Source organism: Roseivivax jejudonensis, assembly GCF_900172265.1.
In the GTDB taxonomy this organism is placed as follows: domain Bacteria; phylum Pseudomonadota; class Alphaproteobacteria; order Rhodobacterales; family Rhodobacteraceae; genus Roseivivax; species Roseivivax jejudonensis.
In genome coordinates, this window is sequence record NZ_FWFK01000001.1 from 887708 (window position 1) to 998648 (window position 110941).

The 110941-nt window shown below is 66.4% G+C and carries 113 protein-coding genes and 1 tRNA gene (2 of these 114 cut by a window edge); 56 read left to right on the plus strand and 58 right to left on the minus strand.

Annotated elements, in window-relative coordinates; translation table 11 throughout:
• On the minus strand, positions 1 to 340 hold the beginning of the coding sequence (locus ROJ8625_RS04360; RefSeq protein WP_085790595.1) for an aspartate-semialdehyde dehydrogenase. The gene continues 683 nt to the left of window position 1, outside the view; the window shows 340 of its 1023 coding nt (coding positions 1-340); its start codon is at positions 338 to 340; the stop codon falls past the left edge of the window.
• 344 nt (positions 341 to 684) lie between these two features.
• Between ROJ8625_RS04360 and ROJ8625_RS04365 the strand changes: the two genes are divergently transcribed.
• A complete protein-coding gene (locus ROJ8625_RS04365) occupies positions 685 to 2604 on the plus strand; it encodes a polysaccharide biosynthesis protein (RefSeq protein WP_085790596.1) in 1920 nt (639 codons plus the stop codon).
• Between the two features lie 193 nt (positions 2605 to 2797).
• On the opposite strand, the gene ROJ8625_RS04370 is transcribed toward ROJ8625_RS04365, so the two are convergent.
• Entirely contained in the window at positions 2798 to 3640 is an 843-nt protein-coding gene (locus ROJ8625_RS04370) for an LOG family protein (protein WP_085790597.1), read from the minus strand.
• A gap of 138 nt (positions 3641 to 3778) precedes the next feature.
• On the opposite strand from ROJ8625_RS04370, the gene dapD reads away from it, so the two are divergent.
• The 4 genes from dapD (at position 3779) to ROJ8625_RS04390 (ending at position 6427) form a co-directional block, all read left to right on the plus strand.
• The gene (gene dapD, locus ROJ8625_RS04375; RefSeq protein WP_085790598.1) at positions 3779 to 4606 is read left to right on the plus strand and encodes a 2,3,4,5-tetrahydropyridine-2,6-dicarboxylate N-succinyltransferase; all 828 of its coding nucleotides are present in this window, start codon (positions 3779 to 3781) and stop codon (positions 4604 to 4606) included.
• Between the two features lie 111 nt (positions 4607 to 4717).
• Positions 4718 to 5746, plus strand: a complete 1029-nt coding sequence (locus ROJ8625_RS04380; RefSeq protein ID WP_085790599.1) for a sodium:calcium antiporter — start codon at positions 4718 to 4720, stop codon at positions 5744 to 5746.
• A 33-nt stretch (positions 5747 to 5779) separates the two neighbouring features.
• Positions 5780 to 6028, plus strand: a complete 249-nt coding sequence (locus ROJ8625_RS04385) for a GlsB/YeaQ/YmgE family stress response membrane protein (protein WP_085790600.1) — start codon at positions 5780 to 5782, stop codon at positions 6026 to 6028.
• A 48-nt stretch (positions 6029 to 6076) separates the two neighbouring features.
• Complete coding sequence (locus tag ROJ8625_RS04390; RefSeq protein WP_085790601.1) at positions 6077 to 6427, plus strand: DUF8846 family protein; 351 nt, start codon at positions 6077 to 6079, stop codon at positions 6425 to 6427.
• A gap of 4 nt (positions 6428 to 6431) precedes the next feature.
• Here ROJ8625_RS04390 and ROJ8625_RS04395 read toward each other — a convergent pair whose 3' ends face one another.
• Both ROJ8625_RS04395 and ROJ8625_RS04400 read right to left on the minus strand, forming a co-directional pair.
• Entirely contained in the window at positions 6432 to 7505 is a 1074-nt protein-coding gene (locus tag ROJ8625_RS04395; RefSeq protein WP_085790602.1) for a Hint domain-containing protein, read from the minus strand.
• On the minus strand, positions 7502 to 9070 hold the full coding sequence (locus ROJ8625_RS04400; protein WP_085790603.1) for a Hint domain-containing protein: 1569 nt from the start codon (positions 9068 to 9070) through the stop codon (positions 7502 to 7504). The genes ROJ8625_RS04395 and ROJ8625_RS04400 overlap by 4 nt, the downstream gene beginning before the upstream one ends.
• Positions 9071 to 9373: 303 nt before the next feature.
• Here ROJ8625_RS04400 and dapE point away from each other — a divergent pair, with 303 nt between their 5' ends.
• From dapE to ROJ8625_RS04415, 3 genes are all read left to right on the plus strand, one after another.
• Entirely contained in the window at positions 9374 to 10522 is a 1149-nt protein-coding gene (gene dapE, locus ROJ8625_RS04405; RefSeq protein ID WP_085790604.1) for a succinyl-diaminopimelate desuccinylase, read from the plus strand.
• Positions 10523 to 10633: 111 nt separating this feature from the next.
• Positions 10634 to 12925 (plus strand): ribonuclease R, encoded by a 2292-nt coding sequence (rnr, locus tag ROJ8625_RS04410; RefSeq protein WP_085790605.1) that lies wholly within the window; start codon positions 10634 to 10636, stop codon positions 12923 to 12925.
• Positions 12926 to 13064: 139 nt separating this feature from the next.
• Positions 13065 to 14342 carry a lytic murein transglycosylase gene (locus ROJ8625_RS04415; RefSeq protein ID WP_085790606.1) on the plus strand — a complete coding sequence of 426 codons (1278 nt, stop codon included), beginning with the start codon at positions 13065 to 13067 and terminating at the stop codon, positions 14340 to 14342.
• A gap of 117 nt (positions 14343 to 14459) precedes the next feature.
• Here ROJ8625_RS04415 and ROJ8625_RS04420 read toward each other — a convergent pair whose 3' ends face one another.
• The 5 genes from ROJ8625_RS04420 to carB all read right to left on the minus strand — a co-directional run bounded on the left by ROJ8625_RS04420 (position 14460) and on the right by carB (position 22568).
• On the minus strand, positions 14460 to 14951 hold the full coding sequence (locus ROJ8625_RS04420; protein ID WP_085790607.1) for an RNA pyrophosphohydrolase: 492 nt from the start codon (positions 14949 to 14951) through the stop codon (positions 14460 to 14462).
• Positions 14952 to 15024: 73 nt separating this feature from the next.
• Entirely contained in the window at positions 15025 to 16404 is a 1380-nt protein-coding gene (locus tag ROJ8625_RS04425; RefSeq protein WP_085790608.1) for a S41 family peptidase, read from the minus strand.
• Positions 16405 to 16411: 7 nt separating this feature from the next.
• On the minus strand, positions 16412 to 17530 hold the full coding sequence (locus ROJ8625_RS04430; protein ID WP_085790795.1) for a murein hydrolase activator EnvC family protein: 1119 nt from the start codon (positions 17528 to 17530) through the stop codon (positions 16412 to 16414).
• Positions 17530 to 19041, minus strand: coding sequence for a 2,3-bisphosphoglycerate-independent phosphoglycerate mutase (gpmI, locus tag ROJ8625_RS04435; RefSeq protein ID WP_085790794.1), 1512 nt, complete (start codon positions 19039 to 19041; stop codon positions 17530 to 17532). The genes ROJ8625_RS04430 and gpmI overlap by 1 nt, the downstream gene beginning before the upstream one ends.
• A 185-nt stretch (positions 19042 to 19226) precedes the next feature.
• A complete protein-coding gene (gene carB / locus ROJ8625_RS04440) occupies positions 19227 to 22568 on the minus strand; it encodes a carbamoyl-phosphate synthase large subunit (RefSeq protein WP_085790609.1) in 3342 nt (1113 codons plus the stop codon).
• 280 nt (positions 22569 to 22848) lie between these two features.
• Between carB and bchJ the strand changes: the two genes are divergently transcribed.
• Positions 22849 to 23475 carry a bacteriochlorophyll 4-vinyl reductase gene (gene bchJ, locus ROJ8625_RS04445; protein ID WP_159456718.1) on the plus strand — a complete coding sequence of 209 codons (627 nt, stop codon included), beginning with the start codon at positions 22849 to 22851 and terminating at the stop codon, positions 23473 to 23475.
• Between the two features lie 3 nt (positions 23476 to 23478).
• On the opposite strand, the gene ROJ8625_RS04450 is transcribed toward bchJ, so the two are convergent.
• Entirely contained in the window at positions 23479 to 24720 is a 1242-nt protein-coding gene (locus tag ROJ8625_RS04450; RefSeq protein ID WP_085790611.1) for an SAM-dependent methyltransferase, read from the minus strand.
• 165 nt (positions 24721 to 24885) lie between these two features.
• Between ROJ8625_RS04450 and aspS the strand changes: the two genes are divergently transcribed.
• On the plus strand, positions 24886 to 26661 hold the full coding sequence (gene aspS / locus ROJ8625_RS04455) for an aspartate--tRNA ligase (RefSeq protein WP_085790612.1): 1776 nt from the start codon (positions 24886 to 24888) through the stop codon (positions 26659 to 26661).
• 236 nt (positions 26662 to 26897) lie between these two features.
• Here the strand turns inward: aspS and ROJ8625_RS04460 are convergent, their stop codons facing one another.
• Entirely contained in the window at positions 26898 to 27614 is a 717-nt protein-coding gene (locus ROJ8625_RS04460; protein WP_085790613.1) for a response regulator, read from the minus strand.
• Positions 27615 to 27771: 157 nt separating this feature from the next.
• Here ROJ8625_RS04460 and mce point away from each other — a divergent pair, with 157 nt between their 5' ends.
• Positions 27772 to 28176, plus strand: coding sequence for a methylmalonyl-CoA epimerase (gene mce / locus ROJ8625_RS04465; protein ID WP_085790614.1), 405 nt, complete (start codon positions 27772 to 27774; stop codon positions 28174 to 28176).
• The gene (locus ROJ8625_RS04470) at positions 28176 to 28472 is read left to right on the plus strand and encodes a DUF1467 family protein (RefSeq protein ID WP_085790615.1); all 297 of its coding nucleotides are present in this window, start codon (positions 28176 to 28178) and stop codon (positions 28470 to 28472) included. Before mce ends, ROJ8625_RS04470 begins: the two co-directional genes overlap by 1 nt.
• Here ROJ8625_RS04470 and ROJ8625_RS04475 read toward each other — a convergent pair.
• From ROJ8625_RS04475 to ROJ8625_RS04490, 4 genes are all read right to left on the minus strand, one after another.
• Complete coding sequence (locus ROJ8625_RS04475) at positions 28426 to 29130, minus strand: EI24 domain-containing protein (RefSeq protein WP_085790616.1); 705 nt, start codon at positions 29128 to 29130, stop codon at positions 28426 to 28428. The two genes, ROJ8625_RS04470 and ROJ8625_RS04475, sit on opposite strands and share 47 nt — an antisense overlap.
• On the minus strand, positions 29127 to 29705 hold the full coding sequence (locus ROJ8625_RS04480) for a nitroreductase family protein (protein ID WP_085790617.1): 579 nt from the start codon (positions 29703 to 29705) through the stop codon (positions 29127 to 29129). The genes ROJ8625_RS04475 and ROJ8625_RS04480 overlap by 4 nt, the downstream gene beginning before the upstream one ends.
• A gap of 122 nt (positions 29706 to 29827) precedes the next feature.
• Positions 29828 to 30064: a DUF8831 family protein gene (locus ROJ8625_RS04485; protein ID WP_085790618.1), complete on the minus strand. Its 237-nt coding sequence runs from the start codon at positions 30062 to 30064 to the stop codon at positions 29828 to 29830.
• 9 nt (positions 30065 to 30073) lie between these two features.
• Positions 30074 to 30457 (minus strand): thiol-disulfide oxidoreductase DCC family protein, encoded by a 384-nt coding sequence (locus tag ROJ8625_RS04490; protein ID WP_085790619.1) that lies wholly within the window; start codon positions 30455 to 30457, stop codon positions 30074 to 30076.
• A 117-nt stretch (positions 30458 to 30574) separates the two neighbouring features.
• Here ROJ8625_RS04490 and ROJ8625_RS04495 point away from each other — a divergent pair, with 117 nt between their 5' ends.
• Positions 30575 to 31309 carry a M48 family metallopeptidase gene (locus ROJ8625_RS04495; protein ID WP_085790620.1) on the plus strand — a complete coding sequence of 245 codons (735 nt, stop codon included), beginning with the start codon at positions 30575 to 30577 and terminating at the stop codon, positions 31307 to 31309.
• A 93-nt stretch (positions 31310 to 31402) separates the two neighbouring features.
• Positions 31403 to 31663, plus strand: a complete 261-nt coding sequence (locus ROJ8625_RS04500) for a DUF6455 family protein (protein WP_085790621.1) — start codon at positions 31403 to 31405, stop codon at positions 31661 to 31663.
• 24 nt (positions 31664 to 31687) lie between these two features.
• On the opposite strand, the gene ROJ8625_RS04505 is transcribed toward ROJ8625_RS04500, so the two are convergent.
• A complete protein-coding gene (locus tag ROJ8625_RS04505; protein ID WP_085790622.1) occupies positions 31688 to 32683 on the minus strand; it encodes a complex I NDUFA9 subunit family protein in 996 nt (331 codons plus the stop codon).
• A gap of 168 nt (positions 32684 to 32851) precedes the next feature.
• On the opposite strand from ROJ8625_RS04505, the gene ROJ8625_RS04510 reads away from it, so the two are divergent.
• Positions 32852 to 32937, plus strand: a tRNA-Leu gene (locus ROJ8625_RS04510).
• A gap of 248 nt (positions 32938 to 33185) precedes the next feature.
• Here ROJ8625_RS04510 and ROJ8625_RS20555 read toward each other — a convergent pair.
• The 3 genes from ROJ8625_RS20555 to ROJ8625_RS04520 form a co-directional block, all read right to left on the minus strand.
• A complete protein-coding gene (locus tag ROJ8625_RS20555) occupies positions 33186 to 34388 on the minus strand; it encodes a hypothetical protein (protein ID WP_143535033.1) in 1203 nt (400 codons plus the stop codon).
• Complete coding sequence (locus tag ROJ8625_RS20560; protein WP_143535034.1) at positions 34388 to 34696, minus strand: hypothetical protein; 309 nt, start codon at positions 34694 to 34696, stop codon at positions 34388 to 34390. The genes ROJ8625_RS20555 and ROJ8625_RS20560 overlap by 1 nt, the downstream gene beginning before the upstream one ends.
• Before the next feature lie 126 nt (positions 34697 to 34822).
• Entirely contained in the window at positions 34823 to 35335 is a 513-nt protein-coding gene (locus ROJ8625_RS04520; protein ID WP_085790624.1) for an SOS response-associated peptidase family protein, read from the minus strand.
• A gap of 185 nt (positions 35336 to 35520) precedes the next feature.
• Between ROJ8625_RS04520 and ROJ8625_RS04525 the strand changes: the two genes are divergently transcribed.
• The 4 genes from ROJ8625_RS04525 (at position 35521) to ROJ8625_RS04535 (ending at position 38464) form a co-directional block, all read left to right on the plus strand.
• Positions 35521 to 35970: a hypothetical protein gene (locus ROJ8625_RS04525; protein WP_085790625.1), complete on the plus strand. Its 450-nt coding sequence runs from the start codon at positions 35521 to 35523 to the stop codon at positions 35968 to 35970.
• Between the two features lie 197 nt (positions 35971 to 36167).
• Entirely contained in the window at positions 36168 to 36512 is a 345-nt protein-coding gene (locus tag ROJ8625_RS04530; protein ID WP_085790626.1) for a thermonuclease family protein, read from the plus strand.
• Positions 36503 to 37111, plus strand: coding sequence for a hypothetical protein (locus ROJ8625_RS20565; RefSeq protein ID WP_159456719.1), 609 nt, complete (start codon positions 36503 to 36505; stop codon positions 37109 to 37111). Before ROJ8625_RS04530 ends, ROJ8625_RS20565 begins: the two co-directional genes overlap by 10 nt.
• Positions 37112 to 37462: 351 nt before the next feature.
• Positions 37463 to 38464 (plus strand): site-specific integrase, encoded by a 1002-nt coding sequence (locus tag ROJ8625_RS04535; protein ID WP_085790627.1) that lies wholly within the window; start codon positions 37463 to 37465, stop codon positions 38462 to 38464.
• A gap of 798 nt (positions 38465 to 39262) precedes the next feature.
• Here the strand turns inward: ROJ8625_RS04535 and ROJ8625_RS21300 are convergent.
• The 3 genes from ROJ8625_RS21300 to ROJ8625_RS04545 form a co-directional block, all read right to left on the minus strand.
• Complete coding sequence (locus ROJ8625_RS21300) at positions 39263 to 39544, minus strand: hypothetical protein (protein ID WP_143535037.1); 282 nt, start codon at positions 39542 to 39544, stop codon at positions 39263 to 39265.
• A gap of 121 nt (positions 39545 to 39665) precedes the next feature.
• The gene (locus tag ROJ8625_RS04540; RefSeq protein ID WP_085790628.1) at positions 39666 to 40160 is read right to left on the minus strand and encodes a hypothetical protein; all 495 of its coding nucleotides are present in this window, start codon (positions 40158 to 40160) and stop codon (positions 39666 to 39668) included.
• Between the two features lie 61 nt (positions 40161 to 40221).
• Complete coding sequence (locus ROJ8625_RS04545) at positions 40222 to 41082, minus strand: hypothetical protein (protein ID WP_085790629.1); 861 nt, start codon at positions 41080 to 41082, stop codon at positions 40222 to 40224.
• Between the two features lie 105 nt (positions 41083 to 41187).
• On the opposite strand from ROJ8625_RS04545, the gene ROJ8625_RS04550 reads away from it, so the two are divergent.
• A complete protein-coding gene (locus ROJ8625_RS04550; protein WP_085790630.1) occupies positions 41188 to 41424 on the plus strand; it encodes a helix-turn-helix domain-containing protein in 237 nt (78 codons plus the stop codon).
• Positions 41425 to 41567: 143 nt separating this feature from the next.
• A complete protein-coding gene (locus ROJ8625_RS20580; protein ID WP_143535038.1) occupies positions 41568 to 42326 on the plus strand; it encodes a hypothetical protein in 759 nt (252 codons plus the stop codon).
• Between the two features lie 157 nt (positions 42327 to 42483).
• Here the strand turns inward: ROJ8625_RS20580 and ROJ8625_RS20585 are convergent, their stop codons facing one another.
• The 15 genes from ROJ8625_RS20585 to ROJ8625_RS04610 form a co-directional block, all read right to left on the minus strand.
• Complete coding sequence (locus ROJ8625_RS20585; RefSeq protein ID WP_143535039.1) at positions 42484 to 42945, minus strand: hypothetical protein; 462 nt, start codon at positions 42943 to 42945, stop codon at positions 42484 to 42486.
• 694 nt (positions 42946 to 43639) lie between these two features.
• On the minus strand, positions 43640 to 43888 hold the full coding sequence (locus ROJ8625_RS04555; RefSeq protein WP_085790631.1) for a hypothetical protein: 249 nt from the start codon (positions 43886 to 43888) through the stop codon (positions 43640 to 43642).
• A 302-nt stretch (positions 43889 to 44190) separates the two neighbouring features.
• On the minus strand, positions 44191 to 44448 hold the full coding sequence (locus tag ROJ8625_RS04560; protein ID WP_085790632.1) for a hypothetical protein: 258 nt from the start codon (positions 44446 to 44448) through the stop codon (positions 44191 to 44193).
• Positions 44445 to 47018: a hypothetical protein gene (locus tag ROJ8625_RS04565; RefSeq protein WP_085790633.1), complete on the minus strand. Its 2574-nt coding sequence runs from the start codon at positions 47016 to 47018 to the stop codon at positions 44445 to 44447. The genes ROJ8625_RS04560 and ROJ8625_RS04565 overlap by 4 nt, the downstream gene beginning before the upstream one ends.
• On the minus strand, positions 47015 to 48817 hold the full coding sequence (locus ROJ8625_RS04570) for a hypothetical protein (RefSeq protein WP_143535040.1): 1803 nt from the start codon (positions 48815 to 48817) through the stop codon (positions 47015 to 47017). The genes ROJ8625_RS04565 and ROJ8625_RS04570 overlap by 4 nt, the downstream gene beginning before the upstream one ends.
• Positions 48814 to 49095, minus strand: a complete 282-nt coding sequence (locus tag ROJ8625_RS04575) for a hypothetical protein (RefSeq protein WP_085790635.1) — start codon at positions 49093 to 49095, stop codon at positions 48814 to 48816. The genes ROJ8625_RS04570 and ROJ8625_RS04575 overlap by 4 nt, the downstream gene beginning before the upstream one ends.
• Positions 49092 to 49241, minus strand: coding sequence for a hypothetical protein (locus ROJ8625_RS20935; protein ID WP_159456720.1), 150 nt, complete (start codon positions 49239 to 49241; stop codon positions 49092 to 49094). The genes ROJ8625_RS04575 and ROJ8625_RS20935 overlap by 4 nt, the downstream gene beginning before the upstream one ends.
• Positions 49238 to 49723 carry a DUF5681 domain-containing protein gene (locus tag ROJ8625_RS04580; RefSeq protein ID WP_085790636.1) on the minus strand — a complete coding sequence of 162 codons (486 nt, stop codon included), beginning with the start codon at positions 49721 to 49723 and terminating at the stop codon, positions 49238 to 49240. The genes ROJ8625_RS20935 and ROJ8625_RS04580 overlap by 4 nt, the downstream gene beginning before the upstream one ends.
• A complete protein-coding gene (locus ROJ8625_RS04585; RefSeq protein ID WP_159456721.1) occupies positions 49723 to 50865 on the minus strand; it encodes a bifunctional DNA primase/polymerase in 1143 nt (380 codons plus the stop codon). Before ROJ8625_RS04585 ends, ROJ8625_RS04580 begins: the two co-directional genes overlap by 1 nt.
• The gene (locus tag ROJ8625_RS04590; protein ID WP_159456722.1) at positions 50865 to 51095 is read right to left on the minus strand and encodes a transcriptional coactivator p15/PC4 family protein; all 231 of its coding nucleotides are present in this window, start codon (positions 51093 to 51095) and stop codon (positions 50865 to 50867) included. The genes ROJ8625_RS04585 and ROJ8625_RS04590 overlap by 1 nt, the downstream gene beginning before the upstream one ends.
• Positions 51092 to 51322 (minus strand): transcriptional coactivator p15/PC4 family protein, encoded by a 231-nt coding sequence (locus tag ROJ8625_RS04595; protein ID WP_085790639.1) that lies wholly within the window; start codon positions 51320 to 51322, stop codon positions 51092 to 51094. The genes ROJ8625_RS04590 and ROJ8625_RS04595 overlap by 4 nt, the downstream gene beginning before the upstream one ends.
• A 97-nt stretch (positions 51323 to 51419) precedes the next feature.
• Positions 51420 to 51776, minus strand: coding sequence for a hypothetical protein (locus ROJ8625_RS04600; protein ID WP_085790640.1), 357 nt, complete (start codon positions 51774 to 51776; stop codon positions 51420 to 51422).
• A gap of 109 nt (positions 51777 to 51885) precedes the next feature.
• Complete coding sequence (locus tag ROJ8625_RS04605; protein ID WP_085790641.1) at positions 51886 to 52080, minus strand: helix-turn-helix transcriptional regulator; 195 nt, start codon at positions 52078 to 52080, stop codon at positions 51886 to 51888.
• Positions 52081 to 52156: 76 nt separating this feature from the next.
• Positions 52157 to 52774, minus strand: coding sequence for a hypothetical protein (locus tag ROJ8625_RS20590; protein ID WP_143535041.1), 618 nt, complete (start codon positions 52772 to 52774; stop codon positions 52157 to 52159).
• Positions 52771 to 53988 (minus strand): tyrosine-type recombinase/integrase, encoded by a 1218-nt coding sequence (locus tag ROJ8625_RS04610; protein WP_085790642.1) that lies wholly within the window; start codon positions 53986 to 53988, stop codon positions 52771 to 52773. Before ROJ8625_RS04610 ends, ROJ8625_RS20590 begins: the two co-directional genes overlap by 4 nt.
• 761 nt (positions 53989 to 54749) lie before the next feature.
• Between ROJ8625_RS04610 and ROJ8625_RS20595 the strand changes: the two genes are divergently transcribed.
• Genes ROJ8625_RS20595 through ROJ8625_RS04655 form a run of 9 tightly spaced genes read left to right on the plus strand, consistent with a single transcriptional unit; the run spans position 54750 to position 63667 of the window.
• Positions 54750 to 54998 carry a hypothetical protein gene (locus tag ROJ8625_RS20595; protein WP_143535042.1) on the plus strand — a complete coding sequence of 83 codons (249 nt, stop codon included), beginning with the start codon at positions 54750 to 54752 and terminating at the stop codon, positions 54996 to 54998.
• A gap of 19 nt (positions 54999 to 55017) precedes the next feature.
• On the plus strand, positions 55018 to 55386 hold the full coding sequence (locus ROJ8625_RS04620) for a response regulator (protein WP_085790644.1): 369 nt from the start codon (positions 55018 to 55020) through the stop codon (positions 55384 to 55386).
• A gap of 20 nt (positions 55387 to 55406) precedes the next feature.
• Positions 55407 to 57299 (plus strand): chemotaxis protein CheA, encoded by a 1893-nt coding sequence (locus tag ROJ8625_RS04625; RefSeq protein ID WP_306372283.1) that lies wholly within the window; start codon positions 55407 to 55409, stop codon positions 57297 to 57299.
• Positions 57296 to 57856 (plus strand): chemotaxis protein CheW, encoded by a 561-nt coding sequence (locus ROJ8625_RS04630; protein WP_085790796.1) that lies wholly within the window; start codon positions 57296 to 57298, stop codon positions 57854 to 57856. Before ROJ8625_RS04625 ends, ROJ8625_RS04630 begins: the two co-directional genes overlap by 4 nt.
• Complete coding sequence (locus ROJ8625_RS04635; RefSeq protein WP_085790646.1) at positions 57835 to 59478, plus strand: methyl-accepting chemotaxis protein; 1644 nt, start codon at positions 57835 to 57837, stop codon at positions 59476 to 59478. The genes ROJ8625_RS04630 and ROJ8625_RS04635 overlap by 22 nt, the downstream gene beginning before the upstream one ends.
• 35 nt (positions 59479 to 59513) lie before the next feature.
• The gene (locus ROJ8625_RS04640) at positions 59514 to 59993 is read left to right on the plus strand and encodes a chemotaxis protein CheW (RefSeq protein ID WP_085790647.1); all 480 of its coding nucleotides are present in this window, start codon (positions 59514 to 59516) and stop codon (positions 59991 to 59993) included.
• Complete coding sequence (locus ROJ8625_RS04645) at positions 59932 to 60852, plus strand: CheR family methyltransferase (RefSeq protein ID WP_306372284.1); 921 nt, start codon at positions 59932 to 59934, stop codon at positions 60850 to 60852. Before ROJ8625_RS04640 ends, ROJ8625_RS04645 begins: the two co-directional genes overlap by 62 nt.
• On the plus strand, positions 60852 to 61967 hold the full coding sequence (locus ROJ8625_RS04650) for a protein-glutamate methylesterase/protein-glutamine glutaminase (protein ID WP_200813274.1): 1116 nt from the start codon (positions 60852 to 60854) through the stop codon (positions 61965 to 61967). The genes ROJ8625_RS04645 and ROJ8625_RS04650 overlap by 1 nt, the downstream gene beginning before the upstream one ends.
• Positions 61964 to 63667 (plus strand): hypothetical protein, encoded by a 1704-nt coding sequence (locus tag ROJ8625_RS04655; RefSeq protein ID WP_085790650.1) that lies wholly within the window; start codon positions 61964 to 61966, stop codon positions 63665 to 63667. Before ROJ8625_RS04650 ends, ROJ8625_RS04655 begins: the two co-directional genes overlap by 4 nt.
• A 52-nt stretch (positions 63668 to 63719) precedes the next feature.
• Here the strand turns inward: ROJ8625_RS04655 and ROJ8625_RS04660 are convergent, their stop codons facing one another.
• A complete protein-coding gene (locus tag ROJ8625_RS04660; RefSeq protein ID WP_085790651.1) occupies positions 63720 to 64646 on the minus strand; it encodes an aminotransferase class IV in 927 nt (308 codons plus the stop codon).
• A gap of 316 nt (positions 64647 to 64962) precedes the next feature.
• Here ROJ8625_RS04660 and ROJ8625_RS04665 point away from each other — a divergent pair, with 316 nt between their 5' ends.
• From ROJ8625_RS04665 to ROJ8625_RS04715, 11 genes are all read left to right on the plus strand, one after another.
• Positions 64963 to 65604, plus strand: a complete 642-nt coding sequence (locus ROJ8625_RS04665; protein WP_085790797.1) for a sugar transferase — start codon at positions 64963 to 64965, stop codon at positions 65602 to 65604.
• A gap of 179 nt (positions 65605 to 65783) precedes the next feature.
• On the plus strand, positions 65784 to 66824 hold the full coding sequence (locus ROJ8625_RS04670) for a C4-dicarboxylate TRAP transporter substrate-binding protein (protein ID WP_085790652.1): 1041 nt from the start codon (positions 65784 to 65786) through the stop codon (positions 66822 to 66824).
• A gap of 66 nt (positions 66825 to 66890) precedes the next feature.
• The gene (locus ROJ8625_RS04675; protein WP_085790653.1) at positions 66891 to 67409 is read left to right on the plus strand and encodes a TRAP transporter small permease; all 519 of its coding nucleotides are present in this window, start codon (positions 66891 to 66893) and stop codon (positions 67407 to 67409) included.
• A 1-nt stretch (position 67410) separates the two neighbouring features.
• Complete coding sequence (locus ROJ8625_RS04680) at positions 67411 to 68748, plus strand: TRAP transporter large permease (protein ID WP_085790654.1); 1338 nt, start codon at positions 67411 to 67413, stop codon at positions 68746 to 68748.
• The gene (locus ROJ8625_RS04685) at positions 68748 to 69545 is read left to right on the plus strand and encodes an IclR family transcriptional regulator (RefSeq protein ID WP_085790655.1); all 798 of its coding nucleotides are present in this window, start codon (positions 68748 to 68750) and stop codon (positions 69543 to 69545) included. The genes ROJ8625_RS04680 and ROJ8625_RS04685 overlap by 1 nt, the downstream gene beginning before the upstream one ends.
• A gap of 43 nt (positions 69546 to 69588) precedes the next feature.
• Positions 69589 to 71682 (plus strand): 3-hydroxyacyl-CoA dehydrogenase NAD-binding domain-containing protein, encoded by a 2094-nt coding sequence (locus ROJ8625_RS04690; protein WP_085790656.1) that lies wholly within the window; start codon positions 69589 to 69591, stop codon positions 71680 to 71682.
• Between the two features lie 10 nt (positions 71683 to 71692).
• A complete protein-coding gene (locus tag ROJ8625_RS04695; RefSeq protein WP_085790657.1) occupies positions 71693 to 72871 on the plus strand; it encodes an acetyl-CoA C-acyltransferase in 1179 nt (392 codons plus the stop codon).
• Between the two features lie 36 nt (positions 72872 to 72907).
• The gene (locus ROJ8625_RS04700) at positions 72908 to 74104 is read left to right on the plus strand and encodes an acyl-CoA dehydrogenase family protein (protein ID WP_085790658.1); all 1197 of its coding nucleotides are present in this window, start codon (positions 72908 to 72910) and stop codon (positions 74102 to 74104) included.
• 25 nt (positions 74105 to 74129) lie between these two features.
• A complete protein-coding gene (locus ROJ8625_RS04705) occupies positions 74130 to 75263 on the plus strand; it encodes an acyl-CoA dehydrogenase family protein (protein ID WP_085790659.1) in 1134 nt (377 codons plus the stop codon).
• Positions 75260 to 75664: a PaaI family thioesterase gene (locus ROJ8625_RS04710; protein ID WP_085790660.1), complete on the plus strand. Its 405-nt coding sequence runs from the start codon at positions 75260 to 75262 to the stop codon at positions 75662 to 75664. The genes ROJ8625_RS04705 and ROJ8625_RS04710 overlap by 4 nt, the downstream gene beginning before the upstream one ends.
• Positions 75665 to 75723: 59 nt before the next feature.
• Positions 75724 to 77202: a class I adenylate-forming enzyme family protein gene (locus ROJ8625_RS04715; protein WP_085790661.1), complete on the plus strand. Its 1479-nt coding sequence runs from the start codon at positions 75724 to 75726 to the stop codon at positions 77200 to 77202.
• Positions 77203 to 77283: 81 nt separating this feature from the next.
• Here ROJ8625_RS04715 and trpS read toward each other — a convergent pair whose 3' ends face one another.
• The 10 genes from trpS to ROJ8625_RS04765 all read right to left on the minus strand — a co-directional run bounded on the left by trpS (position 77284) and on the right by ROJ8625_RS04765 (position 86902).
• The gene (gene trpS / locus ROJ8625_RS04720; protein ID WP_085790662.1) at positions 77284 to 78294 is read right to left on the minus strand and encodes a tryptophan--tRNA ligase; all 1011 of its coding nucleotides are present in this window, start codon (positions 78292 to 78294) and stop codon (positions 77284 to 77286) included.
• A 76-nt stretch (positions 78295 to 78370) separates the two neighbouring features.
• Complete coding sequence (locus ROJ8625_RS04725) at positions 78371 to 79339, minus strand: ABC transporter ATP-binding protein (protein ID WP_085790663.1); 969 nt, start codon at positions 79337 to 79339, stop codon at positions 78371 to 78373.
• On the minus strand, positions 79336 to 80325 hold the full coding sequence (locus tag ROJ8625_RS04730; RefSeq protein ID WP_085790664.1) for an ABC transporter ATP-binding protein: 990 nt from the start codon (positions 80323 to 80325) through the stop codon (positions 79336 to 79338). Before ROJ8625_RS04730 ends, ROJ8625_RS04725 begins: the two co-directional genes overlap by 4 nt.
• A gap of 4 nt (positions 80326 to 80329) precedes the next feature.
• Positions 80330 to 81238, minus strand: a complete 909-nt coding sequence (locus ROJ8625_RS04735; RefSeq protein WP_085790665.1) for an ABC transporter permease subunit — start codon at positions 81236 to 81238, stop codon at positions 80330 to 80332.
• A 3-nt stretch (positions 81239 to 81241) separates the two neighbouring features.
• Positions 81242 to 82249, minus strand: coding sequence for an ABC transporter permease subunit (locus tag ROJ8625_RS04740; protein ID WP_085790666.1), 1008 nt, complete (start codon positions 82247 to 82249; stop codon positions 81242 to 81244).
• Positions 82249 to 83340: a M24 family metallopeptidase gene (locus ROJ8625_RS04745; protein WP_085790667.1), complete on the minus strand. Its 1092-nt coding sequence runs from the start codon at positions 83338 to 83340 to the stop codon at positions 82249 to 82251. Before ROJ8625_RS04745 ends, ROJ8625_RS04740 begins: the two co-directional genes overlap by 1 nt.
• Positions 83341 to 83455: 115 nt before the next feature.
• Positions 83456 to 85048 carry an ABC transporter substrate-binding protein gene (locus ROJ8625_RS04750; RefSeq protein ID WP_085790668.1) on the minus strand — a complete coding sequence of 531 codons (1593 nt, stop codon included), beginning with the start codon at positions 85046 to 85048 and terminating at the stop codon, positions 83456 to 83458.
• Positions 85049 to 85299: 251 nt separating this feature from the next.
• Positions 85300 to 85665 carry a hypothetical protein gene (locus ROJ8625_RS04755; RefSeq protein ID WP_085790669.1) on the minus strand — a complete coding sequence of 122 codons (366 nt, stop codon included), beginning with the start codon at positions 85663 to 85665 and terminating at the stop codon, positions 85300 to 85302.
• Positions 85666 to 85732: 67 nt separating this feature from the next.
• Positions 85733 to 86482: a DUF599 domain-containing protein gene (locus ROJ8625_RS04760; RefSeq protein ID WP_085790670.1), complete on the minus strand. Its 750-nt coding sequence runs from the start codon at positions 86480 to 86482 to the stop codon at positions 85733 to 85735.
• A 9-nt stretch (positions 86483 to 86491) separates the two neighbouring features.
• Positions 86492 to 86902 carry a CopD family protein gene (locus ROJ8625_RS04765; protein ID WP_085790798.1) on the minus strand — a complete coding sequence of 137 codons (411 nt, stop codon included), beginning with the start codon at positions 86900 to 86902 and terminating at the stop codon, positions 86492 to 86494.
• Positions 86903 to 87112: 210 nt separating this feature from the next.
• On the opposite strand from ROJ8625_RS04765, the gene ROJ8625_RS04770 reads away from it, so the two are divergent.
• The 6 genes from ROJ8625_RS04770 to ROJ8625_RS04795 all read left to right on the plus strand — a co-directional run bounded on the left by ROJ8625_RS04770 (position 87113) and on the right by ROJ8625_RS04795 (position 93444).
• Complete coding sequence (locus ROJ8625_RS04770; protein WP_085790671.1) at positions 87113 to 88561, plus strand: FAD-linked oxidase C-terminal domain-containing protein; 1449 nt, start codon at positions 87113 to 87115, stop codon at positions 88559 to 88561.
• Between the two features lie 56 nt (positions 88562 to 88617).
• Complete coding sequence (locus ROJ8625_RS04775; protein ID WP_085790672.1) at positions 88618 to 89745, plus strand: FAD-binding protein; 1128 nt, start codon at positions 88618 to 88620, stop codon at positions 89743 to 89745.
• Between the two features lie 44 nt (positions 89746 to 89789).
• Positions 89790 to 91166, plus strand: coding sequence for a glycolate oxidase subunit GlcF (gene glcF / locus ROJ8625_RS04780; protein ID WP_085790673.1), 1377 nt, complete (start codon positions 89790 to 89792; stop codon positions 91164 to 91166).
• 81 nt (positions 91167 to 91247) lie between these two features.
• The gene (locus ROJ8625_RS04785; protein WP_085790674.1) at positions 91248 to 92048 is read left to right on the plus strand and encodes a trypsin-like serine peptidase; all 801 of its coding nucleotides are present in this window, start codon (positions 91248 to 91250) and stop codon (positions 92046 to 92048) included.
• The gene (locus ROJ8625_RS04790; protein WP_085790675.1) at positions 92045 to 92845 is read left to right on the plus strand and encodes a trypsin-like serine peptidase; all 801 of its coding nucleotides are present in this window, start codon (positions 92045 to 92047) and stop codon (positions 92843 to 92845) included. The genes ROJ8625_RS04785 and ROJ8625_RS04790 overlap by 4 nt, the downstream gene beginning before the upstream one ends.
• 125 nt (positions 92846 to 92970) lie before the next feature.
• Positions 92971 to 93444, plus strand: coding sequence for an Hsp20 family protein (locus tag ROJ8625_RS04795; protein ID WP_085790676.1), 474 nt, complete (start codon positions 92971 to 92973; stop codon positions 93442 to 93444).
• An 87-nt stretch (positions 93445 to 93531) separates the two neighbouring features.
• Here ROJ8625_RS04795 and ROJ8625_RS04800 read toward each other — a convergent pair whose 3' ends face one another.
• Positions 93532 to 94602 carry a DUF3616 domain-containing protein gene (locus ROJ8625_RS04800; RefSeq protein ID WP_085790677.1) on the minus strand — a complete coding sequence of 357 codons (1071 nt, stop codon included), beginning with the start codon at positions 94600 to 94602 and terminating at the stop codon, positions 93532 to 93534.
• 176 nt (positions 94603 to 94778) lie between these two features.
• Positions 94779 to 96257, minus strand: a complete 1479-nt coding sequence (locus tag ROJ8625_RS04805; RefSeq protein WP_085790678.1) for an NAD-dependent succinate-semialdehyde dehydrogenase — start codon at positions 96255 to 96257, stop codon at positions 94779 to 94781.
• 93 nt (positions 96258 to 96350) lie between these two features.
• Between ROJ8625_RS04805 and ROJ8625_RS04810 the strand changes: the two genes are divergently transcribed.
• The 5 genes from ROJ8625_RS04810 (at position 96351) to ROJ8625_RS04825 (ending at position 99438) form a co-directional block, all read left to right on the plus strand.
• Positions 96351 to 97142, plus strand: a complete 792-nt coding sequence (locus ROJ8625_RS04810; RefSeq protein WP_085790679.1) for a hormone-sensitive lipase — start codon at positions 96351 to 96353, stop codon at positions 97140 to 97142.
• A gap of 190 nt (positions 97143 to 97332) precedes the next feature.
• Entirely contained in the window at positions 97333 to 98538 is a 1206-nt protein-coding gene (locus ROJ8625_RS04815; protein WP_085790680.1) for an aminopeptidase P family protein, read from the plus strand.
• A 141-nt stretch (positions 98539 to 98679) separates the two neighbouring features.
• Positions 98680 to 98841, plus strand: a complete 162-nt coding sequence (locus tag ROJ8625_RS20940; protein WP_159456723.1) for a hypothetical protein — start codon at positions 98680 to 98682, stop codon at positions 98839 to 98841.
• A complete protein-coding gene (gene hemP / locus ROJ8625_RS04820; protein ID WP_085790681.1) occupies positions 98835 to 98993 on the plus strand; it encodes a hemin uptake protein HemP in 159 nt (52 codons plus the stop codon). Before ROJ8625_RS20940 ends, hemP begins: the two co-directional genes overlap by 7 nt.
• 196 nt (positions 98994 to 99189) lie before the next feature.
• Positions 99190 to 99438 (plus strand): DUF1289 domain-containing protein, encoded by a 249-nt coding sequence (locus tag ROJ8625_RS04825; protein ID WP_085790682.1) that lies wholly within the window; start codon positions 99190 to 99192, stop codon positions 99436 to 99438.
• A gap of 1 nt (position 99439) precedes the next feature.
• Here ROJ8625_RS04825 and ROJ8625_RS04830 read toward each other — a convergent pair whose 3' ends face one another.
• Both ROJ8625_RS04830 and ROJ8625_RS04835 read right to left on the minus strand, forming a co-directional pair.
• Positions 99440 to 99910 (minus strand): Dps family protein, encoded by a 471-nt coding sequence (locus ROJ8625_RS04830; protein ID WP_085790683.1) that lies wholly within the window; start codon positions 99908 to 99910, stop codon positions 99440 to 99442.
• Positions 99911 to 99957: 47 nt separating this feature from the next.
• On the minus strand, positions 99958 to 100389 hold the full coding sequence (locus ROJ8625_RS04835) for a hypothetical protein (RefSeq protein WP_085790684.1): 432 nt from the start codon (positions 100387 to 100389) through the stop codon (positions 99958 to 99960).
• A gap of 266 nt (positions 100390 to 100655) precedes the next feature.
• On the opposite strand from ROJ8625_RS04835, the gene ROJ8625_RS04840 reads away from it, so the two are divergent.
• Positions 100656 to 101693, plus strand: a complete 1038-nt coding sequence (locus ROJ8625_RS04840) for an AI-2E family transporter (RefSeq protein WP_085790685.1) — start codon at positions 100656 to 100658, stop codon at positions 101691 to 101693.
• Positions 101690 to 102796: a THUMP domain-containing class I SAM-dependent RNA methyltransferase gene (locus tag ROJ8625_RS04845; RefSeq protein WP_085790686.1), complete on the plus strand. Its 1107-nt coding sequence runs from the start codon at positions 101690 to 101692 to the stop codon at positions 102794 to 102796. Before ROJ8625_RS04840 ends, ROJ8625_RS04845 begins: the two co-directional genes overlap by 4 nt.
• A gap of 89 nt (positions 102797 to 102885) precedes the next feature.
• Here ROJ8625_RS04845 and dctP read toward each other — a convergent pair whose 3' ends face one another.
• From dctP to ROJ8625_RS04860, 3 genes are read right to left on the minus strand one after another with little or no spacing between them, the layout of a single operon-like run.
• Positions 102886 to 103983: a TRAP transporter substrate-binding protein DctP gene (gene dctP / locus ROJ8625_RS04850; protein ID WP_085790687.1), complete on the minus strand. Its 1098-nt coding sequence runs from the start codon at positions 103981 to 103983 to the stop codon at positions 102886 to 102888.
• A gap of 11 nt (positions 103984 to 103994) precedes the next feature.
• Complete coding sequence (locus ROJ8625_RS04855) at positions 103995 to 105332, minus strand: TRAP transporter large permease (protein ID WP_200813275.1); 1338 nt, start codon at positions 105330 to 105332, stop codon at positions 103995 to 103997.
• Positions 105322 to 105855, minus strand: coding sequence for a TRAP transporter small permease subunit (locus ROJ8625_RS04860; RefSeq protein ID WP_234984163.1), 534 nt, complete (start codon positions 105853 to 105855; stop codon positions 105322 to 105324). Before ROJ8625_RS04860 ends, ROJ8625_RS04855 begins: the two co-directional genes overlap by 11 nt.
• Positions 105856 to 106034: 179 nt before the next feature.
• Between ROJ8625_RS04860 and ROJ8625_RS04865 the strand changes: the two genes are divergently transcribed.
• Both ROJ8625_RS04865 and ROJ8625_RS04870 read left to right on the plus strand, forming a co-directional pair.
• The gene (locus ROJ8625_RS04865; RefSeq protein WP_085790688.1) at positions 106035 to 106697 is read left to right on the plus strand and encodes a potassium channel family protein; all 663 of its coding nucleotides are present in this window, start codon (positions 106035 to 106037) and stop codon (positions 106695 to 106697) included.
• Positions 106698 to 106702: 5 nt separating this feature from the next.
• Positions 106703 to 108052 carry a TrkH family potassium uptake protein gene (locus ROJ8625_RS04870; protein ID WP_085790689.1) on the plus strand — a complete coding sequence of 450 codons (1350 nt, stop codon included), beginning with the start codon at positions 106703 to 106705 and terminating at the stop codon, positions 108050 to 108052.
• Positions 108053 to 108169: 117 nt separating this feature from the next.
• Here the strand turns inward: ROJ8625_RS04870 and ROJ8625_RS04875 are convergent, their stop codons facing one another.
• The 3 genes in view from ROJ8625_RS04875 to ROJ8625_RS04885 are tightly spaced (at most 42 nt apart) and all read right to left on the minus strand, a layout consistent with a single transcriptional unit that may run on beyond the window.
• Positions 108170 to 109309, minus strand: coding sequence for a lytic murein transglycosylase (locus tag ROJ8625_RS04875; protein WP_085790690.1), 1140 nt, complete (start codon positions 109307 to 109309; stop codon positions 108170 to 108172).
• 42 nt (positions 109310 to 109351) lie between these two features.
• Positions 109352 to 110104 carry a 4'-phosphopantetheinyl transferase family protein gene (locus ROJ8625_RS04880; RefSeq protein WP_085790691.1) on the minus strand — a complete coding sequence of 251 codons (753 nt, stop codon included), beginning with the start codon at positions 110102 to 110104 and terminating at the stop codon, positions 109352 to 109354.
• A protein-coding gene (locus tag ROJ8625_RS04885) for an alkaline phosphatase D family protein (protein WP_085790692.1) crosses the window boundary here: on the minus strand, positions 110089 to 110941 show its 3' portion. The gene runs 548 nt beyond the window's last position; 853 of the gene's 1401 nt are visible here — the last part of the coding sequence; its start codon lies off the right edge, out of view — the gene reads right to left on this strand; its stop codon occupies positions 110089 to 110091. The genes ROJ8625_RS04880 and ROJ8625_RS04885 overlap by 16 nt, the downstream gene beginning before the upstream one ends.

A 110941-nucleotide genomic window follows, 5' to 3' on the forward strand; every position in this document is an offset into this window, starting at 1 on the left:
CGGGGTTCACCTCCGGCACCACCAGCGGAACGTCCGGGTCGTAGCGGTAGAGCGACGAGTTGTCGATCACGACACAGCCCGCCGCGGCGGCCTTCGGCGCATACGTCTTGGTCGCGTCGGAGCCGATCGCGAACAATGCCATGTCCCATCCCGTGAAGTCGAACGCGTCGAGATCCTGCGTCTTCAGCGTGCGGTCGCCGAAGCTCACCTCGGTCCCGAGCGACCGACGCGAGGCGAGCGCGGCGATCTCGTCGACCGGGAAAGCCCGTTCGGCGAGGATGTTCAGCATTTCGCGGCCCACGTTGCCCGTGGCGCCGACGACGACGACCTTGTAACCCATGTCGTGTCTCTCCTTGATCGCGGCTGGCGGCGCCGCAACAGTCCGCGCGCCGCCCGTTGCGCGCCATGTATCCCAGCGCGGGCACACGGAAAAGGCCGAAAGCCGGACGGCGTCGAAGCGCGTGTGCCTAAAATTTGTGCAGGAACGCGCCGACAACCCGGCAGGGTTTCGCTCATGTCGGGCATTTCATTCGCAGTTGCAGCACTGTACGCTTGTCCCTCGCGCGATCCCGCGCGTATAGCGAATGTGAAAACCGGCGATCTGCGCGACTTCGTCACGCACTGTTCGATCCGGGACCGGCGGGAAACGCGGGTCGAGGGGCAGGAATAGGTGCGAATTACCTGATGGCGAAAGTCGGAACCCTGAAAGCGCCCAGATCCCCGGTGCTGCTTCGCTTCGTCACATCGCTCAGCCGTCGGCACAAGGCTGCGATCTTTCTCGCGCTCGACCTGTGCGTCGCCGTGGTGGCGCTGACCCTGGCGTTGGCGCTCAACGGCCGCGTCAGGCTCAACGCCGACACCTTCGCCTCGGTGGCGCCGGTAACCGCGGCGATGCTGGTGATCGCCGCGGGTCTGGCGACGCTGATGGGCCTGCCCCGGATCAAGCTCAATGCCTACGAGACGCGCGGAATCGTCCTCACGGCGGTGTTCGCCCTGCTTGTCGGAGCTGCAGGCGCCGCGATCGACATTGCCGCCGGCCGGCCGGTGCCGATCGAGGTGTTCGTGATCTTCTCGTTCCTGTTCCTCGTCTTTGGCGCCGCGTGGCGGATCCTGCTGCGCCAGTGGCTCCTGGAGATCTACCGCCGCGGCAACGCGCATCTGCGTCTGCTCATCTACGGCGCCGGCCGCACCGGGCAGCAGCTCGTCGCGGCGCTCAAGAACGATTACGACGCGTTCCCCATCGCCTTCGTCGACGACAACCCGACGCTGCAGACCCTGCGGATCGGCGGCCTGCCGGTCTACGCCCCCTCCAAGATCAAGAGCCTCGTGGCGGACAAGCAGATCGACCGGGTGATCCTCGCGATGCCCTCGATCAGCCAGCCGAAACTCGCGCGCATCGCCCACGGCTTGCGGCAGGTGGGCTGCGAGGTTCATGCGCTGCCGTCCTTCGCCGAGCTTGTCGGGAAGGGCGAGCTGCGCAAGCGCGCCGTCCCGGTGTCGCTCGACGAACTTCTGGGCCGCAACCAGCTCGAGAGCGAGCTTCCGGGCGTGAGCCATGCCTATTCCGGGCGGCGGATCCTCGTCACCGGCGCCGGCGGCTCCATCGGCTCGGAGCTCTGCCGCCAGTTGATCGCCTGCAAGCCGCATTGCGTGGTACTGCTCGATCATTCCGAGCACGCGCTCTACACCGTCGAGAAGGAACTGCGCGAGATCAGTGGCGGGCTGAAGATCGTGCCGGTCCTCGGCACGGTTCTCGACGACGAGACGGTGCGCCGCGTGATCGACGAGAACGGCATCGACGTGATCCTGCACGCCGCGGCCTACAAGCACGTGCCGCTCGTGGAATGCAACGCGCTGCCCGGCCTGCGCAACAACGTCATCGGCACGAAGGTCGTGGGCGAGGCCGCGCGCGACGCGGGCGTCGAGCGCTTCATCCTCGTGTCCTCGGACAAGGCGGTGCGCCCCACCAACGTGATGGGCGCGTCGAAACGGCTCGCCGAACTGGTCATCCAGGACCTCGCCACGCGGTCCGAGCACACCCGCTTCTCCATGGTCCGCTTCGGCAACGTGCTCGGCTCGTCGGGGTCCGTGATCCCGCTCTTCGAGGAGCAGATCGAGCGCGGCGGCCCGGTCACCCTGACCGACCCCAACGTCACCCGCTACTTCATGACGATCTCCGAGGCTGCGCGGCTCGTGCTGCTGGCCGGATCGTTCTCGCGCGGCAGCGACGTCTTCGTGCTCGACATGGGCAAGCCGGTGCCGATCAAGAAGCTCGCGCGCCAGATGATCGAGGGTGCCGGCCACAGCGTGAAGGACGCCGACAATCCCGACGGCGACATCGAGATCAAGATCACCGGCCTGCGCCCCGGCGAAAAGCTCCACGAGGAGCTGCTGATCTCCTCGGACATGCTGACCACCCCGCACCCCAAGATCCTGCGCGCGCAGGAAGGCTTCCTGTCGGAGATCGAGATGGCCACCGCGCTCAAGGACCTGCGCCGCGCGATCTCCACGCTCGACGAGCCGCTGGCGCGCGAGGTCATCCTGCGCTGGGTGGAGCGCGCCGAGGACGAGGCCCACGACCCCCGCGAGACCGCCAGCGTCTGACACGCCCGACCCTGCCCGGGACGGATGCTCCGGCCCGGGTGATGGTCTGGGTGACAGACGGCGGAGCGAGGGGCCAGCCCCTCGCGCTCCCCGGGGTTTACCGGCAAGATGAAGGGGCCATATCGTTCTCATGCCGCAGCGTGGCCGCGGCGGGCGGGTGTCGCGGAGCAAAGCAGGCCGACGGCCCGGGGGATCAGCGGTCGGGTATGGTCTCGCGCGCGCCGCGGGGCGCCCAGCTCTCGATGATCTCGCAGGCCTCGTCGGCGCTTTCGACGTAGCGGAAGAGTTCGAGATCCGCGGCAGCGATGGTGCCCGCCTCGACGAGCACATCCCAGTTGACCACCTTCTCCCAGAACTCCCGGCCGAAGAGCAGCACCGGAACCTGTTTCATGCGGCCGGTCTGGATCAGCGTCAATGTCTCGAACAGCTCGTCCAGCGTGCCGAAGCCGCCGGGAAACGCGCAGACGGCGCGGGCCCGCATCAGGAAGTGCATTTTGCGGATGGCGAAATAGTGGAAGTTGAACGCCAGCTCCGGCGTCACAAACGCGTTCGGCGCCTGTTCGTGCGGCAGCACGATGTTGAGGCCCAGCGAGCGGCCGCCGGCCTCGTGCGCGCCGCGGTTGCCGGCCTCCATCACGCCCGGGCCGCCGCCGGTTGCGATCACGAATTCGCCGCCGCCCGAGGCGACCGACTTTTCGGTCATTGCGCGGGAAAAGGCGCGCGCCTCCTCGTAGAAGCGGCTCATCTCGGCCAGCGCGGGGGTGCGCGCCTCGGCCTTCTCCTCGGGCCGGCGGATGCGGGCGCCGCCGAACAGCACGACGGTCGAGCGGATGCCCTCCTCGTCGAGCAGGAGGTCGAACTTCATCAGTTCGAGCTGCAGCCGCACGGAGCGCAGCTCGCGCCGCAGCAGGAAGTCCTCGTCGGCGAAGGCGAGGCGGTAGGCAGGCGAGCGCGTCTGCGGGGTGTCGGGCACCTGCCGGGCGGTCTCGTAGTCGCTGTCGGCGTGCCGGAAGAGGCTGTTTCGGTCGTCGGTCATCGGATCTCCGCTCTGCTTCGCCCAGAGCTAGCCCGTCGGGGGACCGGGCGCCAGCGGCCATCGGCGCGCGGCCTTCCCTCGCCCGCCGGGCTTCGCTAAGACGCCGGGCGACAGCGTCAGACCGGAGAGACACGAGCGATGGACACCAAGGCCCTCGAGACCGCGATCGACGCCGCCTGGGAGGCGCGCGCCGAGATCACCCCCGCGACCGGCGGCGAGACACGCGAGGCGATCGAGGCGACGCTCGACGCGCTCGACCGCGGCGAAATCCGCGTCGCCGAAAAGCCCGAGGGCAGCGACTGGGTGGTCAATCAATGGGCCAAGAAGGCGGTGCTTCTGGGCTTCCGCATCAAGGACATGGAGATGCAGCCGGGCGGCCCGCAGGGTGGCGGCTGGTTCGACAAGGTCGACAGCAAGTTCGCCGGCTGGGGCGAGAACCGCTGGCGCGAGGCGGGCTTCCGCGCGGTGCCGAACGCGGTCGTCCGCAGGTCGGCGCATATCGCCAAGGGCGTCGTGCTGATGCCGTCCTTCGTCAATCTCGGTGCCTATGTCGACGAGGGCACGATGGTCGATACCTGGGCCACGGTGGGCTCCTGCGCGCAGATCGGCAAGAACGTGCACCTGTCGGGCGGCGTCGGCATCGGCGGCGTGCTGGAGCCGCTGCAGGCCGAGCCGACGATCATCGAGGACAACTGCTTCATCGGCGCGCGTTCGGAAGTGGTCGAGGGATGCATCGTGCGCGAGGGCGCGGTCCTCGGCATGGGCGTGTATATCGGCAAGTCGACCAAGATCGTCGACCGCGAAACCGGCGAGGTGATGATGGGCGAGGTGCCGCCCTACTCGGTCGTGGTCTCGGGATCGATGCGCACCAAGAACGACCTCAATCTCTACTGCGCGGTGATCGTGAAGCGCGTCGACGCCCAGACCCGCTCCAAGGTCGGGATCAACGAGCTTCTGCGCGACTGATCCGGCGCGCCTGCGCTCCGCGCCGGCCGCGATCTCCGGCGCGGAACACATGCAAAGGAAACAAAATCCGCGCCGCGCCGTTGAGCCCGGGTATACCGGCCGCGGGGGGTCATGCTGACAGGTCTTTCCATTCCGATCCTCTTCGCGGTCTTCGGGCTCGCGGGGGCCGCCGTCGTGCTGGCGTCGATCCGCGCGACCGCGCTCGCCGACGTGATCGCCGACCGCACGAAACTCGGGGAGGCGATGGCCGGGGGCCTCGTGCTCGGCGCGGCGACGTCGCTGGCCGGGGTCGTGGTGTCGGTCGATGCGGCGTTGTCGGGCGATGCCTCCTACGCCTTTTCCAACGCGGTGGGCGGCATCGCCGCGCAGACGCTGTTTCTCGCCATCGCGGATCTGCTGCACAAGCGCGCCAACCTCGAACACGCCGCGGCCGAGCCTGCGAACCTGTTCCAGGCGGTGATGCTGATCATCCTTCTGAGCCTGCCGCTCTGCGCGCTGTCGGGGCCGGATGTGGCCTATTTCGGCGTGCACCCGGTGTCGATCGCCATGTTCGTGGCCTATCTCGCCGGGGTGCAGCTGTCGTCCTCGGTGAAGGAAAACCCGATGTGGCGCCCGGTGCGCACCTCCGACACCCGGCGCGACCAGCCCGAGGACGACGACGAGCCGGATCGGTCGGTGAAGGGTCCGGCGCTGCAGTTCGTCGGCCTCGTCGCAATCATGGGCGCCGGCGGCTGGGTCATCAGCCAGGCGGGCGGGCAGTTCATCGAACGCTTTTCGCTGTCATCCTCGCTCGTCGGCTCGCTGATCACGGCCGTGGTGACATCGCTGCCGGAATTCGTCACGACCCTCGTGGCCGTGCGACGCGGCGCGCTGCAGCTCGCCGTGGGGGGCATCATCGGCGGCAACACCTTCGACACGCTGTTCCTCGTTGCCGGGGACATCGCCTATCGCGACGGCTCGATCTTCCACGCGGTGGAGGGGAACGACGTCTACTGGCTGGGCACGGGTCTTCTGATGACCGCCGTGCTGCTGGCGGGCCTGATCCTGCGGCAACGCGAGGGCCCCGGTCGCATCGGGATCGAGAGCGTTCTGATGATGGGCATCTATGCAACCGCGCTGACGGTCGAGGTCAGCGCCTGACACTCAAGCTCTGAAACGAACGGGAGAACGGACATGACCGGACTTGGATGGCTTTCGGCGATCATCGTCGGCGGGCTCGCCGGCTGGGTGGCCAGCATGATCATGAAGGCCGATACGGGTATCTTTCTCAACATCCTGCTGGGCATCCTCGGCGCGGTCGTCGCCAACTTCCTGCTCGGCATCGTGGGAATCTTTGCCGCCGGCACCTGGATCGCGCAGTTCGTCGTCGGCCTGATCGGCGCCTGCCTGCTGATCGGCGCCTGGCGCGCGGTCAAGCGCTGAGCCGCCGGGACGATTGACAGCGCGCGCCGGCCGCGGCATGGCGCGCGCATGGCCAAGTCTCCGCGCACGCAACAGGTCTTCACGCTTCTGGTCGAGGTCGGGCGCAAGTCCGGCGACGGTCTGCCCGCGTCCGCCACCGGCGCGGCGCTGATGTGCTACGCCTCTGGCGTCGACGAGGCCGAGGCGGTGCGCGAGACGGTGGCGATCCTCAAGCAGGCCGACATGGCCCCGCTCGACGTCACAGGGTACGGGACGATCGAGGAGCGCCGCGCCGAGGGGCACGAGATCGACGCGGAGGAAGAGGCGCTGATGACCCGCGCGCTCGACGAGAACTCTGTAATCGTGGCGCAGGTGACGCCGTTCTTCGACGAACCGACGAGCAAGGGCGGGCGCGCCTGAGGGGTCAGGCCGCGCGCGCCTCGGCCAGCGTGATCGCCTCGAAAGGGCGCAGCACCTGATGCCCGGCGCGGAAATGCTCGGGCAGGCTCGCCGGATCCCACTCTGAAAGGAGCGTGGCGGCCAGCTCCTCGCGCCGGCGCCGCAATCGGCCGAGATAAAGGCTCTCGAGGTCCGCGCCCACGACCCTGAGGGCGTCATGCCGCGGCAGCACCAGTTGGTGATAGCGCACGAAGAGATGCTCCTGCATCGCCGTGCCGGTGAACCCGTTGGCCAGCGCGGCCGCCGGGATCAGCACCGTTTCGCGCCCGAAGAGGTATTCGACCTCCGAGCCGCCGATCAGCAAGCGCTGCTGCGGCGCCACGACGAGATCGCGCTGCAGCCCGAGATACGGCGCGCGCAGGCGCACGGGCCGGAACGACCCGAGCGCGGGCACGACGCGCTCGATCCGGCCGACCACGCGCTGCACGCCGTTGTCGCGGGTGCACACGTGCATCCCTGCCCCGAGGTCCGAGACGGGAACGACTCCGGTTTCGGTTTCCACCGGCATCGGACCGGTGAGCGTCGGGACCGGACCGACCGGCTCCACCGCCGAGGACGCCGCGAAGAACACGACATCCGCATCGCGCTCGCAGAGCTGCGGGCGATGGATCATCGTGTAGATGTCCTCGAGCATCAGCGGCGGCGGCGGGGGCGTCTCGACGCTACGCACGCCGTCCTCTTCGGGCCGCTCCACCGAAAGCCGCCCCCAGCGCGCCGGGGCGTCCCACGCGTAGGTCAGACGCAGGACGTCCAGCCGCCCGTCGCTCAGCGGCGGCAGGACCGTGTGGAACACCTCCTCGCCCTGCACCATCACGAGGACGACACCGCCCCCCGGCACCGCCTGCAGCGAGATGCGGCCGGACCACGGGTGCCGCCGCTCGTATCCCAGGAGCATCTGCGGCCGCGCCTCCGGCGACAGCCGCGTCTCGACCACCAGCGACCCGCGCGTCAGCAGAGCGTGACGCGGCCCGGCGCCCTCGGGAAAGGCGCGCGGGCAAGTCCAGGCGACGTCGCCGCCAGTCACCGCGATCCAGCTCATGCGGCGAGGATCAGCGCGCGCGCCTCGCGCCCGTCGAGGATCCGCCGCGCCGCGGGACCGTAGCCCTCTCCGGTCAGCGGGTCGAGCTCGGGGAACACGGCGCAGATCTCGCCCAGCGTGTCGGCCTCGAACAGGTCCCGCACGCGCGGCCCTGGCAAGAAGCTCTCGGTCGGAAGTCCGTTGGAATAGACGATTTCGTGGCGGTCGAACATCAGGTGCACGTAGGTGACCTCACCGCCCTCCACGCGCCGGACCGACGCGCCGTCGACAAGGTGCTTGGCCGCGATCAGGACCTCCGCTTCACCGAACAGCAGCTCGGCCCCGGGCGCGGCGAGCAACACGCGATGCAGCGGTGACACCCGAAGCTTGGCGTGCCGGCCGAAGGTATTGGCCGCGATCTCCACGGGGGCGAAGTCACCCTCGGCCGCGAGCGTGCGGACACCGATCCAGCGCAGCGGCTGAAAGCCGTGGTCGCGGGTGCGCACCCGATCGCCTGGCCGCAGTGCCTCGACGAGGCGCGGCCCGGTATCGGTGGCGATGCGCGTGCCGGCCACGAAGCACGGCACCGACCCCACGGTGACGAAGCCGGTATCGCTGCCGCCGGTCGAGCTTTCGACCTTGTAGGTGAAGTTCACCGTCTCGACGTCGCCGTCGCCCAGAACGCCCAGCGTGCCGTCGGCGTTGAGCGTCACCTGCTGGCCGGTCGCGAGCGTCACCGTGTCGCCTGCCGACACCGCCACGCCGTTGATGTGCGTGATCGTCAGGGACCCGCCGGTTGCGTTCTCGTCGTTGGCCAGAACGTCGACATCGGCTTGCCCGTTCGGATAGATCTCGACGCTGTCGGCCTGCGCGACCAACGCCGTCTGCACGCTGTCCGCCGCGATCAGCAGGTTCGAGTCGTAGTTCGAATCCGACACGTCGGCGATGCCGATGCGGATCGAGTTCACCTGCCCCGCCGTGACCGGAATGGTCATCGTCATGGTGACGGTGAAGCCGTCCATCTCGGTATTGTACTGGTCCGAGGTGTTGTCGTTGTAGAGGTTGAGGTTGGTCTCGTCGTTCAGGTTGTTCGGGTCGGCATCACCGTCACCGATTTCCAGCTGGACCTGCTGGCCGTTGATCCAGACGCCGACGAAATCCTGGTAAATACCTGTCTGATACTCCGGGTATTCCTCGGATGCGAAGACGAACTGCATCGTCATCACGTTGCCATCCGGCACGAAATCCACGTCGAGATACGAGGCGTCGTAGGTCCATGTGCCGGCGGCGGCATTGAAGGTCGAATTGCCCGACTGGCCCCAGGTGTTGGTGGAGGTATCGGTATCCTGGTTCGACTGCCCGTTCGAGTTGGTGAAGTCCTCCGCGCGACCGGTCGACAGGATCAGACCCGAATCGCCGGGGGTCACCCCGGGCGCGAGCGAGTCGCCGTTCGAATAGATGCCCGAAGAGCGGTAGTCGCCGGAATAGCTCGCGCTCACCACGCGCGCACCCGCGCCGAAGATCGCCTCCGCCATTTCCAGCGAGGACGCACCAATATCTATCGGGAGCTCGCGTGCCCGAACCATGCCTGCCTCACCGTATCATTGTCCGAGGCACGGCCAGCAGCCCCCGGGCCGCGCACGGTCGGGGCACACGCATCCGGTCGCCGGGTCTGGCCCGACGTTGCGGCGCGTCTGATGCGGAACTGCTTCCCTGCCTCGGGATCTTCTTTATTGCGAATGTGTTAACACGAGTGGCGGCCTCCCGCGAACCGCCGCGGCCGGAGGGCATAATATGTAAGACCGCGGTTGCGCTATTTGGGACACATTTGCCCCCGCCGCCACGAGGCGCTACGCCCGGGCCATCCCACCGCCGCCGGAGCCCTGCAGATGGACCCCACCGACCCTGTCGCGCTGACCCGCGCGCTGATCCGCTGCCCCTCGGTCACGCCCGAGGAGGGCGGCGCGCTGTCGCTTCTGGCCGACGCTCTGTCAGCCGCCGGGTTCGAGTGCACCCGCGTCGACCGCGCCGGCGTGCCGAACCTCTTTGCCCGCTGGGGCACCCGCGGCCATGCCCGCACCTTCGGCTTCAACGGGCACACGGACGTGGTGCCGCCGGGCGATCCGGCGGCGTGGACGCACGATCCGTTCGGCGCCGATCTGCACGATGGCGAGATCTGGGGCCGCGGGGCGGTCGACATGAAATCCGCCGTCGCCGCCTTCGTCGCGGCGGCGGTCGACTGCGTGCGCGACACGCCCCCCGACGGCGCAATCGTCCTCACCATCACTGGCGACGAGGAAGGTCCCTCCGTCGACGGGACCCGCGCGCTGCTCGACTGGATGGCTTCGGCGGGCGAGCGTATGAGCGCCTGCCTCGTCGGCGAGCCGACCTGCCCCGAGACCTTCGGCGAGATGATCAAGATCGGCCGCCGCGGCTCTCTGACCGCGCATCTGACCGTGCGCGGCGTGCAGGGCCACGCCGCCTACCCCCACCGCGCGGTGAACCCGCTGCCGGCGATGGCCCGACTGATGGATCGGCTCGCCTCGCATAGTCTGGACGACGGTACCGATCACTTCGATCCGTCGACGCTGGCGATCGTGACCATCGACACGGGCAACCCGGCCACCAACGTCATTCCGGCCGACACACGCGGCAGCGTGAACATCCGCTTCAACGACCGGCATAGCGGCGCGTCGCTGACCGAGTGGATCGAGGCGGAGGCCACCCGTGCCGATGCGGAGTTCGGCACGCGAACGGAGGTCGAGATCAAGCTCTCGGGCGAGGCGTTCCTGACTCCGCCGGGACCGCTGTCGGAGCTGGTGGCGAACGCCGTCGCGGCCGAGACCGGCATCCGTCCCGTGCTCTCAACCACCGGCGGCACCTCCGACGCGCGTTTCGTCAAGGACCACTGCCCGGTGGTGGAGTTCGGCCTCGTCGGGCGCGGCATGCACGCGGTCGACGAACGCGTGCCCGAAGGCGAGGTGCGGGCGCTGAAGGCGGTCTATGCCCGAATCCTGCGGGACTACTTCGCCGGCTGAGCCGCGACGGGCAGCCCGCGCAAAGTCGCACCGGGGCGTGGCACGATTGATTTTCGCGTCTCCCCGCATCCCCCACGTGACGCCCCCCACCCCGCGTGCTACCTCGCGCGAATGAGCCAGCTTCCGACCAAGGCGCAGATCCTCGACTGGATCTCCGACAACCCCACCCAGACCGCCAAGCGTGACATCGCGAAGGCGTTCGGCATCAAGGGGGCGGACCGGATCGACCTCAAGCGCCTGCTGAAGGAGCTCGAGGCCGAGGGTCATCTCGAGAAGCGCAAGAAGACCTATCGCGACCCCGACCGCCTGCCGCCCGTGTCGGTGCTGCAGATCAAGGCGCCGGGCACCGATGGCGACCTTTTCGCCCAGCCGCTGGAATGGCATGGCGCCGGGGTCGAACCGGCGGTTCTCGTCATCACGCGCGCGACCGATCCCGCGCTCGGCGAAGGCGACCGCGTGCTCGCCCGGCTCACGGCCGTGCACGGCGAGGGCTACCAGTACGAGGCGCGGGTGATCCGGCGCATCGGGGCCAATCCGCGCAAGGTCGTCGGGATCTTTCGCAAGGACACCGAAGGCGGCCGCATCGCCCCGATCGACAAGGGCGCGATGACCGAATGGACCGTCGCGGCGGACGCCACCGGCGGCGCGAAGGATGGCGAACTGGTCGAGGCCGAACAGGCCGGGCCGAAGGGCCGCATGGGCCTGCCCCGCGCACGTGTCACCGCCCGCATCGGCGATCCGTCGGAACCCAAGGCGGTCTCGCTCATCGCCATTCACCAGCACGGCATCCCGGACGACTTTCCCGAGGATGTCCTGCGCGAGGCCGACCGCATGAAACCTGCGGGCCTCAAGGGCCGCGAGGACCTGCGCGAACTGCCACTCGTCACGATCGACCCGTCGGACGCGCGCGATCACGACGATGCCGTGTTCGCCGAACCAGACGACGACCCGAAGAACGAGGGCGGCCACGTCATCTGGGTCGCCATCGCCGATGTCGCCCACTACGTCACTCCGGGCTCCGCGCTCGACCGCGAGGCTCGCCGGCGTGGCAATTCCAGCTACTTCCCCGATCGGGTCGTGCCGATGCTGCCGGATCGGCTGTCCGGCGATCTCTGCTCGCTGCACGAGGGCGTGCCGCGCGCCTGCATCGCCGCGCGCATCGTCATCGACGCGGCCGGGCGCAAGCGGTCCGCACGGTTCGTTCGCGGGCTGATGCGCTCTCCGGCATCGCTGACCTATGCACAGGCGCAGGCGGCGATGGACGGCGCCCCGGACGACAAGACCGGCCCGCTGCTCGATCCGGTGATCCGCCCGCTCTACGCCGCCTACGCGGCGCTGCGCCACGCCCGTGACGAGCGGCAGCCGCTCGACCTCGACCTACCTGAGCGGCGCATCCAGCTGTCGCCCGAGGGCACGGTGACGTCGGTCAACTTCACCGAACGGCTCGACGCGCACCGGCTGATCGAGGAATTCATGATCCTCGCCAACGTCGCCGCCGCCGACAAGCTGATCGAGAAGAAGACACCGCTTCTCTTCCGCGTGCACGAGGAGCCGCCGCAGGACAAGCTCGAGAGCCTGCGCGACACCGCGGACGCCGCTGGTCTGACCCTCGCGCGCGGGCAGGTGCTGCAGACCGCGCATCTCAACCGCCTTCTGCACGAGGCCGCCGGCCGCGACGAAAGCGAGCTGATCAATCTCGCGACGCTCCGCGCCATGACGCAGGCCTATTACAGCCCGAAGAATTTCGGCCATTTCGGCCTCGCGCTGCAGAACTACGCGCACTTTACCTCGCCGATCCGGCGTTACGCCGACCTCGTGGTGCATCGCGCACTCGTTACCGCGTATGGCTGGGACGGCTCCGGCCTCGACGAAGACGAGATCGAGCGGCTCGACGCCACCGCGACGCATATCTCCGAGACCGAGCGCCGCTCGATGACGGCCGAGCGCGACACGACCGACCGCTATCTCGCCGCCTACCTGTCGGACCGGGTCGGCGCGACGTTCTCCGGCCGCATCTCCGGCGTGGCGAAGTTCGGCGTTTTCGTGAAGCTCGACGAAACCGGTGCCGACGGGCTCATCCCGATCCGCAACCTCGGGCGCGAGTTCTTTCATTTCGACCGCGACGCCGGAACGCTCATGGGGGCCGACACCGGCACCATCGTCATGCCGGGCCAGCGCGCGACGGTGAAGCTGGTCGAGGCCGCGCCGATCACCGGCGGCATCGGGCTCGAGCTGGTCACGCTCGAGGATGCCGAAATGCCCGAGGGTCGCGGGACGCGCCAACGGCGCGGCAAACCGGGCGGAAAACCCGGCGGCAAGCCGCCCGCGCGCCGCAAGCTCATGCGCGCAAAGAAGAAAGACGCCGCAACGGCAGCCAAGCGCAAGCGCACCGCGCGGCGCTGAGGGCCGGCGGGCCCGGGCATCCCCGGAAGTCGGACGACCTTGCGTCAGCGGAAGGCCGCGCGGCCGTGAGGGATATCTTTCGAGATCGGCCGGAATCCGCTAGGCTGCTGAAAAACGAGCAGACCGACAGGAACCAGCCATGATCGCGCGACTTGCCGCGGGCGCGCTTGCGTCCGGCCTCCTCGCCACCAGTCTTCACGCCGGCAGCGTCGACCGCTCTCCGCGACCGCAGACACGGCCCGCTGACGCCGTGACCCGCGCCGCGCTGACCCTGGCCGACCCGGCCGAGGCCCGTGCCCAGGCCGCGTTCCGCGCCTGGATAGCGGACTTCCGGCCGCGCGCGCTTGCCGCCGGCATCCCGGCCGCGACCTTCGATGCCGCTGCCGCCAGCGCCCGCTACCTGCCCGACGTGGTGCAGCGGGACGGCAACCAGGCCGAGTTCACCAAGACAATCTGGCAGTATCTCGACAGCGCGGTCTCCGACAGCCGGGTCGACAACGGCCGCAAGGCGCTCGCCGAGCATGGTGACACCCTCGCGCGGATCGAGTCCCACTACGGCGTCGACACGCGCGTCGTGCTCGCCGTCTGGGGCATGGAGACCGCCTACGGCACCTACCGTGGCGACACGCCCATCGTCAGCGCCCTGGCGACGCTCGCCTACGATGGACGGCGCGCCAGCTTCTTCGAGAATCAGCTGATCGCCGCGCTGGAAATCCTCGCGGCCGGCGACACCACGCCCGACCGGATGACCGGGAGCTGGGCCGGCGCCATGGGCCACACCCAGTTCATGCCGACCTCGTTCAAGGCGCTCGCGGTCGACTTCACCGGCGACGGGCGGCGCGACATCTGGTCGGACGATCCGACCGACGCGCTCGCCTCCACGGCGGCCTACCTCGCTCATCACGGTTGGGTCGCGGGCATGCCCTGGGGCGTCGAGGTTTCGCTCGCGCCCGGCTTCGACTTCGATCTTGCCGATGGCGACACGCGCCGCATGCCCTCGGACTGGGCCGGTCTCGGCGTGACCGGGCTCGACGGCGCGCCGGTGCGCGATTTCGGCGCGGCCCGGCTCTTCTTGCCGGCCGGCGCACGCGGACCGGCCTTTCTGACGTTCAAGAACTTCGACGTCATCCGCCGCTACAACCCGTCGGACGCCTACGCGATGGGCGTCGGGCACCTCGGCGATCGCATCGCCGGCGGCGCCACCTTTTCCGGGGCATGGCCCGATGACGCGCGCGGGCTCACCAGCGACGAACGGCGCGAGCTGCAGACCCGCCTCACCCGCGCGGGCTACGACACGCAGGGGGTGGACGGGCGCATTGGCCCGCGCACGGTTGCCGCGCTGCGCGCCTTCCAGCGTGACGAGGGGCTCGCACCCGACGGCTACGCCTCGCTCGCGATCCTCGAACGCCTGCGCTGAGCGCCGCACATGGTGTTGCGTCGCGCCGGGTCGTCCTGGCGCGACGCGCGCGCCCCGACACTCGGCCGCCCGCAGCGCGTCACCTCATCCGATGATTTGTGAAAGCCGCCCGGCCGCCTAGCCCGCCGCAAGTCGATCGCGAAACGCCGCGACCACCTGCGCGTAGACCGCGCGCTTGAAGGGAACGATCGCCGCCTCGACCTCGTCGATCGGAAGCCAGCGCCAGGCCGAAAACTCTTCATGCTCGGCGGCGATGTCGATCTGCTCGTCCCGCCCGCGAAACCGCATGAGAAACCACTTCTGCTCCTGCCCGCGGAACCGGCCCTTCCAGATCCGCGGCACGAGGTCGTGCGGAAGGTCGTAGGCGATCCAGTCGTCGGTTTCCGCCTCGACCGACACGAGGTCCGGCGTCACGCCGGTCTCCTCGCGCAGTTCGCGCAGCGCCGCCACCTGCGGCGTCTCACCGGGATCGATGCCGCCCTGCGGCATCTGCCAGGCCGGCTCCGGCGTGTCCGACCGCTGCCCGACGAACACCTCGCCCGCCGCGTTGACCATCATCACGCCGACACAGGGACGGTAGGGCAGCGCCGCGATCTCTTCGGGGGTCATGTCGGTCCTTGGCTTGACGGTGCCGGCGTGTGGCGCGGGGCGTGCCCCTCTCGGGACGGCCCCACCGCCGCAGTCACTGGTCGTTGGCGCGCGCTTCCATCGCCGCCCGCGCGACCTCGGGCCCGAGCGCCGACAGGCCCTTCAGGATGTCGATCGCATAGGCGAGCTGGTAGTCTTCCTCGCGCAGCGCCGCCGCCTGCTCGGCCCGCTCGCGGTCCTCCTCGATCTGACGGATCTCGTCCTCGGACAGCGAGTCGTTGTCGAGCGCGCCGCGAAGGTCCGCCTCCGACCGGGTCGGCAGGCCGCTGGCGTCGTCCGCGGCCTCCTCGGCGGTCTCTTCGTCGATGCGGGGCTGCGCCACGATGATGTCGGGCGACACGCCCAGCGCCTGGATCGACCGGCCCGAAGGCGTGTAGTAGCGCGCCGTGGTCAGGCGCATCGCGCCGTCCCCGCGCAGCGGCATGACCGTCTGCACCGAGCCCTTGCCGAAGCTCTTGGTCCCGACGACGATCGCGCGGCGATGGTCCTGCAGCGCGCCGGCAACGATCTCCGACGCGGATGCCGAGCCACCGTTGATCAGCACCACCATCGGCTTGCCCTCGGCCAGGTCGCCCGCCTCGGCGTTGAAGCGTTCGCCGTCCTGCGGATCGCGCGACCGGGTCGACACGATCTCACCGGCGTCGAGGAACGCGTCGGCGACCCGGATCGCCTGCGTCAGCAGGCCCCCGGGATTGTTGCGCAGGTCGAGCACGACGCCGTTCACGCTGTCGAGCCCGCCGGCGGCCTCGACCTGCTCGGCCAGGCTCTCTTCGAGGTTCGGATAGGTCTGGTCGTTGAAGGTCGTCACCCGCAGAACCACGGTGTCGCCCTCTGTGCGCGCGCGCACCGCGGTCAGCGTGATGGTGTCGCGCACGATCGACACGTCGAACGGCTCGTCCTCGCCCTCGCGCACCACGGTGATGATGATCTCGGAGCCCACCGGCCCGCGCATCAGCTCGACCGCCTCGTCGAGCGTGAGACCGAGCACGGATTCGCCGTCCACATGGGTGATGAAGTCGCCCGCCTCGATCCCGGCCTCGGCCGCCGGAGTCTCGTCGATCGGCGAGACCACCTTCACGAAGCCGTCCTCCTGCGTCACCTCGATGCCGAGCCCGCCGAATTCGCCGCGCGTCTGCACACGCATCGCCTGCGCGTCGTCCGGCGAGAGATAGCTCGAATGCGGATCGAGCGACGTCAGCATGCCGTTGATCGCCGCCTCGATCAGCTCCTCCTCGTCCACGTCCTCCACGTACTGCGCGCGGATCCGCTCGAAGATGTCGCCGAACAGGTCCAGCTGCTCGTAGATCGAGGTGTTGTTCTCGCTCTCCTGCGCGAGCAGCGGGCCGACGAACTGGGTCGTCGCGACGGCACCGGCGAGCGTGCCGGCAAGCGCGGCCATGAGGAAACGTTTCATTCGGATGTCATCCCTTGTCGGTTGCGAACCACGTCAGCGGGTCGACGGGTCCGGCGCCTTCTCTGACCTCAATGTAAAGCGTCTCGGACGCCGGAGATAAAGCCCCATCACCGGATGGTGACGGCGGCCGGCCGGACATCAGGCCGACCGGCGCGCCGGCCGGCAGAACCTGACCGATCTCGCCGAACACGGTGCCGAGCCCGGCGAACACGAAGAGCAGGTCCGGCTGCGGCTCGAGGATCGACACGAGCCCGTAATCCAGCAGCGGCCCGCGATAGCGCAGCGTCGCCGGCACCGGCACGGTCACCAGCGCCTGCGGTTGGGTCGCCACGACGATGCCCGGCCGTGCCACGCCCGCCGCGTCGGCCTCGCCCGCGCCGCGCAGCACGGTGCCCGACACCGGCAGTGGCAGCGCACCCTTCCGGTCGCCGATATCGCCCGTCGAGCGGCCCTCCGGCCCGGCCGGAATCTCCGACAGGCCCGCGGCAAAGCTGTCGAGCGTTTCGGACGCCGCGATCAGCAGCGCGGTCTTCACCGGATCCTCGGTGAACCGGCGCGGCAGATCGGTGCGGTCGGCGATCGCCCGGCTCAGGTCGGCGCGCGCCGCCTGCACCCCGGCCAGTCCCTCGCGCAGCGTCGCCTCGGCCTCCTGCTGCAGCGCGCGGATTGTCGCCACGTCCTCCAGATCGCGGCGCAGGACCTGCGCCCGCTGCGCCAGCGCCGGCGTCACCGACGCCACCAGCATGCCCGACCGCGCCGCGCCGAGCGGCCCGTCCGGATGCAATAGCCGCTGCGGCGCTTCCGACGCGCCGAGGCTCTGCAACACGCCCAGAAGCTGCGCCACCTCCGTCTCGCGGGCGTCGAGCCGGGCCGACAGCTCCGCCTCGCGCAGGCTGGCCGCGCGCAGGCCGTCGCGGATTCCCGCAAGACCCGCCTCGAAGGCACGCACCGTCGCGGTGAGCGCTGCGACGCGGTCGCGCGCACCCTCCGCCGCCTCGAGCCGCGCCTGCGCTGCCGCGATCGCTTCGGCCGCCGCGCGCGCCGCCTCGCCCGGCGCCTGCGCCGCGGCGGGCCCGGCCAGCCCGCACAGCCCGATGAGGGCCGCCGCGATCGCGCGCCGCGTCATCATGTGCGGATGAGGCTCCGGCCGGTCATCTCCTCGGGCTGCGGAAGCCCCATCAGCTCCAGGAGCGTCGGCGCGAGATCGGCCAGCCGCCCGCCCTCGAGCCGCGCCCCCGCGGGACCGCCAACCAGGATAACCGGCACCGGGTTGAGCGTGTGCGCGGTGTGCGGCCCGCCCGTCTCGGGGTCGACCATCACATCGCAATTGCCGTGATCGGCGGTCACGATCATCGCCCCGCCCGCCGCCTCGAGCGCCTCGAGCGCCTGCCCGAGCCCCTGATCGACCGCGGCGCAGGCGGCCTTCGCCGCCTCGAGGTCGCCGGTATGCCCGACCATGTCGGGATTGGCGTAATTCACGACGATCAGGTCGTATCCCGCACCGATCGCCTCCACCAGCCGCTCGGTCACCTCCGGCGCGCTCATCTCGGGCCGGAGATCGTAGGTCGCCACGTCCGGCGACTTCGGCATAACACGATACTCGCCCGCCTCGGGGGGTTCCTTGCCGCCGTTGAGAAAGAAGGTCACGTGCGGATATTTCTCGGTTTCCGCGAGTCGGAACTGGCGAAGCCCGTGAGCCGCGACCCACGCGCCCAGCGTGTTGACGATCTCGCGCTTGGGATAGGCGGTGGTCATGTAGCCCGCATGCGCATCGGAATACTCGACCATGCCCAGCAGCGCCGACAGCGGCGGACGCGTCCGCGCGAAGCCGTCGAACTCCGGCGCGCCCAGCGCCGCGAGGATCTCGCGCGCGCGGTCGGCCCGGAAATTGAGGCAGAAGAGCCCGTCGCCCTCGGTGATCCCGGCATAGTCGCCGATCACGGTGGCCGGCACGAACTCGTCGGTCGTCCCGTTCTCGTAGGCGCGCGCGACGGCCGCCTCGGCGCTCTCGGCGGCACGCCCCGCGCCCGCGGCGATCGCGTCGAAGGCCGTTTTGACGCGATCCCACCGCGTGTCGCGGTCCATGGCATAGTAGCGCCCGATCACCGTGACGATCCACGCACCCTCGGGCAACTTCGCCTCCAGCACCCTCACGAAGGTCTCGGCGGATTTCGGCGCCACGTCCCGCCCGTCGGTGATCGCGTGGACAAGCACCTCGAGTCCGCGGTCGCACAGCATCCGCGCCGCCGCGACGATGTGCTCGAGATGCCCGTGCACCCCGCCGTCCGACACCACCCCGAACAGATGCGCGCGGCCGCCGGCCTCGGCGACCGTCCCGGCGAACCCGCGGATCGCCGCGTTCTCGAAGAACGATCCGTCCTCGATCGCCAGGTCGATCTGCCCGAGATCCATCGCCACGACGCGGCCCGCGCCGATATTGGTGTGGCCGACCTCGGAATTGCCCATCTGGCCGCTCGGCAGCCCGACATCGGGCCCGTGCGTGACCAGCGTCGCGTGCGGACACTCCGCCATCAGCCGGTCCATCACCGGCGTATCGGCCAGTGCGGGCGCGTTGGCGTCGCGCGTTTCCGACAGCCCCCAGCCGTCGAGGATGGTCAGAACCACCGGACCCGCCATGTCGCCGCCTCCGCCTGTCACGATCGCCTCCCGCATATCGCGAAGCGCCGCCGGACGAAAGCGCACAGGCCGCGACCCGCGCATCCACCGGGGCGGCGCGCCCCGCCGCGCTCTTCATCTTGCCGACAAACCCCGGGGGTCCGGGGGCAGCGCCCCCGGTCCGCCGCCGCCGCCGGGCGCCGCGCTCAGCCCTGCAGCGCCTTCACCACCAGCTCACCCTCGCCCCGCGCCTTCATGGCGAGCGCCGCGGCATGCGCACCGGCGAGCGTGGTGAAATACGGGATCTTGTCGTAGAGCGCGACCGAGCGGATCTCGCGGCTGTCCGACAGCGCCGCGGCGCCCTCGGTGGTGTTCAGCACCAGCTGGATGTCGCCATCCTTCAGGCGGTCGACAATGTTGGGCCGGCCCTCGTAGACCTTCTTGACGATCTCGCAGGGCAGGCCCTGGTCGCGCACGAACCACGCGGTGCCGGCGGTCGCGACGATGGTGAAGCCGAGCTCGTGCAGCAGCCCCGCCACCTCGGCCAGGAGCGGTCCCTTGTCCGCGTCCTTGATCGACAGGAACACCGCGCCCGCCTCGGGCAGGTGCGTGCCGGCGCCCATCTGCGCCTTGAGGAAGGCACGCGGAAACGACCGGTCCCACCCCATCACCTCGCCGGTCGAGCGCATCTCGGGCCCGAGCACGGTATCGACGCCGGGGAAGCGCGCGAAGGGCAGCACCGCCTCCTTGACCGAGAACCACGGCATGTCCGGATCGGCCAGCGTCATCGGGTCCGCCAGCGGCAGCACCGTGTCGTAGTCGGTGTCTGCCGGGTACGGCGCGCGCAGCGGGAAGGACGACAGCGGCTCGCCCGCCATCACCCGCGCGGCGATCGACGCGATGGCGCTGTCGGTGGCCTTGGCGACGAACGGCACCGTGCGCGAGGCCCGCGGGTTCACCTCGATGAGGTAGACGACGCCGTCCTTCACCGCGAACTGCACGTTCATCAGCCCGACGACGCCGAGTTCGAGCGCCAGCGCCTCCGCCTGTCGTTTGACCTCCTCGACGATCTCGCCCGGAAGCGAGTAGGGCGGCAGCGAACAGGCGCTGTCGCCGGAATGCACGCCGGCCTCCTCGATATGCTGCATGATGCCCGCGACATGCACCGATGTCCCGTCGCAGAGCGCGTCGACGTCGAGCTCCACTGCGCCGGCGAGGTAGCTGTCGAGCAGGACCGGGTTCTTGCCCGACACCACCACCGCGTCGCGGATGTAGCGCTCGAGGTGCTGGGCGTCGCGGACGATCTCCATCGCGCGCCCGCCGAGCACGTAGGAGGGCCGGATCACCAGCGGAAAGCCGATCTCCTCGGCGATGCCGATGGCCTGCGCTTCGGACGACGCGATGCCGTTCTTGGGCTGGCGCAGGCCAAGCTTGTTCACGAGGTCCTGGAACCGCTCGCGATCCTCCGCGCGGTCGATCGCGTCGGGCGTCGTTCCGAGGATCGGGATCCCTGCGGCGTCGAGATCGTTGGCGAGCTTCAGCGGCGTCTGCCCGCCGAACTGCACGATCACGCCGTGCAGCGTGCCGCGCTCCTGCTCGACGCGCAGGATCTCCATCACGTGCTCGAAGGTCAGCGGCTCGAAGTAGAGCCTGTCCGAGGTGTCGTAGTCCGTCGACACCGTCTCGGGATTGCAATTGACCATGATGGTCTCGTAGCCCGCGCCGGTCAGCGCGAAACAGGCGTGACAGCAACAATAGTCGAACTCGATGCCCTGGCCGATCCGGTTCGGCCCGCCGCCGAGGATCACCACCTTCTTGGCGGCGGACGGCCGCGCCTCGCACTCGACCTCGCCCATCATCGGTGCCTCGTAGGTCGAATACATGTAGGGCGTCTGCGCCTCGAACTCCGCCGCGCAGGTATCGATGCGCTTGAACACGGCCGTCACGCCCTGCGCGTGGCGCCGCGCGCGCACCTCGTGCTCGTCGAGACCGGTGAGCGCCGCCAGCCGCATGTCGGAAAAGCCCATCATCTTGAGCGCGCGCAGTCCCTCGGCATCGTTGGGCAGGCCATCGGCGCGCACGCCGGCCTCCGCATCCACGATCTCGCGGATCCGGGCGAGGAACCACGGATCGAATTTCGTGACCGCGAAGATGTCGTCGTCCGACAACCCGTGCCGCATGGCCTGCGCCACCAGCCGCATCCGGTCGGGCGTCGGGGTCGACAATGCCTTGACCACCGCGGCATGATCCGCGCCCTCGCCGATCCCCGGGATCTCGATCTCGTCGAAGCCCGACAGACCGGTCTCCATCGAAGCCAGCGCCTTCTGCAGCGATTCGTGGATGGTCCGGCCGATCGCCATCGCCTCGCCCACAGACTTCATCGCGGTGGTCAGCACCGGCTCGGCGCCCGGAAACTTCTCGAACGCAAAGCGCGGGATCTTGGTGACGACGTAGTCGATGGTCGGCTCGAACGACGCGGGCGTGACCTTGGTGATGTCGTTGTCGAGTTCGTCGAGCGTGTAGCCCACCGCCAGCTTCGCGGCGATCTTGGCGATCGGGAAACCTGTCGCCTTCGATGCCAGCGCGGAGGATCGCGACACCCGCGGGTTCATCTCGATCACGACCATGCGGCCGTCGTCGGGGTTCACCGCCCACTGCACGTTCGACCCGCCGGTCTCCACGCCGATCTCGCGCAGCACGGCGATCGAGCCGTTGCGCATGATCTGGTATTCCTTGTCGGTCAGTGTCAGCGCCGGTGCCACGGTGATCGAATCGCCCGTGTGCACGCCCATCGGATCGACGTTCTCGATGGCGCAGACGATGATGGCGTTGTCGGCGCGGTCGCGCACGACCTCCATCTCGAATTCCTTCCAGCCCAGCAGCGACTCGTCGATCAGGATCTGGCCGGTGGGCGAGGCGTCCATGCCCGAGCGGCAGTAGTACTCGAAATCCTCGCGGTTGTAGGCCACGCCGCCGCCCGTGCCGCCGAGGGTGAAGGCCGGCCGGATGATCGCCGGCAGGCCGATATGCTCGAGCTCGGAGAGCGCGATCTGCACCCCGGCCTTCAGGTCGACCCCGCCGCGCTCGGCCTTGGGCGCCGTCACGATCGTGGCTTTCGGGTTTTCCAGTCCGATCCGGTCCATCGCCTCGCGGAAGAGCGCCCGGTCCTCGGCCATCTCGATCGCCTCGCGGTTCGCGCCGATCATCTCGACGCCGAACCGCTCCAGTACGCCCATCTCCTCGAGCTTCAGCGCGGTGTTCAGCCCGGTCTGTCCGCCCATCGTCGGCAAGAGCGCGTCGGGCCGCTCGGTCTCGATGATCTTGGCGACCGTGTCGGGCGTGATCGGCTCGATATAGGTGGCGTCAGCCAACCCGGGATCGGTCATGATCGTCGCCGGGTTCGAGTTCACGAGGATGACCCGGTAGCCCTCCTCGCGCAGCGCCTTGCACGCCTGCGCGCCGGAATAGTCGAATTCGCAGGCCTGGCCGATGATGATCGGTCCCGCCCCGATGATCATGATGGACGAGATGTCGGTTCTCTTGGGCATCGGGATCCTCGCTGCAGCGCCTGGGGTCCGCGCAAATTGGCGTGGGTTATAGACAAGGCTTGATGGGGTTCAACCCCTCGCGACGACCGTCCGTCGCCGACATGCCGGCGCCACGATATGTCATTTTTTTCTGACACCTTGAGTGTATATATTTTGAGACATTCCACGCGTCGCGGGTATGATAGCCGCGATGCGGCGCATGGCCGGCCCGCGGGGGCATCCCTCCGTCGCGGCGTGCGGCCCGCCAGCGATGCGCCGAACCGGGCACCGAAGGGATACGATGACCTCGACGTCCACAGGGCTGTTCTGGACCCATCATTCCGCCGGAATGATGAGCGCGGCCTTCGTGCTGCCGCTGCATCAGATCCTCGACGACGTGTTCGGCACCGGCGCGCGCGACAAGGTCTTCGCCGAAGCCGGCTTCTCCGCCGCCCCGCCGGCCGACGATTCCGTGCCGGAGGGCAAGGTCGCGCGGCTCCATGCGAGCGTGCACGACGCCTGGCCGGTGCTTTGGCCCGAATTGATGGACCGCGCCGGCCGCGTCGCCGCCGAGGCCGTGGTCACGGACCGGGTCAGTGCGCGCGCCCGGCTCCTCCTCGAGAACATGCCCTGGCCGGTCGCGGCGTGGCTCGTCGGCCGCTCCGCCCGCCAGAATGCCCGGGCCTTCGCGGGATCCGGCGTCTTCTCGATCCAGACGACCGGGCGATTTCTCGTGTTCAAGAACCCGCTCGCGATGCAGATCCGCTCCGACCAACCCAGCTGCCACTTCCAGGCGGCGTTCTTCGAGCACATGTTCCAGCGGCTCGTGCACCGCGATTTCGAATGCCGCGAAACGCAGTGCTGCGCCGCCGGGGCCGATGCCTGCGTCTTCGCGCTGACACTCGCCCCCGACGCCGATCCGATCTGAGCGCTACTGCGCCGCCTGCGCCCAGCTCCGCCCGCGTGCGGCAGCGTCGGCATAGAGGTAGCCGCGCGTCCGCGGCACCGCGTACTGCTTCTTCGACAGCTGAAGCTGGTAGACCGCCTGGTGCTGTTCCTCGAACGCCGTCTCGCAGGCAGCAAGGTAGAACCGCCACATCCGCACGAAGCGCTCGTCGTACATCTCGAGCACGCGGGGCAGGTTCGACTCGAACCGCTCGCGCCAGTGATGCAGTGTCGGACCGTAGTGGCCGCGCAGCACCTCGATGTCCGCGGTCCAGAGCCCGGCATTCTCCAGCGGACCGGCGAGGTCCGACAAGGCCGGAACGTATCCGCCCGGGAAGATGTATTTCAGGATCCACGGCGAGGTCGGTGACGGCGGACCGGTCAGCCCGATCGTGTGGATGAGCGCGATGCCGTCCTCGTCCAGAAGTTCGCCGACCTTGTCGAAGTAGGTCGGGAACTGCGGCGGCCCGACATGCTCGAGCATGCCGACGCTCACGATCCGGTCGAACCGCTCGGTCACGTCACGATAATCCTGAAGCCGGAAGTCCGTGCGCTCCGACACGCCCTGCTCGGCCGCGCGCGCCTGCGCCGTGCGATGCTGGTTCGACGACAGCGTCACTCCCGTCACGTGCGCGCCGTAGTCGCGCGCCAGCGTCAGCGCCATGCCGCCCCAGCCGCAGCCGATATCGAGAACGCGCATCCCCGGCTCGATCCGGAGCTTGCGGGCGATATGGTGCTTCTTGGCCTCCTGCGCCTCGTCCAGCGTCATGTCCGGCCGCTCGAAATAAGCGCAGGAGTACTGCATGTCGCGGTCGAGGAAGAGCCGGTAGAGGTCGTCGGAGATATCATAGTGATGCGCCACGTTGCGCCGCGCGCTGCCCGGCGTGTTTCGCAGCGCGAAGGTCTTGGCCATATTGCGCCACGCCTGTACCGCGCTCACCCATTTCGGCATCGCCCCGCCGCGCTCGCGGTTGCGCACCAGAAGCGCCACGAGATCGAAAAGCTCGTTGTCGGCGACCTCGATGCGCCCATCCATGTATCCCTCGCCCAGCGCGAGCACCGGCGACAGGCACAGCGCCCGCGCCATCGCCCGGTCGGCGATGCGCGCCCGCGCGGCGAATTGCTCCGGCCGGCCGTATCGCGTCACCGATCCGTCCGGCCATTCCACGGTCAGTTCGCCCAGGACCACCAAGCGCCGCAGCATGCGGTCCACGACAGATTCCCACATTGCCACCCCCTTCATTCAGCTTGACACTACGGACCCCGCCGGTCTCACAGGATGTTAGGGCAAACTTACACATGCGACAAATCGCACGGACCTTCGCTTGACTTCGGACTGCATCGCCTGTGTATCGGCGCCTGACTTCGCGCCAATCCGAAAGGCAGATCCGACATGCACGCCTATCGCAGCCACACCTGTGCCGATCTCCGCCGCGACCATGTCGGGCAGGAGGTGCGCCTCGCCGGATGGGTCCACCGCATCCGCGACCACGGTGGCGTGCTCTTCGTCGACCTGCGCGACCATTACGGCATCACGCAGGTGCTCTGCGACCCCGACAGCCCGGTCTTCGCCGAGGTCGAGCGGATCCGCTCGGAATGGTGCGTGCGCATCGACGGCGTGGTGAAGGCCCGCGACGAAAGCCTCGTGAACCCGCGCCTGCCCACCGGCGAGATCGAGGTCTACATCCGCGACGTCGAAGTGCTGGGCGCCGCCGAGGAGCTGCCGCTCATCGTCTTCGGCGATCAGGAATACCCGGAGGAAACCCGCCTGCGCTACCGCTACCTCGACCTGCGGCGCGAGGCGATGCAGCGCAACATGACCCTGCGCTCGGACGTCGTGCAAAGCCTGCGCAAGCGGATGTGGGACCAGGACTTCCGTGAATACCAGACGCCGATCATCACCGCGTCGTCGCCCGAGGGCGCCCGCGACTTCCTCGTGCCCTCGCGTCTGCACCCCGGCAAGTTCTACGCGCTGCCGCAGGCCCCGCAGCAGTTCAAGCAGCTGATCATGGTTTCGGGGTTCGACCGCTACTTCCAGATCGCGCCCTGCTTCCGCGACGAGGATCCGCGCGCCGACCGCTCGCCCACCGACTTCTACCAGCTCGACATGGAGATGAGCTTCGTCGAGCAGCAGGACATCTTCGACACGATACAGCCGGTGATCCAGGGCGTGTTCGAGGAGTTCGGCGGCGGCCGCAAGGTCGACGCCGACTGGCCGCAGATTTCGTACGCCGACGCCGCTCTATGGTACGGAACGGACAAACCCGACCTGCGCAACCCGATCCGCATGCAGGTGGTGTCCGACCATTTCCGCGGCTCCGGCTTCGCGATCTTCGCCAAGCTCCTGGAACAGGACGGCACCGAGATCCGCGCCATCCCCGCGCCTGGCGGCGGCAGCCGCAAGTTCTGCGACCGCATGAACGCCTTCGCCCAGAAGGAAGGGCTGCCGGGTATGGGCTACATCTTCTGGCGCGACAAGGACGGAGAGATCGAGGCGGCTGGCCCCCTGGCCAAGAACATCGGCCCCGAGCGCACCGAGGCGATCCGTCAGCAACTCGACCTCGGCGTCGGCGACGCGGCGTTCTTTCTCGGCGGCAAGCCGGCGAGCTTCGAGCGCGTCGCCGCCCGCGCCCGCGTCACGATCGGCGACGAACTCGGCCTGACCGACACCGACCGCTTCGCCTTCGCCTGGATTGTCGATTTCCCGATGTACGAGGCCGACGAGGAAAGCGGCGACATCGACTTCTCCCACAACCCCTTCTCGATGCCGCAGGGGGGGATCGCGGCGCTCGACGGCGACCCGCTGCAGGTCAAGGGCTACCAGTACGACCTCGCCTGCAACGGCTACGAACTCGTTTCCGGCGCGATCCGGAACCACAGGCTCGACCTGATGTTCAAGGCCTTCGAGCTTGCCGGCTACGGAGAGGAAGAGGTGCGTCGCCGCTTCGGCGGGATGGTCGGCGCGTTCCGCTTCGGCGCGCCGCCGCACGGCGGCTGCGCGGCCGGGATCGACCGTATCGTCATGCTGCTCGCCGACGAGGAGAATATCCGCGAGGTCATCATGTTCCCGATGAACCAGCGCGCCGAGGACCTGATGATGGCCGCCCCGTCCGAACCCGCGCCCGAGCAGCTTATGGAGCTGCGCCTGCGCGTGATGCCTGAGGAATAACCCTCCCGCCACCGCCCCGTCAGGCCATCGGGCCAAAAGGTCCGCCGGCCGCCCCGGCCGGACTCCGGGCGGGCGACCCGCCGAGGCGTCAGCGCCTGCAAACGCTCCGCTGTCCGAACGGCGTGGGGCCGGCCCGTACCAGCCGCCCCATCTTCTTCTTGGTCGAAATACTCCGGGGAGCGCGAGGGGCAGCGCCCCTCGCTCCACCAGTGCGCCACGCGGCCCCGCCGCCAGGATCAGACCGGAACGGCGTCGCGCATGCGCTCGGCCACGAGCGCCGACAGGCCCCGCCGCATCTCTTCCACAGGCTCGCCGCGCGCCTCCGCGTCCACGAGCCGGGCCGCGCGCTCGGCGAGGCGGGTGTCCCCGGCGCTGCGCGCCACCCCGAGCAGGAAGCGGGCGGCATAGTCGGTACGCCCACGGTCCGGCGCGGCGCCGAGCACGGTCGCCGCGTGAGCGATATCGTCGAAATAGGCGAGCGGATCCGGATCGACGCGTCCGGCATCGGCGTGCCGCGGCCCCGTCGGCCGCCGGTCGGCCGGCAGATGCGCGAGGATCTGCGCCTGGATCGCCGCCACGCCGTCCAGCGGTTTCCCGAGAAAGCCGTCAACGCCGGCGTCTCGTGCGGCCGCCTCGGCCGCCGGGTCGCCGCTGATCCCCAGGAGGACCGGCACCCGCGGCACCGCCGCGGCGAGTTCGGCGATCAGCTCGGCGCCGGACCCGTCGGGCAGGCCCATGTCGATGATCGCCACGCACGGGCGATAGACCGAAAGATGCCGGCGGGCCGACCGCAGGCAGTCGGCGCGACGCAGCCGGGCGCCCGAGCGCACGCAGATGAGACGCAGCGCGTCGCTGGCGTAGCGGCTGTCCTCGACCAGCAGCACCGTCAGCCCGAGCAGCGGCCGCCGGGCGGTCGGACGCAGGGATGCGAAAGTGTCCGTCGGGCTGTCCATTCTGGCCTCCTCTTGCGTTCGTTATGAACCAACATGATCCCTATTGTGGGCGCCGGTCGTGAATGGGCGGTTAATGGCCGCAGGGCGGACGCTTGCACCTGACGCGCGCGGCGGTGCATATCCCCGCCATTGCGGCGCGAGGACGAGGAGACCCATCATGATCGGCCGGCTGAACCATGTTGCCATCGCGGTGCCCGATCTCGAGGCGGCCGCGGCGCAATATCGCGACACGCTCGGGGCGTCGGTCGGCGCGCCGCAGGACGAGCCCGATCACGGCGTGACCGTCGTCTTCATCGAGCTGCCCAACACCAAGATCGAGCTGCTCTACCCGCTGGGTGAGGACAGCCCGATTCGCGGCTTTCTCGACAAGAATCCCTCCGGCGGGATTCATCACGTCTGCTACGAGGTGGACGACATCCTGGTCGCGCGCGACCGGTTGAAGTCGCAGGGCGCCCGCGTGCTGGGCTCAGGCGAGCCGAAGATCGGCGCGCATGGCAAGCCGGTGCTGTTCCTGCACCCGAAGGATTTCAACGGGTGCCTCGTCGAGCTGGAGCAGGTCTGATGTCCATCGCCTCGGCCATCGTTCTCTACGCGGTCTTCTGGTTCCTGATCTTCCTGATCGCCATTCCGATCCGGCTCACCACCCAGGGCGACGCCGGGGAGGTCGTTCCGGGAACGCACTCGGCCTCGCCCGAGGTGCACAATCTCGGGCGCAAGGCCTGGATCACGACCGTCGTCGCGGCCGTGCTGTGGGTGATCGTGGCGGGCATCATCGTGTCGGGGGTCATCAGCGTCCGCGACATCGATTTCTTCAACCGGATGGGGCCCGGGCCTGAAGTCCGTGAAACAGGTGGGTGAAGGTCGCGGCGCCGAGGATCGGCACCAGCAGGTTCACCACCGGAACCGATAGCGGCAGCGCCATCAGGATCCCCGCGACCCAGATGACGCCGCCATGGCGCCGGCGCAGGATCATCGCCTTCTCTCGTCCGACGCGCCGGATCGCGGCCAGCGTGTAGTATTCCCGACCGAGGAGGTAGCCGTTCATCGCCCAGAAGATCAGTGGCGAGAGCGGCGGCAGCATCAGGTAGATCACGAAGGCGGCGAGGTTCGCCGCGATCAGGACACCGAGAAAGCCCAGCGTGTCGCGCACCTGGTCGGTGAACGGCACGCGCCCGGCCGGTGGCAGCGCCGGGTAGTGCCGGTCCTCCACCGCCTGCGCGACCTCGTCGAGAAACATCGAGGTGATGGCCGACGCGACCGGCACCATCAGAAAGATCGACATCAGGAGCATCAGCAGGATCGACCCGGCGCTCAGCAGATCGTCGATCCACCGGACCTCGCCGATGAGCGGCAGGGTCAGCGTCTCGGGCGATAGCCAGCCCACGAGCCACAGGAACGCGGCATAGAACACGAAGAGAAGCGCGACCGTCAGCGCGAGACCGAGGTAGAGAACGCGGCGAAAGCGCCGATCCTCCGCCAGCTGGCCCAGAGAGCGCAGGAACGCGCCGACGATCATGCCTCGACCCAGGTGGTGATCGCCTCGATGTCGGGGCGCGGACGCTCGGGCGGCACCGATCCCTCGGTTCCGATATGCACGAACCCGGCGATGCGCTCGTTCGCCTCGAGGCCGAGATGCCCGGCAACGAAGCCCCGGTCATGCGCCACCCACCCCGACAGCCAGTTGGCGCCCCATCCGGCCGCCAGCGCCGCGTTCAACAGCGCGAGGCAGACCGCGCCGGCGGAATAGGTCTGTTCGATCGGCGGGATCTTGGCCGATTCGCGCTGGATCTCGACCACCGCGACGCAGAGCGGGCTGTCGGCGAATTGCGCGCGGCCCTTGGCCGCCTGCTCCGCCCCGAGCTTGAGCGTCTCGGCGCGGTCGAGCGCCGCTTCGGCCAGCCGTGCCAGCGCCGGTTCGCGCAGCACGAGGAATCGCCAGGGCTCCAGCTTGCCATGATCGGGCGATCGCGCCGCGGCGGTCAGCATTTCGCGCAGGCTTTCGTCATCGGGCGCGGGCGCCCTCAGCGTCTTGGCCGGCCGCGACCGCCGGGTCAGCAGGAAGTCGAGTGCGGCGTCGTTGCGGTGCGGCATGCCAAATCATCCTTGAAACCCCTGTGCCGCTACTTCGGCAATCGGCGCTTGGGTTTCAAGCGCTTCCGGCCCACCGTCGCGGCGCGCCAATTCAACGACAGGCCGCGCGGTTCCGGTCCGGATCAGCGGGACTTCGTGCGCGAATAGACGCCCTCGGGCAGTTGGATCGCCGCGGCGAGGTCGCGCATCTGGCTGATCGACAGGGTGATTCGGCTCACGCTGTCGGTGCGCGGATCGTATTGCTCGACGGTGATGCACTCCTCGAAGGAGTTGACGATCACGTCTTCCTGCAGGGGCGCCGCGCCTTCGTCGACGAGGGTGACGACGGTGGCGTCGAAATCGTGCTCTACACTGAACATGTCCCGAGCCTAGCCGCGGTGCACGGCCTTGCCTAGCCTCTCGCGCCGGCGATGCAGGGCAAAGAGCGCCGGCGCCGCTGCGTAGTCATAGAGAATGTCCGCCACCTGGCGCACGCCCGGCGTTTCGATCACGCGGGCCAGCCAGCGCAGGCGTGGGATTCGCCGCCACACGCGGGTAAAGGCCGGAACGCCATCGTAGAGCGTGCCGTCCTCCAACACGTGAAAGCGGCGCGCTGCATCCCGTTTCGTCAACCCGAAGTCGGACAGCTCGCCCTCCGAAAGGCCGCGATAGCCGATGTCGGGATCGTCCGCGGTCATCCGCTTGTAGCCGGCGACCTCGCGGGCGCAGATCGGGCAGGTGTCGTTGTAGATCACGGTCAGAGCGCGCGTCATGGCATATGACGTAGCCGCGCGGACGCATGCGCCAAGACGTGATCAAAAAGGTGTGGCCCCGCACCAGAGCGGGGAATAGGTCTGGAAGCTATAGCCTTCGCGACGACGGAGCCGCCCATGCGCTGGATCCTGCCCTTTCTCTTCGCCCTCCTCGCAGCCTGTGCGCCGATCTACGTGCAGCAGAGCCCGGGAGGTAGCTCTCCGCAGAGCGCACCACGGCCCGAGACCCGCACCGCCGCCGGTCCGCCGACGGATGCCCGCGCACAGGCGGCGGCGCGCACCTTCGTCGAGGTGACGCGCACGGTGGAACCACTCGCCGAGGCCGAGTGCCGCCGCGTGTCCCCGCAGCAGAACTGCAACTTCATCATCGTCGTCGATGACCGGCCCGGGCAGCCGCCGAACGCGTTCCAGACCGTCGACCGCGCCGGGCGGCCGATCCTCGCGTTCAACCTCGCGCTCATCGCGTCGGTCGAGAATGCGGACGAACTCGCCTTCGTCATGGGACACGAGGCCTCGCACCACATCCTCGGCCATCTCGCGCGGAGCCAGCAGAACGCGGCGGTCGGCGCGGTCGTGTTCTCGGGTCTCGCCGCGATGACCGGCGCAGGCGAAGAAGCCGTGCGATCCGCCGAGCGCTTCGGCGCCGCGGTCGGCGCGCGCAGCTACTCCAAGGAATTCGAGCTGGAGGCCGACCAGCTCGGCACGATCATCACGAAACGGTCCGGCTACGATCCGATCAACGGCGCGCGGTTCTTCACCCGAATTCCGGATCCCGGAAACCGCTTCCTCGGGACCCATCCGCCGAACTCGGCCCGGATCGACGTGGTGCGCCGGACCGCCGCGCGCCTCTGACCGTGCCGTTCGGGCGCCTTGACCCAGATCAAGGCGCGCGCGACCCCGGCCCGGCATGCTCCGCCTCGTCAGATCGACCGGAGGATGCCGACCATGCTGAGCCGCGATGTATTGAAACGCCACGCCGCGCTGGTGGACCGCATGTCCGACACGCTGGGCATCGACCTCGAGGAACGCGCGCTGCGCGGAGACGTTCAGATCCCCGAGATCAACGACGCGGTCCTGGCCTGCGCCGGATGCAGCCAGCCCTATGCCTGCGAAAGCTGGCTCGCCAAGATGGCCGCGCCACAACCGGCCCCGCCCGAGTATTGCAGGAACGCCGACCTGTTCGCGCGCCTCTCGCCCGACGACTGACGCACGCGCCCGTCCGTCAGCGTGTCAGTTGCGGTTGTCGCGCAGGTACTGGGCCGATTCCTTGATGTCGGAATACTGGCCGGACGGGCGGAACCGCCACAGATAGTCCGGCACGACCGCCTCGAGCGACATCGGCTCGATCCCGAGATCCGCGAAGGTCTTGGCATCGCCCGATACCACGTTGTCGCGGCGCAGGTTCGCCACCTGATCCGCGGTCAACGGCGCCGAGATGAGGTCGAAGCTCATCCGCTGGAGCAGGCCGAACGCCCCGCCCATCATCGAGGCGATCCAGAACGGGATGTTCACGATCAGCTTGCGGCGCCGAATCACGCTCAGCATGTAGACCATCAGCTCGCGGAACGTGTTCACGTCCGGCCCGCCCAGTTCGTAGGTTCCCGGTTCGGCCTCGCCGCGGATGCCCTTCACGGCCGCTGCCGCGACGTCATCGACATAGACCGGCTGGAACCGGGTACCGGCCCCGACGACGGGCAGGATCGGCCCCATCTTCGCCATCCCGGCGAACCGGTTGAAGAACTCGTCCTCGGGTCCGAAGACGATCGAGGGCCGCAGGATCACCGCGTTCGGATAGGCCTCGCGCACCGCCCGTTCGCCGGCGGCCTTTGTCCGCGCGTAGGCGCTTCGCGCCGAGTCGTCCGCGCCGATGGCCGAAATCTGAACGAGGTTCGGAACCCCGAGCTCGGTCGCGATCCGCGCAACGCGCTCCGCGCCGCCGGTCTGCACCGCCTCGAAGGTGTTCTTGCCGACCTCGGCAAGCAGCCCGACGCAGTTCACCACAGCGTCCGCGCCGCGCATCACGTCGCGCACGCTTTCGTCGTCGCGGATGTTGCAGAAGACCGGCTCGACCTGGCCGACCACGCCGTAGGGGCGCACCCAGATCGCATCGTTGGGGCGGCGCACGGCCACGCGGACGCGCCAGCCCAGCTGCGCCATGCGACGCGCGATGTAGCGCCCGATGAAGCCGGATCCGCCGTAGATGGTGACGAGCTTCGCGTAGGGCATCTCGGTCTCACTTTCGTCTGGCGCCTGCGTTGACCCGCTATGTATCGGCGCCGGTCCGCCCGGACAAGCCGCCGCCGCGCCGCACCATGCGCCGCGCGGACCCGATGCCGGCAAAATCGCCGTTGACACTGTTCTGGCCCGGGTCTAAACGCCCCGGCACGCTCCCGTGCCCAGGTGGCGGAATGGTAGACGCGCCAGCTTCAGGTGCTGGTGTCCGTATGGACGTGGAGGTTCGAGTCCTCTCCTGGGCACCAATCAACCCGCTTAACGGGTTGGTTAAGAACAGATTTTATCAATCGCGCAAAGCTCTATACACCCTTTGATCCACCCTGCTGCGCACGGTGACCGTTACGCTTTTGCACTCCTGTGGTCGGATGACTAGGGCCTGTAGAAGCTCACCATGATCATCGGGCCTCAGCGATTTTAGGCCGAGAACCCTCGGGTCACCTTATTTGCTCGCCGACGGTATAAATCTAAGCATCGTGAGTAACAGGCCTAACGCCTACTTCATAAACAAGTACGCCACCAAACCAAAGGCTATGGTTATTGCCAGATTGAAAATTGTATTCCACCTCAACCTGAATCCCTGCAGAAGCCTGTTAACTGTTCGAACCACGACAAAGTCTGCGGGATCTGTCTTGTGAGTAAACATGACCCAGAAACAAGAAAGCAGGAGAGTATATCCAATTGCCCTAATTGGCTCTGACGCAACGAATGTCGCGACATCAATCAGGCCGGAATGCACCTCGAATTCTGCAGATCCATCGAGGCGAGCATAGAATACAGCCGCCGTAAACAACCCCGCCAGCGCGAAGAAAAAGTTCCTGAATGTTTCGATGCTTGTGTATCGCTTTTGGTCGAAGTGTTTGATTTGCTCGCGAGACACCTCCAGCGACTTCTCAAGCTCATCGACATGAAACATTTTCGCACTTGGACTTCTCTCGCCATATGCGCGATAAAATGATTGAGCGTATGCCAATATACCTGCTGCCCTAAAAAGGGCTTTCTCATTCTTGTAACGCTTAAATCTTATAATCGCTCGGTATAGGGAAAACAAAGTTTCATCGACCCAGCGCTCAGCACCAGCCTCATAACCCGCTGTCGGCACAAGCTTCGTGATAGCGTCGTGTGTTTGGTGATGGTGCTGATGAACATGACAAATGTCTTTCAAGAAATAGAAAGCTTGATTCGCCAAGACATACTCCAAGTGCGCTCCGAAGCCGTCTACGCGACCGACGTCCGAGAGCATTGAAACGCCACTCTTCCCGGGCCTTTCAATGCTTACCGCAACCGCCCAGCAAGCGGATTCTCTTGTATCTCTTTTGAGTCTTTCGTTGAAGCTGTCGTCATCCGATTTGAACCACGCCTTTAAGCGCTGGATCAAGTCCGAGTTCTTTGCTTGTGGAACGACAAAGACAGTTCCCGAGCTCTCTTCACCATCATCAGAAACTGATAGCTCAAGAACGAACCAGAAGTTACCACTTATGCCGATCAGGTGATTGGCGAGAAACTCTCGGAAGAATTTTGCTACGTCCGTGCCTTCGGAATAAGGGACCAGTACATCCAAAAGATCACGCCGCTGCAGCACGAAGACTGTTCGGCCAATATCTTTCCGCACACACCTATTGGGAAAAGAACCTGTGCCAATTGTTGTGAAGGACAGATTTCCGGTTACCGTCGGAACCCAACCAAGGTAATCGTGCATTAAATCGCGCGGCGCCCGATCACATCATCGATGGCTTCTGTGCTTAGCCGTCTCTGCTCTTCCAATTTTCCAGTCTTGAGATTGATCGCTACGCCGTGGCTTGCACGACCGTCAATATCTTCAACGTCAGACCTCAGCCGACCACTCCAAACAGACCAAATATCGGTTGGAGTAATGCGTCGATTGGCTTCATACGCGTCACGACCCCATACAAGGGTTCGTATTGTTATAAACGCAAATGCAAGTGCGAGGACACCAGAGGACACGCCGATTAAAGTTCTGATAACTTCGATAGAAATATCAAGCATGGTTTTCCACTGTGCGAGACGCAAACTTCCTTCCGAATCAAAGCGGCCGGGAGTCCCGGCCGTGTGAGTAAGGTAGTAGCGAAGACGTCGATTGTAAAGTTTAAACCGCAACGCGAACCTTGCACGTCAACTCGGTAGCGAAATGAGCGAACTATCAGCGAGCGGCCGTTGAAGCCTTTGAGCGTCACCCCGAGACGCAGCCAGCCAAGCTTCTCGCTCAACCGTCGTTGTCAGGGTGACCGGCATCGCCGTCGGGTGAACGTTCGCGACCTCGGCGTTCGGCTCGGTCGCAAGAAACCCGTACAGGTCCGCCGTTACCTCGCCTTCCTTCATCTTTCGCACAGACGTCCAGCCTGGCACGAAGATCCCAGCGAAGAAGGCAATCGGCCGCGTCTCATCGAGCGCGAACCAGACCGGCTCATATCTTCCCTCAGCGTTCCGGCTTGGCTCCGAGAACGCCGTTAACGGAACAAGACAACGATGCTGCGGCCTGAGCCAGCGCCGCCAGTGCCGTGACTTGGTGTTCCGGACGTTGGTAACGCCCTTGTCCACCTTCTTGCCCTTCAGAGCGAACTGAGGCGACGACGACCCGAAGCTTGCCCGCCTGGTGTTTGATTGCCGCCAAGGGGCGCGGCCCATCAATCTGGGGCAGCCGCCCTAACGACCTCATAGAGGCCGCGAACCTCATATTGGACCGGACATGAGAAAACCGAACAGACCTTGCAAAAAGTCGGTCAAGGGATGAAGCGTATCTTGGAGTTTAGACTGAAGGGCGCTACGCTACGAAGATTGTGATTTGATCCTCTTCAGGAGAACAATCAAAAATGTTCAGATCCGTCTGGATGTGGATTAAGGCGCAAGGGCCGGCGCTTCTAGCAATCGAGCGGATCGTTTTGACAATTGCTGGACTAAGCGGCCTTCTGGTTTTTTGGCAGTTCTGGGCCGAGCGAGATGATAGGCGCTTGGAGCGTATGTCTTCGTTAATCGTAGCAATTAACACTTGCGACACGGAGTTTCGGGATGCGGCAGACGACATCATAGCTTCACGCAACCCCCTCGATCCGAAAGTTGCGCAAAGTATTTATTATCGGGCTGCGGCTGTAACTACCTTGATGTGCCACGAATTGGACGTACTTTTGGCCTCCGACGCTATAGCTGAGCAATTTGATGATGATTTTTGGCGGCGGGTTTTTGTAGCTCAACTTTTCAAGAAGGATCCTGAGCTGCTTGAATATTACAGAAAGCTCGACGCTACCTCCGAGAATGAGGATTGATAATGCCGCCGGCTATAAATTACCTGCAGATTAGCGTATGGGGCATAAATCCCTATCGCGCTGGAGACACGCTGCTGTGAGGCTTTTCTGCGGCCCCGCAATCAGAATATCGACTACACAAGCGGTTTCCTGTTAATGCAATCTACGACCTACGGCACATCCGAAAGCCTACGTCGACCGAAGAAAGTCCCGACCCCATGAACTGCATAGCGATCATCGCTGTCACTGCCGCCATGATCGTGGATGGCGACACCGTTCGGCTGGATGGTCCAAACGCCCGCCTCACTGGCGTCGGGAACGCGCCCTTCGATACCCCTGAGACGTACCAGGCCGAGTGCGGCTACGAAGCTGAGGTTGGAGCTGCGGCGACCGAGATGTTGCAGTCTCTGATGCCCGGAAACCTCTGCATCATCGAACGCGGGGGTGGCGGCTACGGCCGAGACCTGGGCATCCTGTTCGGGCGTGACGGCGAAGACGTGCGCGAGCCACTGATGCGTGCGGGCCTCGCTCAGGCGTCAAAGAATGCAGACTGGTGTCGCTAGGAATTTCCCGTTTCGAGCAGGCGATATCGACAGGAAATGTGAAAGCGGAAACCGAGCACGTGAACGTTACGACTGCTTTCATAGCCGCCTCCATTTTCCTCCCGGTCATTGGAGCAAATCTTATCGATGGAACGAAGGTTGAGGAAATCGCCTTCGCCCTCTCGCAGAGCTTCAGAAAGCTTCGCATTGACTACCATGATCTCACGTTGCTGTACGATGAGGGGGTCGCCAAAAACTTCTGCTCAGACTACGCATTCATTGTAGCAGCATCAGCAGTTTTTTACGCTCTCGCGTTCGGGAGATGGTGGAAGAAAAAGGCGAATGGCGAAATCAGACCTACAGATGCCTCGCAGAGTACTGGTAGGTTCCTTTCAAAGATGCTTTTGGCGTCTTTTGGAATGATGTGTCTTGCGGGTCTATTCGTCTTCATCCGCCCGACCCCGTGGGAAATGAACGAACACCGTTCGGCGATAAGTCTCGATCCGTCTCTTTCCGGTAAAATTGTCATCTCGACCATATCAAACTTTCTTTGGATGACAGTTTGTGCCGTGTTGATATGCGTTCGGCTCTTGGCGCGTCATCGACTTGGCCGAGCATGATTTCGAAAGCCAGTGAATGCCGTTTCTTTCCACAGCTGGGAGACCCGTCCCTACGCGAGCATCGCGCTGCAGCAAACCGCAAGGTTGGAGCGCTGCTCACCCCTTGACGCGCAGGTCGGGTCTCCCGGTCAAAGACGCTAGCCGTCAGCTCCGCCCGATCAAATGCGGCGGTCCTAATTCCTGGTGGGAGTTGCACAAGAGAGACTTCAGGGATGGAGGGTCTCCCCGCTCTGACGCTGCCTGCGTCTGCGCCAGTCCTGATAGTGTTCGCTTTAGGGAGGACGCCGCCGCGAAGACAAACTGGGAGGAGTCGGGGTAAGCTCTCAGCATCTCTCAGCGGAGGTGAGCACGATGTCTGGACGCGCTGAACTCGAAAAGATCCACCTGGCAACCATCTCCGAGATTACGCGCGGGCCTGAAAGCGAGCGTGCGCGCCTGATCGAGGAGTATAAGCGACGCTCGGAGGAGGCCTTCGCGCCCACGACGCGCCGGAACTACGTCCAAATGGTCGCGATGTTTCGCGAGTGGTGCGCGGAGAGCGGCCATGACCCGACGCCGCCCGTCAGCGCCGGCACAGTCGCCGCGTACATCGACTACCTCGGTGGGAAGGTCCGGCCCACGACCATCGGCTTGCGCCTTTGGGCCATCAACGAGATGCACCGAGCGTCCTTCACGCCGTCGCCGTGCAAGCATCGGCTGGTGGAACTGGCGCTCAAAGCGGTGAAGCGAACATATGGCGCGCATATCCGGCAGGCCGCGCCGCTGTCGAAGCCGGAGGTTCTGGCCACCATCGAGAGGCTCGGCACCTCGCGGATCGAAATGCGCGACAAGGCCTTGCTGTGGATCGCAAGCGACAGCTGGTGTCGGTCGGCTGAAATCACAGCCTTCCGGGTGCGTGACCTGGAAACGCAGAGCGATGGATCGAGCCTGCTTTTTGTCGCCCGGTCAAAGACGGATCAGTACGGCGAAGGCGCGTACGCCTACCTGTCCCGTCGAGGGACCGAAGCGGTTCTCGCCTGGATCAAGCTGGCTGCTCTTGGCATGGACGAGCCGATCCTGACGAAATCGCAAAAGGGAGCGCAGCGCACGCCCCTCGATCCGGCGACTGTCTCCAGGATCATGAAGCGGCGCACCGGCCGGCGAGACGTCAGCGCTCACAGCACGCGCATAGGCGGCGTACAAGACGCGTTCAGGCTAGGCTGCGACCTGTCGAGCATCATGGTCGCTGGACGGTGGAACTCGCCCGAAATGCCCGCGCGGTACGGCAGGCGCATACTGGCAAGCCAATCGGCTGCTGCACAGGTCTGCGCTGCGTTCGAACAAACCGAGGGTCAATCCGACACGCATCGTTAACCCGGCATTAACTCCTAATCTGCACAGTGAGTCCCGCGAGCAAGGTGGATGAGGAACGCATGGCGTGTGGGTGCCGCAGACGCATAGTTGAGCTTGAGCGGGCGTTGGCGGAGTACATGCTGCTGTATGGCTCTACGCTGAGAGCGCGGGCAGCAATGATCCGGCTCGACGCGTCACGCGCGAGCCTCTATCCGCACTCGGAACCGGTGGATGTGGAGCCAGACCGGCCGTAATCGCGGTAGCCTGGCCCCGGTTCCACCCCCCAGAAAAACGCGGGCCTCTCACGGAACAAGGCAAAAGTTAGGCCGCGCTCTTGATCCGTACACCTTGGAATGCAATGGATTATTGCAAGCTCGGAATTCGAAAACTGCGTCCACCCCGATAGGTAGAGGCGAGATGTCGAATACACCTGAAGCCTCAGAGCCATTAAGAATGAGCCGCGGGACCCATCGCACCATGCGATTGTGCGCCTTGGGTGCGGATCGATGAATGATCCGATTGATATCCAAGGGATATTCGGCGCGAACCTGCGGCAGTTGATTGACGAGCAGCAGGACGGAAACGTGTCTCAAGTAGCCCGAGACATCCCGGTGAACCGAACTCAGCTCAACAGGTATATGGCCTCGCAAGCTTGGCCCGGGCCCCACGTGCTGGCGCGCATATGCCGCTATTTCGATGTAGACGCGAGAGTGTTGCTGGAGCCCCTCAACGAAATACGCAAAGAGTCCTCGCAAGACCCACCGGAATGATCGGCCGCGGGCATGTGCCGGCGACAATGCGCCGCCAGCACGAGTTTATTCAGTGGCAGTGATACGGTTCGGATCCTGCATGGCAGCATTGGCCAGCGGGCGAATCCTTGCGGCACCCGCCGCCATGGTTAACGGTCTCCACCGAAAGGGAAAGTTGCCCGACGTTCGCCGGAGCAGACATTACCGGCGTGCCAACTGTCAGCAGCGCACAAACCATCCCAAACGCAATCTTTTTCAATTCCAGTCCCTCTTTTTTCGTCACAAGCCAAGAGGTAGCATGTGCGCGGTGACGCGGGTCAAGGCTTTCTGAAAATGCTTGGATAATTTCCATTAAGCATGGCCTAACTGTAGATGGTTATCGCCGTACCGACGAAACGTTTCCGGTGCAGAAACACGTTAAGCCGCCGCGTCGTATTTCGAGGGCTATGAGGCAAGCCACTGAGAAATCGGGTCTAGCCAGTGCATACAGTGATAGGTGGATACTGTGGAAATGATCGGAGGTCGAACCAGCGGAACCTTGTACCGTCTGGGTTGGCAACCTCTCCAGTCTGGATCGGCCGTTCTCCCCGACGGATCAGCGCCGCCCGGAACGCCCGCAAGTCGATCAGCCACCACCTGTCGATACCTCCCCACTCGTTCGCGTGGCCATAGAACATCCAATCGCCATGTCCATTGACGATTTTGGACAGCTCCGTTTCTCCACCTGACGGCAGCCCCGACCGGATCGTGAACTGGTGCGGGAAGCGCTCTGCGTAGCCCGGCCGGCGCACGCGCGCAGCAATGCGAAGGTCCTTGCCGTCGAGCATCAGCAAGTCCGTCGCCTGCCGCATATCCAAGGCATCGGGCGCAGCCTGCAACAGGTGCGCCCCGACGATGTGCTTGATCTGGGGAATGAACTGGTCCGACCAGGACCTGTTCTGCTCGTAATCGCGAGCGATCATGTTCATGCAACGTTACCCTATTTAGGGGAGCGGAGGGCGCTGGGGTGCTCGCGCCCTCCGAAGTCACTCATGCGGCCCCCTGCTCCTCCACGACGCGGGTGAATGTCTGCATGGCGTCATCCACGTCAGTGCCTTCAACAATGAGCCGGAGGGTGAAGACGAGCGCCTTCTTCTCGTTGTCCGACAGGTTTCGGGTCGCTTTCATGAACGGCTTCCGCTGCTCGGAAAAAGCTCGGTGGGACCGTAGGAGTTCCCCAACGTCACCGGTCAGCAGCCAGTCCAAGCTGCCGTTGGCCTCATCGCAGAACGCGATCAGGTCGTCTGTCAGCACCGCTTCGCCATCGGCAATCTCGATCCCGACGGGCTCGATGCCCGCCGCAGCAGCCAGCAGATCCACACGCTCACGCAGGGCTGCCGGAGACCGTTGTGCATGGGTCGTCCTGTAGGCCCGCAGGAGCGGCGTCACATCGCCCAGGAAGAGCCAGTCCAGCGAAAGCTCCTGCTCGCGCACGAAGTCCATCAGTTCGTCCGTAGGGGCGCCCTCGGCGTCCAGAAGCGTTGCCGGCGGCTCTGCGCCCACAATCTCACAGAAGCGCTCCATGCGCGTCTCTGCGGCCTGCATCTCGTACCAAGGCAGGCGCCCCGAAGCCTTACCGTCGAAGCCGGGCACCGGCTCTCCGATGAGATTGCACGCCTCGCCGAGGATCTGGCCGATGCCATCACCGGTGAGGCCAAAGTCGCCGTGCGACGTATAGGCCAGCACCTTCGCCGCGAAGTCAGCCGCGCTCTGGCTCGGGATCTCCAGCATCGCGTCCTCGATGCGCATCATCTCTTCCACAGCAGCGTCGCAGTCCTCCTCCGAGGTGCCGTGAGCGCTTGCGCGGAGCTGTTTCCACTCGTGGTACATCTGCTGAATTGCTGTCGTCATGTCGTCCTCCTGAGGTTGTCGCTTCGACTACCGTGTAGTAGAAATAGCTACAGGGTTAGCGCATAGTCAATACCCTGTTAGCGAAAAAGCATACAGGGATGTCGAATGACGCCGGAGCAGTTGAGAATGGCGCGAGCAGCGGTGAAGCTAGGCGTGCGCGAATTGGCAGAAGAGGCGGGCCTCTCCTTCACGACGGTGAGCCGCTTCGAAACCGGGAAAAGCGGGTTGCAGCATAAGAGCGCGGAAGCCCTACGCCGCGCCCTCGAAGGGCGGGGCATCCAGTTCTTGGAAGACGGACAGGTTGCCGAGGGCGTCGGCGTTGCGGTGCGCAAGGAGGCGTAACCTACGAGGCACGCTTGGGACCGCTTGCAAGATAGCCTGGGCTGGGCTCTCGTTGTATCCGCCTACTGATTTGAAGCCCGCCTGCGACGACGGAATGGCGGTGCCTAACTTCTAGGTCAACAAAGACAGTGTTGGAGAGTGTATTGAGCCTTGAGCAAGACCCAGATGCAAATGTCCTCTACTATATTGCTGAGCTTTACCGAGAAATTTCGGCGAAGGACGCAAAGGAAAAGCTAAATCAAGCATTCACTGGATTGATCGAAGAGCTGCCGCCCATTGATGCAAAGCTGCGTATCCTTTCTTTGTTCGATGACGCCATTCACCTAGTATCACACCTCTCGATAAGAGAAGACAGAATAAGGAGGAGACTAGAATTCATCCAAGAAGCGAAGGGCCGCTTTTTAACTGCTTGCTCAAAAGAAACCGTTGACGAGTTTAAAAAAACTTCTCGCGCACAAGCGACCGCGGACCTTCTAGAAAGTTCCGGAGATGCAGTCTCTGAAGCAAAGCTCGATTTTACTCAGCCTCTGGATCGATCAGGATTCTTGGCTACGACAGATGAACTGATAGAGTTTGTTTCGAATTCAGGCCTGCCCTCTCTACAACGAAAGGTGATGATTCTAGAGCTGAATGCTCTGTCACGCACAATGCGTGAATGCCACGATGCTACAGATGACCAGATACGCAGACGCGTAAAGTGCATATACGCGGACTTTTGCAGCGAGTTTGTCGTATTGGACCGCCAGCACGAAGATGTTCTTGACGCGGTAACTAGGTGGGCCAAAGGCGCGATGAAAGTCGGGATCTTTGCATTAGCCCTAGCTGCCGACACAACTTCCTTGGCGGGCTACATAAGTGGCCCAGACGGGCCACGGGCACTTCCAAAGCCCGATGACAACTAAAATGAACCATCTGACTGCAACGGTGACGTGCCGAAAAAACCTAAGCTCCTGTTGAAAACTAAAATCGCAACGTCAACAGATGTGGACACGAATGTAATGAGCAGTCACCTACCGCTTGGCATCCGACGAGCCACCTTTATAACCTGTTGCACGGTCTTCACTGACATCTTCCGCTAACACCCGGCGGCGAAGATTGCTCAATCGCCTCAATCTCCTCCTTCGAAAGCTCGCTGCGTTCGCCAGTGATCATTCCGTACTCCATCGAGACGTTCGCCCCAGCATCGGTAGCATCAGCGACCATCAAAGTATTGATGATCGGCGTGCCGCCGGGATTAAAACGCATCCAGACTGTAGTCGTTAGAGACATGTGGTCTTCACGGTTCGTCCCGTCTTCGGGACGGGTCAGGAAAACGTCTACATAGTCCAAGGCGTTTGCATCAGCTTGCCTGCGAGCAATACCGGCTGCTTCTGCAACCAGAGCGTCTCTTTCCTTCAGGTCGGAGGTGGCAAATATCTGCGCCCTAGCCTGTCCAGCTGCGCTCGTATCTTCATACGCCCAAACCTCGCAATCAGCAGTGGCGGAACCAACCATTCCGACAATGATAGCTATTGCGAGCATTGCACTTGCTCTTGCGGTCTTCCAGTTTCTACCGGTTTTCATTGGCAATACACATAGCTCAAAGTGCCGCGATACTTATTCGAGGACACTGGGTCGGAGCACAACACGCGGCCGCGCGCGTAGATTGACATACCACCCAAAACGCCGTTTGTTTCAATCCAAACCCTTTTTCTACTAGTGGAATTCCAGCGCATGCCATTTGCTACGACCGATGAATCGCACGAAATGTACTTCCCGATGACCAGTGGGTTCCGACAGATGGCTTGACCATTCACTTGGACAATGTAATCGACCAGAATGCCTTCGGCGAAAGCTTGCGAGCCGTCAGTAACTACAGTGTTCACTTGGGCAGTACTTGGTGTGCTTAAGGCAGCAGCAGCCAAAGTGACAAAAACTATGCTCCTGACTGACGTTTTCGTTTCTCCGACTTATTCCAAACGAGACTTCTCAAGTGAATTTGCTCATCATGTGGCAGCGCAAGGGTTTTCCAAACGTTCAGATTTTTTACATAGCTTACGGCCAGTTCTCATACAACAGAGCGTTGAAAATCTACCGTAAAATGCCCTTTTAAACAGAGCTTCACGCCTTCAACGGGCGTCTTGTTCGTTGTCCTTTTTGCCTGATTGGTTGGTGGTGAAGACGAGACGTCTTTAACCGACGAACCGGCCGAGGCAACCGAGTAACCAATCCTGGCTTAGACTGCGAGCCTCTGCGCAGGGGCCGCAGTCACTTCGCCGTACTCGATCAGCCGCTGCATCATGGCGACAACCAGCGCGCGCGCTTCTACCGGCGTATGGCGGGACTGCTGGTCGCTAATGCGGACGACTTGGCGTGTAACGTCGGCGAATTCTGCGTCCGAGCGGATCTGCGGAAGCCTAGCGAAGTGCCTGGCAGCAATCGCCATGCCGGCTTCGTCGAGTTTGTATAGGCTTGGGTCTGCCATGTTGCGGGCTCCTCCAGCTGCTGGGGGCGTATCTGAGACCAGCGTGGCGAAACGCGTTACATTCTAAGACGAGAGTGTGACCATCCGATTTTCGTAACGTCTTGCGAACGCGAGCGTGCGCCTATCAGAGCGTTGGCGTCGGGCTCCCAGATTATCCGCATATCTTGCGCCGAGCGCGCTCCACAACGCTGGCAACGCGCTCGGGGAAGTATCTCGGCACGAGATGTTGTCGCTGACATGGGCCACGGCACCTTGCCGTGATGCCCACATGCACACTCTATCCACAGGCACCGCACAGCGCCTTATATCTCCCCCGCGTCCATCCGGTCGAAAGCCTCTATGAGCCGGTCATAAGCCTGCATCTTGCACAGGATCGCCGCCGTCATGGCTCGCGCCTCCAATGGAGTTTCCGCCGTTTGCCCTTCTGAGCATCGGACAAGCTCGCGGGCATAGTGAGCAAATTCTTCGTCCGTGCTGATGTCCGGCATCTCCAAGGCATGGTCGATCATGCGCGCCGTGCCAGCGCCATTGAAGTTGTAGATATTATCTGCCTCGGTCATTGTGCTGCCTCGCGTTCCTCCGGCCGGGTTGCCAGCCCTCCGGTGAAGTAGGGCACCAGCCGGTTAACCTGCTGAGCCTTCAGCTTGATCTGGCCGGGATCGGTCAGGAGAAGCCGGAACAGTTCCGGATCCTCGATTGCGTCGATCAACAACTGCTCGGCCTTGTCGTTCTGCAGGTTGCCGAGAAGCTGCTTCACGCGCCCGGACGCCATCTGCGCGGTCTGGATGGACCCTCCACCGCCTCCGCCGGCCTTTGCGCCCTGGCGAGCCGCCACAACGCGTGCGACGTATTCAATCAGGCGATTGGGGGAGCGGTTGGACACGGCGCCAATGTCCCGCGTCGGCTTCCGTGCCGTGTCGGCCTTCACCAGCTCCGTTGCCACCTGATCGAAGCGACGGAGTTCCTCCGGCTTGAACACCTGCGCCAGAGCCGCGCGGTTCTCAGGGACGCGCAGAAACTCCCGCATCTTCCGGCCGGAAAGCTCGTCACCGCCAGAACGCCGGATCACGTAATCAGCAAGAGAACCCCTAAGACCGTCAAGAGCCTGCCCAGACGTGTCCTTGCGCGCCGTGGCCGCAAGTCCCCGGGCCTCGACACTTGGCCTGCGCGCCTTGAATACCTGGTCAACGGCGTTCTCCGGTGCTGCGGTCTCGAATGCCGCTGTTGAGGATCGCGACGGGTTGTCCATGTCGCTCCGGGCGCGATTGCCACGGGCCTGCGCCGATGCTGCGCGACTCTGAGTACGCACGGCCTCGTCCAGAGTGTCGCGAAGGTAGGGCACCCGGTCCAGCGTCTCGCGATTGTCCCGCATGAAGTTGCGGGCGCCGGTCTCGCTGAACGCACCATCGGACTTGAACGCCGCCCGGTCGAACCGCGAGCGCAGATAGTCCTCGATGCCCTCTTGCGTGGCGTCGGTGTCGGCCGCCCGGGTGATTTCCTCCATGCCAAGCCGCCCGGACGTGCCGCCACGGCCCACGGATCGCTCCAAGGTCAGATCCGGGTTGATCTGCTCGTCGCCGTCGAGCGTCCGTTTCAGAAGGCGCCCCACGGTGCCACGGTCGAAAATCTCGTGCTTCGCAGCGCTATACGCACGGGCTTCGTTGATCGCCCGGCCAACCTCACCGCCACCGCCGCGCGCGCCCAGGTCATCGAGGATCGCATCCGCCACGTTGTTGGCAATCCGGGCCATGTTGCGGTTCTGGTCGTTGCCGGCCATCGCCGAGCGGGCCACGCGGCGTAGCTCGGAATAGAGCCCGTGCATTTCGCCAACCGTCTCGTTCTCGGCAAAGCCGCTGTTGCTGCCCTCTCCGAGAAGGTCACGCACAACACGCGGAATGTCGTTCTGCTGCGCTCTCGGCGTCGCCTGGATAAGCTCGTTTGCCACGCGGCGCGCATTGCCGGTCGAGACTTGCACGCCCCGGGGCACGGCGTCCCACAACTGCGCTTCCTCAGCGTCTGCGCGCTGCTCTGCCGTTCGGATCTGCTCGGATACACGCGCGCTGTTTTCAGCCTCACTCCGCTGCGCCACCGGCCGCACCGCGTCATTCGTTGCACGACGCACGAAACCGTCAATCCGGTCTCGGGCCTGCTGGCGACGGGTTGCGAAAAACGCTTGCGCCTCGGTCACGTCGCCGCCCATGTCGCGAAGGTTGCCCGCAGCCGCCTCGGTGGTGCCGTCCATGCGGGCGTTGAGCCGCTCCCGCAGTTCGGGCGATTGCCGCGCGGCCGTCTGCTCGAGCGCCAACAGGTTCGGATCCTGGGTGATCTGCGCCGGGGTCAGCCCGATTTCCGAACCGTTCGCAATCTCGCGCGCCAGTTCTTCGCCCCGGGCAGGACCGCCAGCGAGTTCCTGAACGCGTGTCCGGGCGACCTCTCGCGCTCCGCTCTCGGTGTAAGGAATGGCTGCGGACCGCACGGCCCGTCCAAGCTGGCGGGCTCCGATAGCGGATGGCGTCATGCGGGCAGCGTAGGGCACCGCAGCGGCGCCCATGCCCCCGGCAATGGCAGCCGACTGCGAAACCCATTCCGGCGCTCCTGCGGCCTCTGCGGCGCTCTCCGCAGTCTGTGCACTGCCACCGGCCACCATTTCCGTGAGAAGCCCGCCCGGCGTGTTCAGCGTCGCCGCTGCATCGTCCGCGATGTTGCCGATCAAACCGCCCGCACCGCTCATCACGCGCACTGTAGCGCCTGCAGGAATAGCCGCGCCGGCTGCCTGCCCGGTCCCACGTCCGAAGCTCTCCACAAGCGTCTGTGGCGCTCCCTGGGCGCGATTGGTGCCGATAGCGTCCATGCCCCGCTCAATAGCGGTCTGCGCCGATCCTGTGCCGCCTGAGAAGGGGTTGAGGCCATGCGGCCGGTCAAACGGGTTGATGAAGTCCACCAATCCGCCAACGCTCTCGGCGATGCCCTGGTTGACGTTCGGCATGAAGCCACGGTTTGCCGCGCTGCCTGCCTTGATCCGAAGCGATTGCGCGATTTCCTCGACGGTGCGCTCCTGCTCTTCCGGGCTGAGGCTCTTGAAGCTGTCGTCTACCTGGACGCGGCGGCCCTCGATGTTCAGCGTCGTCATTCCACCACACTCCAAGAAACGCCCGATTGGGTCTCGTTGCTCTCACCTCCTCCGAACCGGCCGAGGTAGCTGTCCACCTTCTGGATTGCGGCCTCCAGGCCCGTCTTGCGCGACAGAAGCTTTTGCCGCTCCGCCGGGCTCAATCGGCGTCCAAGCTGCTCGTTGGTTATGTTCAGTTCATTCTCGAAGTTGCGGCGAAGTGCCCCGAGCTTCGACTGCGCCGAACCTGCACCCTGGAAACCGCCGGCCTGCGGGGTCAGTTCGCGGATGTTCTGCAATAGCCAGGAGGGCGGTTGCCGTTCGTAGGCGCTCGCCACATCGTTGATGAGGCTTTCGGAAAGCACGTCGAAGTCCGATTGCGTCTCGCGCACGTCCTCGAAAGGCGCCCCAAGCCCGATGAAGTCCGACACCGCGTTTGCGCTGCCCTTCAACATGCCCTCGAACCCGAAGGCATCGGATGCGTCAGCTCCGGGACTGCCGGGGAACGAAAGTTGATTGCCGCCCCCAGGCTCTGCTCGGGGCTGTGTGTCCTGCGCCGGCGGAGCGGTGTCCTCAGGCATCCCCGGCCGGTAGCTCTCACGCGTCGCAAGGTCAGTCACGATCACGGTGTCATCCACCGGGTCGCGGCTCACGCGCAGCGTGCCGTCCACGATCCCGGTCGCCGTGCGCCGGTCTACATCGTAAGCGTCCATGATGCGCCGGATACTGGCCTCTGGCGCGCTCTCGTCGCCCTGGTCCGCTCGTGCAATCTGCGCGTCATACTGCTCTTGCGTGATGTAACCCGCGTCCAGATCCGCGCGGAGCTTGGCGGCGTCGGAATATGGCGTCGGGGTGCCAGAGCCACCGCCCTGAAAGTCCTCGAAGCTGCCAGTGTAGCCCTGGCTTCGCGCGTACTCGTAGTTCTGGATTGCAGACGTTCTGTTGTCCTTCGCCGGCGTCATTGCCAGCTTGATTGCCTCCCCGGCCTCTAGCGCCCCAGTCGAAACCGCAGCCGCGAGCTGCCGGCCATATTCGCCCTGAGCGTTGAGATACTGGATTGTCCGGTTGGCCTGCTTCCGGGCCTCACGCGCCCGGTCGCTTTCTCGGCGTGTCTTGCGACGGTCCTCCAACCCATCCGCAGCGGCCATCATCAGCCCCCGATTTGGGTTGAGCGTCATGCCTTCCAGCGCCAGCACGGCGCGGTCTCGACGGTCGGGGGTGAGCCAGTTGCCCAGAAGGCCGCCGGCCAGCGGTTTGTTCGTGTCCATGTCGGGGATCTCCAAAAGGGATGCTGGCGGTGTCGCCGCTGCCAGCGTGTCGCCGCTATCGTTGCCCACGCGGGACGGCCGGTTTTGAGAGGATGCGGGGGCCTGAGGCGTGCCGGCACCGCCGGAATATGCCGTTCGAAGCCAGCCTGGAGCGTTGGCGCCAGAGCCTCCCGCACCCCAAACCGCCTCACTACCGAAACCGATGTGCATCGAGCCCGGCCGCATGTAGCCTTCACCGGCTCCGAAGCCGGTAACGCCGCGCTGTCGAGCCTGCCTCACGATTTGCTCGAAAACTGGCCGGTCCGCTTCGTTGGCCCAATTCAGACGGCGACCGTCGCGATAGAAAAACACGTCCGCCGCGTTGCCGTGATCGTGCCGCGTCGAGCCCACACGCTGCCCGCCAGACCCGATGCCCGGCTGTCCGCCCGAGAACACGCGCATCTGCACGCCAAGCTCAGGAAGGAACGACAGCGCATCTACCAGGCGCGGTGAAAGCGGCTGATTGCGAGTTGCGCCCTGATTTTCATATACGAGCCACTCCGCAGGGGTCATGCCGCCCTCCGCTCGCCGATGCGACGGCCATGCTTAGCCACGTGATCCAGCACCTCGCCGAAGTCGCCAACGTGAAGGATCGTGGCCTCGGTGATCGCGGGCCATCTCTGGCCAATTGCCAAGACGTCGATGTCACCCGTGATGCCTCGCGCCCGCGCCAGCCGCTCAACAGCTGCCTTGCGCTGGCCTTCAGGCCACTGGTCGGGAGCCACACCCACAACCGTCACGGCACCGCGCGTCGTCTCCAGCCTGTCGATGCGTTGGGAAAGCCTGCTCATTTCTCCTGCCCCTCTTCCACGATCCGCTTTTCAATCCACTCGCCGGCTTCGTTTTGCCCGATGATGACGCGCTCGATCCTCGGGGGCTCGACGGTGTCCGGTGTCTTGCGCTCCAGATCCTCGACGCGTTTGCTCAACCTGTTCATGTCCTGCTCTCCAGTGCCGCCACGCGGCGTTCGAGTTCTTCGGTCTCAAGGGCCCGCCGGTAGGTCTCAACCAGCGCCATCACGCTTGCCGCTTCGCTTGGGGTCAGCTCGCCCTCGGACACAGCCTTCAGGACCGCTTGCGCCGCCTTGGTGGCGTCTTCGGCGGTCTTCATGTCGGGTAGGTCAAAGCTGACCGGGGCGTCCTTCTTGGCGGGAGCGATCCGCTCCAGGCAGAGGCGCATGGCTGTCGTGTCACCCTCCAGCGCCATCTCGACAGCCTTGCGGGTGATGCCCTCGGCTTCGCCCTCCAGCAGTTCCTCGACAGCTCTCGTGATCCGATGCCGTGCGCCGCGCGGGCGGCCCGGATTGCCGGGAGCGAACTTGCCGTCGGCGTTGCGCGTCGCCGTATTCGCTCCGTTGTTACGGTCGGCCGGCGCCCGGAGAAGCTGGCCTGACGGGATTCCGTCAACATATGTAAACATTAAACCTCCTCCCCTTCTTTCCCCGCTCCCCCCGAGGCCAAGCGAAGCCGGGAGACATTGCTCGCGTAAAACATTGCGGGGTGGAGCCTGCAGAGCCGGTAGCTTCTAGCGTGATGCCCTGCGCGATGCTTGCAGGCGGTTTCCAGAAGCCCGACACGCGCGAGCGCGGTTCTCGCTGCGTTGAAGCGCTCGCGAGACAAATCGATATGCCCGGCCGCTCTCATCGCTGCGTGGTTCAATGCGAAGGTCTTGCCGGGCGTATGACCGTGAACCGCTTGAAGCGTCACAAAGAGGGCGATTGCGTCCACCGAGTTCGGTAGAACCTGCAATGCATCGAGCGCTTGCCGGTTGATCCTGAATTCGCTGTTTCGCCCCATGAAGACGTTGCCTTCCAGCCGTTTCGACCATGCCCACTCGGCAATCTTGCGCAGCTCCCTGTCCGGCACCGTCGCCGGATCTTCGCATTCGTCATCACGGAGGAACTGCAGGTTGCCGAACAACTCGTCGGTGTCGTCCACGGACTCGACCATCTGGATGGCGGCGAGCGTGAGCGTGTAGTTGCGTCCACCGGTCTCGATACGTGAGCCGATTGGCTTTGACGGTATGCGCGAGCTAGCGCCCTTCGACGCAGCGCCGCCGGTCGATTGACGCAGCGCAGGCAGATCATCGAGACCGAGTGCTCCCTTGGCGGGTTCGTATCTCCCACCGTCTGGTCGTACCGAGCCGGGACCCGCCACGTAGCTTGTCGCACCGCGCTTGATATCGACTGGCAGTCCTTCCTTGCGCAGGTTTGGAAACGCACCACCCTCCGCCCTGTAGTAGAGATGGCGACCGCGTGGCGTTCTGACATGTACGGAAGACGCGCCAAAACGCGCCTCCATGGCTTCGACGAGCCCCGGGTCGTCGGTGTCGCAATCGATCACCGCCAGGCCGTCGAGACGGATCCCGAAGCAAGCCGATCCCGTTCGATGCATGGGTGCCAGAACCCGCTTTAAAGGAAGCCTGTCGGTCGCGCCGAACTTCACCAACGGGCTCTTGCCGTCGTCACCTGCGCCAAGCGGCAAGAGACTAAAGCCCGCGCTGTGAAGCCTCGCCATGGCATCCGCTGGCGGACCTGAGAAATGAAGCTTGCGGGCTTCCATCACCATGCCCTCCGCTTCTCGGACAAAGCATGCAGCGCCTTGTTGAGGCCGGCGCAGAACTCCGGAAGATGCCGCGGACGGATGAAGCACCCCTGCTTGGTCGGGTGCATCTTGCCGTCCTCACCCCGGAACCAGGTGCGAACGTCGATGCGCTGGCGACCCCGGAATTGCTCCAGGGTCACGCGCACCTCCTCGTCCTTGCCTTTCGAGATGATTGCGAGGGTCGTCACTGCTGCTGCCCTCCGCACTCGGGCGGCATGTTCCGCACTTCGGTGAGGACTTCGAGGAAGTCCGACAGAAGCTCCGCCTTGAACGCGATGCCCTGCTTGCCAGGCTTCATCTCGCCGCCCGCGTCGTAAAAGACGCGGACGTTGATCATATCGTGACCTTTGAAGTCATTCCGCATGATGCGGATCTCTTCGCGGTCATTCTTCCTGATCTTGGTGAACAAGGGCATCAGCCACGCCCTCCGAATGCGAGCCCGGCGATGACGCGGGCGGTCGGTTCGGGCAGGCCGTGGCGCTTGCGGAGGCGGTCAATCTGAAGGCGTCGGGTCATGCTGCCACCTGCTGGCTGGTAACGCGGTGGACCCGCGAAACAAGCGTATAGGTTCCGTATGCACCCGCTCCGGTGTTGGGATCACCGGCGTAATAATCCGTGTGGATCTCGACGCCGGTTTCGCGCTTCAGCACGTGCACGATGTCCGAAATCCGCACCGGGCTCGCGCAATACACCGGAGCATCGATCAACAGATCCATGATCTGGCGCTTGCGCTTGGACAGCAGGCACACGCGCACCGAGCCATCCGTGTTGCGGATCTCGTAAGCCACCGGGCGCCGGTCTTTCGGCAAGTCGGCGACACGCCAGATGCGGCGCGCGTTTTTCGGTGGAATTGCAGTTTCAGTCTTCATGGGTGGTCCTTTTGAGTTGAAGGACCGGGCCGCTTACGCTATCTTTCAGTTGTCACGCCGATAAGAAATGCGCCCCCAGCAGGCCCGGAAGGGTTTGCGGGGGTTTTTCTTATGCGGCTTCGCGATTAGCGGCGGCGGCGTCGATGACTGCCAGAATCTCGCTTCGCTTCCAGCGGCTCATGCCGCCAATCTTGAGCAGACGAGAGATTGTGCCATCCTGCACGCGACGCCAAAACGTGGAGACAGAGGCGCCCAACATAGCAGCGGCCTCACGGTCACGGATCAGCTGGTCGATTTGTTGCATTGCTCAGCCCTCGGCTTAATTGCGATGGGCTGACAATAATCGGTGATGTGGCGCGCACTCGAACGTGCGCGCGCCACTATTTTCTCAAAGCTTTCGCAACCGTTTTCGGATTTCGCCGAATTCCATGCCGTCGCTGCAGGGCGTTGGCAACCCAAGCAGCTTGCTTGTTGCCGGTCATCTCAGTTTCTTTCGCAATTTCAATGGCTAAAGCCTGCCATTGCGCTGCTTCCAGCTTGCGCTCCTTGTTGTGCTGATCACGCCCTTCGTTTCGGTACGCCAGAGACTTCTTGGCTTTCCAGCGGTCCAGCACGTCTTTCTCAAATTGCCACTTCATGTTTGCCTCTGCCCACATGATACCAGCGTGGAAGGCGAAATGAGCTGCGTTATCAGCATCGTTCTCTGAAATGCGGTCAAATGCATTCCACAGAGCCTCGCAGATTGTTCGTGCGAAGTCCTCTTTCGAATGAGGTGGTTCCGGGCCCGGCTCTGCGTCGGTCAGTATACCGGTGCAAGTCTCTTTGATTGGATTCACAACTGCGGCGAATGCACCGCCGTGCGTCGCCACCTGCTTCTGCCACTCGAGAAAAGCGGAATGCACTGCTTCGCGGCCTTCATCCGTTCCAATGTCGTATAGTATCACCGGTTTAGCCGTGATCCCGGTTCCAAACTCGCCTTTTGAACCGTTTTTGGTCATCGCCGCTCTCCGTCGCCAATGGCTTGACGGCCAAATTCGACAACTTTTCCGGCGCCTTTGCCTGTTACGTGGTCTGCCCACCGCTCCATCAAGACGTGCCGCTGCTCCAGGAAGTCCGTCCGCCGATATGCACGTTCAACCGCGCTGCCGGTCGTATGCGCCATCACGGTCTCCGCGACCTCGTGCGGTGCGTCGGTCGTCTCGGACAGCCAGGTGCGCAAGCTGCTACGAAAACCGTGCGGCCGCTCTGCCAATTCGCGGCGCTCCATAAGGCGGGACATGGTTGCGTCCGAGATGACGCCTTTCCGCGCGCTCGGGAAGAGGTACCCGTCTCGCGTATGCGGTTTTGCCAACTCGATGACGGCCAGAGCTTCAGTGGACAGCGGCACGCGGAAGTCGCCAGTCTTGCCCTCGCGGCCCTTCATCAGCTCCGCCGGTATCGTCCACACGCTGCCGTCTATCTGGTTGAGGCTCAGAAAACGGATTGGCTTTGACCTCGCGCCGGTCAGGATCAGCAGTCGAAGCGCCAAGTGCGTTACGGTCGGCTCGTGCAGGGTCTCGTAGAACGCAGGCACCTCGCGCCAGTCCATTGAAGCGATGTTCTGCGGCTTGTGCCGACTCTTGCCGAGAAGCGCTTTTGCTTTTTCGGTAGCCTGCAGATCCACGTCGAGCCCGAGCGCGGCGGCGTGTTTCATCACAATGCTCAGCCGGTTCATCGCTTTTCGGGCCGTGTCAGCCTTGCTGTGCCAGATGGGCGACAGCGCCGACTTGATGTCCTGCTGGCTGATCTCCTCTACAGGCACCCGACCGAGCTTCGGCAGGACGTGAAGCTCAAGCGGGGAGAACCAACGACCGGCTTTACCGTCCCCGCGCAGTTCCGCCTTGCGCGCCTCAAATGCATCGGTCGCCAGAGTGCGGAGCGTGTTGTCGGATCGGGCGGCCTTTCGTTTCAGACGGTCTCGCTCCTTGATCGGATCTTTCCCCTCGCGAGCAATCGCCCGCCAGCGCTCAGCTTCCAGCCGCGCTTCCTTGAGCGAGACGTCGGACAGCCGGCCGAGGCCCATCTCGCGGCGCCGGCCGTGGACGGTAACGCGCAGAAACCACTGTGCGCCGCCATCATCACGTTTGTGCAACCAAAGACCACCGCCATCGGCATGCTTTCCTGGCCTAGCGTTCTTTACTTCTGCAGCTGAGAGCCTGTGCAGCGCGCGCACGTTCCGCCCACCCTTCAATCCACCCCAACATATGCCACAGCATGACACGGATTGAGGCCGAACGAAAGGGGTACACGCCGCCGTATCAGGATGTTGCGAGAAGCGCGAGACTGGATGAGGCTACACGATATTGATGTTCAATGCCTCTCCTGGGCACCATAGCGACCCCGAGAGTCCAAGTATGCTTGGCTATCTGAGGTGGCTGGCGTTTTTCCAGAACTTCCCCGTGAGACGACCCACTTGATCGCCCGGAGCATATCCGAGCGGAGTATCACATGGTGCGCGAGGCTCCCGCGAGACCGGTCATACAGTCGCTGTACCAGCGCAACCCTGCATCCACATCGTCGCGGCGAGGGCGATCCACTGCGAGATGCGGCATGAGCTGCGAGGGAACGGTCGGAGGCGCGTCAGGCGCCGCATCGACTCGGGTGAAGTCCGCGCTCGGCGACATGGCTCCGACAGCCGGTGCCGCCAAGGTCACCGTAATCGACGATCCGCTTCGCGCATTGAAACACAGCGCGGGTCGCGCCTCACTGCACCGATGCACCGCGCCGGCGCATCCGCCGCGGTCCAGCCTCGGTTGAATGAAGATCCCTGACCAGGGCGGCCTTTTGCCAAGAGCGGACGTGCGCGATGCTCGATAGGTTTTTTCGAGAATTTCGGCAATAATAGAGGCTTTGTGGTCTCTCCATTTTAATCCGCCATTAGAAGGATCGCAGTACGTCTCCGGCAATGAAATTCGTGTAGTGGAGTTCGGAGACGTGTCTGACGATCAAGCTTTGACCGGCCTTGTCATTGGAGAGGCGGGATCCCTCAAGCGCGCGCTTCAGAGCCAAACTCATGAATTTCCCGATCCGTTGCCGGTCGACACGGCGGGCGTTCAGCTCGTTGCCGCTGCATTCCGCTCTGGCGTCGATGTTCCCGAAGAAATCTTGAGTGCGCCCGGGGTTCAGCGCCTGTGGCGCGCCCTCGCGTTCGACGAGGTCATTCCGCTGCCCGATCGGTCGTGACGCAAAAAGGATCCGGAACATGATGCGCCCAATTTTGGTGGTGGATGACTCGCCTTCTGTTCGAAACATGATTGCAAGCACGCTCAAAACCGCCGGCTACGCGGTGGAGACCGCGCAGGATGGGCAGGAGGCGCTCGAGGCGACGCGCCGAACCTCCTTTCGAGCCGTGATCACGGATCAGAACATGCCGCGCCTGGACGGCGTTTCCTTTTGCGAGGCCTTTCGCTCACGTCCGGAGAACCGCGGCATACCCGTGGTGTTTCTGTCCACCGAAAGCGAGGACAGCATCAAGCAGCGCGCCCGCGCCGCAGGGGCCATCGGCTGGATGACCAAGCCATTCGACCAGGCCCAACTGCTCAGCGTCGTCGGAAAGGTGGTCGGCGCATGATGGACGACGAGTCGCTCAAGATGTTCCGCGCCGAGGCCGACAGTCTCGTCGAGGCGCTCGAAGAAAAGCTGCTTGCGCTGCAAGAGGCGCCCGCGAACCGTGACCTGATCGACGGCGTCTTCCGTGACCTGCACACGCTGAAGGGTACAGGTTCCATGTTCGGGCGCGAGGATATCGCCAGCTTCCTGCATGATTTCGAGACCGCGTTCGAAAGTGTGCGGTCCGGCGAAACGGCGATCGACCCCGGTCTCGTGAAGATCAGCCTTGCGGCCAGTGATCACGTCGCATCGCTGCTCGTCGGTGGCGACATTGCCGAAGGCCGCGCCATCCTCGAGCGCCTCTCCGGACACCTTCAACAAGCTGCAGATTCAAGGACTTCGCCCTGGACCGTCCGGTTCTATCTGCCGCCGGACACTCTCTTGCTCGGAGGGCGACCGGACCTCGTGCTGAACGAACTACGGGACATGGGGGCCACGAATATCCGTCCCTTGTTCGACAACCTCCCGGATTTCGCCACGCTGGACCCTGCTCAACTTTATGTCGGCTGGGAAATGTCGATCGACGCGTCCGTCGCCGAGGACGATATCCGCGGCGCTTTCCTCTTTCATGAGGACGGGCTCGTTCTGGACATCTCGAGAGACGAAACCGAGCCGGTCACTGCGCCGCCGGAGGCCGGCGCCGCGGGAACGCCCCGGCCCGCACAGGCCGCGCGTCCCGATCTCAAGACATCCGCAAAACCGGGGGGCCTGATGCGTGTGCCCTCCGAACGCTTGGACGACATGATGGACCGCGTGGGCGAACTTGTCATCGCCGAGGCCCGGCTGGTGGAACTGGCCTCCCGCTCGGGCGAGCCGAACCTCGTTTCTGTGGCAGAGGATATCCAGCGCCTGACCACCGCAATGCGCGACACAACAATGTCGATCCGCATGACCCAGATTGGCTCGATCACTGGCCGGTTCCGGCGGCTGATCCATGACCTGACCGCCAAGACCGGCAAATCGATCCGGTTCAAGACCTCGGGCGAGGAAACCGAACTCGACAAGACCGTCGTCGAACGCCTGACCGAACCCCTGATGCACATTATTCGCAACGCGGTCGATCATGGCCTCGAAATGCCCGCACAACGCAAGGCGATGGGCAAACCCGAGGCCGGAACAGTCACTCTGACGGCCCGGCACGCCGGTGCCGAAGTGCTGATCTCTCTGACCGATGACGGTCGCGGCCTCGACCGCCAGGCCATTCGGAACCGCGCACTCGAACGTGGCTTGGTGCAGGACATCGCCGACCTGCCGGACCACGCGATCCCCGGCCTGATCTTCGCCCCGGGCTTTTCCACCGCCGACGAGGTAACGGAGCTTTCCGGCCGCGGTGTCGGAATGGACGTCGTGCGCGAAACCATCGACGCGCTGCGCGGTTCTATCGAGGTCGAGAGCGAGCCCGGCCACGGCACATCGATCACACTCCGCCTGCCCCTGACGCTGGCGATCATCGATGGACTGTTGATCGAGGTTTCCGGCGAACGGTTCGTCATCCCGCTCGCGGCGGTCGACGAGATCGTCGAGCTTCCCGACGCTCTCTGCCGCGACGAAACCGGCAACGCTTTTCTCGATATTCGCGACAGCCTCGTACCGTTCCTGCGCCTGCGCCAACTGCTGGACAGTGATGGTCCCCCGGATCGGCATCAGAAAGTCGTCATCGCCACAAGCAGCGAGAGCCGGGTCGGCCTCGTCGTCGATCGCATCATCGGCTCGAACCAGACCGTCATCAAGCAACTGTCTCCGCTTCACGCCGCGCTCAAGATGTTCTCGGGCGCCACGATCCTCGGCGATGGCAACGTCGCCCTCATTCTCGATGTGCCGCAGCTCGTCGCTCGTGGCCGGATCGAAGCTGACACCGGCAAGGACGCGGCATGACATCACGCCAAGAAAAGAACGGCATATCCAATACCGATGTCGTGACCTTCCAGGTCAGCGGTGAGGTCCTCGCTGTACCCGCCGCTCAGTTGCGAGAGGTGCTCGAACCCGCAAGCATAACCCGCGTTCCGGGTGCCGATGAATTCGTGGGTAGCATCCTGAATGTGCGCGGATCGGTCGTGCCTCTCGCGGATCTGCGCGTGCCTTTGCGCATGCCTCGGACGCACGAACAGAAAGACCGCCGCATCCTCGTGCTCGAACTGCCGCTCGAAGAGGGTGAAATCGTCGTCGGCATCATCGCCGACAGCGTTCACGACGTCACGCGGATCGAAGCTGACGAGTTGGAGGATATCCCCCCAGTCGGAACACGCTGGCCACCCCGCTACGTCGCGGCCGTGGGGCTGTCCAACGGCGACTTCGTGACGATCCCCAACCTCGCTACGATTTTCCATGGGTTCCTGTTGGCCCAGAACGGTCGGCCGAACATGCACGCCGCGCCCGGCGCGGTCCCAGCCACCGAACCGGAGCAAGCCCAATGCGTTTCACGTTTAAGTTGAAACTTGCCGCGACCTTCATCGTCCTTATCGCCCTTGCCGCGATCGGCATGATTTCCAGCCTCAATTCCCTCGGGCGGATGAGCGCCAATCTCACCGAGATCACGAAAGTCGAGGCCGAGAAGGTCCGCCTGGCCGAGCATTTCACCGCCGGGCAGCTGAGGATCCAGCGTGACGTGCGCGAACTCGTACTCGCCGACAGCCCCGCGCTGAAGGCCGAGGTCCGATCGCGCATGAATGATGCCCGCTCGCGCGCCGAGCAGACATTTGCCGACCTCAATGCGCTGTCGACCGAGGAAGGGCGCGCGCTGCTGACTGCCGGGCAGGCGGCCTGGCAGGATCTGATCGAGATCAACGAACGCGCGCTCTCGCTCGCGGACAGCGGAAATACCACAGGCGCGTTTCGGCTGCTCAGCGGACAGGGCCAGGACTTGTGGGAAACGATGGAGGAAAACCTCGATGCGATCATCGCGCTCAACCGCGAAGGCCTGGCGGCGGCGGATGCCCGGTCGAATGCGAATTACGCCAGTTCGCGCCTGCTCGCGATCGTGCTGACGGTCGCGATGGTCGCCATCGGCGCGGTGGCCGCGCTCTGGATCATCATGACGATCTCACGCGGCCTGCAGCGCGGCATCGCGCTGGCCCAGAAGGTCGCATCGGGCGATCTGACGGAAACCGCTACGTTGCGTGGCAATGACGAGGTGACCGACCTCATCCGAACCCTGAACGGCATGGTCGAGAAACTGCGCGGAACCGTCGGCGAGGTGTCGATCGGATCGACGAACGTGGCCTCCGGTGCCGGGGAAATGGCCTCGACCTCCGAACAGCTTAGCCAGGGCGCCACCGAGCAGGCCTCGTCGACCGAAGAAGCATCGAGCTCGATGGAGCAGATGACCGCCAACATCAAGCAGACAGCGGAAAACGCCAGCACGACGGAGAGCATGGCCCTCAAATCGGCGGCCGATGCGCGCGAAAGCGGCCGTGCTGTCGCCGAAGCCGTGGACGCGATGAAGACGATCGCCGAACGCATCCTCGTCGTGCAGGAAATCGCCCGCCAGACCGATCTGCTGGCCCTCAACGCAGCCGTCGAGGCCGCCCGCGCGGGAGAGCATGGGCGCGGGTTCGCCGTGGTCGCCTCGGAAGTACGCAAGCTGGCCGAGCGCAGCCAGACCGCGGCGGGCGAGATCAGCGGTCTGTCTTCGGACACGGTCAAGGCCGCTGAGGAAGCGGGTCAGATGCTCGAAGGGCTCGTCCCCGACATCGAGAAAACCGCCGAACTGGTCAGCCAGATCAGCGGTGCCAGCCAGGAACTCGCCACGGGCGCCAATCAGGTCAACTCCGCGATCCAGCAGCTCGACAAGGTCACCCAGGAAAACACCTCGGCCGCCGAACAGATGTCGTCGACCGCGGAAGAACTCTCGGCTCAGGCCGAAACGCTGCGCGGGGCGATGTCCTTTTTCCGCTTGGCTGCGGGCGGGGTAGCAAGCCCCGTGAATACCTCGGCGCGTGTGGCTGCGCCGAACGTGCGTGCGGCCAAACAGACCGCCGGGTTCAATTTCGACATGTCCGTGGACGAGGACGAGCTCGACGCGCAATTCGTCCGCAAGACCGGTGCCGCGGCCTGAGCGGCCCCGCGCCGCGGGATCTGAAGGGGTTACGCATGCAAGCCGAAGAGACCGTCGTGACATTCGAGATTGGCAAGGCACGCTTCGCTCTGCCCGTGAGCCCCGTCGTTGAGATCCTCGATGCCCGCAATATCTCGCCGTTGCCGCGCACACCGAAGCATCTTCTCGGTCTGATCGACCGGCGCGGCTGCTCCGTGCCGGTGGTCGATCTGCGTCGCCTGCTGGGCCAGGCGGATGCAGAGGACACCGACCGCACGCGGATCATTGTCCTCCGGATAGACCGGCCCGAACAGCAGCGGCAGAATGTCGGATTGCGTGTCGACCACGTCACCGAGGTCACCCAACTGGACGATGCCGGAAGCGCCCCGCTGACCGAGGCCGAACTGCTGCGCTGGCATGAAAGAATGGTTGCCGGGATCGGGCGTCGTGGCGACGCCTTCGTGACCGTGCTCGATGTCGAGGGTCTATTCGCCGGCGAATTCGCGCATTTCGCGGCTGCTGGTCAGACTTGCTGACATGAACAAACCGCTCACGTCCTCCGGCAAACTGCATCTCGAGCAGTTCCGCAAGCTCGTGCACAACGCCACCGGGATCAAGCTGCCCGTGTCGAAAGACCTGATGATCGAGTCGCGCCTGCGGCGGCGCCTCGTGACCCTCAACATGCCCGACCTCGACACTTATCTGGGCAACCTGTTCAGCGCACCGGATGCACTGAAGGCGGAACTGCCCGAGATCATCGATCTCATGACGACGAACAAGACAGATTTCTTCCGAGAGCAGGCGCACTATCGCATTGTTGCGGAACGCCTTGTCCCGGAGGCCCTTAACCGCGCCGCGCCTGGTCAGTCCGTGCGTTACAAGGTCTGGAGTGCCGCCTCCTCTACCGGGGCCGAGGCGTGGTCGGCCGCCATGGTGCTTGCCGAATACGCCCGCAAGGACCCACGACTCGACTGGGCCATCATGGGCACGGACATCTCGCGGCGCGTGATCGATACGGCCAGAAAGGCGATCTATTGCTCGTCCGAGCTTGCCCCGGTTCCCCGACAGATGCGTGATGCCTACCTGATGTCCGGTCGCGAGAGCGTCTCCGAGCGGGCCCGGATCGTGCCCGAGTTGCGCGCCCGCGTGCGGTTCGCCGAGCTCAATCTCATGGACGACCACTACGATATCGACCGCGGGCTCGATCTCATCTTCCTTCGCAACGTTCTGATCTATTTCGAACCCGAGGTCCAGGCGCGCGTCATCAGACGCATTTCCACCCATTTGCGCAGGCACGGCTATCTCATTGTCGGCCATTCGGAGTCGATGATGGTCCGGCAACCAGGCCTTCTTCAGGTGGCCCCTGGCGTCTTCCGAAACGACGGAGGCGACTGATGCGCAGAATAGATGTCATCATTGTCGACGACAGCGCGGCGGCGCGACGGGCGCTCTCATCACTGCTGTCCGACGATCCCGGCATCAACGTGCGCGCGACGGCTGCCGATCCGTTCGAGGCTGCCGAACTCCTCCGCAGGGGGGTTCCAGATGTCATCATCCTCGATCTGGAATTGCCGCGCATGAGCGGGCTGACCTTCCTGTCCAAGATCATGAAACAGCATCCGATACCCGTACTGATCTGCTCCAGCCACACCGACGCCAATTCCAAGGCGGCCATGCGCGCGCTGGAACTCGGGGCCTGCGATGTGATCGGCAAACCTCGAATGGGAACGGCGGCCTTGCGCCACGAGGCGCAGATCCGCTTGACCGACGCCGTGCGCGCCGCCGCGCAGACCGGGCGGGTAGCCACGCCAAGCCGCACTGAAAAACCGGGCCACCCGCCAGGACCCGCGCTGTTGAAGCCAGATGCGAAACTGACGGCTGACGCGATCTTGCCCGGCCCGCGCGCGAACGCGCCGTATCCTCGCAACCTGCCGGCCTTGGTCGCGATCGGCGCCTCCACGGGAGGCACCGAAGCACTGTCGTCCCTGCTTCCAGAATTGCCCGCATCGACGCCGCCGATCCTGATCGTCCTGCACATGCCGGAAAAGTTCACCGCAGCCTTCGCGAAACGGCTGAACGGGCTCTGCAGGGTCGAAGTCCGCGAGGCCGTGCACGGCGAGCGCGTCCTGCCCGGCACCGTGCTGATCGCACCGGGGGACCAGCATCTGCTGGTGAAACGGCAAGGACAGGGGTACCGGGTCGAGCTCGTGAGCGGCCCTTACGTCTGCCGTCACCGCCCGTCGGTCGATGTCCTCTTTCGCTCGACGGCAATCTCCGCTGGCTATGCTGCCCTCGGCGTCCTCCTCACCGGCATGGGAGACGACGGCGCGCGGGGCCTGCTGGAAATGCGAAACGCCGGCGCCGACACCATCGCCCAGGATGAAGCCACCTCGGTGGTTTGGGGCATGCCCGGAGAGGCCGCGAACCTGGGCGCCGCTAGACGGATAAGGCCGCTAAGTTCCATGGCGGCGGAAATCGCCGCGCATCGCCCTGCAGAGGCGTTGCCATGAACGATATCGAACGCGCATGTGCTTCGTTGCAAAGAACCGTCGCCGACATCACCGGTTCGATTGAGGAGGTCTTCGAAACCACATCGATGTCGGTGTTCGATCAACTGTCCGAGATACAAGCCATTGCTCAAGCCATAACGCAGATCCGGGAAGTGGCGGCGCCGGACGGGCTGGAAGAGCTGTGCACTGCGGTCAGCGACGCGGTCAGCTACCTGGATCGCATCGGGGCGCAATACGATTTTCTCGAAAAGGTCGCAGACAAATTGAAGGAGCAAGCCAAGGAGATTGGCGAGTCCCTGAACGCGCAGGATAGAAACATGCGTCTGGCTTCGATGATCGCCATGAACGCACAGGTCATCAGCAAGAGCGTCAAGGGCGCGGACGTATCACTGGCGAGCTTCGCGGAACAGGTGAGACCAATCGTGGATCGCGCCGACGCGGCCGCTAGAGCGGTCGAGAACGGGTTGCACCAGGCAGACGCCCAGCTTTCAGGCGTTCGGACCCAGATCGACGAGTTGTGCGCCACGGTCCGCGCGCTTACCGCCTGCCGGCACGAGGTTCAGAAATTGGTCACTGCCTTTTCCGATCGCTCCGGGATAGAGACCGCCCTGGACTCCGTTCTCGAAACCAGCAGGCATCTTCGCAACGATCTCAACGCCGTCGTCGGCCACCTGCAATGCGGCGACGCCTCGCGTCAGCGTCTCGAGCACATAAACGTCATGCTCGACACGGCAATTTCGTCCGACAGGACCACACAGGCAGTGATTTTCAAGATCGCATCTGCACAGTTCGCCGCAACGACGAGCGAGCTTCGATCTGCCGTCGGGGATGCCTTGCCCAAGCTGACAAGCATTTCATCGCTGATCGACCGCGCCCATGACAGCGTTTCCGCGCTTGCAGATGCCAAGCTGGTCGCCAGTCTCGAGGTCGCCGCTGAGAATATACGCTTCATTGCGAACGGTGTCGGTCAGGTAGCCGAACAAAAAGATCATCTGGCGCCGCAAATGGAGAGACTCACAGCGCTTTACAGAACCGGTGCGTCGTCGACCGAACAAATGTCGAGTCTGAACGAAGCCATGCTGCATCTGGGCATCAATGCGACCTTGGTATCCAGCAAGCTGGGTAGCGAAGGCCGGGCGATGGTCGAGGTGTCTCAGCAACTTCACCACTGCACACTCGAAGTCAGTCAATCCAACATGCAGGTCGTGCATTCCGCGAAACTGCAAGAGCTCAACGCCATACTTTTCGCCGCCATTGCCGGTGTCGATGATCACACCGATGCGGCAGAAATGGTCGACACATTGGCAAATGCGCATCGGACCATTGGCAATGGCATCTCGAGCCTGGAAAGATGCGTCTCAAAAGACTCGAAGAAGAGCTTTCGTGCGGCCTACGACCGGCTTTCCCGATTCTCCCGCAAACGCGCTCTGTCAGTCGAATGTCCCTCGTATCCAGTTGAAACGCTTGCGCCAGCCGATGATCTGGCGGCGAAAATCGACGGCATACGTGAATCTTATACAATGCAGAGCGAGCGCGAAGTACACGACGCAATCGTCAGGCAAGTATGCTTGGAAAGGCCCGATCTCGAAACTGGATCGCCGCATGAGGTGCGCCAAAGCAGAGATGAACAGATCTTTGCACGGCGACGGATGACCCACCCGGAGCCTGCGCTCCAGAGAGGCGTAGGGCCTCGTCCATGACCCGGCCCAAACATGGCCGGGCCTCAGTCGTTCCAGCGCCGGGCGCGCGCCGTCACGCGGTCGTTTCGCGCTGCACGAGGTCGGCGTAGAGCGATTGCAGGCGGGTCATGATCGGCCTGTCGCCAGAACCGATCGCGCGGCCGTCGATCTCGGCCACCGGGGTCAGGCCGCCGAAGCTTCCGGTGAGGAAGGCCTCGTCGGCGCCGTAGGTCTCGACCAGCGCGTAGTTCCGCTCGAGGACCGGGATTCCGGCGTCGCGGCACAGATCGATCACCTTGGCGCGTGTCACGCCGTTCATGCAGTAATCCCCCGTCGACGTCCAAACCGCGCCTCGGCGGACGATGAAGAAGTTGCACGCGTTCGTGGTGTTCACGAAGCCATGCGGGTCGAGCATCAGCGCCTCGTCGGCGCCCGCCTGCTCGGCCTGCAGGCACGCGATGATGCAGTTGAGCTTGGAATGGCTGTTCAGCTTCGGATCCTGGCTCGTCGGTAGGCCCCGCACCTGCGGCACCGTGGCGAGCCGGATCCCGGCGGCCTGCAGCGCCTCGGCCGGGCGCGAATGCTCGAGGATGATGACGAGCGTCGGGCCCGTCCGCGACAGCTTGGGATGCTGGAATGGCTTCGACTTGACCCCGCGGGTCAGCATCAACCTGCAATGCACGTCGGTCGTCATTCCATTCGCCTCGGCCGTGCGGGTGAGCGCTTCGAGCAGATCGTGGCGATCCATGCCGGGATCGAGTTCGATCGCCCGGCAGCCTTCGAAGAATCGGTCCATGTGATCGTCGAAGAACGCCCAGCGCCCGTGATGCAGGCGCATGCCCTCCCAGATGCCGTCCCCGAGCATGAAGCCCGAATCATAGACCGACACCTTCGCGTCGTCGCGGTGCACGATCTCGCCGTTCACATAGATCCGGATGTCGCGGTTGCGCGGATCCTCCGAGGCGTCATGCGTCGATGGACGGTCTCCGGGGTCTGTCATGTCGTGTCCTTCATCGTGGGTTCCCAGATGCTTGCGCCGCCCATGCCGGAACGCAAGACACGCCGGGGAGCGCCGGTTCCGCCGCGCATACGCCGAATATTCCGCCGCGCAACCATTTGTTAAGTCTATCGCTGCAGCGTGAGCGCGATCGTCGGGGTGGCGTGTCGCGCTGAACGGGTCCGACCCCGAGGCTGCGGCCGCCCTGCGAGAACGCGACATCACGTCAACCGCGAGGGACCGGGCCGTGACAGCACAAGCCGCGATTTCGTTCGAAACGGCTCAGGCCGCCAGCGCTGGCCACGACCCGGCCCCGGCGATCCGGGCCGGCCTTCGGCGATCGGCGCGGGGCGCCTATGCGCGATACGGCAAGCGCGCCGCGGACATCGCGCTCGCGCTCCTGCTCCTGCCGATCGTCCTGCCGATCATCGGCGCGCTCTGGGTGATGACGCGGGCGGATGGCGGCCCTGGATTCTTCGGGCATCGCCGCATCGGGCGGCGGGGCCGCACCTTTCGCTGCTGGAAGATCCGCACGATGGTCGTGGACGCCGAGGCCCGGTTGTCCGCGCATCTTGCCGCAAACCCGGCGGCAGCGCTGGAATGGGCACGCGACTTCAAGCTCGAGCGCGACCCGCGCGTCACACGCCTCGGGGCCGTGCTGCGCGCCACCAGTCTCGACGAACTGCCGCAGATCTGGAACGTGCTGCGGGGCGAGATGAGCTTTGTCGGGCCACGACCCGTGGTGCGTGCGGAACTCTGCCGGTACGGCCGCAACCGGACGGCCTACCTCGCGCTCAAACCCGGAATCACAGGGCTATGGCAAGTGTCGGGCCGCAACGACGTGAGCTACGAGTCGCGCGTTCGGATGGATGTCGACTACCTGTCCCGCATCTCCCTCGGCACGGATCTGCGACTCGTGGCCCGCACGATCGGCGCCGTCCTCGGCCGAACCGGGCGCTGATCGCGCCACGCGACCGCCCCTCCGGCGATCCTTCGGCAGGACTGGCCCGCAGCGCGGATGCGCGGGCGGCCGCCGGTGGCGCCGGCCGCCTCCACAACAGTTGCGGGTCCGTCAGAATCACCGTAGCTTAAAACCACTAAGCGGAATTATGTTCTGCATAGTGAAATTGGGAGGAGATCATGAAACGTATTCTGCTCGGGGCCGCAGCGGCCCTCGCGCTCACCACCGCCGCCCCGGCGCAGTCGCTCTTCGTCGGCGAAGCCGGCCCGAACCGCGGCGCACGCGCCGAGGCGCTGCAATGGTTCGTAGACACGGCCGAAGAGCTCTCGGGTGGCGATTTGAGCCTCGACATCCAGTGGGGTGGCGCGCTGTTCAAGGCGAACGCGGCCCTCTCGGGCATCGCCGACGGCGTCGCCGACCTCGGCACGATCATCGCGGTCTACTTCCCGCAGGAGATGGTCGCCTACAACATCGCCGACCTGCCCTTGCGCAACCCCGATGCGTGGGTCGGCATGAAAGCGACCGACGAGCTGATCCGGAACTCCGAGGCGATCCGGGAGAACTTCGCACAGCAGAACCTCGTGTACCTGGGGACGTTCACCACGTCCGCCGTGCATATCGGCTGCTCGGGCGCGACAATCCGCACCACTGACGACATCGCCGGGCTGAAGGTCCGCGGCGTCGGCGCCTACGGCGACACGTTCCGCGAATTCGGTGCCAACATGGTGCCGATGTCGATCTACGACGCCTACCAGGGCCTCGACACCGGCCTGATCGACTGCTCTCAGGGCTACAGCTACGCGATGGCGGCGCTGAAACAGCAAGAGGTCATCGACAGCTACACACTGATGAACTGGGGCCAGGTCGGCGCGCTCGGCGTGTTCATGAACAAGGACGTCTATGACGGCCTCGACGCAAGCGTTCAGGACGCGCTGCAACAGGCCGGCGAAGGCATGGCGGACGAGCTTGGACGACTCATCACCGCCGACAACGAGGCCGCGATCGAGACCATGCGCGAGGCCGGCGTCGAGGTCGTCGAGCTTCCCGAAGAGGAGCGCGCCAAGCTCGTCGAGACCTCCGAACAGTTCATCGACGAATGGAAGGAGCGCGCCGCCGCGGCTGGGCTCGACGGTGACGCGCTGCTCGAGGAGTATCGCGGGCTCATCGACAAGTATACGCAGATCCGCGACGAACAGGGCTATCCCTGGGAGAACAGCTGATCCGCATCCGGCCCGCCGAGGGATGACGGCGGGCCGGCCCTTTTCCTTCGAATGAACGGATGCGCGATGCTTCATCGCCTCGAAAAGCTGTTGCTCGATCTCGCGGCGGTCGCGGTGATCGGCCTGGGTCTCCTGATTACCGCGCAGGTGGGTCTGCGGACCTTCGCCAACAGCAGCATTCCCGACGCCATCGTCATGGTGCGCGAGCTGATGGTCGCGGCGATCGTGCTGCCGGCCGCCGCGGTGACGGCGAACCGCGCTCACATCGCGGTCGAGGTCGTGTCGAACAGGCTTCCGAGCCGCGCGCAGGACGCCCTTTTGATCTTCGGCACGATCGTCGGGCTGCTCGGGCTCCTGCCTTTGATCTACGCGGGCTGGCGCGAGGCCTACGGGGCGATCGCCGAGGGCGGTTATTTCTTCGGCGACCTGAACCTGCCGCGCTGGCCCGGGCGGGTGATCTTCCTGTTCGGGATCACGCTGTGCTGGGTGCGGCTGGCGCTGATGCTGGCCACCGACCTGGGCCACTGGCGGCGGGGCGAGCCGATCCCTGCGGCCGAGCCCGTTCACCGCGTCGAGGAGGTCTGAGATGGATCCCGCCGTCATCGGCTACGGCGCCTTCGCCGCCGTCATCGTGCTTCTGGCGCTGCGCGTGCCCATCGCCTTCGCGCTGGCCGGCGTGGCCAGCCTCGGGACGCTGCTCATCTTCGCCACGCGCACCGGCGACCTGATGCTCGAGCGGGCGATCCGGCCGACCACGAGCCTCGTCTTCTCCAACTCGTTCGACCTGATCCACAGCTACGACCTGTCGATGATCCCGCTCTTCGTTGCGCTCGGGCACATCGCCTACCGGGCCGAGATCACGACGCGCATCTACCACGCCGCGCGGGTCTGGCTGGCGCCGGTGCCCGGCGGCGTCGCGATGGCGTCGGTTGTGGGCTGCGGAGGCTTTTCCGCGATCACCGGCTCATCCATCGCCTGTGCCTCGACCATGGGCCGGATCTGCGCGCCCGAAATGCTGCGCATGGGGTACGACAAGCGGCTGGCGACCGCCTCGGTCGCAGCGGGCGGCACGCTCGGGTCGCTGATCCCGCCGTCGGTCCTCTTCATCATCTACGGCATCTTCACCGAGACCTCGATCTCGGCGCTCTTTCTCGCCGGCATCCTGCCCGGGATCCTGTCGCTCGCCGGGTTCCTGCTCGTGATCTTCGTCTGGGTCTCGCGCGATCCCGCCGCGGCGCCGCGCTACACCGACGCGATCAGCTTCGCGGAAAAGCGCGAGGCCGCGCTCGGCGCATGGCCGGCGGTGCTGCTCTTCGTGATCATCGTCGGCGGCATCTATGGCGGGATCTTCACCGCGACCGAGGCCGCCGCCATCTGCGTGAGCGCGGCCGTCCTGATCGGCTTCCTTCAGCGGCGGCTGAGCCTGCGCGGGCTCTGGGCCGCGGTGCGCGAAACCTGCCTGCAGACGACCGCGATCTTTCTCATTGCCGCGGCGGCCAAGATCTTCGTGGCGTTCATCGCGCTCACCGGCGTCGCGGGCGACATCGTCGGCGCGGTGCAGGCGGCGGAGCTGTCCCCGGTGCTCCTGCTGACGGCCATTGCCCTCATCTACCTCGTGCTGGGGATGTTCCTCGATCCGATCGGGATCATGGTGCTGACGCTGCCGCTGATGGTGCCGCTGGTCGAGACCTACGGCTTCGATCTGATCTGGTTCGGCGTCGTGGTCATCAAGCTTCTCGAGATCGGCCTCATCACCCCGCCGGTCGGGCTCAACGTCTTCGTCATCGCAGGCGTCGTGGGCCGGGAGGTCGGGATCGACCGGATCTTCTCGGGCATCCTGCGCTTTCTTTCGGTGGACGTGATCGTCCTGATCCTGATCATGGCGTTCCCGATCCTGTCGCTGCTCATTCCGGGGTCGATGTGATGACCGACGCGCCCGAAACCGATCGCCGCTTTGCCACCACGCTCGCGCGCGGGCTCGCCGTGCTGCGCGCGTTCCGGCCCTCGGACGACGGGCTGGGCAACGCGGAGATCGCGGCCCGGACCGGCCTGCCGAAATCCACGGTCTCGCGGCTGACCTTCACGCTGCAATCGCTGGGCTACCTTTCGCACACGCGGCGCGGCGACCGCTATCGGCCCGGGCCCGCGCTGATGGCGCTCGGCAACGTCGCGGCGTCGTCGCTGTCGTTCATGGAACTGGCCGGCGGCCCGATGCAGCGGCTCGCCGACGAAACCGGCACTCTGTCCCTGATCCTCGTGCGCGACGGCGCGAAGCTTCTGATCGTGAAGACGTGGCGCCCGCGCGACGTCGCCTCCCTCTGGCTCGAGGTGGGGCACCGTCTGCCGCTCGGCGGCACGTCATCGGGGCACGCAATGCTCGCCGCGCTGCCCGACGACGCCTTCGACGAGGTCGTCGCCGCCGACGAGCGGCTCGCAGAGGGCCGCGGCGCGGAGATCCGCAAGACAGCCTACGCGCAGCTGGTGACGGGCGGATTCGTCGTCGCGCCGCCCGAGGCGTACTACACTCCGAACATCGCGGCGGTGTCCAAGCCGTTTCACGCCCACGACCTGAACGAGCCCGTGGTCTTTTCCTGCGGCGCGATGCCGAAGGACCTGAGCCAGGAGCGGATCCGCACCGAGGTCGGACCGAAGCTCGCTCACACGGTGCAGGGGCTGGAACGGATGCTGGGCCAGAGCTCGGCCATCGCCATGCGCGGATGAGGAACAGACACGACATGACGAAACCAACCCAAGCGGAGATCCGATGACCGAACCCGTCCGCTACGAAACGGAGGGCGAGATCGCCCTCATCACCATCGACAACCCGCCGGTGAACGCGCTCGGCCATGCCGTGCGGCAGGGCCTCGTCGCCGCGATCGAGCGGTTCGAGGAAGACGACGCGCGCATCGCGGTCCTGCTCGGCGCCGGCCGGCTGTTTCTCGGGGGCGCCGATATCTCCGAGTTCGGCAAGCCGCCGCAGGATCCGTGGTTGCCAGAGGTGGTGAACCGGATCGAGGACTGCACCAAACCGGTGGTCGCCGCGATCCACGGCGCCGCGCTCGGCGGCGGTCTGGAGGTCGCGCTCGGATGCCACTACCGCGTTGCGCTGCCGGGAACGAAGCTCGGCCTGCCGGAAGTCACGCTGGGCATCCTGCCCGGGGCCGGCGGCACGCAGCGGACGCCGCGCCTGACCGGCATGGCGAAGGCGCTCGAGATGATCACCAGCGGCGTGCCAATCGGCCCCGACGACGCGCTGGCCTCCGGGCTGATCGATCGGATCGGTGACGGCGACGCGCCCTCGGCCGGCATTGCCTTCGCGACCGACCTGCTTTCCGACGGGGCCGAGCGACGCCCGGTCGGCGCGTTGCCGCGCCCGACGGCGGACGCCGAGGCAGTGGCGGCGACCGAAGCCACGCTCGAGAAACGGGCCCGCGGTCTCGTCGCACCACAACACGCGATGCGCGCGGTAATCGCAGCGTCGGAACATGATCTCGAGGCCGGGCTGGCCGAAGAGCGCCGGCTCTTCAACGAACTGATGGAGACACCGCAGCGCGAGGGGCTGATCCATGCCTTCTTCCTCGAGCGCAAGGTGTCGCAGCTGCCCGAGATCGACGGTGTGTCGCCGCGCGAGGTCGGTCATGTCGGCGTGATCGGCGGCGGCACGATGGGCGCGGGCATCGCGACCGCGGCGTTGCTGTCGGGCCTGCGCGTGACGCTGATCGAGCGCGACACGGCCGCCGCCGACAAAGCCCGTGCGACGATCGAGAAGAACCTCGCCGGCGCCGTCAAGCGCGGCAAGCTCGCCGAGGACAAGCGCGACGAGATCCTCTCGGACGCCTTCGCGACAGGCACCGATCACGCGGCCCTGTCGGACGCCGACCTCGCCATCGAGGCGGTGTTCGAGTCGATGGAGGTGAAGCGCGAGGTCTTCGAAGCGCTCGACGCGGTGATGAAACCGGGCGCGATTCTCGCGACGAACACCTCCTACCTCGACGTGAACGAGATCGCGGCGGCCACGAAACGGCCCGCCGATGTGATCGGGCTTCACTTCTTCTCGCCCGCGCACGTGATGAAGCTCCTGGAGGTCGTCGTCGCCGACCAAACCGCGGCAGACGTCACCGCCACGGCCTTCGCGCTGGCCAAGCGCCTGCGCAAGATCGCCGTGCGGGCCGGCGTCTGCGACGGCTTCATCGGCAACCGGATGCTGTCGCACTATCGGGGCGCGGCAGACCGTCTGGTCCTGATGGGCGCGTCGCCGTTTCAGATCGACCGCGCACTGACCGAGTTCGGCTTCGCCATGGGGCCCTTCGCGGTGGCGGACCTCGCCGGCCTCGACATCGGCTTCATGACGCGCGAGCGGAAGGCCGCGACCCGCGATCGGCGCGATGTCGTTCCGACATGGGCGGATGAGCTCTATCACCTCGGCCGGCTCGGCCAGAAAACCGGGCGCGGCTACTACATTTACGAGGACGGCGCGCGCGGCGGCACACCGGACCCAGAGGTCGAGACGCTGATCGCCAAGGCCCGTGAGGACGCCGGCATCACCCCGCGCGAGGTCACCGACGACGAGATCGTGCGGCGGTACATGGCCGCGATGGTCAACGAGGGCGCCCGCGTCGTGGGGGAGGGCATCGCCCGACGGCCGCTGGACGTGGATGCGGTCAAGCTCTTCGGATACGGCTTTCCGCGCTATCGCGGCGGACCGATGAAATGGGCCGACATGCAGGGCCTCGACGGCCTGCTCGGCGACATCCGTGCCTGGGAGGCGAACGATCCGTTCTTCTGGGCGCCGGCCCCGCTTCTCGAGACGCTGGTCTCGGACAACCGCAATTTCGACAGCCTGAACGACCGGGCCTGAGGAGACCGCCATGAAAGACGCCGTCCTCGTCTCCGTCGCCCGCACCGCCATCGGCAAGGCGGCGCGCGGCACCTTCAACATCACCCACGGCACCGATCTCGTCGGTCACACCGCCGCCGCCGCGGTCGAGCGTGCGGGGCTGGACCCCGCGCTGATCGAGGATTCGATCTGGGGCTGCGGCTATCCGCAGGGCGTGACGGGCCGCAACATCGCCCGGCAGGCGGTGATCCGCGCCGGGCTTCCCGTCACCGTGGCGGGAACCACGGTCAATCGCTTCTGCGCCTCGGGCCTGCAGGCCATCGCGATGGGCGGGCACATGATCGGCGCCGAGGGTGCACGCGCGGTGCTTGTCGGCGGCGTCGAATCCATCTCGGGCGTGCAGCCGCCACCCGACGAGTCGCCGAGCGACTGGATCATGGAGCACAAGCCGGACCTTTACCTGCCGATGATCGACACCGCCGACATCGTCGCCGAACGCTACGGGATCTCTCGGCAGGCGCAGGACGAACTGGGCTACCAGTCCCAGATGCGGACCGCCGCCGCGCAGGAGGCCGGACGCTTCGACGACGAGATCGTGCCGATGACCGTGACAAAGGCGGTCAAGAACAAGGAAACCGGAGAGGTGACCCACGAGGAGGTCACCATCGCGCAGGACGAGTGCAACCGCCCGTCGACCACGCTCGACGGCCTGCAAAAGCTCCAGCCCGTGCGCGGCGAAGGCAAGTACATCACCGCCGGCAACGCCTCGCAGCTATCCGACGGCGCCGCCGCGCTCGTGATGATGGACGCCGACGAGGCTGCGCGCGCGGGCCTGGCGCCGCTCGGCCGCTTCGCCGGCTTTGCCGTCGCCGGCTGCGAGCCCGACGAGATGGGCATCGGCCCCGTCTACGCCGTGCCGCGCCTGCTGGAGCGCGCCGGGCTGAAGGTCTCCGACATCGACCTGTGGGAGCTGAACGAGGCCTTCGCGAGCCAGGCGCTCTATTGCCGTGACGCGCTCGGCATCGACAACGACATCCTGAACGTCGACGGCGGCTCCATCGCCGTGGGTCACCCCTTCGGCATGACCGGTGCGCGGATGACCGGCCACCTGATGATGGAGGGCCGCCGCCGCGGCGCGAAGTGGGGCGTCGTGACCATGTGCGTGGGCGGCGGCCAGGGGGCCGCGGGCCTGTTCGAGATCTACAGCTGATCGCGCCAGCGACGGCACACAAGAGAGGAGCAAGCGATGGACCTCGCCTACACCGATGATCAGAAGGCGTTTCGCGACGAGGTGCGGAGCTTTCTCGACGAGAAACTCCCCAAGCGTCTGTCCGACAAGGTCGCTTCCGGCAAGCGCCTGACCAAGGCCGACTACGAGGAATGGCACGCCATCCTTCATGACAAGGGCTGGCTTGGCGTGACCTGGCCCAAGGAGCACGGCGGCACCGGGTGGGACGCCGTCGAGCGCCACATCTTCGAGATGGAAACCACGCGGGCGAACGCCCCGCGGATCGTTCCCTTCGGCATCAACATGCTCGGCCCGGTGCTGATGAAGTTCGGCTCCGACGAGCAGAAGGCGCATTACCTGCCGCGCATCCTCGACGGGTCGGACTGGTGGTGCCAGGGCTATTCCGAGCCCGGGGCCGGATCGGACCTCGCGTCACTCAAATGCAGCGCGGAGCGGGACGGCGACCACTACATCGTCAACGGCCAGAAGACGTGGACCACGCTCGGCCAGCACGCCAACATGATCTTCTGCCTCGTGCGCACCTCGAAGGAGGGCAAGCCGCAGGAGGGAATCTCGTTCCTGCTGATCGACATGGACAGCCCCGGCGTGTCGGTCCGGCCGATCGTGCTGATCGACGGCGAAGCCGAGGTGAACGAGGTCTGGTTCGACAACGTGAAGGTCCCCGCCGAGAACCTCGTCGGTGAGGAGAACAAGGGCTGGACCTACGCCAAGTACCTGCTGACCCACGAGCGCACCAACATCGCCGGCGTCGGCTTCTCGACCGCCGCGCTGGCCTCGCTCAAGCGGATCGCCGGGCTCGAGATGCAGGACGGCAAGCCGCTGATCGAGAACCCGCTCTTCGCCGCCAAGGTCGCGCAGGTCGAGATCGACCTGATGGCGATGGCCACCACCAACCTGCGGGTCGTCGCCGCAGCGGCCGCCGGCCAGGCGCCCGGGCCCGAAAGCTCCATGCTCAAGATCAAGGGCACGGTGATCCGCCAGGAGATCAATCACCTGACCCGCCGCGCCGTGGGCCCCTACGCCCTTCCCTTCGTGTCCGAAGCGCTCGAGGACGGCTCCAACGTCGAACCCGTCGGGCCGGACTACGCGCTGCCGGCGGTGCAGAGCTACTTCAACAACCGCAAACTCTCGATCTACGGCGGGTCGAACGAGGTCCAGCGCGGCATCATCACCAAGGCCATCCTCGAGCTGTGATCCCGCGATACCCGGAGAATACCGAATGAATTTCGAATTGACCGACGAGAGGCAGATGCTGCAGGACAGCCTGCGGCGCTACCTCTCCGACACCGTCACGCCCGAGCTTCTGCACAAGGCGACCGAGGCCGGATCCGGGCACAGCGACACGCTGTGGCAGGGCCTGTCCGAGATGGGCGTATCCGGCGCGCTGTTTTCCGAAGACGACGGCGGGTTCGGCGGCACCGGCTTCGACCTGAGCGTCGTGTTCGAGGAAATGGGCCGCGTCGGCGCGTTCGAGCCGCTGATCGAAAGCGGGATCCTCGCCGGCGGCCTGATCGCCGCGCTCGGCTCCGACGCGCAGAAGGCGCTGATCGAGGAGATCGTCGCCGGCGGGACGATCCTGACCCTCGCCCACGGCGAGCCCGGCAGCCGCTACGACCTCGCCCATGTCGAGACGCAGGCAACCGCGACCGACGACGGCTACACGCTGTCTGGTCGCAAGAGTCTCGTGATGGCCGCCTCCGCCGCCTCGCACGCGGTGGTCAGCGCGCGCACCTCCGGCGACCGGCGCGACGCGGCCGGCATCTCGCTGTTTCTCGTGCCCCTCGACGCCGACGGGCTCGAGATCCGCGACTACCCGATGAATGGTGGGGGCCGCGCGGCGGAACTCGCACTGACCGACGTGACGCTGCCCGCCGATGCCCGCATCGGACCGGAGGGCGATGCCCACGCAGCGCTCGAAACCGCGCAGGCCCGCGCCATCTGTGCGCAATGCGCCGAGGCGGTCGGTCTTATGGACGCGATCAAGGACCTGACCGTCGGCTACCTGCAGCAGCGGCGGCAGTTCGGGCAGCCCATCGGCAAGTTCCAGGCGCTCCAGCACCGCATGGCGGACCTCTTGATCGAGATCGAGCAGGCGCGCTCGGCTGTGATCAATCTCGCCGGTCATCTCGAGGCACCGCGCACCGACCGCGAGCGCCATGTCAGCGCCGCCAAGAATCTCGTCGGCCGCACCGCGAAGCTCGTGGTCGAGGAGTCGATCCAGATGCACGGCGGTATCGGCATGACGATGGAATATGCGCTCGGTCACCTCGCCAAGCGCCTGACGATGATCGATCACCGCTTCGGCGACGCCGACTGGCATCTCGAGCGCTTCATCCGCCTCGCCGCGGCATGAGCGTGATCGCCGACGAGACCGGCGCACAACGCGCGCTCGGCTACGTCATCGACGTGGGCGACCCCGAGAGCGCGCGCTGCTGGCTCGACGTGACCGAGGCGCACACCAACCGCCACGATGTCCTGCACGGCGGCATCGCCTCGCTTCTGCTCGACAGCGCCATGGGCGCCACCGGATCGCTCACGGTCGATCCCGCCGGGCGCGCGCCGTTTCTCACGGTCTCGCTCACGACCCAGTTCCTCACGCCGGCCCGCGCGGGTGAACGGGTGACCGCCGTGGGCCGGATCACCGGCGGCGGGCGGTCGCTGCTCTTCATCGCGGGCGAGCTTCGCGCGGACACCGGCACGCTGGTCGCCAGCGCCACTGGCGTTTTCAAGCGCGTGCCCGACCGGACTGGCTGAGACGACCGACGTCGAAGCATCGGAGGATCAAAAACGTGAATACCGAACGCATACACGAGATGCTCGACAGAAATGCAGCGTCGCGGCCTGAGGCGGCGGCCATCGTCGATACCGACGGCCGGGTCGTATCCTGGGCGACGTATGCCGCTCTCTCGCACGAGATGGCGGAGCACATGCAGGCCGCCGGTCTCGCCGCCACCGACCGCGTCCTGATCGTTGCCGAGAACTGCCTCGCCGCCGCCGCCGCGATCTTCGGCGCGAGCCGCATCGGCGCCATCGCGGTGCCCGTCAACGCGCGCATGACCAGCCCGGAACTCGACCGCATCAGCGCACATGCCGATCCCGCGCTCGTCCTCTACACGAGCCACGTCTCCCCGGAGGCAGCCGCCCACGCCGCCGCCGCGCGTGCGGCGTCCCATCCCACCGGTGCCGGCGCGCTTCACGCAATGGCCCGCGGCGGCAGCGCGGAGCCGGGGGCCGAGGACGTCGCGGTCCTGCTCTACACCACGGGCACCACGGGCGACCCGAAGGGCGTCATGCTGACCCACGCCAATCTCGGATTCGCCGCCCGCGCCTCGGCCGAGCTGCGCGCGATGACCCCGGCCGACAGGATCTATGGCGCCTTGCCGATCACCCACGTCTTCGGCCTCGCCTCTATGCTCATGGCCGGGGCCCATGCCGGCACGGCGATCGAGCTTGCCGCGCGCTTCCGGCCTGCCGCGCTCCACGACGCGCTGCGCGCCGGCATCACCGTCCTGCCGGCCGTACCGCAGATGCACGCGCTGCTGATGGCCCATGCCGCCGAACACGGGCACGCCCGGCTCGAAGACGCGGCGTTGCGCTACGTCTCCTCCGGCGCGGCGCCGCTCGATCCGGCGTGGAAGCGCAAGGCCGAGGCGTTCTACGGCCTTCCGCTGCAGAACGGCTACGGCATGACCGAGAGCACCGCCGGATCCTCGGGCACCCGCAACCCGATCGGCTCGCCCGACACCAGCGTCGGCCCGCCGCTGCCGGGCGTGGAGGTCGCCATCGATGACAGCCTGGGCGCCGAGCCCGGCACCGGCGAGGTCCTGACCCGGGGACCGCACGTGATGAAGGGATATTTCCGCAATCCCGACGCCACAGCCGCGGCGCTCCGCGACGGCTGGCTGCACACAGGGGACCTCGGCCGGATCGATGCCGAGGGTCGGCTGCACATCGTCGGCCGCGCGAAGGAGCTCATCATTCGCGGCGGCTTCAACGTCTACCCGCCCGAGGTCGAGGCCGCGCTCAACGACCATCCCCAAGTGGTGCAATCCGCCGTGATCGGCCGCCCGCGCGCCGGCTCCGAGGACATTCTCGCCTTCGTGCAATGCGCCGCGCCGGCCCCGGACCCCGAGGAACTGCGCAGCTTCGCGTCCGCGCGCCTCTCGGCCTACAAGCGCCCCACGCACATCCTCGTCGTGGACACCCTGCCTGCCGCACCCTCGGGCAAGGTGCTCAAGCACAAGCTCTTGGCACACTTCGCGGACCGCCTCGACCACGGCGCGCCGGGCTGACCGCACCCCCTTCTTCTTGGTGAAATACTCCGGAGAGCGCGAGAGGCAGAGCCTCTCGCACGCGCCAAGCAGGCGCGTCGCTCAAGTTCCGACGATCTCGCGCAGGCCGGCAATCTTGGCGGCGGCCTTCTCCTTGGCACCGCGCGCCGCCTCGGCCATCATCGCCTCCAGCGCACCGGGATCGGCCATGTACTCGGCAAAGCGCGCGGCGGGCACCTCGAACAGTTCGTCGAGCTTGTCGGCAAGGATGCGCTTGGCGTCGCCGTAGCCCATGCCGCACTCTTCGAAGCGCGCGCGCAGATGCGCGACCTCCGCCGGCTCGGCCAGCGCGGCGTAGAGTTCGTAGACCGTGTTCCCGTCGGGCTCCTTCGGCTCTTCGGGCAGCTTGCTGTCGGTGACGATCTTGTTGATCATCTTGCGACGCGTTTTGGGATCGATGAAGAGCGGAATGGTGTTGCCGTAGCTCTTGGACATCTTCCGACCGTCGAGGCCGACGATCGCCTCGAGGTTCTCCTGCACGGAGTGTTCCGGCAAGGTGAAGAACTCGGTGTCGTAGCGGCGGTTGAAGTAGCCCGCGATGTCGCGCGCGAACTCCACGTGCTGGATCTGGTCGCGGCCCACCGGGACGATCCCGCCATCGAAGAGCAGGATGTCGGCCGACATCAGGATCGGGTAGGTATAGAGTCCCATGTTCACGCCGTCGTCCGGCTGGGCCGACGGCTTTTCGGCGTTGGCGTCGACCGCCGCCTTGTAGGCATGTGCGCGGTTCATCAGGCCCTTCGGCGTCACCGAAGACAGAACCTGCGTCAGCTCAAACACCTCCGGCACATCGGATTGCCGGTAGAAGTTCGTGTGCTCGAGATCGAGCCCGAGCGACAGGAAACAGGCCGCGATCTCATGCGTATAGCGCCGGATTTCATCGGCGTTCCCGATCGAGTTCAGTGCGTGGTAGTTGGCGATGAACAGAAAGTTCTCGCCGCCCGCGTTCGAGGCCATGAGGTCGAGCGTCGGGCGGATCATGCCGGCGTAGTTGCCGATATGGACCTGCCCGGTCGGCTTGATCCCCGTCAGGATCGACTTCTGTGCGCTCATCGCGGATCCCCTTCTTCGATCGGGGCCGAGATGTGGGCCGAACGCGGGTCGGTTGCAAGCCCGAAACCGGGCGGCCCTAGTCCTCGATCGGGTGGTAGCAGGCGAAACGGTGCCGCGCTCCCTCGTACGGCGGAAAGCTTTCGCGGCAGGTCTCGCTCGCGCGCCAGCAGCGTGGATTGAACGGACAGCCCGGCGGCACGTTCATCGGCGACGGCAATTCGCCCTCGAGCTTGATGCGGTTCTTCTCGTGCCGCGGGTCGGCCACAGGGGTCGCCGACAGGAGCGCGCGTGTATAGGGATGGCGCGGATGGGCGAAGACATCGTCCTTCGGCCCCATTTCCACCGGGCGGCCCAGATACATCACCATCACCTCGTCGGCGAGGTGGCGCACCACCGACAGGTCATGGCTGATGAAGAGATAGGCGAGCTGGAACTTCTCCTGCAGGTCGATCAAGAGGTTCAGCACCTGGCTCTGGATCGAGAGGTCGAGCGCCGAGACCGGCTCGTCGAGAACGAGGATCTTGGGCTCGAGCATCAGGGCGCGGCCGACCGCGACGCGCTGGCGCTGGCCGCCCGAGAACATGTGCGGGTAGCGGTCGAAATGCTCGTCGCGCAGGCCGACCATCCGCAGCATGTCGCGCGCGCGCCGCTCGCGCTCCTCGGCGGACACCTCGGGGCGGTTCAGCTTCAGCGGCTCCATCAGCGTCTGGCCGATGGTCTGACGCGGGTTGAGCGAGCCATAGGGATCCTGGAACACGATCTGGACCATGGCGCGCAGGTCGCGGTCGGACGCGGCGCCGCCCGGCCCGACCTCGCGGCCCTCGATCGCCAGCGTGCCGCCCGAGGGCGGCTCGATCATCGTCACCACGCGGGCGAGCGTGGACTTGCCGCAGCCGGATTCGCCCACGACGGCCAGCGTCTTGCCGGGCGTCAGCGCGAAGGACGCGCCGTCCAGCGCGCGAACGGTCGCTGGGCTCGAGAACATGCCGCCGCCGACCTCGTAGTGTCGCTGCAGCGCCTCGGCGGTGAGGATGGCCTCGCTCATGACGCCTTCTCCCGGTTGGTCGGCTCTCCGTGCGAGAGCGGGTAGTGACAGAGCGCGAGGCCCATCTCGCGGCTGGCCTGGACCGGCTCCACCGCCTTGCAGCGCGCGTCGGCGAAGCGGCAGCGCGGCGAGAACAGGCATCCCTCCGGCCGGTCGAACTGTCCCGGTACGACGCCCGGGATCGTCGGCAGGCGCCGTTCGGTCGCGCGTTCAGGCAGCGCCGCCAGGAGCGCGGCGGTGTAGGGATGGTGCGGATCGTCGAAAAGCGCGCCGACCTCCTGCTCCTCGACCTTCTGGCCGGCGTACTGGACCTGCACGCGGTTCACGGTCTCGGCGACCACGCCCATGTCGTGGGTGATGAGGATGAGCGCCATGCCCGTCCGCTCCTGCAGGCCGGTCAGCAGCTCCAGGATCTGCGCCTGGATCGTCACGTCGAGCGCGGTGGTCGGCTCGTCCGCGATCAGCAGCTTCGGTTCGCAGGCAAGCGCCATGGCGATCATCGCCCGCTGGCTCATCCCCCCGGACAGCTGGTGCGGAAACGCGGTCAGGCGCTTTTCGGGCGCCGGGATGCCGACGAGCTGCATCAGCTCGATCGCGCGCCGTTGGCGACCGGCGCGGTCGAGGTCGGTGTGTTTCTTCAGGCTTTCCTTGATCTGGAAGCCGACGGTGAAACACGGGTTGAGCGACGACATCGGCTCCTGAAAGATCATCGACATGTCGCGGCCGATGATGCGGCGACGCTGCTTGGGGGTCATGCCGCGCAGATCATGGCCGTTGAACGCCATGCGGTCGGCGGTCACCGTCGCCGTCCACGGCAGCAGGCCCATGACCGCGAGCATCGACACCGACTTGCCCGATCCGCTTTCGCCGACGATCGCCATGAGGTCGCCGGGCTCAACGGTGATATCGACTCCGTCGACGGCGCGAAAGCTGCCGGAGGTGGTCGAGAAATCGACGGACAGGTTGCGGATTTCGAGAAGAGGCATCGTCTCAGCTCCGCTTCAGTTTCGGATCGAGCGCGTCACGCAGACCGTCGCCCATCAGGTTGATCGCCAAGACCGTGACGAGGATGCACAGGCCCGGGAACGTCACCACCCACCATGCCCGCAGGATGAACTCGCGCGCCTCGGCCAGCATGGTGCCCCATTCCGGCGTCGGCGGCTGCGCCCCCATCCCGAGGAAGCCCAGCGCCGCCGCGTCGAGGATCGCGGTGGAGAACGACAGCGCCGCCTGCACGATGATCGGCGCGAGGCAGTTGGGCAGCACGGTGCGGAACATGATCCGCAGCTTGCCGGCCCCGGCCACGCGCGCGGCCGTGACGTAATCGCGTGTGCGCTCGGAGATCACGGCGGCGCGCGTCAGGCGCACGAAGTGCGGCTGTAGTACGATCGCGATCGCCACCATCGCGTTGAGGAGCGACGGCCCGAGGATCGCCACCAGCACCAGCGCCATCAGCAGCGACGGAAAGGACAGCACGATGTCCATGATCCGCATGATGATCGTGTCGAGCCAGCGCGGCGAAAAGCCGGCGATGACGCCGATCACCACGCCGAAGAACGTGGCCACCGTGACGACGACCAGGCCGATGAAGAACGAGAACCGGGCGCCATGGATGAGCCGCGAGAGCATGTCGCGCCCCAGCGGGTCCGTGCCGAGCGGGAACTGCCACTCCCCGCCCTCGGCCCAGACCGGCGGCACGAGAAGCGAGTTCCGGAACTGCGCGTCCGGCGGGTAGGGCGAGATGATCGGCGCGAAAATGGCGATCAGCAGAAAGAGCAGGAACACCAAGAGGCCGGCCACTGCGCCGCGGTTCTCGCGGAACGCGTTCCAGAAGTCGCGGAAGGGGCTTGGCGGGGCCTGGGCGATGGTGCGCGCCGTGGCGGAGCTGGCATCGGACATGGATCAGCGATTCCGGATCTTTGGGTTGATGGCGCCGTAGAGGATGTCGACCGTCAGGTTCACGATCATCACGATCACCGCGATGATGAGCAGGCCGCCCTGCACCGCCTGGTAGTCGCGGCGGAAGATCGAATCGACCATCCACTTGCCGATCCCGGGCCAGGAGAAGATCGTCTCGGTCAGGATCGCGCCGGCCAGCAGCGTGCCGACCGACAGACCGATCACCGTGACCACCGGGATCATCGCGTTCCGCAGCGCGTGCAGACCGTTGACCCGGAGCGGGGCGAGACCCTTGGCGCGGGCGGTGCGCACGTAATCCTCGCCCAGGACCTCGAGCATGGCCGAGCGCGTCTGCCGCGCGATCACCGCAAGCGGGATCGTCGCGAGAACGATCGTCGGCAGGATCAGGTGCGCGAGCGCCGAACGGAAGGCCCCTTCCTGCCCCGACAGAAGCGAGTCGATGAGCATGAAACCGGTCGGCCCCTCGATGAAATACATCAGCGACATTCGGCCCGACACCGGCGTCCAGCCGAGCCCGGAGGAAAACACGATGATGAGCAGCAGGGCCCACCAGAAGATCGGCATCGAGTATCCGACGAGCGCCGTCGTCATCAGCGCCTGATCGAAGAACTTCCCGCGATTGACCGCGGCGATCACGCCCGCCGGGATCCCGAGGAGGACCGCGAGGAGGATCGCGCAGATCGACAGCTCCAGCGTCGCCGGAAACAGCGCGAGGAACTCGTCGAGGACCGGGCGCTTGGTCACGAAGGACGTGCCCAGATCCCCCTGGAAGATCCCGAACAGGTAGTCGAGATACTGCCGCCACATCGGCTGGTCGAAGCCGAACTGGGCGGCGAGTTCGTTGTAGCGTTCCTCGCCGATCCCGCGCTCGCCCGCAAGGAGCGTGATCGGGTCGCCGGGCAGGAGCCGGATGAAGGCAAACGACACGATCGTGACACCGATGAAGGTCGGCACGAAGGTCAGCAGCCGGGAGAGGACGAAGCGCAGCATCAGCCGAGGATCCTCAATTCGCGTGGAAAGGTGGTGAGCGAGCGGTTCCCGGTCTCGGTCACGAGAATGTCGTCCTCGATCCTGACACCGAAACGCCCCGCCGCATACAGGCCGGGCTCGTTGGTGAAGACGGCGCCGGCCGGCACGGCGGCGTGGTTGCCGCGCATGATGTAGGGCGCCTCGTGCACCTCCCGGCCGAGCCCGTGGCCGGTCTTGGTGCGGATCCGGTCGGCGAAGCGGGACGCTTCGAGAACACCGATCACGGCATCGTCGATCTCGTGCGCGGTCACGCCGGCGCGGGCGACCTCGTGACCCCGCGCATTGGCGGCACGCACCGTCTCGTAAACCTCGTGCGCCTCGTCGGAGGCGGACCCGACGAAAAAGGTGCGCGTGATGTCGGCCGCGAAGCCGCCCCAACGCGCGCCGAAATCGATCAGGAGCGCGTCACCGTCCTCGATCGCCTCGTCGCGGGCGATGGCGTGGGCGTTTGCCGAGTGCGCGCCGGACGCGACGAGCGGGCCGAACGCGCTGCCTTCCGCGCCGTGCGCAAAGAGCGCGGCCACCAGCCGGCGCTCCACGTCCTTTTCGGTGGTGCCGACACGCACAGTCTCCAGAACCTCGCCCAGCGCGGTCTCCGAGATCCGGATCGCCTCTTCGAGGGCGGCGATCTCGGCATCCGTCTTGACGAGGCGCAGACCGCTGATCGCACTCTCGGCATCGTGGACGGCAAGGCCCGGATACGCCGCGACGAGCGCGTGATGCACGAACACGCGCATCACCTGCCCTTCGACCGCGAGGCTGGCCATCGGCAGGTGGCGGGCCAGTGCCGCGAAGGCGTCGGCATAGCCGTCCTGATCGCGCCAGTCGAAGACCTCGCCCTCGAACTCCAGCGCGGCCCAGGAACTCAGCTCCAGGTTCGGCACGATGGCGGCAGGCGCGCCCTCGGTCGGGATCACCACGAGCGTCGGGCGTTCGGATGTGGAGAAATGCGCGTCGTAGAGCCGCTCGAAGTTCGGGCCGGGCACGAGCGCGAGCGCCTCGACGCCGAGGTCGCGCGCCAGTGCGCGATGCTCTGAATAGCGATCTGTCATGGGCGCGGTCCCTTAGCGGCGGCTCGGGCAGGCGGCAAGGCGATGCGCGCCGGTCCGCCGAAACGACGAGCGGCCGGGGCGTCGCGCACCCCGGCCGCTCTGTTGTGTCAGCCGATCACTCGGCGAGGCTCACGCCGTAGAAGATGTGACCGCCGAACGGGTCGATCTTGTAGTCCTGGACTTCGGGCCGGATCGGCTCGAACACCACGGAGTGCGCGATGGTCGCCCACGGCGCCTGCTCCTTGAAGACGACCTGCGCCTCCCGGTAGAGCTCGGCACGTTCGGATTGCTCGGAGGTCACCTTGGCTTCCTCGATCAGCTCCTGGAACGGCTCGTGGCACCACTGCGCGCGGTTCGATCCGCCGACCGAATCACATCCCAGCAGCACGGCGAGGAAGTTGTCCGGGTCGCCGTTGTCGCCGGTCCAGCCGAGCAGCACGGCGCCTTCGCGGTCCTCGGCCTTCGAGCGCTCGAGATACTCGCCCCACTCGTAGGACACGATCTCAACGTCGACGCCGACCTGGCTGAAGTCTTCCTGCAGCAGTTCGGCCATGCGGCGCGCGTTCGGGTTGTAGGGACGCTGCACCGGCATCGCCCAGATCTCCATCGACAGGTCGGTCACGCCGGCCTCTTCGAGCATCTGGCGCGCGGCCTCGGGGTCGTAGGGATCGTCCTCGACCTCGTCGTTGTAGGACCAGATCGTCGGCGGGATCGGGTTCTTGGCCGCGGTACCCGCGCCCTGGAACACCACGTCGATGATCGCCTGCTTGTCGATGGCCATGTTGAGGGCCTTGCGCACCTCGACCTGGTCGAACGGCTCAACCTGCGTGTTGTATGCGAGATAGCCGACGTTCAGGCCTTCCTGGCTCATCAGGTTGACGTTCTCGTCCGACTCCATCGCGTCGAGGTCCGCCGGGTTCGGATACGGCATGACGTGGCACTCGCCCGCCTGCAGCTTCTGGTAGCGGACGCTCGCGTCGGGCGTGATGGCGAAGACGAGGTTGTCGATCGGCGCGGCGCCCTTCCAGTAGTCCTGGTTGGCGCTGTAGCGGATCACCGCATCCTTCTGGTAGCCGACGAAGGAGAACGGACCGGTGCCGATCGGTGCCTGGTTCAGCATCTCTGGCGTGCCGGCTTCCTGCAGCTGGTCGGCGTATTCCTTCGAAAGGATCGACGCGAAATCCATCGCCATGTTGGCGATGAACGGCGCTTCGGGCCGGGTCAGGTTGAAGCGCACGGTGTAGTCGTCGACCTTCTCGATGCTCTCGATCAGGTCGGGCATCGACATGGCGTTGAAGTACTCCCAGGTGCCGCCCGAGTACCCGTTGTAGGGGTTCTCTTCGTTGCCCTGGCGATCGAACGAGAAGATCACGTCGTCCGCGTTGAACTCGCGGCTGGGCGTGAACTGGTCGTTCGAGTGAAACTGCACGCCCTGGCGGAGCGTGAAGGTGTAGGAGGTGCCGTCCTCGGACACTTCCCAGCTTTCGGCGAGGCCGGGCACGATGTCGGTGGTGCCGCGCTCGAACTCCACGAGCTTGTTGTAGATCTGGCGCGACGAGGCGTCGAAGGTCGTGCCGGCCGTGTAGAGCGCAGGGTCGAACCCCTCGGGCGAGCCTTCGGAGCAATAGATTAGCGTCTGCGCCGAAGCCGCCGCGCTCAGCGCGAGCACGGCTGCGCCGGCCGCCAGCGTGGTGCGGATAAGTGTCATCGAGTGACCTCCCGTGATGCGTTGTTGTCCGGCGCTCTTGTTCGGCGCCGACATGTCGAAACCGTGACCCCGGGCGGCAAGCGATGCAAACCGGTATCTCCATGCATTTTTGCAAGAGCGGATTTGCGCGCATTTCCGGCGCAACTTTCGGACCGGGAGCGGAGTCCAATCGCAAGATCCGGGAGGTGACGCAGGGTCGCATACGGACGTCGCGATCGGCGCGCGGGCCCGGCGCGCACCGTTGCGTCGGCTCAGCGGTCGGACGTGACCGGGAAGGCGATCGCCTCCTCGTTCCAGCCATGAACGGTGCACCGGGCCCGCACGAAGATCTCGCGCGCGCCATCGGGCACCATGACCGACCCGAGCGAGCGGGTGAACGGCTGCTCGGTCTCGTGCGGATGCAAAAGCTCCCGCGTGCCTAGGACGGTGCCGTCGGCCGTCTCGACGCGCCAGGCGTCGGCATAGTGATCCCAGCCGGTATCGGGGTGTGCCAGCGTCACCGACACACGCCACGACATCCCGGTCTTCTCCATGGTCATGTCACGGACCTCGGGGCTGTCCGCCGCGAGCGTCGTGGCCGTCGCGGCCCATGCGACCGCTGCAAGCATCGCTTTCATCACGTTCCCCCTGCTGTCCCGAGCACGTTTCACGGAAGCGGGCGGCGCGGCAACCGTTGGCCTTGGGTCAGCGACCGCGCGGGCCGTCACCTTTGCGTGTCGCATCCGGCGTGGCCGGCCCCGCCGGCGACCGCAGCAGCACCTCGCGCGACGCCGACACGAATTCGCGCCGCAGGATGACGATGACCGTGATCGCCGTCGCGGCCAGAAGTGCCGACGCCCCCAGGAGCCACGCCGACGCCGCGATGCCAAGATAGACCGAGCGGAGGCCGCGATTGTAGCTGCGAGCGGCGGTCACGTTGATCTCGCCCGCCTGCGCAGCGCGCGGAAAGGCCAGCGGATCGGCCGGGTCGTTCGGCACCGCCGCCATCAGCACCGAGCAGTACCCGAACAGGCGATGCGACCAGACGAACTTCAGGAACGCGTTGGCCGCGAAGAGCACCATCAGCAGGATCTTGATCTCCCACACCGCCGTCGGCGCGTCGTCGGCGGTGATGTCCTGCACGACCCCCGACAGCAGTTCGGCATTGCCGATCAGGGCGAAACCGCCACCGATGGCGATCATCGCTGCCGAGGCGAAGAATGCCGTGCCCTGCCGGAGATTGGCGACGATCTGGCTGTCGAAGATACGCGGATCGCGGGTCACGAACTGCCGCATCCATTCGCGCCGGAACTCCGCCATCAGGACCGAAACCGACGGGCGCGACGCCGGCGGATGCTCCACCACGACGGTAAGCGCGATCCAGACGGCGAAGAGCAGCGCCACCGCCACGAGGTCCAGTGTCGAGAACAGCGCAATGCGATCCAGAAGGGTCATCGCCGCGCCTCAGAACGGCTTGGCCACGACGACCCAGAGCACCGCCAGCACGCCCAGAACGCTGATCTCGTTGAAGATGCGAAGGAAGCGGTCGCTTTCGTCGAACCGGCCGCGACGCGCGCGCAGCACCATCAGCCCGGTCCAGCCGTAATGCGCCACGAGCGCGAGGACGAGCCCGAGCTTGAGCCAGACCCAGCCGGGCATCGCCAGAAGCCCCCCGAGCCACAGCCCCGTGAGGATCGCGATCACGCCGAGGCCCGCGGAGAACCGGTAGAGCCGGATGGTCAGATCCCCGAGCGGCCCGAACTCACCCAGTCGCGCATGCTCGCGCTTCCAGTAGATGAGGGCGCGCGGCACCGCGAAAATGGAGGTCATCCACCCCATCACGCACAGAAGATGCACGATCTTGATCCATGTCATGTCGGCATAGCTGCGCCAAAGGCAGGATGCGCGCAAGAGGCAGGGGTGCGCCTCTTGGGACGGGCGAGCGCGTCGTGCGTGACGTATGCGGCGACGTTCGCCCGTTTCGGCCCCCGCCTGGGCCGGCCGCGCGCGCCGACGCCGCATGTGCCGCACCTAGTCAAGCCCGACCGGAGCGCCTACCATCCGGGCAACCGGAGGAGACGACCCATGCAGATGCCGGACCCTGACGCCGTCCTGATCGGCCGAAAAGCGGACATCGTGTCCAAGCTCGAGCGCCTGTTGCCCGCCGATGCCGTGATCTCGGACATCGCCGAGACGCGCGCCTACGAATGCGACGCGCTGACCGCGTACCGGTGTCCGCCGCTCGCCGTCGTCCTGCCCGGCTCGACCGAGGAGGTCGCCGCCGTGCTGCGGCTCTGCCATGCAGAGGGCGTCCCGGTCGTGCCGCGCGGCGCGGGCACCTCGCTGGCGGGCGGCGCCCTGCCGACGGCCGACAGCGTGATCCTTGGCGTCGCGCGCATGACCGAGGTGCTGGAGACCGACTACAACAACCGGGTCATCCGGGTCGAAACCGGCCGCACCAACCTGTCGGTCACCGGTGCCGTCGAAGAGGACGGCTTCTTTTACGCGCCCGATCCGTCGTCGCAGCTGGCCTGCGCCATCGCCGGCAACATCGCGATGAACTCGGGCGGCGCGCATTGCCTGAAATACGGCGTGACGACCAACAACCTGCTCGGTGTCACCATGGTCACCATGGACGGCACCGTGCTCGAGCTGGGCGGCGCGCATCTCGACGCGGCCGGCTACGATCTGCTGGGTCTCGTCTGCGGCTCCGAGGGCCAGCTCGGCATCGTGACGGAGGCGACGCTTCGCATCCTGCCCAAACCCGAGGGCGCCCGTCCGGTGCTCATGGGCTTTTCCTCCAACGAGGTTGCCGGCGCCTGCGTGTCCGACATCATCAAGGCGGGCGTCCTGCCCGTGGCGATCGAGTTCATGGACCGCCCGTGCATCCGTGCCTGCGAGGCCTTCGCCAAGGCCGGCTATCCTGATTGCGAGGCGCTCCTGATCGTGGAGGTCGAGGGCTCGGACGCGGAGATCGACCATCAGCTCGGGCTGATCAAGCAGATCGCCCGCGGCCACGACCCGGTGGAGCTTCGCGAGGCGGCCGACGCCGACGAGGCGGGCCGCATCTGGCTCGGCCGCAAATCGGCGTTCGGCGCGATGGGCCAGATCAACGACTACATCTGCCTCGACGGGACGATCCCGGTGTCGGAACTGCCCAGGGTACTGACGCGGATCGGCTCGCTGGCCGCCGAGTACGGGCTCGAGGTCGCCAATGTCTTTCACGCGGGCGACGGCAACATGCACCCGCTGATCCTGTTCAACGCCAACACGCCCGGCGAGCTCGAGAAGGCCGAGGGCCTTGGCGCCGACATCCTGCGGCTCTGCGTCGAGGTCGGCGGCTGCCTGACCGGCGAACACGGCGTCGGCGTCGAGAAGCGCGACCTGATGGCCGACCAGTACGCGCCCGCCGATCTCGAGGCGCAGATGGCGGTGAAAGACGTCTTCGACCCGGCGTGGCTGCTGAACCCGGCGAAGGTGTTTCCGCTGCAGGTCTCGGAGGCCCGGCGGACGGCCCGGCTGGCGGCGGAGTGACCGGGGCTCCGCCCCGGACCCCGGAGTATTTTCGCCAAGAAGAAGCAGGAAGCGGCATGCGACCGACGAGCGAAGAGGAACTGAGCGCGCTGGTGGCGGAGGCCAGCGGGCCGCTGGTCATCCGGGGCGGCGGCACCCGCGGCATCGGGCGCCCTGTGACCGGCGAGGTGCTCGAAACCGGCGCGCTCACGGGGATCGCGCTCTACGAACCGGGCGCGCTGACCCTGGTCGCCAAGGCCGGCACACCGGTTGCGGAGATCGAGGCGGCGCTCTCCGCCGAGGGACAGCGGCTCGCCTTCGAGCCGATCGACTGCCGCGGACTGCTCGGACGCGAGGGCACGCCGACCATCGGCGGTGTCGTGGCGGCGAACGCCTCGGGACCCCGCCGCATCCAGGCCGGCGCGTGCCGCGATCACATGCTGGGGGTGCGGTTCGTCGACGGCACCGGCGCGGTGGTCAAGAATGGCGGGCGAGTGATGAAGAACGTGACCGGCTACGACCTCGTGAAGCTGATGGCCGGAAGCCACGGGACGCTCGGCGTTCTGACCGAGGTCGCGCTCAAGGTTCTTCCGGCGCCGGAAATGTCGGCGACGTTGAGTTTTGCGGGTCTCTCGACCGAGCGGGCGGTCGCGGCGATGTCCGCGGCGCTGGGCTCGCCGTTCGAGGTCACGGGGGCCGCACACCTGCCGGACGGGTCCGACGGCACCGCCGAGACGCTCCTGCGGATCGAGGGGTTCGACGACTCGGTCGCGTATCGCGCAGAGCGTCTTCGCGCGCTTCTCGAGGCGTTCGGCACCGCCCGGATCGACCGCCACGAGGGCCGGGAGGCCGGGCCCTGGGCGGCGGTGCGCGATGTCGCGGCGTTCCACGACGCGCCCGGCGATGTCTGGCGCATCTCCGTCAAACCGTCGGACGCGCCGGCGATCGCACGGGCGGCGGACGCCGAGGGCCTCGTCTTCGATTGGGGTGGCGGGCTGATCTGGGCGCGCGTGCCCGCGGGCACCGACCTGCGTGCGCGGATCGGCCCCTTCGCCGGTCATGCCACTCTTATGCGCGGCGACGAGGCCACGCGCGCCGCGCTGCCGGTCTTCCAGCCGGAGCCTGCGCCGGTCGCGGCCCTGTCCGACGGGCTGCGGCAGCGCTTCGACCCGCGGGGCGTCCTCAATCCCGGGCTCATGGCCTGATCACGGCCCGAGCCTTCCGAAACACCGACCACCGCCAGGACCCGATGCAGACCACATTCACCGACGCCCAGCTTCGCGATCCCGATACCGCGCGGTCCAACGAGATCCTGCGCGCCTGCGTGCATTGCGGCTTCTGCACCGCCACCTGCCCGACCTACCAGGTGCTGGGCGACGAGCTCGATTCGCCGCGCGGGCGCATCTACCTCATCAAGGACATGCTCGAGAACGAGCGCGTGCCGGACGAGAAGACCGTCCGCCACATCGACCGCTGCCTGTCCTGCCTCGCCTGCATGACGACCTGCCCGTCCGGGGTGCATTACATGCACCTCGTCGATCATGCCCGCACCTATATCGAGGAGCATTACGAACGGCCGTGGCAGGACCGCGCGCTGCGCTGGGTGCTGGCGCGGATCCTGCCCTATCCCGGCCGGTTCCGGGTCGCGCTTCTGGGCGCGAAGATCGGCCGTCCGTTCCGCGCCCTGGTGCCCGACAGGCGCCTGCGCGCGATGCTCGACATGGCGCCCGCGACGATCCCGCCGGTCAGCCGCAACGACGACCCGCAGACCTTTCCGGCCGAGGGCCGGCGCCGCCGGCGCGTCGCGCTGATGACCGGCTGCGCGCAGCGCGCGCTCAACACCGACATCAACGACGCGACGATCCGGCTTCTGACCCGGCTCGGCTGCGAGGTGGTCGTGGCCGACGGGCAAGGCTGCTGCGGGGCGCTGACCCATCACATGGGCAAGACCGACGAAGCCCACGGCACGGCCGCACGCAACATCCGCGCCTGGACCCGCGAGATGGACGGCGACGGGCTCGACGCGATCGTCATCAACACCTCGGGCTGCGGCACGACGGTCAAGGACTACGGACACATGTTCCGCACGGAACCGCTTGCCGCGGACGCCGCGCGGGTGTCCGGCATCGCCGTGGACGTGAGCGAGCTTCTGGCCGAACTGGTTCGCGAGGCCGAGACCGAGACCGGCAACGAGGCGGCGGAGGGGATCGCCGGCACCGACGCGCCGGCCGGGCACGGCGTCTTCGCGCCGCCGCGGCCCGAGGGGCACGGCCTGCGTGTGGCCTACCACGCCGCCTGCTCGCTGCAGCACGGCCAACAGATCAAGAGCCACCCCAAGGACCTGCTGAAGCGCGCGGGCTTCGAGGTGGTCGAGCCGGCCGACAGCCACCTGTGCTGCGGCTCCGCGGGCACCTACAACCTGATGCAGCCGGAGATCTCGGCCCAGCTGAAGGACCGCAAGGTCCGCACCCTCGAAGCCAAGCGCCCCGAGATCATCGCCGCGGGCAATATCGGCTGCATGATGCAGATCGGCGCCGGCACCGAGGTGCCGGTCGTGCACACCGTGGAGCTTCTCGACTGGGCCTGGGGAGGGCCGCGGCCGCCGGCGCTTCCGGCCCCCGACTGAGCACCGAGGCTCCCTCTGCGCGCCGCATTTTCGCCCCAGACCGAAGCTACTTCTGTGGGCCAAGCCAACAGGAGTTTCGACTTGCGCGCAGGACTACTCGCCCTCTGCCTCAGCCTTCTCTTGCCAGCGGGCGCCAGCGCCGCGGGCCTTTTGTCTCTCGGTTCGTCGGAAGAGGGCGGCGACTGGGACGCGGTCGGCCGAATCGAGATCGAGGGCCGCGCCTTCTGCACCGGCGCGCTGGTGGCGCCGCATCTCGTCCTGACGGCCGCTCACTGCCTTTACGATTCCGACACCGGGGCGCGCGTCCCGGCCGAGCGGATGCAGTTCCGCGCCGGCTGGCGCAACGGCCGCGCCGCCGCCTACCGCTGGGTGCGTCGCGCCGTGCACCTGCCGGATTTCGTCTACGCCGCGCCGGCGAATTCCGAACGGGTGCGCCACGACGTGGCGCTGCTCGAGCTGCAGCACCCGATCAACAACACCACGATCATTCCGTTCGAGACCGACCGCCGGCCCGACGCGGGGGACCAGATCGGCGTCGTCTCCTATGCCCATGACCGGTCGGAGGCGCCCAGCCTGCAGGAAATGTGCGAGGTGATCTCGCGGCAGGATGGCGTCGTGGTCATGTCATGCAGCGTCGACTTCGGCTCGTCCGGGTCGCCCGTCTTCTCCTTTGCCTCCGGCACGCCACGCATCGTGTCGGTGGTGTCGGCCAAGGCCGAGGCACAGGGCGACGCGGTGTCGCTCGGCATCGGCCTCGACGGCCCGGTGGAGCGTTTGCGCAGCGAGCTCGACCGGGTGCGTGCCGAGGCCGCCCTGCCCGGAACCCGGTCGGTGCAGGCGGGTGCGCGGGTCGAGACCGGCGCGAAGTTCGTCCGCCCGTGATCCGCGCCCTGGCGCTCGCCGTCGCGCTGGCCTGTCCCGGCACGGCACTGGCCCAGGCCGGGCTCGACGCACTCGACCGCCGGTCGGAGCTTTTGGGGTGGGAGGCAGTCGGCCGGCTCGACATGCCGCACGGAACATGCACCGCGACGCTGATCGCGGCCGATGTCGTGCTGACGGCGGCTCATTGCCTGCACGGTCTTGATGCCGACGCCCCGGTCCGGTTCCGCGCCGGGCTCAGCCACGGGCGCGCCGTTTCCGAACGGCAGCTCGCGGGCTGGGTCATGCCCGAACGCTACCGGACCGACCGCGGCGCGCTGGAGCGGACCGAGAGCGTCGGCCTCGATGTCGCGCTCGGCCGACTCGACGCGCCGATCTCGACCACGGATGCCGATCCGTTCCTCGTCCTCACGGACGAGGCGCGCGGCGACGCGCTGAGCGTGGTGTCCTACGGGCGCGGACGGCTCGACGCGCCGTCGCGGCAGGGCACGTGCCGGATCCGGCAACGTTTTACACACGAAGTCCTCGGTTTCGATTGCGACGTGACCTTCGGCTCCTCGGGCGCCCCGGTCTTCGCCCGTCAGGGCCGGCGCATGCGCATCCTGTCGGTGGTGTCGGCCGGCGACGGCGTGCGCGCGTTCGGTCCGCGCGTGGCCGGCCGGATCGCGCCTTTGCAGGCCGCGCTCGACCGCGACGTGCCCGCGCCCGCGAGCACGACGGGCATCAAGCGACTGCGCGTGGGCGAAGGGCGCGCCGGTGCCTCCGGCGCCCGCTTCGTGCGCCCCGAGCGGAGCCCTTGACAGCGGCCGGGCCGCTTCCCAAATTCTCCGATGCGGAACGCCGCGATCGGGTTCCGTGATTCCAAGCGCCTGTTTCCGAACGGAAAAGGCGTTCACATATGGTATCGCTCAACGGAGGATAACCCATGCGTAGCTTCGACTTCGCACCGCTCTATCGGGCCACGGTCGGCTTCGATCAGATCGCCGACATGATGGACCGCGTGCTGGCCAGTGACGTGAGCCAGCCGACCTACCCGCCCTACAATATCGAAAAGACCGCGGACGACGCGTATCGCATCTCGATCGCCGTCGCCGGCTTCTCCGAGTCCGACCTCTCGGTCGAGGTGAAGGACCATGCCCTCGTCGTCTCCGCGCAGAAGGCCGAGGAAGACGGCGATCGCCGGTATCTCCACCGCGGGATCGCCACGCGCGCGTTCGAGCGCCGCTTCCATCTGGCCGATCACGTGCGGGTCGTCGGTGCCAGCCATGCGGACGGCATGCTGCACATCGACCTCGTGCGCGAGATCCCCGAGGCTCTGAAGCCCCGCCGGATCGCGATCGAGAAGGCTGATGGAAACGGCACCGCCAAGGACGTGGTCGACGCCAAGAGCGTCAACTGATCGTCAGCTTGAAGACATTGTCGAACGCCCCGGCCATCGCCGGGGCGTTTTCGCAGGTCGCAGCCCGATCCGCCTTGCGCCCGCTACTCAGCCAAGCGTCCAGATGTCACCAATGATCGTTTCCGGTGCAGGTAGCCGCTCCTTCGCGGGTGCGTCGTAGAGAACGAGAACGCCGCCGTCGACCTCGGGCCACATCACGAGGCCCTCCGGATGGTCGACCGGTCCGCGATACGGCATCTCGGTCACCTGCTCTACCTGCTCTGGCGGCACCATGCCGGACCGGCGCGCGCCCATGAACCCGCGCCAGCGCAGAATGTCCGCGCGCCCGTCGCCGGCCGTTACCGGGCCGGTCAGAATCAGCAGGTCGTCGCCCCACACCTCAAGATCGCGGATGCCCTCGCCGCCTGCGGGAACGAGGTGCTTGCGATAGCGGCGCCCGTTCTCGATCTTGCGCGGTTTCAGGTGGCCGTCTTTCCCGACCTTCATCTCGAATTCGAGGATGACCGCCTGGTCCCGCAGAACCGGCCCGCGCAGGCCGAGCCAGACGCGATTGCCGCGGCCGACCATGCCTTCGATGTCGAAGCCGTTCTCCTTGGACGGCACCGAAAGTGTGGGCCCCAGATGGGGGTCGTCTTCCAGCCAGCCAAGAAGCTTCGACGATTTCTTGCGAAGCTCGATCCATGCCGCGCGCCGGTCGCCGTCGCGCCCCACCGGCGCCATGCCGTCAGGGCGCTTGGCCAGCGGCACCCGCGCGAGGAAATACCGGTTCGGATCGCGCTTGATCTTCGCCATCTTGGCGAGCCCGGTTTCGGGGTCGTGCTTTTCGGGCTTGTACTTGCCGCGCTTCAGCGAATGCGAGCCGGTGATCCACAGCCACGCGCCGTCGCAGTCGAGCCCCTCGATGTCCATCTCGCCGTCCGGCCCGTCCGGAAGGTCGATGAAATCGCCGAGGTTGAAATGCGCGTGGTTGCCCCAGTTCCCGTCATCCGTCGGCGTCAGCCGATCGACCCCCGCGGTCTCGTCGCAGCAGACGAACAGGCTCGAACCGCAGCGCGCGGCCGACGAGATATCCTCGTGGATCGCGGCCGAGACGTTCTCGATGTCGTCGAAATGGCGAAAGGACAAGGTGATGGTGGAGTGCGGGGTGAACTCTGTCATCAGCGGGCCTCCTGACATCCGAGAAGGCCAACGCGGCGCGGCGAGGTGCCGTTCCGAAAGGCCGTGCGCGAGACACCGTCGCGGACAAGCCACGGACTGCTATGCCGCGCGGTTTACCGCGTCGCACACATCGTGCCGGCCGGGCGGGCACGATCCTGTCCGGCCGAAGATCGGGTTCAGAGCGTCAGGCAGACGTATTTCATCTCTAAGTACTCGTCGATGCCGTGGTGGCTGCCTTCGCGGCCGAGGCCGGATTGCTTGACCCCGCCGAACGGCGCGACCTCGGTCGAGATGAGGCCGGTGTTCACGCCGACGATGCCGTATTCCAGCGCCTCGGCGACGTGCCAGACGCGGCTCAGATCCTTGGCGTAGAAATACGACGCGAGGCCGAAGATCGTGTCGTTCGCCATCTCGACGACCTCGTCCTCGTCCGTGAACCGGAAGAGCGGGGCAAGCGGGCCGAACGTCTCTTCGGTGGCGAACGCCATGTCCTGCGTCGCGCCCGTCACGATGGCCGGCTTGAAGAAGTTGCCTTCGGCATCGTGCTGGTCGGAGCCTAGGATCACCTTGCCGCCCTTCGACTTGGCGTCGCGGATATGCTCCTGCACCTTGTCGATGGCGTCGCGCGTGATCATCGGGCCGAGATCCACGTCATCCTCGGCGAGACCGTCACCGAGCTTCAGCTTTTCGACTGCCGCCTTCAGCTTCTCCGCGAACTCGTCGTAGATGCCGTCCTGGATATACAGGCGGTTGGCGCAAACGCAGGTCTGACCGTTGTTGCGGAACTTGCAGGCGATGGCGCCCTCGACGGCGGCGTCCACGTCGGCGTCATCGAACACGATAAAGGGCGCGTTGCCGCCCAGCTCCATCGAGCATTTTTTGACCTGGTCCGCCGCCTGCCGCAGCAGGATACGGCCGACCTCGGTCGACCCGGTGAACGTGATCTTCGCGACCTTCGGGTTCTCGCAGAACTCCTTGCCGACCTCGGAGGAGGACGACGACGTAACGACGTTGAACACGCCCGAGGGGATGCCCGCGCGCTCGGCCAGAACGGCGATCGCGGTCGCCGACAGCGGCGTCTCCTTCGCCGGGCGCGCAACGAACGAACAGCCGGCCGCCAGCGCCGGCCCGGCCTTGCGGGTGATCATCGCGTTCGGGAAGTTCCATGGCGTGATCGACGCGGCGACGCCGATCGGCTGCTTCATGACGAGGATCCGCTTGTCGCGCGCGTGTCCGGGGATCTGCTCGCCCAGAACGCGCTTGGCCTCCTCGGCGTAGAACTCGACGAAGGACGCGCCGTAGGCGACCTCGCCCATCGCTTCCTTCAGCGGTTTGCCCTGCTCGGCGGTCATGATCTTTCCGAGGTCGCGCTGGTGCGCCATCATCAGGTCGAACCACTTGCGCAGGACCTGCGCGCGCTCCTTGCCGGTCCAGCGGGCCCAGTCCTTCTGCGCCTGGTGGGCCTGGTCGATCGCGTCGGCGATCTGCGGCCGGCTGAGATCCGACATCTCGGCGATCACGTCGCCGCGCGCCGGGTTGGTCACGTCGAAGGTGCCGTCGTCGCCGCGGATCCACTGTCCGCCAACGAAGGCGCGAGGCTCGAGAAGGCTCGGGTCGTCGAGCATTTCGGCCAGGTCGGTGGTCTTGTCGAGCATGTCACAAACCTTTCAAAAATTGGGATGCCGCGCGCCGTGCATCTGGTAACTCTGACCTCACTCCGTACTGTTCGCCCCGACAAGAGGAAAGCGATGACATTGGACGACGCCTACGACAACGCCGGTCACATTCCCGGAGCGGCCGATTATCCGCCCCGCTGGGCCGCCGAAGCGGAATCGTTCCGCAAGAGAATGGGCGCCGCCAATCGTGCACGGCTCGGTCTCATGTACGGTCATGGAACGCGGCAGGTGCTGGATTTGTTCACGCCGGTCGGACGCCGCGACGGTCTTCTGATCTTCGTGCATGGCGGTTACTGGCGGCGCTTCGGGCGGGGCGATTTCTCGCACCTGGCCGAGGGTGCGGTGCAGCGGCATTGGGCCGTGGCGATGCCGTCCTACGATCTGTGCCCGCGCGCGCGGATCTCCGACATCACCCGACAGGTGGCGAGCGCCATAGCCGCCGCCGCCCGAGAGCTTCCCGACCTGCCGATCCGGCTGGCCGGACATTCCGCCGGCGGCCACCTCGTCGCCCGGATGCTGGCGCCCGGCGTCCTGCCCGAAGACGTGGCCGCACGGATCGAACACGTCATGCCGATCTCGCCCCTGTCCGATCTTCGGCCTCTCATGGACACGTCGATGAACGCGGATCTCGGACTGGAGCCGGACGAGGCGGAGGCCGAGAGCCCGCTGTTCATGGACCCGCCCAAGACACCGGTCACCGTCTGGGTCGGGGGTGACGAACGCCCGGCCTTCCTCGACCAGGCCCGCTGGCTCGCCGAGGCGTGGAGCTGCGGTCACGTCGTCGACGAGGGCCGGCACCATTTCGACGTGATCGAGGGGCTGACCGATCCCGACAGCCGGATGATCGCCACCCTGCTCGACTGAACCCGCAGCATCGCGCGACGCGGCTTGCCAAGGCTGCCGCGCTCCGCCTAGATCGGCATGGGCCGGAGCGATGGCGTCGCTCCTTTCCTGCCCCTGCCCGTCCTGCACGCCCGGACGCATCCTTGCCGCGGGCCGCGCGGGGGAGGCAGGTGCCGGCCCCGCATGTTCCCGGCGACTCTGAGGGACATGCATGAACCGCCCCGACGCCTACCGCCTCCACAATGGCGCCAAGGCGCCGCTCCCGTTCGCTCCGGACGAATACGATGCACGATTGGCCGGCCTGCGCCGCATCATGGACGACCGCGGCATCGACGCCTGCCTGCTGACATCCATGGCCGCCGTCGCCTACTACTCCGGCTTTCTCTACTGCGCCTTCGGCCGGTCCTACGGCGTCGTCGTCACGCCGGGCGACTGCGTCACAATCGGCGCCGGCATCGACGCCGGCCAGCCCTGGCGCCGCTGCCACGGCGACGCGATCACCTACACCGACTGGCAGCGTGGGAATTTCTGGCGTGTCGCGGCGCGCATCGCCGGGCGCGGATGCACCCTCGGAATCGAAGGGGATCACGTGACGCTCGAGGCGCGGCGCGCCATCGCGGATGCCTTCGCCCCGGCGGAGATGATCGAGATCCACGACGCGACGATGCGTCAGCGGATGATCAAGTCGCCGGCCGAGATCGCGTTGATCCGCGCCGGCGCCGCCGTCGCGGACCTGGGCGGGGAGGCCATCCGCGACGCGATCGCGCCCGGCGCGCGCGAGATCGACATCGCCATGGCCGGGCGCGACGCGATGGAGATCGCGATTGCCGACCGTTTTCCGGACGCCGAGTATCGCGACACGTGGGTGTGGTTCCAGTCCGGCCTGAACACCGACGGGGCGCACAACCCGGTCACGGCACGGTGTCTAGAGACGGGAGACATCCTCAGCCTCAACACCTTTCCGATGATCTCGGGCTACTACACCGCCCTGGAACGCACCCTGTTCGTCGGCTCCGTCGACGACGCGTCCCGCGCGGTGTGGGAGGCGAATGTCGCCACGCACGAATACGGCATGTCGCTCTTGAGGCCCGGCGCAACCTGCGCCGGTGTGACGGAGGCGCTCAACGCGTTCCTCGAAGACCGGAATCTCCTGCGCTACCGCACCTTCGGCTACGGCCACAGCTTTGGCATCCTGTCGCACTATTACGGGCGCGAGGCCGGGCTTGAACTGCGAGAGGACGTGGACACGACGCTGGCGCCCGGAATGGTCGTGTCGATGGAGCCGATGCTGACGATCCCGCACGGCGAGCCCGGCGCGGGCGGCTATCGCGAGCACGATATCCTGGTCATCACCGAGGACGGCGCGGAGAACATCACCGGGTTCCCCTACGGACCGGCGCACAACGTCGTGCCGTGACCGGCATCGCGCATGGCTGGACAAAGTCTGACTGAAAAACTCGGATTGACTTGTCCGACGGATTTGGTCAGCTTTAGCCCAGCCACCCCGGGCGACAGGCCAGTGGGGAAGCCTCGCATCGACCCAACAGGAGGACGGCCCATGACCCGTGCCCTTTCGCCTGACCTGCCGCGCGATATCGCGGTGGCCCGCACCGAACGGCCCGGTTTCGTCACGGATGCCGAGCCGCTCGGCGTGTTCGGCCTCGAATCGCTCATCGACCGCCTTGTCTGGCGCGCCGCAATCGGAGACCGCGCATGCTGACCCGCCGCATCGATACCGAAACCGCCAGCGAAGTGCCCCAGCACGACGCGGAGATCCTGACCGGCGGCGGCGCTCTCGCGCAGATCCGCCTCGGCGCGCAGATCTACACCCTGCGCATCACCCGACAGGGCAAGTTGATCCTGACGAAATGACAGGCGCCGGCCGGTGGCGGATGACGTCGCCAGCGGACCACCATGTCGAGCAGTGCGCCGCTCCTCGCCGGCCAACCGTGCAACGCCGGGTGCGTCGAGGGGCGGCATCGACACGTTGCGCGGGGTTCCGCATCCGAACGATCAGCGCGACCCACCGCCCACTCCATTCCCACCGACACGACCAGGCAGGACAGGCATGACCAAGAAACTTCCGAGCCCGTGCATCGACGTTTGCAAGTTTCGCCGCGAAGGGCATTGCATCGGGTGCTCGATGACCAAGACCCAGAAAAAGATCCTCAAGAAAACGAAAAGCCCCGCGGAACGCGAGGCTTTCGTGACGCTGCTGGTTCATCAGCAGAACGACATGGGCAAATACGCCCATTGGCGCGCGGCCTACCTGAAGAAGTGCGCGAAGAAAGGCGTAAAGCCCCCCTTCGCTGCGTAAATCACTGCAGGTGGGCGCGGAGCATCCAGGCGAACTTCTCGTGCACGCGGCCCCGCTCGATCGCAAGATCCTCGGTCAGCGTATCGCCGTTGTCGCCGGACACTGCCTCGAGACCCGACAGGGTGGCGGCGATCTGCTCCTCGGCTTCCATCAGGAGCCGGATCATATCCTTGTCGGACTGCGTGCCGTCCTGTTCACCGACCTTGGAGCGCTGCAGCATCTTGGCCAGCTGCCCTTCGGCGTGCATGTCGAGCGCGCGGATGCGCTCGGCCAGGTCGTCCTGCCCTTCGAAATGATCCTCGTAGATCTTCTGGAACAGGTCGTGCAGCGGCCCGAACGCCATGCCTTTGACGTTCCAGTGGAAATTCTGCGCCAGCATCGTGGTCACCACCGTTTCGGCGACCGCCTGGTTGAGCGCATCGGCAATCGCTTCGCGCGCCGTCGGGCTCAAATTCATTGCAGTCTCGGGCATGACACTCTCCTTTGTTCCGCCGGACACGGCTGTAATTTAGAATAGTTCTAAACTGAATCAAGCCCTCGCGCCAGCCCTCTCGCGAGGAAGCCGATCGACCGGCGCGACGCCTTCGCCAAACGCCGCTCGGTGAGGAAAGTTGCACTGGCCTCGTCGCCGCGGCGGAACGCTGATATCAGCGCGATCAGCCACCGCTCGTCGAAGCTCAGGCCGGGGCATCCCGGCTTGAAGATGTTGGCAGGACGGTCAATTCCCTGGTCGAGCGTCCGGAACAGCGCCTCGGCATAGGTCGGGGCCGACGAGGACGGGTCGGCCCCGAGCAGCGCGCAGGCGCGAAAGAGATCCTCGCGCGGCGCGGCGCGGCAGCGCGCGGCGGTCCGGCGCAGCATGTCCAGCAGACCGCGGTCGGCCTCCGGCAGGTATTCGGTCTCGGGGCGCTGGCGGGACGGAACGGGCAGAAGTGCGGGTGTAGCGGTCATCTTTCGGGCCTTTCACGTCGGACCCCGCGGGGTCCCGCCGCACGGCGTCGGTCCGAGCGGCTCTAGTTCCCTAGTATATTTGTCGGCATTTTGGAAGTGCAATCTCTGCACGGTTTTTCGGCGCTGTCGGACATCGCCCAAAGCGAGCGTGGGCCAGCGGGACCGGCCCATTCGGCGGGCAGCGCCGACAAATCGTCGGACCCGGAGAGAGAACCGGCGCGGGGCCTCTCGCGTCCGGCGCAGGTGCACTCTAACGTCGGCGCAGCATGCGACTCGCCCCCATCACTTACGGCACCGCGCTCGCCATCATGCTCGGTTGGCTCTTCTGGATGGGCAAACCGATCCTCCTGCCCGTTCTCGTGGCGATCGTGTCGCTCTATGTGCTGTCGGCGGCGGCGAGCGCGCTCAAGCGCGTGCCGGTCATCAAGGTCCTGCCGCTCTGGGCGCTGCGGGTGATCGTGCTGGTCGCGTTCACCGCCGGGATCGTGGCGCTCTTCGCCATGCTGGTCGTCAATTTCGGGCGCGTCGCCGAGGCCATCCCCGGCTACGAGGAGAACCTCGACAGGCTCGTCGCGCGAGGGGCCACGCTCGTCGGTGTCGAGGACGAACCGAACTGGGCGATCCTGCGCGACAACACGCTGGGCCGGATCGACGTGGCCAGCTACCTCGGCCAGCTGGCCAACCAGATCCGCGGCATCGGAACGACACTGTTCCTCGTCGTGCTCTATGCGGCCTTCTTCTTTGCCGAACGCGTTCTCTTTGCCGACAAGGTCTCGATCGCGCTCGGCGGGTTCGATCGCGGACGCAAGGCGGTGGAACTCGTTGATCGGATCAATTCGCGGATCAGCGACTACCTTCTGGTGAAGACCTTCGTGAACGTCGTTCTTGCTGTCGTGTCCTACGGCATCATGTGGGTGATCGGGATCGAGTTCGCCGTGTTCTGGGCGGTCCTGATCGGCTTTCTCAACTACGTCCCGTACTTCGGCTCGCTGATCGGCGTGCTGTTCCCTGTGCTCCTGAGTCTCGTGCAGTCGGCCTCGTTCGGCTTTGCCGCGCTGGCGCTCGCCACGCTGACGATCGCGCAGGTCTACGTGGGCGCGGTGCTGGAGCCGCGGCTGATGGGCCGCACGTTCAACCTGTCGCCGGCCGTCGTTCTCCTCGCCCTCGCGTTCTGGGGCGCGCTCTGGGGCATCGCGGGCGCGATCCTCGCGGTCCCGCTGACCGCCAGCCTGGTGATCGTCCTGGCCGAGATCGAGATGACCCGCCCGATCGCCGTCATGCTCTCCGCGCGGGGCCGCATTTGAGCCTCAAGATCTTTCTCGTCTGCGCCCCGGGTCTCGAATCGCTCCTCGCGGACGAGGCGCGCGCGGCCGGGTTCACGGATGCCGCGCCCGGCGCCGGGGGCGTCACCGTCACGGGCGGCTGGCCCGACGTCTGGCGCGCCAACCTCGATCTGCGGGGCGCGGCCCGGGTTCTGGTGCGGATCGGCGGGTTCCCGGCGCCGCATCTCGCCCAGCTCGACAAGCGGGCGCGGAAGTTTCCGTGGACCGACACGCTGATCCCCGGCACCCCCGTCCGCGTCGAGGCGACCTGCAAGCGCTCCAGGATCTATCACGCCGGCGCCGCACAGCAGCGCATCGAGGGCGCCCTGGAGGCCGCGGGACTCCCTGTGGATCGGGACGCGCACACAGTGCTCAAGACCCGGATCGAGGACGACCTTGTAACCTTCAGTCTCGATTCCAGCGGCGAGCCCCTGCACAAGCGCGGCTTCAAGCAGGCCGTCGGCAAGGCGCCCATGCGCGAGACGCTGGCGGCGCTGTTCCTGCGCGCCTGCGGCTACGACGGATCCGAACCGGTCGTGGATCCGATGTGCGGCTCGGGCACTTTCCTTCTGGAAGCCGCGGAGATCGCGGCGGGTCTCAGCCCCGGACGATCGCGCCGGTTTGCCTTCGAAAATCTCGCCAGCTTCGATGCGGATGCCTTTGCCGCGATGAAATCCGGAACGGATATCGATACCCTGCCCGCCGGCCCGCGCTGTTTCGGGTCCGACCGCGACCAAGGCGCGGTCCGCGCCGCCGCGGCCAACGCGGAACGCGCCGGCGTTGCGTCGCTCTGCACCCTCGACTGTCACGCGGTCAGCGACGCAGCGCCCCCCGACGGGCCGCCCGGGCTGGTCATCGTCAATCCGCCCTACGGCGCGCGGATCGGCAACAAGAAGCTCCTGTTCGGCATCTACGGCGCCTTGGGCGAAACGCTGCGCACCCGCTTCCGCGGCTGGCGCGTCGGCCTCGTGACCTCGGAAAAGGCGCTCGTCACGGCGACGAAACTGCCCTTCGCCCGGCCAGGCCCCCCGGTGCCGCATGGCGGGCTGAAGGTGCAGCTCTGGCAGACCGGTCCGCTGAAGTAGCATCTGACGGATCATCCGCGCGCCTTGCACTCTCGAACGAAAAAGGGCTCCACCGCGGCGGAGCCCCCTGTCGCATCAGGTCGGTCGGATCACTCCGCCGGCGCGCACTCGCGGATCGCCTCGATGTCCGGCCCGTTCGGCGTCCGGCCGAGGTTGAACGGCGCCGACGCATCGCGCCAGCGCGCGTAGTCCTCGAGATATGTCAGCATCGACAGATAGACCTTGGCCGAGTTCTCGTTCTCGCACGCAGTCGTGGTGATGACCTCGTTGGCCATCTCCTGCACCTCGTTGAGCGTCTCGTCGTCGTAGCGCGTGATCTCGATGCCCGCGTCCTGGAACTTCTGGTAGGCCTCGGTCGCGCGCTTCTCGGTGAAGGCAAGCGACCACAGAAGCGTCGCATCAGCGGCGATCTGCAGTTTCTCCTGCGTCTCCGCCGACAGCGCGTCCCAGGATTGCTGGTTGATCATCACGCCGAAAACCGACGCGGACTGGTGCCAGCCCGGGGTCGCCCAGGCGCTGGTGACCTGCTGGAAGCCGCCCGACCAGTCGACGTTCGGGGTCGAGAACTCGGCCCCGTCGATCACCCCGCGCTCGAGCGCCTGGTAGATCTCGCCGCCGGCCATCGACACCTGGTTCCCGCCGAGCTGCTCCAGCAGGCGCCCCTGCTCGAGGCCCGACAGGCGCAGGCGCTTGCCCTGCAGATCGTCGAGCGACACGATCGGCTCGTTGGTGCGGAAGCCGGACTCGTTGTTGGTCACGCCGTAGGGCAGGTAGACCATGCCGAACTGGCCGTAGATCTCGTTGTAGATCTCGGCGCCGCCCCATTCCTGGATCCAGTTCACGTAGTCGACCGCGTTGAACAGCGACGCGGTGGTCGCCAGCGGCGAGAACGCGGCGTCGCGTCCGGCCCAGTAGCCCGGCCAGTCGGCGCCGGCCTGCACGGTGCCGCTCTCGACGGCGCCGAACACCTCGCCCGAGGGAACGAGCGACCCGCCCTCGTAGAACTCGATCTGAAGCTCGTCACCGGCAAGCTTGTTGACGAGGTCGACGAAGTGCCGGTCCGTCTCGATCAGTTCCAGCGACGACGGCCAGGTGGTGGTCATCGTCCACTGTTCCTGCGCGAGCGCGGCCGAGCCGAAGCTCGCCACGACCGCGGCGCCGAGCGCCATTGATTTCAGTTGCGTCATGGTCTTCCTCCCTAACTGGATGCGGATGACGGGTAGATCGTTGCGGGAAGCCAGGTCACGAGACCCGGGAACGCCGCCATGAGCAGCGCCATACCCACGATGAGCGCGATGAACGGCAGCACACCGACGATGATGTTGCCGGTCTTGACCTCGCGCGGGGCGATCGCGCGCAGATAGAACAGCGCGTAACCGAACGGTGGTGTCAGGAACGACGTCTGCAGCACCACCGCCATCAGGCACACGAACCACAGCAGGCTGATCCCCTCGATCTCCTGCACGATCGGCAGGAAGATCGGGAAAGACAGCAGCACGATGCCGGTCCAATCGAGAAACGCGCCGAGTATGAAGACGATGAACATCATCACCGCGATCAGGAGCCACGGCTCGAACTCGAGCGCGCGGATCAGCTCCTGCGTGGCACGCAGGCCGCCGGTGATGTTGAACACGCCGGTGAACGCGGTCGCGCCCACCACGATGAACAGGATCATCGCCGACGTCTTCCCGGTGTCGAGCAGCGCCTGGTAGAACGACGGCAGTGTGAACCTCCCGCGCACGATCACGATCAGGAGCGCGAGGATCGCGCCGATCGCCGACGCCTCGGTCGCCGTCGCGATCCCGGCAAGAAGCGACCCCAGGATGCCGAGGATCAGCACCAGCGGCGGCACCGCCTCGATCGCCAGCATGCGCAGGAGCTGGCCGCGCGGGATCTGCTCGTCCGCCTCGACCAGCGGCGCCATGTCGGGCCGGAGCCGCGAGATCAGCGCCACGTAGCCGGCATAAAGCAGGCCCAGCAGGACGCCGGGGATCATCGAGCCGGCGAACAGCTCGCCCACCGACAGCGGCGAGTACGAGGCCATCAGGATCAGCATGATCGACGGCGGGATCAGGATCCCGAGACAGCCCGACGCGGCGATCACCCCCGCCGTCAGCGACTGGGCGTAGCCGTAGCGCAGCATCGGCTGCAGCGCCATCACGCCCATCACCGTGATCGACGCGCCGATGATGCCGGTCGTCGCCGCCAGCAGGATCGAGATGAACACCACCGCGAGCGCGAGGCCACCGCGCACGTTCGACATCAGAAGACGCAGGCTTTCGAACATCTTGTCGGTCACGCCCGAGTTCGACAGGAACTGCGCCATCAGCACGAAAAGCGGAATGGCGATCAGCGTGTAATTGTCGAGAACGTCGCCGAAGATCCGGTTCACCACGATCCCGAGGACCATCGGCTTGCCCGCGATCAGCGCCCCAAGCACGGCCGTCCCGCCCAGCACGAAGGCCAGCGGGTGCCCCATGAACAGCCCGACGAGCAGGAGCCCGAACATCACCAGTGCGATCAGTTCAGGACCCATGATGCGACTCCTCCACGAGGTCTGCGTCCCGCCAGTAGTAGGTCCCCGCCAGGAGCTTCAGAACCTCGACCACGCCCTGCCACAGCAGCAGCGCCGCCGCGACGGTCATCGCGATCTTGAGCGGATAGACGGGAAGCTGCACCGCCCCGTAGGTCGTCTCGCCCTGTGCGACGCTGCGCGCGGCGAACTCCCACGAGCGCGTGAAGAAGACCCACGCGAAGGGAAAGAAGAAGATCACGTAGCCCGCGATCTCCACCACCCGGCGCAGCCCCTCGCCGAAGCGCTCCGTCACCAGGTCCACGCGCACGTGGCTCTGGTGGCGGAGCGCATAACCGCCGAGCAGGATGAAGTAGAACCCGTAAAGCTGCTTGGAGACGTCGAAGGCCCAGCGCGTGGGCGCGTTGAACCCGTAGCGCATGATGACGTCGTAGACGGTGATGGCGGCGAAGACGATGGCGAGACACGCCACGACACGCCCCACGACCTCGTTGACCGAGTCGAGTATCCTGATCGTCCCGTGCACGTCTCTCCCCCCTCCCGCGCCGTGTCGGCGGCGCCGTCTGCGCCGGGCGACGGCGCAACAATCTTGCAAACGTGAAACACGAAAGCGCGGAGCTCTGCAACAGCAAGCTCCGCATGCCCGCGCTTGCCGCCGCGGCCCGCCGGATTACCTCCCCGTCGTCTGAACGAGAGGACACCGCCATGGCGGAGAAGGCACGCACCTTCGGGGTGATCGGGCTTGGAAACTTCGGCTCCACCGTCGCCCGCGAGCTCACCCGCTTCGGCAACGAGGTCGTCGGAATCGATATCAACAAGGACCGGGTCACCGCCCACGCGGACGAGATCGCGGAGGCGATGATCGTCGATGCGCGCGACGACAAGGCGGTCAAGGAGGCCGGCCTCGGCGACTGCGACGTCGCGCTGATCGCCATGGGCTCCGACCTCGAGGCCTCGATCCTTGCCGCGATGAACGTCAAGCTCGCGGGCGTCGAGACCGTCTGGGCCAAGGCCCGCACCAAGACCCATCACCGCATCCTGTCACGCATCGGCGTGGACCGCATCGTCCATCCCGAGGTCGAGGTCGGCCAGCACGTCGCGCAGGTCCTGCACAACCCGCTCATCAGAGACTATATCAGCCTCGGCAACGGCTTCTACGTCGTGAACTTCCGTATCCCCGAAAGCCTCGAGGGCAAGACGCTCGACGATCTGCCGCACAAGTCGGACTACAACCTGCGCTGCGTCGGCGTCATGCGCGGGACGGAGTTCATCGGCATGGACGGCCAGGGCTGCAAGTTCCAGAGCGACGATCTGCTTCTTCTGCTCGGCAAGCGCGGCGATCTGCGCGCCTTCGCCGCCAGCCTCTGACCGGCATGGCGTTCATCGGCATCCGCGCGGGCCTGCGCCGCCGCGTGCTGAAGCTCTCGCCACCGGCGCTCTTGGCGAGCTTCTACCTCGTGGTCGTGCTCACCGGCGGCGTCCTCCTGATGACGCCGTGGGCCCAGACCGGTGCGGTCGGGCCGCTCGACGCGCTTTTCACCTCGACCTCGGCGGTCACGGTGACCGGGCTCACCGTCGTCGACACCGGCACGGACTTCACGCTCTTCGGCCAGGCCGTGCTGCTGGTGCTGATGCAGCTGGGCGGGCTCGGACTGGTGACCTTCGCGGTCTTCGTGCTGGCCTCGCTCGGGGTGCCCGTGGGCCTGGGCCAGCGACTGATGCTGCGCGAGGACCTCAACCAGAGCTCGATCGGCGATCTGCTGCAGCTGGTGAAGACGCTCTTCTCGGTCGCGCTTGGCTGCGAGCTGGCGGGGGCGGTGCTGCTCGCCTTCGTTTTCGTCCCCGATCACGGCTGGGCCGAGGGGCTCTGGGCCGCGCTCTTCCACGCCGTGTCGGCGTTCAACAATGCCGGGTTCTCGCTCTGGCCCACGAGCCTGATGACCTACGCAGTGAGCCCGATCGTGAACCTCGTCGTGCCGCTGCTTTTCATCACCGGCGGGCTCGGCTTCGTGGTGCTGAACGACCTCTACACGAAGCGGCGCTGGCGCGCGATCACGCTGCACTCCAAGATCATGCTGACCTTCACCCTGGCGCTGATCCTGTGGTCCTGGCCCACCTTCGCCGTGCTGGAATGGACCAACCCGCAGACCCTCGGCGCCTACCCCAACTGGTGGGAACGGGTGACCATCAGCTGGTTCCAGGCGGTGACCCCGCGCACCGCGGGCTTCAACACCATCGTCACCGGCGAGATGGAGGACGCCACGGCGCTGATGACGATGACCCTCATGCTCATCGGCGCCGGCTCCACGTCGACCGCGGGCGGCATCAAGGTGACCACCTTCGCGGTGCTGCTGCTCGGCACCATCGCGTTCTTCCGACGCTCCAGCGAACTGCACCTCTTCGGCCGCTCGCTCGGCGTCGATGAGGTGATGAAGGTCCTCGCCCTCACCGTGGTGTCGATGCTGATCGTGCTGGTGGCGATCTTCGTGGTCTCCACCACCCATGATGGCCCGTTCCTGCGCCTCGTCTTCGAGATCTGTTCGGCCTTCGGCACCGTCGGGCTGACCATGGGCGCCACGCCCGAGCTCGACACGCTCGGCCGCTGCGTGGTGATGGCGGTGATGTTCCTCGGCCGGGTCGGGCCGCTGACGCTCGGCTTCTTCCTCGCCACGCACGCCGCCGCCCGCGTGCGCTACCCGCCGGGCCGAGTCTTCCTCGGCTGAGCGCCGCGCGGCCCGTCACGGCGCGCCGCGGTCGTTCCCTTCATCTTGCCCGGAAACCCCGGGGGCGTGGGGGCAGAGCCCCCACTCCGCCCTCTGCACGCGCGCCGCGGCGCCCGCTCAGCGCAACCGCGCCAGGAGGTCCGTCGACGGCGTGCCCGTGACCGGCAGGCCGGCGCTGCGCTGGTAGGCCGAGATCGCCTCCTCGGTGCGCGAGCCGATCACCCCGTCGGGCGTGCCGGCGTCGAAGCCCCGCGCGCTCAGCCGGCGCTGCAGCAACTGGCGGTCGGCACGCGTCAGGCCGTAGCGGTCGGGCGGGAACCCGCCGCGCAGCGGCCCCGCCCCCGCGATCCGGTCCGACAGGTGCCCCACACCGATCGCGTAGTTCGTCGAGTTGTTGTAGCGCTTGATGACGTCGAAGTTGCGGTAGACCCGGAACCGCGGCCCTCCGGGCTGCGGCGCGATCACGGTCCCGCCCTGTCCCGGATCGGACGCCGTGATCTCCTGGCCCCAGGGCTCACCGCGGCGCCAGCCCGAGGCCGACAGGTACGCCGCCGCCGAGGCCAGCCCGTCGGTCGGATCCTCCGACCAGATGTCGCGCCGCCCGTCGCCGCGGAAATCCACGGCGTAGGACTGGTAGGTGGTCGGGATGAACTGGGTGTGCCCCATCGCCCCCGCCCAGGATCCCACGAGCCGCGGTGCGCTGGTGTCGCCCCGCGCGAGGATCCGCAGCGCCGCGAGCAGCTGGCTTTCGAAGAACGCGCCGCGGCGCCCGTCATAGGCCAGCGTCGAAGTCGCCGACACGACCGGAATGTCGCCGCGCCGCGTGCCGTAATTGCTCTCCATCCCCCAGACCGCGGCGACGACCTCGGCCGGCACGCCGTAGCGCGCCTCGATCTCGGACAGAAGGCCCGCCTGCGCCCGCGCGCGCCGGCGCCCCTCCGCCACCTTCTCCTCGTTGGCGACGATGGCGAGGTAATCCTCGAGCGTGCGGGTGAATTCGGTCTGCGCCCGGTCGCGCTCCACCACGCCCGGCAGGTAGCCCGCCGTGCCGAAGCCCGCGGCCAGCGCCGCCTCCGGAATGCCCGCATCGCGCGCCCGCGGGCGGAACGCCGCGACCCACGCATCCCAGCCGGGGTTCGCCACCGGCTGCAGCGCCGGATCCGCCGCCGGCAGACCCGGCCGCGCGCCCGGCCCGCCGCACGCGCTCAGGAATGCCGCCCCGCCCGCGAGCGTGATCCATCGTCTCGAAACCTGCATGATCGTCTCCGTCGCCTGCTGCCTCGGCCCGAGTGTGCGGGCCTACGGGCGCGCCCGCAAGCCGCCTCGGCGCCCGCCCTCGGCAAGCCACGTCAGCACGCGGCCCTCCGCCGATCGCCAGTGCACGGCAAAGCGCCGCCCGGCCGCGTACCCGGCGCCGAGATCCCGTCGCAGGACCAGATCGACCTCCGCCGCGCCGGGCGTGCCCACCGCCGCCGCGTCGTAGCCGAAGACCTCCCGCACATCCGGGAACAGCGCCTTGTAGAGCGATTCCTTGGCCGAGAACCCCAGAGTCGCGTCATGCGCCGTGACGAGCCGTTCGCGCTCGGCCGCGTCCAGTGTCTCCTCGCGCAGCGCCTCCAGGGCCGCGCCTTCCGCCACGGGCTCGAGATCGACGCCGACGCGCGCGTGGTGCGTCGACAGCGCGGCCACCGCGGTCCCGTCGGCGTGGCTGATCGACCCCGCGAGGGCCTCGGGCCAGAGCGGCATGCCGGTCGTGTCGGCGCCGATGTCCCGCCATTGGAGCCCGAGTTGCGCCAGCGCACCGCGCGCCGCGATCCGTCCCGAGAGATAGTCCAGCCGCCGCCCGGCCACCGCGCGCGCCAGCCGGGCCGGCCGCGCCACCCCGAACGTGTCGAAGGCCGCCTCGTCGAAGGCCGCGACCGACAGGTCCACCCGGACCAGCACGAGCCCGTCCGCTGCCGGCACCCGCCACAGCCCGCGCACGAGCCCCGCGCCGTCGCCCCCGAGCGTCGCCGCGATGTCGAGCGGCGAACCGGTCAGACCGTCAGCCAAGGCGTGTCGCCGCTGTCTTCGAGGCTCCACGCCGCGCGCCACTCCGCGCCCGCGCGCGCCAGCGTCAGGTAGTTGCGCTCGGCGGTGTAGTTGTAGCGCTGCCCCGGCAGCGGCCGGATCCGGATCGGGTGATCGGGGATCGGCGCCTCGCCCAGCCGCGCCAGCGTCCCGAGCGCCAGCGCCCAGAGCTTGGGCGGGGCCCGATGGGTGATGCCCGACGCCACCAGCTGGTGCATCGGCGTCGCATCCGCCCGCAACTCCGCCCGCATCGCCAGGTGGATCTCGCCCGACAGCGCCACCACCCGATGTCCGGCCGCCTCGAGGTCCAGCACGGCGCGCAGCATGCGCGTCCATTCCCCGCGATGGGCGTAGCTTTGCCACTGGTCGCGCAGATCGTCCTCGTAGCGCTCCATCCTCCGCGTCAGCCGCATCGCCCGCTCGATCAGCGACAGGCGCGGCCCCAGCAGCGGCACCGAGGAGACAATTACCACCCGCTCGGCCGGATCGCTGCAGGCGCGCTCGAACGCGGCCCACCCCTCCGGCCCCATGACCCGCGTGCGCGTGCGCTCCGAGCGCAGGTCCGGCGCGACGATGCTGACCCCCGGCAGGTCCCGGCGCCAGCCGAGCGACCGGCCCGACGGATCGAGGAACAGCGCCGGCACGTCCGCCGCGACGGCCGCGTGCTGGTAGAGCAGGAACGCCTCGCGTGCGGCGGCGAACAGCGTCTGCCCCACCGCCGTCTCCTCGACCGCGCCGAGCGAGCCCCAGCCGTCGCAGATGTCGTGGTCGTCCCACATCATCAGCGACGGCACCTCCGCGGCCAGCGGGCCGAACCCC

Coding starts and splice junctions, on each gene's coding strand:
- ROJ8625_RS04585 (WP_159456721.1), bottom strand. CDS start 50,865: ATGGAAGCCCGCAAGCTTCATTTCTCAGGTCCGCCAGCGGATGCCATG.
- ROJ8625_RS04750 (WP_085790668.1), bottom strand. CDS start 85,048: ATGACACTTATCCGCACCACGCTGGCGGCCGGCGCAGCCGTGCTCGCG.
- ROJ8625_RS04825 (WP_085790682.1), top strand. CDS start 99,190: ATGACCAAGAAACTTCCGAGCCCGTGCATCGACGTTTGCAAGTTTCGC.
- ROJ8625_RS04765 (WP_085790798.1), bottom strand. CDS start 86,902: ATGACATGGATCAAGATCGTGCATCTTCTGTGCGTGATGGGGTGGATG.
- ROJ8625_RS04635 (WP_085790646.1), top strand. CDS start 57,835: ATGCGTTTCACGTTTAAGTTGAAACTTGCCGCGACCTTCATCGTCCTT.
- ROJ8625_RS04565 (WP_085790633.1), bottom strand. CDS start 47,018: ATGACGACGCTGAACATCGAGGGCCGCCGCGTCCAGGTAGACGACAGC.
- dapD (WP_085790598.1), top strand. CDS start 3,779: ATGGACACCAAGGCCCTCGAGACCGCGATCGACGCCGCCTGGGAGGCG.
- ROJ8625_RS04580 (WP_085790636.1), bottom strand. CDS start 49,723: ATGTTTACATATGTTGACGGAATCCCGTCAGGCCAGCTTCTCCGGGCG.
- ROJ8625_RS20940 (WP_159456723.1), top strand. CDS start 98,680: ATGACCCGTGCCCTTTCGCCTGACCTGCCGCGCGATATCGCGGTGGCC.
- ROJ8625_RS04805 (WP_085790678.1), bottom strand. CDS start 96,257: ATGCTCGACAAGACCACCGACCTGGCCGAAATGCTCGACGACCCGAGC.
- ROJ8625_RS04800 (WP_085790677.1), bottom strand. CDS start 94,602: ATGACAGAGTTCACCCCGCACTCCACCATCACCTTGTCCTTTCGCCAT.
- ROJ8625_RS04740 (WP_085790666.1), bottom strand. CDS start 82,249: ATGCTGCGCTTCGTCCTCTCCCGGCTGCTGACCTTCGTGCCGACCTTC.
- ROJ8625_RS04370 (WP_085790597.1), bottom strand. CDS start 3,640: ATGACCGACGACCGAAACAGCCTCTTCCGGCACGCCGACAGCGACTAC.
- ROJ8625_RS04675 (WP_085790653.1), top strand. CDS start 66,891: ATGCTTCATCGCCTCGAAAAGCTGTTGCTCGATCTCGCGGCGGTCGCG.
- ROJ8625_RS20935 (WP_159456720.1), bottom strand. CDS start 49,241: ATGAACAGGTTGAGCAAACGCGTCGAGGATCTGGAGCGCAAGACACCG.
- rnr (WP_085790605.1), top strand. CDS start 10,634: ATGAGCCAGCTTCCGACCAAGGCGCAGATCCTCGACTGGATCTCCGAC.
- ROJ8625_RS04520 (WP_085790624.1), bottom strand. CDS start 35,335: ATGGGCCGCGCCCCTTGGCGGCAATCAAACACCAGGCGGGCAAGCTTC.
- ROJ8625_RS04670 (WP_085790652.1), top strand. CDS start 65,784: ATGAAACGTATTCTGCTCGGGGCCGCAGCGGCCCTCGCGCTCACCACC.
- ROJ8625_RS04480 (WP_085790617.1), bottom strand. CDS start 29,705: ATGCCGCACCGCAACGACGCCGCACTCGACTTCCTGCTGACCCGGCGG.
- ROJ8625_RS04870 (WP_085790689.1), top strand. CDS start 106,703: ATGGCGTTCATCGGCATCCGCGCGGGCCTGCGCCGCCGCGTGCTGAAG.
- ROJ8625_RS20585 (WP_143535039.1), bottom strand. CDS start 42,945: ATGCTCGCAATAGCTATCATTGTCGGAATGGTTGGTTCCGCCACTGCT.
- ROJ8625_RS04600 (WP_085790640.1), bottom strand. CDS start 51,776: ATGAAGACTGAAACTGCAATTCCACCGAAAAACGCGCGCCGCATCTGG.
- ROJ8625_RS04770 (WP_085790671.1), top strand. CDS start 87,113: ATGCAGATGCCGGACCCTGACGCCGTCCTGATCGGCCGAAAAGCGGAC.
- aspS (WP_085790612.1), top strand. CDS start 24,886: ATGCACGCCTATCGCAGCCACACCTGTGCCGATCTCCGCCGCGACCAT.
- ROJ8625_RS04385 (WP_085790600.1), top strand. CDS start 5,780: ATGACCGGACTTGGATGGCTTTCGGCGATCATCGTCGGCGGGCTCGCC.
- ROJ8625_RS04735 (WP_085790665.1), bottom strand. CDS start 81,238: ATGTCCGATGCCAGCTCCGCCACGGCGCGCACCATCGCCCAGGCCCCG.
- ROJ8625_RS04730 (WP_085790664.1), bottom strand. CDS start 80,325: ATGCCTCTTCTCGAAATCCGCAACCTGTCCGTCGATTTCTCGACCACC.
- ROJ8625_RS04365 (WP_085790596.1), top strand. CDS start 685: ATGGCGAAAGTCGGAACCCTGAAAGCGCCCAGATCCCCGGTGCTGCTT.
- ROJ8625_RS04760 (WP_085790670.1), bottom strand. CDS start 86,482: ATGACCCTTCTGGATCGCATTGCGCTGTTCTCGACACTGGACCTCGTG.
- ROJ8625_RS04395 (WP_085790602.1), bottom strand. CDS start 7,505: ATGAGCTGGATCGCGGTGACTGGCGGCGACGTCGCCTGGACTTGCCCG.
- ROJ8625_RS04560 (WP_085790632.1), bottom strand. CDS start 44,448: ATGACCGAGGCAGATAATATCTACAACTTCAATGGCGCTGGCACGGCG.
- ROJ8625_RS04695 (WP_085790657.1), top strand. CDS start 71,693: ATGAAAGACGCCGTCCTCGTCTCCGTCGCCCGCACCGCCATCGGCAAG.
- ROJ8625_RS04430 (WP_085790795.1), bottom strand. CDS start 17,530: ATGACGCGGCGCGCGATCGCGGCGGCCCTCATCGGGCTGTGCGGGCTG.
- ROJ8625_RS04710 (WP_085790660.1), top strand. CDS start 75,260: ATGAGCGTGATCGCCGACGAGACCGGCGCACAACGCGCGCTCGGCTAC.
- ROJ8625_RS04495 (WP_085790620.1), top strand. CDS start 30,575: ATGCGCTGGATCCTGCCCTTTCTCTTCGCCCTCCTCGCAGCCTGTGCG.
- ROJ8625_RS04475 (WP_085790616.1), bottom strand. CDS start 29,130: ATGATCGTCGGCGCGTTCCTGCGCTCTCTGGGCCAGCTGGCGGAGGAT.
- ROJ8625_RS04655 (WP_085790650.1), top strand. CDS start 61,964: ATGAACGATATCGAACGCGCATGTGCTTCGTTGCAAAGAACCGTCGCC.
- ROJ8625_RS04555 (WP_085790631.1), bottom strand. CDS start 43,888: ATGGCAGACCCAAGCCTATACAAACTCGACGAAGCCGGCATGGCGATT.
- ROJ8625_RS04810 (WP_085790679.1), top strand. CDS start 96,351: ATGACATTGGACGACGCCTACGACAACGCCGGTCACATTCCCGGAGCG.
- ROJ8625_RS04715 (WP_085790661.1), top strand. CDS start 75,724: ATGCTCGACAGAAATGCAGCGTCGCGGCCTGAGGCGGCGGCCATCGTC.
- ROJ8625_RS04490 (WP_085790619.1), bottom strand. CDS start 30,457: ATGACGCGCGCTCTGACCGTGATCTACAACGACACCTGCCCGATCTGC.
- ROJ8625_RS04700 (WP_085790658.1), top strand. CDS start 72,908: ATGGACCTCGCCTACACCGATGATCAGAAGGCGTTTCGCGACGAGGTG.
- ROJ8625_RS04535 (WP_085790627.1), top strand. CDS start 37,463: ATGTCTGGACGCGCTGAACTCGAAAAGATCCACCTGGCAACCATCTCC.
- ROJ8625_RS04680 (WP_085790654.1), top strand. CDS start 67,411: ATGGATCCCGCCGTCATCGGCTACGGCGCCTTCGCCGCCGTCATCGTG.
- ROJ8625_RS04685 (WP_085790655.1), top strand. CDS start 68,748: ATGACCGACGCGCCCGAAACCGATCGCCGCTTTGCCACCACGCTCGCG.
- bchJ (WP_159456718.1), top strand. CDS start 22,849: ATGACCTCGACGTCCACAGGGCTGTTCTGGACCCATCATTCCGCCGGA.
- ROJ8625_RS04460 (WP_085790613.1), bottom strand. CDS start 27,614: ATGGACAGCCCGACGGACACTTTCGCATCCCTGCGTCCGACCGCCCGG.
- ROJ8625_RS04575 (WP_085790635.1), bottom strand. CDS start 49,095: ATGAGCAGGCTTTCCCAACGCATCGACAGGCTGGAGACGACGCGCGGT.
- ROJ8625_RS04795 (WP_085790676.1), top strand. CDS start 92,971: ATGCGTAGCTTCGACTTCGCACCGCTCTATCGGGCCACGGTCGGCTTC.
- ROJ8625_RS04745 (WP_085790667.1), bottom strand. CDS start 83,340: ATGACAGATCGCTATTCAGAGCATCGCGCACTGGCGCGCGACCTCGGC.
- ROJ8625_RS04865 (WP_085790688.1), top strand. CDS start 106,035: ATGGCGGAGAAGGCACGCACCTTCGGGGTGATCGGGCTTGGAAACTTC.
- dapE (WP_085790604.1), top strand. CDS start 9,374: ATGGACCCCACCGACCCTGTCGCGCTGACCCGCGCGCTGATCCGCTGC.
- ROJ8625_RS04755 (WP_085790669.1), bottom strand. CDS start 85,665: ATGAAAGCGATGCTTGCAGCGGTCGCATGGGCCGCGACGGCCACGACG.
- hemP (WP_085790681.1), top strand. CDS start 98,835: ATGCTGACCCGCCGCATCGATACCGAAACCGCCAGCGAAGTGCCCCAG.
- ROJ8625_RS04595 (WP_085790639.1), bottom strand. CDS start 51,322: ATGCCCTTGTTCACCAAGATCAGGAAGAATGACCGCGAAGAGATCCGC.
- ROJ8625_RS04540 (WP_085790628.1), bottom strand. CDS start 40,160: ATGAACATGATCGCTCGCGATTACGAGCAGAACAGGTCCTGGTCGGAC.
- dctP (WP_085790687.1), bottom strand. CDS start 103,983: ATGACGCAACTGAAATCAATGGCGCTCGGCGCCGCGGTCGTGGCGAGC.
- ROJ8625_RS04690 (WP_085790656.1), top strand. CDS start 69,589: ATGACCGAACCCGTCCGCTACGAAACGGAGGGCGAGATCGCCCTCATC.
- ROJ8625_RS04545 (WP_085790629.1), bottom strand. CDS start 41,082: ATGACGACAGCAATTCAGCAGATGTACCACGAGTGGAAACAGCTCCGC.
- ROJ8625_RS04875 (WP_085790690.1), bottom strand. CDS start 109,309: ATGCAGGTTTCGAGACGATGGATCACGCTCGCGGGCGGGGCGGCATTC.
- ROJ8625_RS04830 (WP_085790683.1), bottom strand. CDS start 99,910: ATGCCCGAGACTGCAATGAATTTGAGCCCGACGGCGCGCGAAGCGATT.
- ROJ8625_RS04415 (WP_085790606.1), top strand. CDS start 13,065: ATGATCGCGCGACTTGCCGCGGGCGCGCTTGCGTCCGGCCTCCTCGCC.
- ROJ8625_RS04620 (WP_085790644.1), top strand. CDS start 55,018: ATGATGCGCCCAATTTTGGTGGTGGATGACTCGCCTTCTGTTCGAAAC.
- ROJ8625_RS04400 (WP_085790603.1), bottom strand. CDS start 9,070: ATGGTTCGGGCACGCGAGCTCCCGATAGATATTGGTGCGTCCTCGCTG.
- ROJ8625_RS04630 (WP_085790796.1), top strand. CDS start 57,296: ATGACATCACGCCAAGAAAAGAACGGCATATCCAATACCGATGTCGTG.
- ROJ8625_RS04530 (WP_085790626.1), top strand. CDS start 36,168: ATGAACTGCATAGCGATCATCGCTGTCACTGCCGCCATGATCGTGGAT.
- ROJ8625_RS04855 (WP_200813275.1), bottom strand. CDS start 105,332: ATGGGTCCTGAACTGATCGCACTGGTGATGTTCGGGCTCCTGCTCGTC.
- ROJ8625_RS04840 (WP_085790685.1), top strand. CDS start 100,656: ATGCGACTCGCCCCCATCACTTACGGCACCGCGCTCGCCATCATGCTC.
- ROJ8625_RS04775 (WP_085790672.1), top strand. CDS start 88,618: ATGCGACCGACGAGCGAAGAGGAACTGAGCGCGCTGGTGGCGGAGGCC.
- ROJ8625_RS04660 (WP_085790651.1), bottom strand. CDS start 64,646: ATGACAGACCCCGGAGACCGTCCATCGACGCATGACGCCTCGGAGGAT.
- ROJ8625_RS04605 (WP_085790641.1), bottom strand. CDS start 52,080: ATGCAACAAATCGACCAGCTGATCCGTGACCGTGAGGCCGCTGCTATG.
- ROJ8625_RS04390 (WP_085790601.1), top strand. CDS start 6,077: ATGGCCAAGTCTCCGCGCACGCAACAGGTCTTCACGCTTCTGGTCGAG.
- trpS (WP_085790662.1), bottom strand. CDS start 78,294: ATGAGCGCACAGAAGTCGATCCTGACGGGGATCAAGCCGACCGGGCAG.
- ROJ8625_RS04500 (WP_085790621.1), top strand. CDS start 31,403: ATGCTGAGCCGCGATGTATTGAAACGCCACGCCGCGCTGGTGGACCGC.
- ROJ8625_RS20590 (WP_143535041.1), bottom strand. CDS start 52,774: ATGACCAAAAACGGTTCAAAAGGCGAGTTTGGAACCGGGATCACGGCT.
- ROJ8625_RS04625 (WP_306372283.1), top strand. CDS start 55,407: ATGTTCCGCGCCGAGGCCGACAGTCTCGTCGAGGCGCTCGAAGAAAAG.
- carB (WP_085790609.1), bottom strand. CDS start 22,568: ATGCCCAAGAGAACCGACATCTCGTCCATCATGATCATCGGGGCGGGA.
- ROJ8625_RS04450 (WP_085790611.1), bottom strand. CDS start 24,720: ATGTGGGAATCTGTCGTGGACCGCATGCTGCGGCGCTTGGTGGTCCTG.
- ROJ8625_RS04525 (WP_085790625.1), top strand. CDS start 35,521: ATGTTCAGATCCGTCTGGATGTGGATTAAGGCGCAAGGGCCGGCGCTT.
- ROJ8625_RS21300 (WP_143535037.1), bottom strand. CDS start 39,544: ATGGAAATTATCCAAGCATTTTCAGAAAGCCTTGACCCGCGTCACCGC.
- ROJ8625_RS04645 (WP_306372284.1), top strand. CDS start 59,932: ATGTCGAGGGTCTATTCGCCGGCGAATTCGCGCATTTCGCGGCTGCTG.
- mce (WP_085790614.1), top strand. CDS start 27,772: ATGATCGGCCGGCTGAACCATGTTGCCATCGCGGTGCCCGATCTCGAG.
- ROJ8625_RS04650 (WP_200813274.1), top strand. CDS start 60,852: ATGCGCAGAATAGATGTCATCATTGTCGACGACAGCGCGGCGGCGCGA.
- ROJ8625_RS04420 (WP_085790607.1), bottom strand. CDS start 14,951: ATGACCCCCGAAGAGATCGCGGCGCTGCCCTACCGTCCCTGTGTCGGC.
- ROJ8625_RS04640 (WP_085790647.1), top strand. CDS start 59,514: ATGCAAGCCGAAGAGACCGTCGTGACATTCGAGATTGGCAAGGCACGC.
- ROJ8625_RS20555 (WP_143535033.1), bottom strand. CDS start 34,388: ATGCACGATTACCTTGGTTGGGTTCCGACGGTAACCGGAAATCTGTCC.
- ROJ8625_RS04380 (WP_085790599.1), top strand. CDS start 4,718: ATGCTGACAGGTCTTTCCATTCCGATCCTCTTCGCGGTCTTCGGGCTC.
- ROJ8625_RS04425 (WP_085790608.1), bottom strand. CDS start 16,404: ATGAAACGTTTCCTCATGGCCGCGCTTGCCGGCACGCTCGCCGGTGCC.
- ROJ8625_RS04470 (WP_085790615.1), top strand. CDS start 28,176: ATGTCCATCGCCTCGGCCATCGTTCTCTACGCGGTCTTCTGGTTCCTG.
- ROJ8625_RS04505 (WP_085790622.1), bottom strand. CDS start 32,683: ATGCCCTACGCGAAGCTCGTCACCATCTACGGCGGATCCGGCTTCATC.
- glcF (WP_085790673.1), top strand. CDS start 89,790: ATGCAGACCACATTCACCGACGCCCAGCTTCGCGATCCCGATACCGCG.
- ROJ8625_RS04815 (WP_085790680.1), top strand. CDS start 97,333: ATGAACCGCCCCGACGCCTACCGCCTCCACAATGGCGCCAAGGCGCCG.
- ROJ8625_RS04485 (WP_085790618.1), bottom strand. CDS start 30,064: ATGTTCAGTGTAGAGCACGATTTCGACGCCACCGTCGTCACCCTCGTC.
- ROJ8625_RS04550 (WP_085790630.1), top strand. CDS start 41,188: ATGACGCCGGAGCAGTTGAGAATGGCGCGAGCAGCGGTGAAGCTAGGC.
- ROJ8625_RS04725 (WP_085790663.1), bottom strand. CDS start 79,339: ATGAGCGAGGCCATCCTCACCGCCGAGGCGCTGCAGCGACACTACGAG.
- ROJ8625_RS04705 (WP_085790659.1), top strand. CDS start 74,130: ATGAATTTCGAATTGACCGACGAGAGGCAGATGCTGCAGGACAGCCTG.
- ROJ8625_RS04835 (WP_085790684.1), bottom strand. CDS start 100,389: ATGACCGCTACACCCGCACTTCTGCCCGTTCCGTCCCGCCAGCGCCCC.
- ROJ8625_RS20560 (WP_143535034.1), bottom strand. CDS start 34,696: ATGCTTGATATTTCTATCGAAGTTATCAGAACTTTAATCGGCGTGTCC.
- ROJ8625_RS04570 (WP_143535040.1), bottom strand. CDS start 48,817: ATGACCCCTGCGGAGTGGCTCGTATATGAAAATCAGGGCGCAACTCGC.
- gpmI (WP_085790794.1), bottom strand. CDS start 19,041: ATGGCGGGTCCGGTGGTTCTGACCATCCTCGACGGCTGGGGGCTGTCG.